The organism is Flavobacterium sp. GW821-FHT11G01 (assembly GCF_058808175.1).
In genome coordinates, this window is the sequence record NZ_JBXARK010000005.1 from 202,511 (window position 1) to 317,853 (window position 115,343).

The 115,343-nt window shown below is 32.3% G+C and carries 97 protein-coding genes and 1 tRNA gene (2 of these 98 running past the window's edge); 60 read left to right on the plus strand and 38 right to left on the minus strand.

The window, feature by feature from the left end:
• Both AC1RRN_RS11525 and AC1RRN_RS11530 read right to left on the minus strand, forming a co-directional pair.
• A protein-coding gene (locus AC1RRN_RS11525) for a carboxypeptidase-like regulatory domain-containing protein (RefSeq protein ID WP_492967441.1) crosses the window boundary here: on the minus strand, positions 1–725 show its beginning. Its footprint begins 1,963 nt before the window's first position; only the first 725 of its 2,688 coding nucleotides appear in the window; it begins with the start codon at positions 723–725; the stop codon falls past the left edge of the window.
• Positions 726–754: 29 nt separating this feature from the next.
• Positions 755–1,669, minus strand: a complete 915-nt coding sequence (locus AC1RRN_RS11530) for a GLPGLI family protein (protein WP_492967442.1) — start codon at positions 1,667–1,669, stop codon at positions 755–757.
• 211 nt (positions 1,670–1,880) lie between these two features.
• On the opposite strand from AC1RRN_RS11530, the gene AC1RRN_RS11535 reads away from it, so the two are divergent.
• From AC1RRN_RS11535 to AC1RRN_RS11550, 4 genes are all read left to right on the plus strand, one after another.
• Positions 1,881–2,696: a hypothetical protein gene (locus AC1RRN_RS11535; RefSeq protein ID WP_492967443.1), complete on the plus strand. Its 816-nt coding sequence runs from the start codon at positions 1,881–1,883 to the stop codon at positions 2,694–2,696.
• Positions 2,696–3,310 carry a deoxynucleoside kinase gene (locus tag AC1RRN_RS11540; RefSeq protein ID WP_026983862.1) on the plus strand — a complete coding sequence of 205 codons (615 nt, stop codon included), beginning with the start codon at positions 2,696–2,698 and terminating at the stop codon, positions 3,308–3,310. Before AC1RRN_RS11535 ends, AC1RRN_RS11540 begins: the two co-directional genes overlap by 1 nt.
• Positions 3,311–3,475: 165 nt before the next feature.
• Positions 3,476–3,772, plus strand: a complete 297-nt coding sequence (locus AC1RRN_RS11545) for a type II toxin-antitoxin system HigB family toxin (protein ID WP_492967444.1) — start codon at positions 3,476–3,478, stop codon at positions 3,770–3,772.
• Between the two features lie 3 nt (positions 3,773–3,775).
• Complete coding sequence (locus AC1RRN_RS11550) at positions 3,776–4,144, plus strand: helix-turn-helix domain-containing protein (RefSeq protein WP_492967445.1); 369 nt, start codon at positions 3,776–3,778, stop codon at positions 4,142–4,144.
• A 57-nt stretch (positions 4,145–4,201) separates the two neighbouring features.
• Here the strand turns inward: AC1RRN_RS11550 and AC1RRN_RS11555 are convergent, their stop codons facing one another.
• The 5 genes from AC1RRN_RS11555 to AC1RRN_RS11575 all read right to left on the minus strand — a co-directional run bounded on the left by AC1RRN_RS11555 (position 4,202) and on the right by AC1RRN_RS11575 (position 11,857).
• On the minus strand, positions 4,202–6,748 hold the full coding sequence (locus tag AC1RRN_RS11555; protein WP_492967446.1) for a sodium-translocating pyrophosphatase: 2,547 nt from the start codon (positions 6,746–6,748) through the stop codon (positions 4,202–4,204).
• 112 nt (positions 6,749–6,860) lie between these two features.
• Positions 6,861–7,391, minus strand: a complete 531-nt coding sequence (locus tag AC1RRN_RS11560) for an inorganic diphosphatase (RefSeq protein ID WP_065449271.1) — start codon at positions 7,389–7,391, stop codon at positions 6,861–6,863.
• A gap of 110 nt (positions 7,392–7,501) precedes the next feature.
• Complete coding sequence (locus tag AC1RRN_RS11565) at positions 7,502–8,101, minus strand: DNA-3-methyladenine glycosylase family protein (RefSeq protein WP_492967447.1); 600 nt, start codon at positions 8,099–8,101, stop codon at positions 7,502–7,504.
• A 209-nt stretch (positions 8,102–8,310) separates the two neighbouring features.
• A complete protein-coding gene (locus tag AC1RRN_RS11570) occupies positions 8,311–10,812 on the minus strand; it encodes a DUF5686 and carboxypeptidase-like regulatory domain-containing protein (RefSeq protein WP_492967553.1) in 2,502 nt (833 codons plus the stop codon).
• A gap of 67 nt (positions 10,813–10,879) precedes the next feature.
• A complete protein-coding gene (locus tag AC1RRN_RS11575) occupies positions 10,880–11,857 on the minus strand; it encodes a pyruvate dehydrogenase complex E1 component subunit beta (protein ID WP_492967448.1) in 978 nt (325 codons plus the stop codon).
• A gap of 492 nt (positions 11,858–12,349) precedes the next feature.
• Between AC1RRN_RS11575 and AC1RRN_RS11580 the strand changes: the two genes are divergently transcribed.
• From AC1RRN_RS11580 to AC1RRN_RS11595, 4 genes are all read left to right on the plus strand, one after another.
• Entirely contained in the window at positions 12,350–13,096 is a 747-nt protein-coding gene (locus AC1RRN_RS11580; protein WP_492967449.1) for an electron transfer flavoprotein subunit beta/FixA family protein, read from the plus strand.
• A 148-nt stretch (positions 13,097–13,244) separates the two neighbouring features.
• On the plus strand, positions 13,245–14,213 hold the full coding sequence (locus AC1RRN_RS11585; protein WP_492967450.1) for an electron transfer flavoprotein subunit alpha/FixB family protein: 969 nt from the start codon (positions 13,245–13,247) through the stop codon (positions 14,211–14,213).
• A 164-nt stretch (positions 14,214–14,377) separates the two neighbouring features.
• On the plus strand, positions 14,378–15,001 hold the full coding sequence (locus AC1RRN_RS11590) for a bifunctional nuclease family protein (protein WP_492967451.1): 624 nt from the start codon (positions 14,378–14,380) through the stop codon (positions 14,999–15,001).
• A gap of 125 nt (positions 15,002–15,126) precedes the next feature.
• Positions 15,127–15,978 (plus strand): thymidylate synthase, encoded by an 852-nt coding sequence (locus AC1RRN_RS11595; protein WP_492967452.1) that lies wholly within the window; start codon positions 15,127–15,129, stop codon positions 15,976–15,978.
• Between the two features lie 30 nt (positions 15,979–16,008).
• Here the strand turns inward: AC1RRN_RS11595 and AC1RRN_RS11600 are convergent, their stop codons facing one another.
• Entirely contained in the window at positions 16,009–16,305 is a 297-nt protein-coding gene (locus tag AC1RRN_RS11600) for an isoamylase early set domain-containing protein (RefSeq protein ID WP_056190188.1), read from the minus strand.
• 247 nt (positions 16,306–16,552) lie between these two features.
• On the opposite strand from AC1RRN_RS11600, the gene AC1RRN_RS11605 reads away from it, so the two are divergent.
• From AC1RRN_RS11605 to porT, 4 genes are all read left to right on the plus strand, one after another.
• A complete protein-coding gene (locus AC1RRN_RS11605) occupies positions 16,553–16,897 on the plus strand; it encodes a 2TM domain-containing protein (RefSeq protein WP_492967453.1) in 345 nt (114 codons plus the stop codon).
• 12 nt (positions 16,898–16,909) lie between these two features.
• Positions 16,910–17,392 carry a dihydrofolate reductase gene (locus AC1RRN_RS11610; protein ID WP_492967454.1) on the plus strand — a complete coding sequence of 161 codons (483 nt, stop codon included), beginning with the start codon at positions 16,910–16,912 and terminating at the stop codon, positions 17,390–17,392.
• 585 nt (positions 17,393–17,977) lie between these two features.
• Complete coding sequence (gene ubiE, locus AC1RRN_RS11615; RefSeq protein WP_192186157.1) at positions 17,978–18,709, plus strand: bifunctional demethylmenaquinone methyltransferase/2-methoxy-6-polyprenyl-1,4-benzoquinol methylase UbiE; 732 nt, start codon at positions 17,978–17,980, stop codon at positions 18,707–18,709.
• A gap of 1 nt (position 18,710) precedes the next feature.
• Complete coding sequence (gene porT, locus AC1RRN_RS11620; RefSeq protein WP_492967455.1) at positions 18,711–19,421, plus strand: type IX secretion/gliding motility protein PorT/SprT; 711 nt, start codon at positions 18,711–18,713, stop codon at positions 19,419–19,421.
• 9 nt (positions 19,422–19,430) lie between these two features.
• Here porT and AC1RRN_RS11625 read toward each other — a convergent pair whose 3' ends face one another.
• The gene (locus AC1RRN_RS11625) at positions 19,431–20,159 is read right to left on the minus strand and encodes a TrmH family RNA methyltransferase (RefSeq protein WP_492967456.1); all 729 of its coding nucleotides are present in this window, start codon (positions 20,157–20,159) and stop codon (positions 19,431–19,433) included.
• Positions 20,160–20,196: 37 nt separating this feature from the next.
• Here AC1RRN_RS11625 and tamL point away from each other — a divergent pair, with 37 nt between their 5' ends.
• The 3 genes from tamL (at position 20,197) to accD (ending at position 24,827) form a co-directional block, all read left to right on the plus strand.
• Positions 20,197–22,752, plus strand: coding sequence for a translocation and assembly module lipoprotein TamL (gene tamL, locus AC1RRN_RS11630; protein ID WP_492967457.1), 2,556 nt, complete (start codon positions 20,197–20,199; stop codon positions 22,750–22,752).
• A gap of 59 nt (positions 22,753–22,811) precedes the next feature.
• Complete coding sequence (gene fbaA, locus AC1RRN_RS11635) at positions 22,812–23,879, plus strand: class II fructose-bisphosphate aldolase (protein WP_492967458.1); 1,068 nt, start codon at positions 22,812–22,814, stop codon at positions 23,877–23,879.
• Positions 23,880–23,972: 93 nt separating this feature from the next.
• Positions 23,973–24,827, plus strand: coding sequence for an acetyl-CoA carboxylase, carboxyltransferase subunit beta (gene accD, locus AC1RRN_RS11640; RefSeq protein WP_026983883.1), 855 nt, complete (start codon positions 23,973–23,975; stop codon positions 24,825–24,827).
• 176 nt (positions 24,828–25,003) lie between these two features.
• On the opposite strand, the gene AC1RRN_RS11645 is transcribed toward accD, so the two are convergent.
• Both AC1RRN_RS11645 and AC1RRN_RS11650 read right to left on the minus strand, forming a co-directional pair.
• Positions 25,004–25,891: a cupin-like domain-containing protein gene (locus AC1RRN_RS11645; protein ID WP_492967459.1), complete on the minus strand. Its 888-nt coding sequence runs from the start codon at positions 25,889–25,891 to the stop codon at positions 25,004–25,006.
• Between the two features lie 94 nt (positions 25,892–25,985).
• Complete coding sequence (locus AC1RRN_RS11650; RefSeq protein ID WP_492967460.1) at positions 25,986–27,233, minus strand: ABC transporter permease; 1,248 nt, start codon at positions 27,231–27,233, stop codon at positions 25,986–25,988.
• Positions 27,234–27,398: 165 nt separating this feature from the next.
• On the opposite strand from AC1RRN_RS11650, the gene purH reads away from it, so the two are divergent.
• The 6 genes from purH to rodA all read left to right on the plus strand — a co-directional run bounded on the left by purH (position 27,399) and on the right by rodA (position 34,652).
• Complete coding sequence (gene purH, locus AC1RRN_RS11655; protein WP_492967461.1) at positions 27,399–28,925, plus strand: bifunctional phosphoribosylaminoimidazolecarboxamide formyltransferase/IMP cyclohydrolase; 1,527 nt, start codon at positions 27,399–27,401, stop codon at positions 28,923–28,925.
• Positions 28,926–28,980: 55 nt separating this feature from the next.
• Positions 28,981–30,009 (plus strand): rod shape-determining protein, encoded by a 1,029-nt coding sequence (locus AC1RRN_RS11660; RefSeq protein ID WP_026983887.1) that lies wholly within the window; start codon positions 28,981–28,983, stop codon positions 30,007–30,009.
• Positions 30,010–30,119: 110 nt separating this feature from the next.
• The gene (gene mreC, locus AC1RRN_RS11665; RefSeq protein WP_492967462.1) at positions 30,120–30,944 is read left to right on the plus strand and encodes a rod shape-determining protein MreC; all 825 of its coding nucleotides are present in this window, start codon (positions 30,120–30,122) and stop codon (positions 30,942–30,944) included.
• Positions 30,937–31,443 (plus strand): hypothetical protein, encoded by a 507-nt coding sequence (locus tag AC1RRN_RS11670; protein WP_026983889.1) that lies wholly within the window; start codon positions 30,937–30,939, stop codon positions 31,441–31,443. Before mreC ends, AC1RRN_RS11670 begins: the two co-directional genes overlap by 8 nt.
• Positions 31,440–33,401, plus strand: a complete 1,962-nt coding sequence (gene mrdA / locus AC1RRN_RS11675; RefSeq protein ID WP_492967463.1) for a penicillin-binding protein 2 — start codon at positions 31,440–31,442, stop codon at positions 33,399–33,401. The genes AC1RRN_RS11670 and mrdA overlap by 4 nt, the downstream gene beginning before the upstream one ends.
• Positions 33,402–33,416: 15 nt before the next feature.
• Entirely contained in the window at positions 33,417–34,652 is a 1,236-nt protein-coding gene (rodA, locus tag AC1RRN_RS11680; RefSeq protein WP_492967464.1) for a rod shape-determining protein RodA, read from the plus strand.
• A gap of 137 nt (positions 34,653–34,789) precedes the next feature.
• Here the strand turns inward: rodA and AC1RRN_RS11685 are convergent, their stop codons facing one another.
• The 6 genes from AC1RRN_RS11685 to xrtF form a co-directional block, all read right to left on the minus strand.
• On the minus strand, positions 34,790–35,473 hold the full coding sequence (locus AC1RRN_RS11685) for a DedA family protein (protein ID WP_492967465.1): 684 nt from the start codon (positions 35,471–35,473) through the stop codon (positions 34,790–34,792).
• 132 nt (positions 35,474–35,605) lie between these two features.
• Complete coding sequence (locus AC1RRN_RS11690) at positions 35,606–35,947, minus strand: heavy-metal-associated domain-containing protein (RefSeq protein ID WP_072970377.1); 342 nt, start codon at positions 35,945–35,947, stop codon at positions 35,606–35,608.
• A gap of 38 nt (positions 35,948–35,985) precedes the next feature.
• Entirely contained in the window at positions 35,986–37,992 is a 2,007-nt protein-coding gene (locus AC1RRN_RS11695) for a TonB-dependent receptor plug domain-containing protein (RefSeq protein WP_492967466.1), read from the minus strand.
• A gap of 114 nt (positions 37,993–38,106) precedes the next feature.
• Entirely contained in the window at positions 38,107–38,505 is a 399-nt protein-coding gene (locus AC1RRN_RS11700; protein ID WP_492967467.1) for an HYC_CC_PP family protein, read from the minus strand.
• A 45-nt stretch (positions 38,506–38,550) separates the two neighbouring features.
• Positions 38,551–38,997: an exosortase F system-associated membrane protein gene (locus AC1RRN_RS11705; protein WP_492967468.1), complete on the minus strand. Its 447-nt coding sequence runs from the start codon at positions 38,995–38,997 to the stop codon at positions 38,551–38,553.
• Entirely contained in the window at positions 38,987–39,523 is a 537-nt protein-coding gene (xrtF, locus tag AC1RRN_RS11710) for an exosortase family protein XrtF (protein WP_492967469.1), read from the minus strand. Before xrtF ends, AC1RRN_RS11705 begins: the two co-directional genes overlap by 11 nt.
• 71 nt (positions 39,524–39,594) lie before the next feature.
• Here xrtF and AC1RRN_RS11715 point away from each other — a divergent pair, with 71 nt between their 5' ends.
• The 14 genes from AC1RRN_RS11715 (at position 39,595) to rpe (ending at position 59,109) form a co-directional block, all read left to right on the plus strand.
• Positions 39,595–40,050, plus strand: coding sequence for a GAF domain-containing protein (locus AC1RRN_RS11715; protein ID WP_492967470.1), 456 nt, complete (start codon positions 39,595–39,597; stop codon positions 40,048–40,050).
• A gap of 38 nt (positions 40,051–40,088) precedes the next feature.
• Complete coding sequence (locus tag AC1RRN_RS11720) at positions 40,089–41,033, plus strand: TonB family protein (protein WP_492967471.1); 945 nt, start codon at positions 40,089–40,091, stop codon at positions 41,031–41,033.
• Between the two features lie 173 nt (positions 41,034–41,206).
• Entirely contained in the window at positions 41,207–41,473 is a 267-nt protein-coding gene (gene rpsO / locus AC1RRN_RS11725; protein ID WP_026983900.1) for a 30S ribosomal protein S15, read from the plus strand.
• Positions 41,474–41,634: 161 nt separating this feature from the next.
• Positions 41,635–43,770, plus strand: a complete 2,136-nt coding sequence (locus AC1RRN_RS11730) for a polyribonucleotide nucleotidyltransferase (protein WP_492967472.1) — start codon at positions 41,635–41,637, stop codon at positions 43,768–43,770.
• 178 nt (positions 43,771–43,948) lie between these two features.
• A complete protein-coding gene (locus AC1RRN_RS11735; protein ID WP_492967473.1) occupies positions 43,949–44,722 on the plus strand; it encodes a hypothetical protein in 774 nt (257 codons plus the stop codon).
• Between the two features lie 2 nt (positions 44,723–44,724).
• Complete coding sequence (locus tag AC1RRN_RS11740) at positions 44,725–47,502, plus strand: TonB-dependent receptor domain-containing protein (RefSeq protein ID WP_492967474.1); 2,778 nt, start codon at positions 44,725–44,727, stop codon at positions 47,500–47,502.
• A 12-nt stretch (positions 47,503–47,514) separates the two neighbouring features.
• The gene (locus AC1RRN_RS11745) at positions 47,515–48,741 is read left to right on the plus strand and encodes a DUF4249 domain-containing protein (RefSeq protein ID WP_492967475.1); all 1,227 of its coding nucleotides are present in this window, start codon (positions 47,515–47,517) and stop codon (positions 48,739–48,741) included.
• 20 nt (positions 48,742–48,761) lie between these two features.
• Positions 48,762–50,513: a hypothetical protein gene (locus tag AC1RRN_RS11750; protein ID WP_492967476.1), complete on the plus strand. Its 1,752-nt coding sequence runs from the start codon at positions 48,762–48,764 to the stop codon at positions 50,511–50,513.
• Positions 50,514–50,707: 194 nt separating this feature from the next.
• Entirely contained in the window at positions 50,708–51,424 is a 717-nt protein-coding gene (locus AC1RRN_RS11755; RefSeq protein WP_492967477.1) for a hypothetical protein, read from the plus strand.
• Positions 51,425–51,444: 20 nt separating this feature from the next.
• Complete coding sequence (locus AC1RRN_RS11760; protein WP_492967478.1) at positions 51,445–54,186, plus strand: TonB-dependent receptor; 2,742 nt, start codon at positions 51,445–51,447, stop codon at positions 54,184–54,186.
• Positions 54,187–54,190: 4 nt separating this feature from the next.
• Positions 54,191–55,390 (plus strand): DUF4249 domain-containing protein, encoded by a 1,200-nt coding sequence (locus AC1RRN_RS11765; protein WP_492967479.1) that lies wholly within the window; start codon positions 54,191–54,193, stop codon positions 55,388–55,390.
• Positions 55,378–57,111: a hypothetical protein gene (locus AC1RRN_RS11770; RefSeq protein WP_492967480.1), complete on the plus strand. Its 1,734-nt coding sequence runs from the start codon at positions 55,378–55,380 to the stop codon at positions 57,109–57,111. Before AC1RRN_RS11765 ends, AC1RRN_RS11770 begins: the two co-directional genes overlap by 13 nt.
• A 138-nt stretch (positions 57,112–57,249) precedes the next feature.
• The gene (locus AC1RRN_RS11775) at positions 57,250–58,113 is read left to right on the plus strand and encodes a sigma-70 family RNA polymerase sigma factor (RefSeq protein WP_007804760.1); all 864 of its coding nucleotides are present in this window, start codon (positions 57,250–57,252) and stop codon (positions 58,111–58,113) included.
• Positions 58,114–58,446: 333 nt separating this feature from the next.
• Entirely contained in the window at positions 58,447–59,109 is a 663-nt protein-coding gene (rpe, locus tag AC1RRN_RS11780; RefSeq protein WP_492967481.1) for a ribulose-phosphate 3-epimerase, read from the plus strand.
• On the opposite strand, the gene AC1RRN_RS11785 is transcribed toward rpe, so the two are convergent.
• The gene (locus AC1RRN_RS11785) at positions 59,086–59,874 is read right to left on the minus strand and encodes a DNA/RNA non-specific endonuclease (RefSeq protein WP_492967482.1); all 789 of its coding nucleotides are present in this window, start codon (positions 59,872–59,874) and stop codon (positions 59,086–59,088) included. The genes rpe and AC1RRN_RS11785 overlap by 24 nt on opposite strands.
• A gap of 93 nt (positions 59,875–59,967) precedes the next feature.
• Positions 59,968–62,151, minus strand: coding sequence for a carboxy terminal-processing peptidase (locus AC1RRN_RS11790; RefSeq protein WP_492967483.1), 2,184 nt, complete (start codon positions 62,149–62,151; stop codon positions 59,968–59,970).
• Between the two features lie 211 nt (positions 62,152–62,362).
• Between AC1RRN_RS11790 and surE the strand changes: the two genes are divergently transcribed.
• From surE to AC1RRN_RS11820, 6 genes are all read left to right on the plus strand, one after another.
• A complete protein-coding gene (gene surE, locus AC1RRN_RS11795) occupies positions 62,363–63,142 on the plus strand; it encodes a 5'/3'-nucleotidase SurE (protein ID WP_492967484.1) in 780 nt (259 codons plus the stop codon).
• Complete coding sequence (locus AC1RRN_RS11800) at positions 63,135–63,407, plus strand: hypothetical protein (protein WP_492967485.1); 273 nt, start codon at positions 63,135–63,137, stop codon at positions 63,405–63,407. Before surE ends, AC1RRN_RS11800 begins: the two co-directional genes overlap by 8 nt.
• A gap of 67 nt (positions 63,408–63,474) precedes the next feature.
• A complete protein-coding gene (gene lpxB / locus AC1RRN_RS11805) occupies positions 63,475–64,593 on the plus strand; it encodes a lipid-A-disaccharide synthase (protein WP_492967486.1) in 1,119 nt (372 codons plus the stop codon).
• A 13-nt stretch (positions 64,594–64,606) separates the two neighbouring features.
• A complete protein-coding gene (locus AC1RRN_RS11810; RefSeq protein WP_492967487.1) occupies positions 64,607–65,092 on the plus strand; it encodes a C40 family peptidase in 486 nt (161 codons plus the stop codon).
• A 54-nt stretch (positions 65,093–65,146) separates the two neighbouring features.
• Positions 65,147–65,602, plus strand: coding sequence for a hypothetical protein (locus tag AC1RRN_RS11815; RefSeq protein ID WP_492967488.1), 456 nt, complete (start codon positions 65,147–65,149; stop codon positions 65,600–65,602).
• Positions 65,592–67,184: a ComEC/Rec2 family competence protein gene (locus AC1RRN_RS11820; protein ID WP_492967489.1), complete on the plus strand. Its 1,593-nt coding sequence runs from the start codon at positions 65,592–65,594 to the stop codon at positions 67,182–67,184. The genes AC1RRN_RS11815 and AC1RRN_RS11820 overlap by 11 nt, the downstream gene beginning before the upstream one ends.
• 6 nt (positions 67,185–67,190) lie before the next feature.
• Here AC1RRN_RS11820 and AC1RRN_RS11825 read toward each other — a convergent pair whose 3' ends face one another.
• The 6 genes from AC1RRN_RS11825 to AC1RRN_RS11850 all read right to left on the minus strand — a co-directional run bounded on the left by AC1RRN_RS11825 (position 67,191) and on the right by AC1RRN_RS11850 (position 74,475).
• Positions 67,191–67,640, minus strand: a complete 450-nt coding sequence (locus AC1RRN_RS11825; protein WP_492967490.1) for a thioredoxin family protein — start codon at positions 67,638–67,640, stop codon at positions 67,191–67,193.
• Positions 67,641–67,906: 266 nt separating this feature from the next.
• Positions 67,907–68,359: a thioredoxin family protein gene (locus AC1RRN_RS11830; RefSeq protein ID WP_492967491.1), complete on the minus strand. Its 453-nt coding sequence runs from the start codon at positions 68,357–68,359 to the stop codon at positions 67,907–67,909.
• 222 nt (positions 68,360–68,581) lie between these two features.
• On the minus strand, positions 68,582–69,049 hold the full coding sequence (locus AC1RRN_RS11835; RefSeq protein WP_492967492.1) for a thioredoxin family protein: 468 nt from the start codon (positions 69,047–69,049) through the stop codon (positions 68,582–68,584).
• Between the two features lie 52 nt (positions 69,050–69,101).
• Complete coding sequence (locus tag AC1RRN_RS11840; protein WP_492967493.1) at positions 69,102–70,589, minus strand: peptide MFS transporter; 1,488 nt, start codon at positions 70,587–70,589, stop codon at positions 69,102–69,104.
• A 1-nt stretch (position 70,590) separates the two neighbouring features.
• On the minus strand, positions 70,591–72,267 hold the full coding sequence (locus AC1RRN_RS11845; RefSeq protein ID WP_492967494.1) for a peptide MFS transporter: 1,677 nt from the start codon (positions 72,265–72,267) through the stop codon (positions 70,591–70,593).
• A gap of 36 nt (positions 72,268–72,303) precedes the next feature.
• Positions 72,304–74,475, minus strand: a complete 2,172-nt coding sequence (locus AC1RRN_RS11850) for a S9 family peptidase (protein WP_492967495.1) — start codon at positions 74,473–74,475, stop codon at positions 72,304–72,306.
• Between the two features lie 181 nt (positions 74,476–74,656).
• Between AC1RRN_RS11850 and AC1RRN_RS11855 the strand changes: the two genes are divergently transcribed.
• Together AC1RRN_RS11855 and AC1RRN_RS11860 are read left to right on the plus strand one after the other, a co-directional pair.
• On the plus strand, positions 74,657–75,970 hold the full coding sequence (locus AC1RRN_RS11855) for a hydroxymethylglutaryl-CoA reductase, degradative (protein ID WP_492967496.1): 1,314 nt from the start codon (positions 74,657–74,659) through the stop codon (positions 75,968–75,970).
• A gap of 124 nt (positions 75,971–76,094) precedes the next feature.
• Entirely contained in the window at positions 76,095–77,015 is a 921-nt protein-coding gene (locus AC1RRN_RS11860) for a GYDIA family GHMP kinase (protein WP_492967497.1), read from the plus strand.
• 40 nt (positions 77,016–77,055) lie between these two features.
• Here AC1RRN_RS11860 and AC1RRN_RS11865 read toward each other — a convergent pair whose 3' ends face one another.
• The 7 genes from AC1RRN_RS11865 to AC1RRN_RS11895 form a co-directional block, all read right to left on the minus strand.
• Complete coding sequence (locus AC1RRN_RS11865; protein WP_492967498.1) at positions 77,056–77,403, minus strand: hypothetical protein; 348 nt, start codon at positions 77,401–77,403, stop codon at positions 77,056–77,058.
• A gap of 364 nt (positions 77,404–77,767) precedes the next feature.
• Positions 77,768–79,867, minus strand: a complete 2,100-nt coding sequence (locus AC1RRN_RS11870) for a peptidylprolyl isomerase (protein WP_492967499.1) — start codon at positions 79,865–79,867, stop codon at positions 77,768–77,770.
• Positions 79,868–79,975: 108 nt separating this feature from the next.
• Positions 79,976–81,235: a hemolysin family protein gene (locus tag AC1RRN_RS11875; protein WP_492967500.1), complete on the minus strand. Its 1,260-nt coding sequence runs from the start codon at positions 81,233–81,235 to the stop codon at positions 79,976–79,978.
• A gap of 2 nt (positions 81,236–81,237) precedes the next feature.
• Positions 81,238–81,432: a hypothetical protein gene (locus AC1RRN_RS11880; protein WP_492967501.1), complete on the minus strand. Its 195-nt coding sequence runs from the start codon at positions 81,430–81,432 to the stop codon at positions 81,238–81,240.
• Between the two features lie 7 nt (positions 81,433–81,439).
• Positions 81,440–81,991: an LPS export ABC transporter periplasmic protein LptC gene (gene lptC / locus AC1RRN_RS11885; RefSeq protein ID WP_492967502.1), complete on the minus strand. Its 552-nt coding sequence runs from the start codon at positions 81,989–81,991 to the stop codon at positions 81,440–81,442.
• A gap of 52 nt (positions 81,992–82,043) precedes the next feature.
• Entirely contained in the window at positions 82,044–83,273 is a 1,230-nt protein-coding gene (gene bamG / locus AC1RRN_RS11890; RefSeq protein ID WP_492967503.1) for a BamG family beta-barrel-assembly machinery protein, read from the minus strand.
• Positions 83,266–84,000, minus strand: coding sequence for a type III pantothenate kinase (locus tag AC1RRN_RS11895; RefSeq protein ID WP_492967504.1), 735 nt, complete (start codon positions 83,998–84,000; stop codon positions 83,266–83,268). Before AC1RRN_RS11895 ends, bamG begins: the two co-directional genes overlap by 8 nt.
• Positions 84,001–84,104: 104 nt before the next feature.
• Here AC1RRN_RS11895 and AC1RRN_RS11900 point away from each other — a divergent pair.
• From AC1RRN_RS11900 to AC1RRN_RS11910, 3 genes are all read left to right on the plus strand, one after another.
• Positions 84,105–84,177 (plus strand) — tRNA-Phe (locus AC1RRN_RS11900).
• Between the two features lie 431 nt (positions 84,178–84,608).
• Positions 84,609–86,105, plus strand: a complete 1,497-nt coding sequence (locus AC1RRN_RS11905; protein ID WP_492967505.1) for an MFS transporter — start codon at positions 84,609–84,611, stop codon at positions 86,103–86,105.
• A gap of 13 nt (positions 86,106–86,118) precedes the next feature.
• Entirely contained in the window at positions 86,119–86,343 is a 225-nt protein-coding gene (locus tag AC1RRN_RS11910) for a DUF6814 family protein (RefSeq protein WP_492967506.1), read from the plus strand.
• A 107-nt stretch (positions 86,344–86,450) separates the two neighbouring features.
• Here the strand turns inward: AC1RRN_RS11910 and AC1RRN_RS11915 are convergent, their stop codons facing one another.
• The 4 genes from AC1RRN_RS11915 to AC1RRN_RS11930 all read right to left on the minus strand — a co-directional run bounded on the left by AC1RRN_RS11915 (position 86,451) and on the right by AC1RRN_RS11930 (position 95,135).
• Positions 86,451–89,324, minus strand: a complete 2,874-nt coding sequence (locus tag AC1RRN_RS11915) for an alpha-amylase family glycosyl hydrolase (RefSeq protein ID WP_492967507.1) — start codon at positions 89,322–89,324, stop codon at positions 86,451–86,453.
• Between the two features lie 74 nt (positions 89,325–89,398).
• A complete protein-coding gene (locus tag AC1RRN_RS11920; protein WP_492967508.1) occupies positions 89,399–90,496 on the minus strand; it encodes a SusE domain-containing protein in 1,098 nt (365 codons plus the stop codon).
• Positions 90,497–90,516: 20 nt separating this feature from the next.
• Positions 90,517–92,124, minus strand: coding sequence for a RagB/SusD family nutrient uptake outer membrane protein (locus AC1RRN_RS11925; RefSeq protein WP_492967509.1), 1,608 nt, complete (start codon positions 92,122–92,124; stop codon positions 90,517–90,519).
• Positions 92,125–92,159: 35 nt separating this feature from the next.
• Positions 92,160–95,135: a SusC/RagA family TonB-linked outer membrane protein gene (locus AC1RRN_RS11930; RefSeq protein WP_492967510.1), complete on the minus strand. Its 2,976-nt coding sequence runs from the start codon at positions 95,133–95,135 to the stop codon at positions 92,160–92,162.
• Positions 95,136–95,370: 235 nt separating this feature from the next.
• Here AC1RRN_RS11930 and AC1RRN_RS11935 point away from each other — a divergent pair, with 235 nt between their 5' ends.
• From AC1RRN_RS11935 to AC1RRN_RS11990, 12 genes are all read left to right on the plus strand, one after another.
• The gene (locus AC1RRN_RS11935; RefSeq protein WP_492967511.1) at positions 95,371–96,402 is read left to right on the plus strand and encodes a LacI family DNA-binding transcriptional regulator; all 1,032 of its coding nucleotides are present in this window, start codon (positions 95,371–95,373) and stop codon (positions 96,400–96,402) included.
• Between the two features lie 179 nt (positions 96,403–96,581).
• Positions 96,582–97,937: an MFS transporter gene (locus AC1RRN_RS11940; RefSeq protein ID WP_492967512.1), complete on the plus strand. Its 1,356-nt coding sequence runs from the start codon at positions 96,582–96,584 to the stop codon at positions 97,935–97,937.
• Positions 97,938–97,952: 15 nt separating this feature from the next.
• The gene (gene pgmB / locus AC1RRN_RS11945; protein ID WP_492967554.1) at positions 97,953–98,606 is read left to right on the plus strand and encodes a beta-phosphoglucomutase; all 654 of its coding nucleotides are present in this window, start codon (positions 97,953–97,955) and stop codon (positions 98,604–98,606) included.
• 237 nt (positions 98,607–98,843) lie between these two features.
• Positions 98,844–101,147, plus strand: coding sequence for a glycoside hydrolase family 65 protein (locus tag AC1RRN_RS11950; protein ID WP_492967513.1), 2,304 nt, complete (start codon positions 98,844–98,846; stop codon positions 101,145–101,147).
• A 20-nt stretch (positions 101,148–101,167) separates the two neighbouring features.
• Positions 101,168–103,282: a glycoside hydrolase family 97 protein gene (locus AC1RRN_RS11955; protein ID WP_492967514.1), complete on the plus strand. Its 2,115-nt coding sequence runs from the start codon at positions 101,168–101,170 to the stop codon at positions 103,280–103,282.
• Positions 103,283–103,480: 198 nt separating this feature from the next.
• Complete coding sequence (locus AC1RRN_RS11960) at positions 103,481–105,340, plus strand: glycoside hydrolase family 13 protein (protein ID WP_492967515.1); 1,860 nt, start codon at positions 103,481–103,483, stop codon at positions 105,338–105,340.
• A 284-nt stretch (positions 105,341–105,624) separates the two neighbouring features.
• The gene (locus AC1RRN_RS11965; RefSeq protein WP_492967516.1) at positions 105,625–107,292 is read left to right on the plus strand and encodes an alpha-amylase family glycosyl hydrolase; all 1,668 of its coding nucleotides are present in this window, start codon (positions 105,625–105,627) and stop codon (positions 107,290–107,292) included.
• A gap of 167 nt (positions 107,293–107,459) precedes the next feature.
• Positions 107,460–108,143: a glycerophosphodiester phosphodiesterase gene (locus AC1RRN_RS11970; RefSeq protein WP_492967517.1), complete on the plus strand. Its 684-nt coding sequence runs from the start codon at positions 107,460–107,462 to the stop codon at positions 108,141–108,143.
• Between the two features lie 79 nt (positions 108,144–108,222).
• Positions 108,223–109,431, plus strand: coding sequence for a BaiN/RdsA family NAD(P)/FAD-dependent oxidoreductase (locus AC1RRN_RS11975; protein WP_492967518.1), 1,209 nt, complete (start codon positions 108,223–108,225; stop codon positions 109,429–109,431).
• A 4-nt stretch (positions 109,432–109,435) separates the two neighbouring features.
• A complete protein-coding gene (locus tag AC1RRN_RS11980; RefSeq protein WP_492967519.1) occupies positions 109,436–110,083 on the plus strand; it encodes an HAD family hydrolase in 648 nt (215 codons plus the stop codon).
• 157 nt (positions 110,084–110,240) lie between these two features.
• A complete protein-coding gene (locus tag AC1RRN_RS11985) occupies positions 110,241–110,975 on the plus strand; it encodes a BamP family beta-assembly machinery protein (RefSeq protein ID WP_492967520.1) in 735 nt (244 codons plus the stop codon).
• Positions 110,976–110,984: 9 nt separating this feature from the next.
• Positions 110,985–111,716, plus strand: a complete 732-nt coding sequence (locus AC1RRN_RS11990; RefSeq protein WP_492967521.1) for a BamP family beta-assembly machinery protein — start codon at positions 110,985–110,987, stop codon at positions 111,714–111,716.
• On the opposite strand, the gene AC1RRN_RS11995 is transcribed toward AC1RRN_RS11990, so the two are convergent.
• On the minus strand, positions 111,700–112,713 hold the full coding sequence (locus tag AC1RRN_RS11995; RefSeq protein ID WP_492967522.1) for a tetratricopeptide repeat protein: 1,014 nt from the start codon (positions 112,711–112,713) through the stop codon (positions 111,700–111,702). The genes AC1RRN_RS11990 and AC1RRN_RS11995 overlap by 17 nt on opposite strands.
• Before the next feature lie 38 nt (positions 112,714–112,751).
• Positions 112,752–113,228 carry a TspO/MBR family protein gene (locus AC1RRN_RS12000; RefSeq protein ID WP_492967523.1) on the minus strand — a complete coding sequence of 159 codons (477 nt, stop codon included), beginning with the start codon at positions 113,226–113,228 and terminating at the stop codon, positions 112,752–112,754.
• 165 nt (positions 113,229–113,393) lie between these two features.
• On the opposite strand from AC1RRN_RS12000, the gene AC1RRN_RS12005 reads away from it, so the two are divergent.
• On the plus strand, positions 113,394–114,476 hold the full coding sequence (locus AC1RRN_RS12005; RefSeq protein ID WP_492967524.1) for a diphosphomevalonate decarboxylase: 1,083 nt from the start codon (positions 113,394–113,396) through the stop codon (positions 114,474–114,476).
• Between the two features lie 48 nt (positions 114,477–114,524).
• Positions 114,525–115,343 carry the 5' portion of a mevalonate kinase family protein gene (locus AC1RRN_RS12010; RefSeq protein ID WP_492967525.1) on the plus strand. It continues 120 nt past the right edge of the window, so only the first 819 of its 939 coding nucleotides appear in the window; it begins with the start codon at positions 114,525–114,527; the stop codon falls past the right edge of the window.

Genomic DNA, 115,343 nt, shown 5'->3' on the forward strand with positions numbered 1-115,343 from the left:
ACGCCAATTCCGGCAGTTACATCACCAAACCAAAAGTTCTTTTTACCTTCTTTCAGTTTGATATTCATAGCGACATTATCCTGATCATTTTCTAAACCTTTTAATTGGCTTACTTCATTGTAATTTCTAAGAACCTGAATTTTATCAATCGCATCAGCAGGAATATTTTTAACGCCCAGTTTGGTATCTCCATCAAAAAAATCTTTTCCTTCCACCATTAATTTGCTGACTTTTTTTCCTTCAACTTCAATTTCTCCATCGGCATTTACCTCAACTCCGGGTAATTTTTTTAAAACATCCTCCAGTTTTTTTTCTGTTCCCGATTTAAAAGAATCTGCATTATAAACAATGGTATCTCCTTTTATAGAAACCGGCATTTCACGAACAATTTCAACACCTTCGAGTTCAATTCCGGTGTCGTCCATGACAATATTCTGAACTATATTTTCAGTATTAGTTGACACAGCCATTTCTTTCGATTTCATTCCGAGATAACTCACTTTTACCGTATACGAAGTATTTGGTTTTAAAGTCAATTGAAACTTTCCCTTATCGTTCGTAATTCCGTATGAATCCATAGCTTTTGTTCCGTTATTGACAGCCATAATATTGGCCATCTCCAACGGATTTTTTTGCTCGTCCTGAATAACACCATCAAAACGAACCGTTTGGGCAAAGGATATAGAGGTCATTAAAGAAATGACGAAGAAAAGTATATTTTTCATGAAAAGAAACTTAAGGTGATATAGTAAAACTATCGTCTGATCATTATTGGACCACCACCCGGCCCACCTTCGCGGCCACGGTTCATTTCTCTAAATTCTTCCATTTTTTTAATAACGGTTTCATCGTAATCTTTCTGAGAAATCACTTTACCTTTTGTAGGCGCTTTTATTTCGACTTTATCTTTTGCATTCAAAACAATTTTCGAACATAAAATGGTCGTTCTTCCATCATTTACTTCTAAAATTAAACCAGGCAAACCCCAATAATTTTCTGGTCCTTGATTGACCGGGATTTCCGGAGAATACCATGCCGTTATGACAATCTCTTTTGGCATTTCAAAATTGTCTGCAAAATTGGTTTTTGTTTCTCCTGAAGTTTTCTTTGCCTCATCTTTTTTATCTTCAGCTTTTTTATCGTCATTATTTTTAGGTCTGAAGTTTCTAAAGTCAGTTTTGCTGGCTTCTTTTACTGCTGTTGCTTTATAACAAGTATATCCTCCAATTTGTTTGGTTTCAGACTCAAGTTTCCAGTTTAATTTTGGAAGAGAATCTATAACCAGAAACTCTTTTCCCATAAATTCTTTATCAACTGTATACGATTTACTTTTTACATCTTTATAAAAAGTGCCGCCGCCACCCATAAAAGAGTTCATCATAATACGCATTCCTCCACCTTGTTGCCCAGGAGTTTCTAATTTTTCTTCTTCTTTGTAAATAGATGCCGATTTATCGAAATTCAAAATAAAGGTTTTCTCCAACATTTTTTTCATGCGCTCCTCCATGTTTTTTTGCATTTCAGGCGTGATATCTCTATTGGCACGCATTCCATCCATTTTAGGTGCTTGCGTTTTTGACTCATAAACAGCCATTCCCTGAAAATCTTTTTGTCCACGCATTTGAGTAAATACGAGTATTAAAGACATATATAAAAATATTTTTTTCATTGCATTTTCTTTTAAATTGAGTAAATCAATAGAACTTACTTTCAAATGTATTATTAATTTTAAAATACTAAAAATTAAATATATCAATACCAATAACATATCGACGAAATCGGCTGTTAATTAGATTGTTGCAATTCTGAAAAGTTTTAAAAACAAAATCACACTAAAACTGTAGTTTTTTGTAATTTGGCGTCTTTGAAACCTACTCATCATGAACAAAACAGTGCACAAAATCTTATTTTTACTTTTTATCGCCTGTTCATTCTCAGCTGTTCCCGCACAAAATAAAAAAATGAGTACAACTTTAATCTCTCAAATTAATACTGATATTGATGATTTTCTGGGATATGATTCTTTTGGATTTTCTTATCAGATAAAAAATAATGTCTTTAGAAAGATTAAAGGAAATGAGATTTTTGAGTATAAAAATGTTTCATTGGGAAATATTACCAAAGTTGACATTTTAAATCCGCTTAAAATAGTTTTGTTTTATGAAGATTTTAATACCGTTATTTTATTGGATAATCAATTAAACAAAATGACAGAAATTAATTTTTCTCAAAACAGCATTCCCATTGTTGTAACGGCAATTGGTATGTCAACCCAAAATCAATTATGGATTTACAATACCTTAAATCAACAAATTGGTCTTTTTGATTATTTAAAAAATGAATATAAAACGGTGTCTACGCCATTAACAGAAGCCATAAAATACTACCAGACTGACTTTAATACTTTTTATTGGATTGATAAAAAAAACAATTGGTTCTCTTGTGATATCTTTGGAAAAACTACTTCTTTAGGACAGGTACCTGATTTTGACAGAATCGAAATAATTGACTCAAATTCTTACATTTTCAGCAAAGCTAATTTGCTGTATTTTAAAGACAAAGCAAGCACAAGTTCAGATACCTATTCTGAAATTGAAGTTTTACAAAAAAGCTTTGATAAATTCTGTTACAAAGACCAAATTTTATCTATTTTTACAACTAAAGAAATCACCAATTATAAAATCGTAACACCGTAATGCACATAGCAATAGCAGGAAACATAGGCGCTGGAAAAACAACTTTGACTAAATTATTGGCCAAACATTTTAAATGGGAGCCCCATTATGAAGATGTTGTTGATAATCCTTATTTAGATGATTTTTACCACCAAATGGAACGTTGGTCATTTAATTTGCAGATTTACTTCTTAAACAGCAGATTTCGTCAGGTGCAACAAATTCGCGAAAGTGGAAAGAAAATCATTCAGGACAGAACGATTTATGAAGATGCTTATATTTTTGCTCCCAATTTATATTCAATGGGATTAATGACGAGTCGTGATTTCGAAAATTACACTTCATTATTTGAATTAATGGAATCACTAGTAAAAGCTCCCGATTTGTTGATTTACTTAAGAAGTTCTATCCCGAATTTAGTAGGTCAAATTCACAAACGCGGACGCGAATACGAAAACTCTATTTCTATTGATTATTTAAGCCGACTGAACGAAAGATATGAAGCCTGGGTTCAGACTTATACTAAAGGAAAACTTTTGATTATTGATGTTGACAATATAAACTTTGTTGATAATCCAGAAGATTTAGGAAATATTATTAACCGTATTGATGCTGAATTAAACGGTTTGTTTTAAAAACACTAATTTACACTAATAAAAAAATGCCTCTAAAATTTAGAGGCATTTTTTTTGTTTTAAAACCTTTGATGAAATTCATAAGCTGTAATAATTTTCTTATTTTTATAATCGTTTTTTAAATATTTCCCAAATTGGGAAAATATAATTATATTTGCATATGTTATGAGAATAATAGCCAAAAGAACATTACAAAATTTTTGGGAACGTTTTCCAAATTCAAAACAACAATTATTATCCTGGTATCAGGTTTTTGATAAAAATAATTTTGAAAACTCAAATGCTATTAAATCAATGTTTGGATCAGCTGATTTTATTGGCAATAATAAAGTGATCTTTAATATTTGTGGAAATCATTATCGCTTAATCGTTAAAATCAATTATAATACACAGATTATCTATGTTTTATTTGTTGGTACTCATAAAGAGTATGACAATTTAAAAGATATTAAAACATTGTAAAAAATGGAAATAAGACCAATTAAAACAGAAAACGATTATGATTTAGCCCTAGAAAGAGTAAACATTCTTTTTGATGCTAAACCTAATACAGAAGAGGCAGACGAATTAGATATTTTGGTAACACTTATAGAAAAATATGAAAGAATACACTATCCTATTCCAGAGCCAGATCCTATTGAAGCCATTAAATTTATGATGGAACAAAATGGACTTACTGACGCTGATTTAGGCGTTTTATTAAATAGCCGTTCAAGAGTATCTGAACTTTTTAAACGTAAAAGAGCTTTAACAATAAAGCAAATTAGAATTTTAAATGAAGAGCTTCACATCCCAGCATCAATTTTAATAAAAGAATATGCTCTAGATTTATAAACAAAAAATGCCTCTAAAATTTAGAGGCATTTTTTGTTTATAACTAACATGCAATTTTTATTTTACAGCTTCAATTTTTGCTTTTACTTCTTCTTCAGTACCTTCAAAAACTTCAGTTGTTGTTTTTCCATTTTCGGTTTTTGTTACTGTTCCAACTGTTACGCCATTTGTGGTAGACAAGTTAACCTCTACACGCTTTTTACTGTATTTAGAAGTATCAAAACAATCTGTTTTTTGATGCGTATATTTTCCGTTTGCATCATAATGAGCCAGACATTTTGCTGTTTCTTCAGCCGTACATCCTTTTTCTTTGCACATTTTAATACATTCTTCTTTCCTCATTCCTGACAAATCTCCACATTTAGAAACACTGCCTGCATGCATTTCCATTTTACAACAAGAACCTTTTTCAGCCATCCCAGAAGACGAGTGACCTTCTCCTAAAATTGGAGCAATCACTAATCCAATTAAACAAGTCAATTTAATTAAGATGTTCATTGATGGCCCAGAAGTATCTTTAAACGGATCTCCAACTGTATCTCCGGTTACGGCAGCTTTGTGCGCATCAGAACCTTTATAGGTCATTTCGCCATTGATCATAACTCCGGCTTCAAAAGATTTTTTAGCATTGTCCCAGGCACCTCCTGCATTATTTTGAAAAATGGCCCAAAGTACTCCAGAAACAGTAACTCCTGCCATATATCCTCCTAACATTTCAGCAATTAACTGATTATTATCTGCATAAACTAATTTCCCTAATAATACAATTGCAATCGGAAAACCAATGGTTAAAATTCCTGGCAACATCATTTCACGTAAAGCGGCCTTAGTCGAAATTTCAACACATTTTCCGTATTCAGGTTTTCCGGTTCCTTCCATAATTCCAGGGATTTCCTTAAACTGACGACGAACTTCATACACCATATCCATTGCTGCCTTTCCAACTGAATTCATAGCTAACGCTGAAAAAACTACCGGAATCATTCCACCAACAAACAGCATCGCTAAAACCGGTGCTTTAAAAATATTGATTCCGTCAATTCCTGTAAACGTTACATAAGCAGCGAACAAAGCCAATGACGTTAAAGCTGCAGATGCGATTGCAAAACCTTTTCCAGTCGCAGCGGTTGTATTTCCTACTGAATCTAAAATATCTGTTCTTGTACGTACTTCTTTTGGTAATTCACTCATTTCGGCAATTCCTCCGGCGTTATCTGAGATTGGTCCGAAAGCATCAATCGCTAACTGCATTGCCGTAGTAGCCATCATTGCTGAAGCCGCTAATGCAACTCCATAAAATCCTGCTAAAGCATAAGAAATCCAGATTGCTGCTGCGAATAATAAAACTGTTGGAAAAGTAGAAATCATTCCTGTTGCTAAACCAGCAATTACGTTTGTTCCTGCTCCTGTAGATGATTTTTGTACAATCGCCAAAACGGGTTTTGTTCCTAATCCTGTATAATATTCTGTTACAGATGAAATAGCTCCACCAACTACCAATCCAACTAAAGTGGCATAGAAAACACGCATTGATGAAATATCTTTAGAACCTTCTCCGAAGAAACTCATTTGCATTGTTTCCGGCAACATATGTTGTACTAAGAAGAAACATGCAATTGCAGTTAAAGCAATCGAAACCCAGTTTCCTATATTTAATGCTTTTTGTACTTGTGCTTCTTTGGCATTGTCATCAGAGATTTTTACCAACATAGTTCCGATAATCGAAAATAAAATTCCGAAACCCGCAATTGCCATTGGAAGCAAAATTGGACCAATTCCTCCAAAAGCGTCCTGAATAGAACCGCCCATATCTTTAATAACGTAATTTCCTAAAACCATAGCAGCCAAAACTGTCGCAACATAAGACCCAAATAAATCTGCTCCCATTCCTGCAACGTCTCCAACATTATCTCCAACGTTATCTGCAATTGTAGCAGGATTTCGCGGATCATCTTCTGGAATTCCAGCTTCTACTTTACCTACTAAATCGGCACCAACGTCGGCTGCTTTCGTGTAAATTCCACCTCCAACTCTGGCGAATAATGCTATCGATTCAGCACCAAGAGAAAATCCTGCTAAAGTCTCTAAAACTTTAGTCATATCTTCAGATGATGTCCAGATTCCGTTCATGAAAATTTGAAAGAAAACAATAAAAAAACCGGTTAATCCTAAAACGGCAAGACCTGCAACACCTAAACCCATTACGGTTCCGCCTCCAAAAGAAACTTTCAAGGCCTGCGGCAAACTTGTACGAGCCGCCTGCGTTGTTCTCACATTCGTTTTTGTTGCTATTTTCATTCCCATATTTCCAGCCAATGCTGAGAAAAAGGCACCAAAAATAAAAGCAACTACTATTAATATATGTGTGGTAGGAACGATAAAAGAAATTCCGGCTAAAACTAAACTGGCACCAATTACGAAAAAAGTCAATAATCGATATTCAGCTTTTAAAAATGCGAGGGCTCCTTCATAAATGTGATCTGAAATTTCTTTCATTTTCCCATCTCCCGCATCTTGTTTTAAAACCCAAGTCCTTTTTATTCCCATGAAAAGTAATCCTAAAATTGCCATAACAATTGGCAAGTAAATCATAAATGCATTCATAATATAGTAATGGTTTTGGTTAATAGTCAATAAACTAACTAAAACGAATTTAAACAAAAAAGCAATACTCCTAACGGAGTATTGCTTTTTTTATAATAGAATAGGGTAAAAATTATTTAATACTAAATAATCCCTCTGGTTTATTTTCGATATCGTCAAAACGCTTAGTACACTCAGCAATAATTGCAAATGCTTCGTTTACATCTCCCCAACCTTCTACATCTACCTGCTTGTTTTCAAGATCTTTATAAACCTGGAAGAAATGCTCAATTTCTTTCAATAAGTGTCCATTAATATCAGATAAATCATTTAATGAATTCCAGATTGGATCTGAAACTGGTACACAAATGATTTTTTCATCTGGTCCTTTATCATCAGCCATGTGGAAAACTCCAATTGGTTTTACTTCGATAACACATCCTGGAAAAGTAGGTTCATTTATCAAAACCAATACATCAAGAGGGTCACCGTCAAGAGCTAAAGTTTCTGGAATAAATCCGTAATCAGCCGGGTACATCATTGAAGAGAACAACATTCTGTCAAAACGCATTCTTTTGATTTCAAAATCGTACTCATATTTATTTCTGCTTCCTCTTGGTATTTCGATTAATACATCGAAAGTCGTTAGTTTGTCTGCGGTCATTTTCGTTTTTTATTATTTCTATAAATTCGATTGCAAAAGTAACTAAAGAATCCTTTTTCACAATAAAAAACTGCATTAATCTACACACTTTTCTGTTAAATAACAAACAGTTAATATGTAATTTTTCTATTTCGTTTGTTTAAATAATAATGCCACAATAAATAGGTCGCATAAGATCGATACGGACTCCATTGTTCAGCATGAATTTCCATTTCGTTTTTGTCGTGGATATCCAATAATTCTTTAATCGTATTGACCACTGCAATATCTCCCAATGGAATTAAATCTGGTTCCTGCAGACAGAACATTAAATAAATATCAATCGTCCAATTTCCAATTCCTTTTAATTTGATAAGTTCTTCCCGAACTTGTTTTGCCGATTTTGTGGCTAAACTTTCTATATCCAATTCTTTATTTAAAACGGCTTCTGATAGAATTTTGATGTATTTTGTTTTCTGTCGGCTTACACCTAACGCTCGAAATTCTTCATCTGGCAAAATCGACATAGTTTCAGGGTCACAAGTTGTATACGCCTTAATTTTTAGAAATGTGGCTTTCGCCGAATCAATAGAAACTTGTTGTTCAAGAATTAACAATACCAAAGTTTCAAAACCCTGAGGACGTTTTGGAATTGGCGGTAAACCGTATTTATTAATGATTTCCTGAAATATGGGATTTTTGGTTGATAGAAAATCGATTGCTTCTTGCATAACTTTGATTTAAAGTCTATTTCAAAATTAAATAAAAAAAGAATCTCGCAAAGGCGCAGAGACGCAAGTTTTAATTCCTGCAGATATAGCAGATGAATTAAAAACATTAAGAATATTAAATCTGTATAAAAAAATATTACTCCACAAAAAAAGTCGCAAAGAATTAAACCTTTGCGACTTTGTAACTTTGATGCTTTGCACCTTTATAATTAGAAATAGAATCCAAAAGACCCTTTTACTGCAAATTTATTAGCATCCGGAGCGTTTAAATAACTTCCTCTCCAGGAGAAATCGATTCTGAAAACTTTGAAGATATTTCCAATTCCGGCATTGTATTCCCAATATACATTTTCTGGTGCATTATACGGCTGATCAGAAGCGTTGATAGCTCTGTTTGCATCTGAAATTGTTCCGTAAACTCCTTTTACACCTACAAATTCTCTCCAGTTTAATTTTCTCATAAATGGAATTCTGGCAAATAACCTTCCTCCAAAATCATGATTCCATTGCAAAGTAGTATATTGATCTGTAATGAACTCATAGAAATTCAGGTTACTGAATGTATTTTCGATTGTAAAATAAGTCTGGTTACCCGGAATTACACTCATTAATCCTAAAGGAATCGTTCCAAAAGTTTTACCCGTTTCTAAAATAATATTTGATCTTCCTAGCGGACCAATAATAATAGGCTGCTTATAGTAAATCTGTATTTTTTCGTAAGCAAAGTCACTATTAAAAACACCTTTTAAACCATAACTGAAATTTACAAAGAAATGACTAAACGGGCTGTCAACAAGATCTCTCTCTACTCCAAAACCAATAGTTTTTCTGTTTGGCATAAACTCAAACTGAATATTAGCTTCAGATTGTGTTACGGCACTTGCAACAACACCCGCAGGATTTGAAGGATTTGGCAAAGTAGTATAATAATCCAGACTAAAAGTAGGCGAAGCTGATTCTAAAGTTCGATAAGAAAGTCCAGCCTGAACAACAAAATTCTTAATGGGTTCCATTTCAAATGAAATGTTACTCAAATTAATATTTGTTAATTTTCCGTTACTTCCTGTTGTAAATAACGCAGAAGAGGCAAAACTTCGTCCTAAAATATCGTTTGTTGTTGTTAAGCTCGCACCAATTTGCTCGATGTCTCGCCTATTTCCTCCGGAAATAATGAATCGTTTTTTCTTATCAAGCATCCATTTTCCTGAAACTCCATATTTGAATTTACTATCATCAAAACCATATGCTGTATAAGCTTGTATGCGCCATGGATCATTTGGTCCAAAATACGTTCTTCCTCCAACTCTAACTCTCAGACCTTCTACTTCATTGTATCCAAATGTGGAAAAGATAGGACCATAATCAAAGTTTTTAAACTCGACGTAACCACTTCCTAAAATAGAAACCAAACTGTAAAGTTGCTTGAATCTCTTGACTGTTTGTAGTGTATCCAACATTTTGTAGATACCCTGTTCGTCTTTATTTAGTTTCTCAAAACGGTTTTCATCCCAAAATTCATCTGGTCGATCGTAAACAGCATTGTCTATAAAGTTGACTTCTTCCTTATAAAACTTCTCGGGTTTCTGAATATTGAATTTATGATCTCTATATAATGTCGTTCGTTTTCCGTAAACACCTTTTGATTTTTCTTTTTTATTCAGAGCAAAATCAGACATCATATAATCACGTGTCAAAAGGAAAACAGAATCATTTTCTACATCAAATTCCTGTTCGATATAGATATCTTTTACCCAGTTAATATTGGCGCTTTTAGTAACACCCATATTAATTTTCTTGATCGCAAAAGTAGTATCGTTTACCCAAAAATCTCCTTTAAAGGTCAATTCGTTTTTACGTCTTGGATAAAAAACAATATTATAACACCATTTTTTATCAATATAAGCACTGTCTTTTAAAACATAATTATAAACGTCAATTCCTGTTTTTGAAAGTGGGCTTGTAAAACTTTTATCAAAAAATTTAAGATGATTATCGTAAATATTATAATCCGAATAAAGATCTTTTACAAAAGATAAAATCTGTTGATTTCCATTGAATCCAGAGGTTTTACTTCCTTTTATATTCTCTTTTACTTTTTTTAATTTATTATCTCCGTAAACATCATAAACTGATTCATTAATGAAAATTGGCAGATAAGTTTTTCCAGTAACATCAGAAGTATCTACATGATTAAACACAAATTCCATTCCTTTGAAGAGTTTATTCTTCATAAAAGCACTATCAATCGTGTTCATATCAAACTCGACTTTCTCGTACTTCTGCATTTCATATTGATTGAATTGGTACAAACCGTTTTTACGTTTTCTTTCCCAAATTTTTCTCAAAATATCTAATGCCGGATTATTCTTTTTAGATGTTTTTCCGGTAAAAATTACAACCTCATTTAATGCTTCGGCTTCACTTAAGACAATTTTAAAATTATAATTAACCGCTTTCTCCAAAGGAATTTCTTTATCTGAAAATCCTGCCGAAGTAACTAATAATGCCGTATAGGTTTTTGGTGATTCCAAATAAAAACGACCATCTTCATTAGAAACTATTCCGGTATTTGAACCTTTAAAAACAATATTTGCAAACGGAATAGGTTGATTCAGTTTATCCAAAACAATTCCGCTCACTTTAGTTTGTGCAGTAGCAATATTTGCAAGTGCAAATACAAAAAACAGGCTGAGTAAAATTATTTTCTTTATCATCTGGCAAAAAAAAACTTCATCAATTAATATGACTGATGAAGTTTTATAAGTATTGTTTATTTGATTATTTGTACATTACTTTCTTAACTGCTTTTACTACATCAGCTGCATTTGGCAACCAGTCTTTAAGTAAAACAGGAGAGTAAGGCGCAGGAGTATCTGCTGTTGTAATACGTTGAATTGGCGCATCAAGAAAATCGAAAGCCTGTTCCTGAACGATATAAGTAATTTCAGAAGAAATACTTGCAAACGGCCAAGCTTCTTCTAAAATAACTAAACGATTTGTCTTTTTCACTGATTTTAAGATCGCTTCATTATCCATTGGACGAACTGTTCTTAAATCGATAATTTCACATGAAATTCCTTCTTTAGCTAATTCATCAGCAGCAATAAAAGCTTCTTTGATGATTTTTCCGAAAGAAACGATTGTTACATCTATTCCTTCACGTTTAACATCTGCAACTCCTAACGGAATTGTGTATTCTCCATCTGGCACTTCACCTTTGTCACCATACATTTGCTCAGATTCCATAAAAATTACAGGATCATTATCGCGAATTGCAGATTTCAAAAGTCCTTTTGCGTCATATGGTGTAGAAGGAACTACAACTTTAAGACCAGGGGTATTAGCGAACCAGTTTTCTAAAGCTTGAGAGTGAGTAGCTCCTAATTGACCTGCAGAAGCAGTTGGTCCACGAAAAACGATAGGCACATTAAATTGTCCACCTGTCATTTGACGCATTTTAGCAGCATTATTTATAATTTGATCAATACCAACTAAACAGAAGTTGAAAGTCATATACTCTACGATAGGACGACAGCCGTTCATAGCTGATCCTACTGCAATTCCTGTAAAACCAAGTTCAGCAATTGGAGTATCGATTACTCTTTTTTCGCCAAACTCAGCAAGCATTCCTTTTGAAGCTTTGTATGCTCCGTTGTATTCTGCAACTTCTTCGCCCATTAAATATATGGATTCATCGTGACGCATTTCTTCGCTCATCGCTTCGCAAATGGCCTCTCTAAATTGTATTGTTCTCATATTTATATTGTATGTTGAATTTTCTGAAGAGCAAAAATAAATATTTTAAATAACTTAAAAGCATAAATTGGATTTAAAATCACACGAACTTCCCCCTCTTCTTTTGCTTTTAACTTTTATTTTTTTATTGTGATATTTACGAAATCGATATAATTGCGATTATTCCTCACTTAAAAACATTTTTCAGACAAACTCAACCTTATTTGTTTAATTCTGATTTGAGCAAATTCTATCTTCAAACGAAACAAATCAAAAATTAGTACAAATAGACGCTAAGTTTAACAGTTGTTTGATGAAGCAGCATTGCAAAATTCCTAAGAATCAGACTAAATGACTGAATTTTCAATTTCATATTCTAACAAAAGGACCTTCAAATTTCATAATCTTCGAAAACGTAATAGTTTTTAAAAAATATTATGCATGCATAGTATATTATTCCGATTTTAATTTCTAAATTTGTCAAAGCATATTATAAATATAAAATATATACTTATGAAAATATTAGTTTGCATCAGCCATGTGCCTGATACTACTTCAAAAATTAACTTCTCCAATGGTGATTCAGAATTCGATACCAACGGTGTACAATATGTAATTAATCCTAATGACGAGTTTGGTTTAACGCGTGCAATCTGGTTTCAGGAACAACAAGGAGCAACTGTAACTGTGGTTAATGTTGGAGGTCCGGATACTGAGCCAACTTTGCGTAAAGCATTGGCAATTGGAGCAAACGAAGCGATTCGTGTAAATGCTAACCCAACTGATGGTTTTTTTGTTGCAAAACAATTAGCTGAAGTAATAAAAAATGGAGGTTATGATCTTGTAATTGCCGGAAAAGAATCTTTAGACTATAACGGTGGAATGGTTCCTGGAATGATTGCAGGAATTTTAGGTTCTAACTTCTTAAACTCTTGTACAAGTGTAACTGTTGACGGAAACAATGTAAAAGCAGTTCGTGAAATTGATGGTGGAAAAGAAACTGTAAGTACTACTCTACCCTTAATTATTGGTGGACAAAAAGGTCTTGTTGAAGAAAAAGATTTGCGTATCCCGAACATGAGAGGAATTATGACAGCAAGAACAAAAGCTTTAACTATTCTTGAGCCAGTTGATGCTCCGGTAAACACAAAAGCTGTGAAATTTGAAAAACCAGCTCCTAAATCAGCAGTGAAGTTAATTTCTCCTGATAATTTAGATGAGTTAGTTAATTTATTACACAACGAGGCTAAGGTGATTTAAGATTGTAGAATTTAGATTTTAGATTGCTGACTGCAACACAAAATCTAAAAAACTCAACATTTGATTCACTTCAAAATCTAAAATCAATAATCATTTTGGATTTCAATTTTTAAAATCTGAAATCTAAAATCTAAAATCTAAAATTATTATGTCAATATTAATATATGCAGAATCTGCAGAAGGAAAATTTAAAAAAGTTGCTTTTGAATTAGCTTCTTACGCTAAAAAAGTAGCAGAATCATTAGGAACAACTGTAACCGCTTTGACTATAAACACAAGCGACGTAAGTGAGTTATCTAAATACGGAGTTGATAAAGTTCTAAAAGTAAACAACGATAAATTAGCAGGTTTTACAGCTAAGGCTTATGCCGATGTAATTAAACAAGCTGCTGAAAAAGAAGGAACAAAAGTAGTTTTACTTTCTTCTACAACAGATAGTATTTATCTTTCATCATTAGTTGCAGTTGCATTAAATGCAGGTTTTGCATCGAATGTTGTTGGATTACCAATTAGCACTTCTCCGTTTCAGGTAAAAAGAAATGCTTTCTCAAACAAAGCTTTCAATATTACTGAAATCAGTACAGATGTAAAAGTTCTTGGCTTGGCTAAAAACTCTTACGGAATTTTCGAAAGTGCAGGATCTGCAACTGAAGAAGACTTTAATCCATCGATTGGAGACAATGATTTTGGAGTAAAAGTAGAATCTGTAGAAAAAGTAACCGGGAAAGTTTCTATTGCTGATGCTGATATCGTAGTTTCTGGCGGACGTGGATTAAAAGGACCTGAAAATTGGGGATTAGTTGAAGATTTAGCAGCTGTATTAGGTGCTGCAACAGCATGTTCTAAACCAGTTTCTGATTTAGGATGGAGACCTCATAGCGAGCACGTTGGACAAACAGGAAAACCAGTAGCAACAAATTTATATATTGCAATCGGAATTTCCGGAGCGATTCAGCATATTGCCGGAATCAACTCTTCAAAAGTAAAAGTAGTAATCAACAGTGATCCTGAAGCGCCTTTCTTTAAAGTGGCTGATTATGGTATTGTTGGAGATGCATTTGAAATTGTACCTAAATTAACAGAGAAATTAAAAGCTTTTAAAGCACAACATTCTTAATTTAAAATTCTCTACAAAAATATAGCTGCCTAAAAACAAGATAATCGTATCTTTGTTTTAGGTAGCTTTTTTGTTCCATATTTTTTGATTAAAATTGCACCTTTATTTTTCAATCAAAAAAAGTATTAAAATGAGGCAGTAATTGCCCTTTTTTACCCATATATATGAGTCTAGTAAAATTGTCCATAAAAGGAATTTCATACAGTCAAACTCAAAATGGCGCTTATGCCTTAATTTTGAATGAAGTTGACGGTGAAAGAAAATTACCAATTGTTATTGGTGCTTTTGAAGCCCAATCGATTGCTATTGCCTTAGAAAAAGAAATAAAACCTCCTCGTCCATTAACACACGACCTATTCAAAAACTTTGCTGAAAGATTCGATATTGTTGTAAAACAAGTAATCATTCACAAATTAGTTGATGGTGTTTTCTATTCTAGTTTGATCTGCGAAAGAGATAAAATTGAGGAAATTATTGACGCCAGAACTTCTGACGCAATTGCTTTGGCATTACGATTTAATGCTCCGATTTTTACTTATAAAAACATTCTCGATAAAGCCGGAATTTATTTAAAATCGAATACTGCCGACACCGATCAGGGCTCTCAGGAAATTGATGATGTTCTTTCGAATCCGGAAACTTTTGGTCATGAAGAAGAAAGCAATCAGTCCGGAGATGTGTACGCAAAACATACTCTACAGGAGCTAAATGAACTTTTGGATCAGGCCGTTTCTCAGGAAGATTATGAAAAAGCAGCCAAAATTAGAGACGAAATCTCTAGAAGATAATTAAGGCTATAAGCCGTAAGCTTTAGGCTGTAAGCTTAAAGCGTAAAACACAAGAAAGCATTAAACTGCCAAAGCTTAAAGCCTAAAACTTAAAGCCTAAAGCAAAAAAAAAGCCTAAAGCAACAATGAAGCAATACTTAGATTTAGTAAAACATGTTTTAGAAACCGGTTGCCAAAAAGGAGACCGAACAGGAACAGGAACCAAAAGTGTTTTTGGTTACCAAATGCGTTTTGATTTAAGTGAAGGTTTCCCGATGGTTACTACCAAAAAACTACATTTAAAATCTATCATTTACGAATTGCTTTGGTTTTTAAAAGGCGATACCAATATTAAATATCTTCAGGAAAACGGAGTGAAAATTTGGGATGCGTGGGCAGATTCAAATGGTGATTTAGGTCCTGTTTATGGGCATCAATGGCGTAATTGGAACAGTGAAGAAATTGATCAGATTTCTGAGTTAATTATGGAGCTTAAAACAAACCCAAATAGCCGTAGAATGTTGGTTTCAGCATGGAATCCATCCGTTTTACCAAATACAAAAAAATCATTTGAAGAAAACGTAGCCAACAACAAGGCCGCTTTACCTCCTTGTCATGCCTTTTTTCAGTTTTATGTTTCGAGTCCCGATGTTGAAAAAGGTGAGACAAAAGGCAAACTTTCTTGTCAGCTATACCAACGAAGCGCTGATATATTCTTAGGAGTTCCTTTTAATATTGCTTCTTATGCATTGTTAACTATGATGATCGCTCAGGTTTGTGATTTAGACGCAGGCGAATTCATTCACACTTTTGGAGATGCACATATTTACAACAATCACATTGAACAACTGGAGCTGCAATTAAGCCGCGATCCTAAACCATTACCAAAAATGATTTTAAATCCTGAGATTAAAAATATTTTTGATTTTGATTATAACGACTTTACACTTTTAGATTATGAACCACACGCCGGTATAAAAGGAAGTGTTGCTGTATAAATAAAAAAATCCGCTTATAAGCGGATTTTTTTATACAACTAAAACACTATTTTCGCTTCCCGCAAAATCATTCCATTTATAAGAATCTGCTTCAGGATCATTTACATACAATCCGTCAATTACATATTTAAACTCATAAATAGCATCTTTTACTAAGTCGTAAGTCGCTTTAAAAGTTCCGTTCTTTAACTTGCTCAAAGTTCCTTCTTCCGGATTCCAATTGTTAAAATCTCCTACGACTGCAGCTGAGTTTGCATCTTTAGCCTCTACAGAAAATGTAACTTTACACACTGGCTTTGTTTTGATAAATTGCTTCTTTAAAGACATAACTGTTTAGTTTTTAGATTTATATACCTAAATTACAGAAATTCAACTGAACAGTCAATAGCCAGCTTGTCGATTTATGATAATAGCAAAAACAGCTTATTTTTTTCATCACATTAATAATTTAAAGCACATATAATTCTCTGTTTCTCATTTAGCATTCCCTTGAACACAAATATTCTACGATCAAAAACACCATGATTTCAAAATAAATTTTAACTTTATAACCTCATTATTCATTAATTGTCTTATGGAAAAAGAAGTGCACGAACAATACGAATATGCCAGAAGAAGACTTAGGCAAAAGAAAATCCTGTATTTTCACTTTGTACTTTTTCTTTTAGGGAGTTTATTTTTATTTATTGCAAACAGGTTTTTTGGTTTTGGCGCTAACACAGATCAAAACTGGTGTATTTGGGGCATTACAATATGGTTTTTCATCTTCATTTTACACTTTATCAAAGTCTATATTACGGATCGATTTATGAATAAGAAATGGGAAAGAGAACAAATTGACAGGCTTGTTGCTTTACAACAAAAAAGAATTAGTCAATTAGAGTCCAAAATAAATGATGATACTGATAATAAAATTTAGTTTTAGAATACCATGATTATAATGATAGCTGCAGTTGCCGAAAATAATGCTCTTGGGAAAAATAATGAATTAGTGTGGCATCTGCCAAATGATTTCAAAAGATTTAAATCGCTTACAACCAATCATCATATTATTATGGGAAGAAAGACTTTTGAAAGCTTCCCAAAACCATTACCAAACAGAGTTCATGTCGTAATAACACGCCAAAAAGATTACAATCCTGAAGGCTGTATTGTCGTAGATAATATAGAAAAAGCGATCGCTGTTTGCCCGGAAAATGAAGATTCTTACATCATTGGCGGAGGCGAAATTTACAATTTGGGAATGGAGCATGCTGATATATTAGAAATAACCAAAGTACATCATAGTTTTGATGCCGACGCATATTTCCCTGAAATAGATAAAACCGATTGGCAATTAGTTGAATCTGAAGAAAATTTTAAAGATGAAAAACATCTTTATGATTATACTTACGAAACTTACATTAGACGATAAATAAAAAAACATCCTCTTTTGAAGGATGTTTTTTAAAAACGATTGATTTTTGATCTGACTCTTTCAGGAAGTAGTTTTTGTAAAAATCACAAATGTTTAACCATTTGAATTAACTGAATAACATTTAAAATTATTTGAGAATAAATCTCAAAAAGAGCCTTTAATAACAAATACCACTAAGATATTAAAGGCAAGAAAATTAAAATTTCCAAAAACAAATTTAATCCTAAGAACGTATTTTGCACTTACAAAAAACAGTATTGTGGTTTAAAAACAACACTTTCAAAACTACTTACAAGAACAAACGAATTACCAGTGCAAAGAAAGTATTCATTCGATTTAAGTCATTGTATTCTATCAATCATTAAAATTTTCATCATTTTATCTTTAGCAAAAGTGGCCATAAATCAAGCATCTCACAATACCAACTTTTAGTGATTTTTTTAAAATACCTACTTTTGGTGAGAGTTAAAAACTACAATTCAATTGTTTTATAAAAAGCTTATTCTAAAACAATTGATTTACAAATTAAAAAACGCAATTACAGTTAACACAGTTTGTATTATATTTGCGTAAATAAAAAAAATGTCTGAAAAAATAACCCCATATAAAGACTCTTCTTTAGGTAAAAAAGAACAGGTTGCCCAAATGTTTGATAACATCTCTGGGAACTATGACAATTTGAATCGCGTAATTTCATTTGGAATTGATATTAAATGGCGAAAAAAAGTGTTAAAAATAGTATCTGATACTAATCCGAAAATTATTCTTGATATTGCAACAGGAACCGGCGATTTGGCTATTTTAATGGCTCAGACTAAGGCTGAAAAAATCATTGGATTGGATATTTCTGCAGGAATGCTTGAAGTTGGAAAAAAGAAAGTTGAAGATAAAAACCTTTCTAATATTATTGATTTAGTTTTAGGTGACTCAGAAAACATTCCATTTGAAGACAATTATTTCGACGCCATTACTGTTGGTTTTGGAGTTAGAAATTTTGAAAACTTAGAAAAAGGTTTTTCTGAGATTTTAAGAGTTCTAAAACCAGGTGGTGTATTTGTTATTTTAGAAACTTCAGTTCCGGATAAAACCCCATATAAACAAGGTTATAGATTTTACAGCAAAAATATACTTCCTATAATTGGAAAATTATTTTCAAAAGATAATTCGGCTTATGGCTATTTATCAGAATCTGCAGCTGTTTTTCCTTACGGAGAAGCTCTAAACAATATTTTGAGAAAAATTGGGTTTATAGATGTTGTGGCAATGCCTCAAACTTTTGGAGTTGCAACCATTTATTCTGCTTCTAAAAAATAGTATGAAAAAAACAGTAATCTTACTTTTATTAGTCTTATCGACAAAAGGATATTCGCAATTTGCTAAAAGTATGTTTAGCAAAGATCCTATAATCAATCTCGAAAACTGGCAAAAACAACGCCTGTATTTTGGTTATTACCTGGGTTTTAATAGTTTTGATTTTAAATTTGACTACAAAAATCCCGGTCCTGATATTCAGGTAAAAAAGACTACTGGTTTTAATGTTGGTGTTGTTGCCGATTTAAGATTACAGGAATATATTAATTTACGCTTTGAACCAGGTTTATACTATACAAAACGTGATTTATATTATCCAAATATGGATTTGGAAAAAGATTATTTAAGAGAAGTAAACAGTACGTACATTCATTTTCCGCTGTTATTAAAATTCTCTTCATTACGTACAGGAAATATTCGTCCGTATTTAGTTGGCGGAATGTCGACTACGCTAAACTTATCAAGCAATTCGAAATCACAAGATGATAATTTTGAAGGAAAATTCAGAGTTAAGCCCTGGACCGCCGCGTATGAACTAGGTTTTGGAATTGATATTTTCTCTGAATATTTCATTTTCTCACCTTCAATCAGAGGTATGTTTGGAATTACAGATGAATTAATTCGTGACAATCCTGCAAAAGGACCAAGTCCATGGACTGATAATATTGACTCAATGAAATCAAGAGCAATTTTAATAAATTTCACTTTTCATTAAAACAAATTCTTAACTATTTCGTTTAAACTCACTAAGAATAATTGCTGTTGCAGTAGCTACATTTAAACTTTCCGTTTTTTGTAGTTCTCCAAATCTTGGAATTGAGATTCGACTGGTTACGATTTTTTCAATTTCTGCTGAAATACCATTGGCTTCATTACCCATAATAATGATTCCTTCTTTAGGCAGATTTGACTGATAAATATTATCCCCGTCCATAAAAGTTCCAAAAACCGGTAATTTTGTTTGTGTGATAAACGTTTTTAAATCAAGATAATTAACATTTACTCTGGCAATAGACCCCATGGTAGCTTGCACTACTTTTGGATTATAAATATCTACTGTTTCTTTAGAGCAAATAATTTGTTTGATACCAAACCAATCGCAAAGACGTAAAATTGTCCCTAAATTTCCGGGATCTCTAATATCGTCTAATGCAATGATTAATCCAGAATCGATTATTTTATTTTCGGCAGGGATTTTGAATACAGCCAAACAAGAATTTGGAGTTGCCAAAGCACTTATTTTTTTAAGTTCCTGCTCATTAATGAGAGTGCGCTTTGAAGACTGAACAGTCTCAAAATCATTTAAAGTCGTGTATAAATGCTCTAATTCAAAATTGGATTGCAACAATTCCTGAATTACTTTTACTCCTTCGGCGAAAAATAATTGATTGGCTAAACGTTGCTTTTTTTGATGTAAACCTGTTATAAGTTTTATTTGGTTTTTACTAACCATAAAATAATGTACTTTTGAATTAAATATTTAAGAACACTTGAAAAATAATTCCACAAAAATAATAGCATTTATTCTAATAGCAATATTTATTTGCGCTTGTGATGCTGTAAAAAGAGTTCCTGATGGAAAAAAACTTCTTGTAAAAAATAATATTCTTGTTAATGGCAAGAATACCAATGATGAAACTGCATCAAATCAGATGTATCAAAAACCAAATGGTACTTTATTAGGCTATAAATTGCGTTTAAATTTGTACAATTTAGCCAATTTAAATCCAGATTCTACTTATCAGGCAAAATTTAAAAATCATCCGGGTCTATACGAACGTCAGGCAAAATTATTATCCGCAAAACAAGTTGATCGACTTGGACAATCATTTTTATACAAAGGGTTGCATGAATTCTTAAAAAATACAGGTGAACCACCCGTTATCATTGACACTACAAAAACAAAAAAATCTTTATTACGTTTAAAATTCTATTACTTTAATAATGGTTATTTTAATGTAAAAACAGATTATACAATTGATAGTATTGCCCCAAAAAAAGCAAGAATAAATTACAATATTCTTACTGGACCAGGTTATACTTTAGACTCTATAAGAACAAATATTTTAACTCCGGCATTAGATTCTTTATATAAAACAAATCCGGAACCTTCTGTTTTAAAATCCGGAAAGCAATATAAAACTTCAGATTTTGAAGAAGAAAAAAACCGAATAACCACTTATTTTAGAAATCACGGTGCTTATTTTTTCCAGCCAACTTATGTTACTTTTGATATAGATACAATTGGCAAAAAAAACAAAGCAGACATTAATTTAAAAATTGGCAATAATAATATTCAGGAAAGAGATTCAAGCAGAACTGAGCCCTTTAAATTGTACAAAATAAGTGATGTAAATATTTACACCGATTATTCTGCAGCAAATGCAAAAAACAAAGTAACCGACAGTACCACTTACAAAAACTTTAATTTGTACAGTTACAAAAAGTTAAAATACAAGCCACGCGCCATTACTGATGCCATCTTTATTAATAAAGGGAGTACTTATTCTGACACAAGAACAACTCTTTCATCACGTTATTTAAATAACCTTAAGATTTTCAATTATCCTTCGATACAATATGAAGTCGATAAACGAGATTCTACTGCACAATCATTAATAGCAAATGTTTATCTAACACCGAGAAAAAAATATAGTTTTGGAGCCACGCTGGACTTAACACATTCTAATATCCAGGATTTTGGAATTGGAGCCAGTGTTTCAGAAACGATTCGAAATGTTTTTAATCGAGCTGAAACACTAGAAATTTCGGCACGTGTAAATGTCGGATCATCGAAAGATATGGCCAATCCGAATAACAATTTCTTTAATGTTTCGGAATATGGAATTGATACAAAACTTAATTTTCCAAGAATCTTAATGCCTTTTGGAACAGAGAAAATTATTCCAAAAAGAATGATTCCATCGACCAATATTGCTGCCGGTTTCTCAAAACAACGAAATATCGGTTTAGATAAAGAAAATTTTACCGGTGGATTATCATATAATTGGTCTCCAAAACGTTTGAATACTGCTAAGTTAGAAGTACTTAACGCACAATTTGTTCGAAATTTAAATCCTAATAATTATTTTAATGTTTATACTTCTTCATATGATGAATTAAATGGCATTGGTAGAGATTATAACACTGATCCACTAAATGTTGATGAAAATGGAAATTTAATTATTTCATCAGGGACGACAGCTTTTACTAACGACGTTTTAACAGGACAAACAGCATTAACTCCGGCAGATCAACAATATAAAGATGTCGAAAGTATAGAAGAACGAAGAGTTCGTCTGACTGAAAACGACTTTATATTAGCCTCAAGCTATACGTTTACTAAAACAACAAAAAAAGATCTTGCTGACAATACTTTCTATCAGTTTAAAGCTAAAATTGAATCGGCTGGTACATTATTATCTGCTATTTCTAATTTGGCCAGTCTTCCTAAAAATGTAAATGGTAACTACGAAATATTCAATTTAGAATATTCAGAATATCTTAAAACAGAGTTTGATTACATTAAACACTGGGATTTTGGAAAAGAGAAAGTTTTAGCAGTACGAAGTTTTTTCGGAATCGCAATTCCTTTTGGCAATTCAAATTATATTCCATTTTCACGAAGTTATTATTCTGGAGGTTCAAATGATAATCGTGCGTGGCAGCCTTACTCATTAGGTCCGGGAAGCACAGATGCCTTAGACGACTTTAATGAGGCAAATATGAAAATTGCATTAAGTGCCGAATTACGATTTAAGGTTTTTGGAGATGTGAAAGGAGCTGTCTTTGCAGACGCCGGAAATATCTGGAATGTGCTCGATAATGTCACCGATGATAAGGCAACATTTAACAACGTAAACGATTTAGCTGAAATTGCTTTGGGTACTGGATTCGGATTACGATACGATTTAAGCTTTTTTGTTGTTCGATTAGATTTAGGCTTCAAGACCTATAATCCGGCGCATGAGAAGGGAGACCGCTGGTTCAAAGAGTACAATTTTGGGCACTCGGTTTTAAATTTTGGAATAAATTATCCTTTCTAATGCTAATTAATTCTTATTTTTGCAACCTAAAAACCTAAAAACAACTAAAAAAAATTACAATGGCACACAATATTAAACCAGGAGTAGCTACAGGAGATCAGGTACAAGAGATTTTTAATTATGCAAAAGAAAAAGGATTTGCCCTTCCAGCAGTAAATGTTACAGGGTCAAGCACAATTAATGGAGTTCTTGAAACTGCAGCGAAACTTAATGCGCCAGTTATCATTCAATTTTCAAACGGAGGAGCACAATTTAACGCAGGAAAAGGATTGTCTAACGCAGGTGAAAAATCAGCAATTGCTGGTGGAATCGCAGGAGCAAAACATATTCACACTTTGGCAGAAGCTTACGGAGCAACTGTAATCTTACACACTGACCACTGTGCAAAAAAATTATTACCTTGGATTGATGGTTTGTTAGATGCATCTGAAAAACACTTTGCTGAAACAGGAAAACCATTATTCAGTTCACATATGATCGATTTGTCTGAGGAGCCAATCGAAGAAAATATTGAGATCTGTAAAGAGTACTTGGCAAGAATGAGTAAAATGGGTATGACATTAGAAATCGAGCTAGGTATTACAGGTGGTGAAGAAGATGGTGTTGACAACTCTGATGTTGACAGTTCAAAATTATACACACAACCAGAAGAAGTAGCTTACGCTTACGAAGAATTATCTAAAATAAGCCCTAAATTTACAATTGCAGCTGCTTTTGGTAACGTTCACGGTGTTTACAAACCAGGGAACGTAAAATTAACTCCAAAAATCTTAAAAAATTCTCAGGATTTCGTTCAAAACAAATTCAACACTGGACATAATCCAGTAGATTTCGTTTTCCACGGAGGTTCAGGTTCTACACTTGAAGAAATTAGAGAAGGAATTAGCTACGGAGTTATCAAAATGAACATTGATACAGATTTACAATTTGCATATACAGAAGGAATTCGTGATTATATGGTTAAAAATATTGACTATTTAAAATCTCAAATCGGTAACCCGGAAGGTGCTGATGTTCCTAACAAAAAATATTATGACCCAAGAAGATGGGTACGTGAAAGCGAAGTGACATTCAACGCAAGACTTGAGCAAGCTTTTGCTGATTTAAATAATGTAAATACTCTATAAAGTATTCAGTGTTCAGTTTTTAGTGTTCAGTTTTACTCAACGCTAAAAACTGAACACTAAAAATTGATTACTGAACACTGAACACTAGAACAAATGGCTTGGTTTAAAAGACAGGAAAAAGGGATTACGACCGCTACAGAAGATAAAATGGACGTTCCGAAAGGATTGTGGTACAAATCTCCTACTGGAAAAATTATTGATGCTGACGAATTAGCCAGAAACTTATTTGTTAGCCCGGAAGATGATTTTCACGTTAGAATTGGAAGCGCAACCTATTTTGAAATTTTATTCGACAACAACGAATTTGTTGAGTTAGATAAAAACATGACATCAAAAGATCCTTTGCATTTTGTGGATACAAAAAAATATGCTGAGAGATTGAAAGATGTAATGGAAAAAACTCATCTTAAAGACGCTGTACGTACGGGAGTTGGAAAATCTAAAGGAAGAGAACTTGTAATTTGCTGTATGGATTTTGCCTTTATTGGTGGATCTATGGGAGCTGTTGTAGGTGAAAAAATTGCGAGAGGTATTGATCACGCGATCAAAAACAAATTACCTTTTGTAATGATTTCAAAATCTGGTGGAGCTCGTATGATGGAAGCGGCTTATTCTTTAATGCAATTAGCAAAAACTTCTGTAAAACTAGCTCAATTAGCTGAAGCCAAATTACCTTACATTTCACTTTGTACAGATCCAACAACAGGAGGAACAACTGCATCTTACGCAATGTTAGGAGATATCAACATCTCTGAGCCTGGTGCTTTGATTGGTTTTGCTGGTCCGCGTGTTGTTCGTGATACTACAGGAAAAGATTTACCAGAAGGTTTTCAAACTGCTGAGTTCTTATTAGAGCACGGTTTCCTAGACTTTATTACGCCTAGAAAAGAATTAAAAGATAAGATTAACTTATATATTGATTTGATTCAAAATAATACTATTAGATAGTTTTTAAACTTTTAAAACATAAAATCCCATTCGCTTTGGCTGATGGGATTTTTTTTATTAAATCTCATATATTTCGCTACTACGTAACTTTTGAACACCGTTTCATTTTCCCAACGGAATAAATTCCGTTGCTACCAATGTCTCGTTCCTACGGAACTTTTTTGACTTATTTTAAATTACCCTGCTTTTTTCAAATCCTTTTTCAATTCTTTATCAGCGATTTTAAAAGCTAGTTTCTCACGCCATATTGCATAACGCTCTCTAAAAACTATTTTTATAGCGCTATCAACTGCCCCATGCATAAATAAACTCCAAACGCTTTCCATTTTTCGGGTTATTGATTGATCCCAGGCGCGAAGACTCAAGGAAAAAGAACCATCTATATAACGCATCCAATGCCACATTCCAGTTGGCATGAATAAAGTGTCACCATGTTCCAGAAAAACTTCATAACCTTCGACACCTTTTAGTGCAGGAAATTTTTCAAAATCAGGATTGGCAACATCATAATCTTCTAAGGCATAAGTTGTATTTGGAACACAATAAAGTCTTTTCTTCCATTTATAATCAAACAATATAATATGTTTTCTTCCTCCAAAATGAGTATGAAAAAGATGTGGTAAATCAATGTCATAATGCAAAAAAGTAAATGCACTTGAACCTCCAAAAAACATAGCAGGCATACTTTCTATAAAACCTCCCATTAATTCCTTAGGAACTTTTACGTCATCCACCAATTCGGGTCTGTGTTTGAAAAGATTGAAGAAAAAAATACGCAATTGTGTTGGCTCTCTTTTTATTAAATCAAGATACTCGCCAAATTTCATAGTAGCGATAGAAGCATTGATTATTTTAGTAGGATCTGCTTTAGAATTGTCAACTAGCTTTACCTCTATATCTCCTGCAATTTGTTTAAAATAATCCGTTGTCCATTTTTCTCTTGCAGGCCAATCTTTTGTTAATCCTTTTATAATTAAAGGTTTCTTTTTATCTAAATAGTTCTTTTTGAAATCTTCTCTAGAAATAGACTCAACAGTATCAACAGGTTTTAAGTTAAAGCTCATTTATTTATTGATTTAAATCGCTACCTACCAAGTAAGTATCTAATTATCTATTCCTTTAAAAAAATCACAACTAATAACACAAAAAGAAAACATACTACATCCCTGTTCGAATCGCCTCTACCGGATCCAAATTGGCTGCAGAAATTGCCGGAAGAATTCCGGATATTAATCCTATAATAGCTGCTAACGTAGTTCCTAAGATTATATTTCCAAAACTTAAAACAAATTCGAAATCAAGCACTTTTGTTAAAATCAATGCAATTCCCCAAACCATAATAAGTCCAATTATTCCTCCGATAACAGAAAGAATTATTGCTTCAAACAAAAATTGAAATAATATAAAACGATTTTTAGCTCCGAGTGATTTTTGGATTCCAATTAAATTCGTTCGTTCTTTTACTGAAACGAACATAATATTAGCAATTCCGAAACCTCCTACTAAAAGAGAAAATCCGCTTATAATCCATCCCACAACATTCATCTGACCTAAAATTCCGTCTATAAAATCTGTAAATCCTGAAAGTACATTAACAAAGAAATTATCGATTTCACCCGCTTTCATTCCGCGAATAGCTCTTAATTTCTGTGCTACTTCAGCTTTATAAGCATCCATATCAATTCCTTTTACAGGCTTTAAAACAATTACAGGTGTCATAGCATCACTATCACCATACATTCTTCGTAAAAAATTAGCCGGAAAATAAACTGATGTATCATTACTATCTCCAAAAAAACCAGCACCCTGTTTTGTCATAACGCCAATAACAGTAAAACGTTGTCCATACAAACGAATACTTTTTCCGATTGGATCATCAGATCCAAAAAGTCCATTTGCAATTTCATATCCTAAAACTATTACTGGTGATCCGGAATTAGATTCAGATTCGGTATAAAATCTTCCCTTATCAAAAGTTAATCCATCAATATCAACCATTTCATAAGAAGAAGGAACCATATTTACATCGGCAACAGTTTTTGAATCATATTTTAAACTTTCTCTATTTACAAAGAGCTGATAACCTACCTGATCTGTATTATTAAGAGAGTTTTTTAAAGCGATATATTCATCATATTTAACATTTGGAAATTGTTCTCTTTTCCATTGTGGAATTTCAGAAGGTCCAAAGCAAAATTTCATTAAATAAATTGTATTTTTATCTAAGCTGCTTAAGTCTTTCGAAATTTTACGATCAAGAGAATCAACAGCAGCCAAAACAGCAATAATCGAAAAAATACCAATTGTAACTCCTAACAACGACAATAATGTACGCAATTTGTTATTTCGCAAAGCATTTATGGCAAAGCTCAGACTTTCCTTTAATAATCTTAAATAAAGTAGCATATTTTCGTATTTTTCAATAAAGTAAAATTCAATAAATTAAAATCAAAAACCTAATAAAAGTTAACTTACTCATCAGTAGTTTTTTTTAAGATAATGTTACATTAATTTTCTTTAAAATAATATTTAAAAAAACTACTTTTGCAGTCTGAAAATCATAACTACACAATGAGCACAACTAAAACAATACAATCAGCATTAATATCTGTTTTTTCGAAAGATGGACTAGAGCCAATCGTTAGAAAATTACATGAACAAAATGTAACACTTTATTCAACTGGAGGAACAGAAGATTTCATAAAAAATCTTGGAATTCCTGTAGTTCCTGTAGAAGATATAACTTCATTTCCTGAAATTCTTGGAGGAAGAGTAAAAACCTTACATCCGAAAATTTTTGGTGGAATTTTAAATCGTCAGGATAATGAAAGCGATGTTCAGCAAATGAAAGAATTTGATATTCCGCAGATTGATTTAGTCATTGTTGATTTATATCCTTTTGAAAAAACAGTTGCTTCTGGTGCAAGTGAACAAGATATTATTGAAAAAATTGATATTGGTGGAATTTCATTGATTCGTGCCGGTGCAAAAAACTTCAAAGACACCGTAATTGTAGCTTCAGTAAATGAATACAGCTTGCTTTTAGATTTAATTACAGAGCAAAATGGCGCAACAACATTAGAAAACAGAAGGTTACTTGCTACAAAAGCATTCCACGTTTCTTCTCACTATGATGGTGCTATCTTCAATTATTTCAACACAGATGAAACCATTTATAAAGAAAGCATTGCAGATGGACAAGTATTAAGATATGGCGAAAACCCACACCAAAAAGGATTTTTCTTTGGAGATTTTGATGCAATGTTCAAAAAAGTTCACGGAAAAGAATTATCTTACAACAACTTATTAGATGTTGATGCTGCGGTAAATTTAATTAACGAATTTAAAACTGACGGACCAACATTTGCTATTTTAAAACACAATAACGCGTGCGGTTTAGCTTCAAGAAAAACAATTAGCGAAGCTTATTTAGCAGCTTTGGCTTGTGATCCTACTTCTGCTTTTGGTGGAGTTTTGATTGCAAATACTAAAATAGACTTAGCTACAGCACAAGAAATCAACAAATTATTCTGTGAAGTTGTAATTGCGCCAAGTTATGATGATGATGCAATTGCTGTTTTGCAAGAAAAGAAAAATAGAATTATATTAGTTCAGAATGAAGTTGAATTGCCTTCAAGACAAGTAAGAACATGTCTTAATGGTTTGTTAATTCAGGATAGAAATAATATTACAGATACTAAAGAGCATTTAAAAACCGTTACCATTACAGAGCCAACTGTACAAGAGATAGAAGATTTAATTTTTGCTTCTAAAATTTGTAAAAACACAAAATCAAATACAATCGTATTTGCTAAAAACGGAACTTTAATTTCATCAGGAACTGGTCAGACATCAAGAGTTGATGCTTTGATGCAGGCAGTTGATAAAGCAAAAGCTTTCGGATTTGATTTAACAGGAGCTTCAATGGCAAGTGATGCATTTTTTCCTTTTCCGGATTGTGTAGAACTAGCTAAAAAAGCAGGAATTACAGCTGTAATTCAACCAGGAGGATCGATAAAAGATGAATTAAGCATCAATTATTGCAATGAAAATAATCTTGCAATGGTATTTACAGGAACACGTCATTTTAAACATTAATTTGTTTAACTTTGTTCGATAATTATTTATAACATTTTAAACCCCTAAAAAACTTATGGGATTTTTTGATTTCATGACCGAGGATATTGCGATAGACCTTGGTACCGCAAACACTTTAATCATTCATAATGATAAAGTTGTTATTGATAGTCCGTCAATCGTTGCACGTGACAGAATATCAGGCAAAATCATTGCCGTTGGTAAAGAAGCCAACATGATGCAAGGTAAAACGCATGAAAACATCAAGACCATAAGGCCTTTGAAGGATGGTGTAATTGCCGATTTTGATGCTTCAGAAAAAATGATCAATATGTTCATTAAGAGTATTCCAGCATTGAAAAAAAGAATGTTTACTCCAGCTTTGCGTATGGTAGTATGTATTCCTTCTGGAATTACTGAGGTTGAGATGAGAGCTGTAAAAGAGTCTTGTGAAAGAGTAAACGGGAAAGAAGTTTATTTAATTCATGAGCCAATGGCAGCAGCAATTGGTATTGGTATCGATATCATGCAACCAAAAGGAAATATGATTGTTGATATTGGAGGTGGTACAACTGAAATTGCTGTAATTGCATTAGGCGGAATTGTATGTGATAAATCTGTAAAAATTGCAGGTGACGTTTTCACAAATGATATCGTTTATTATATGCGTACACAACACAACCTTTTTGTTGGAGAAAGTACTGCTGAAAAAATTAAAATTCAAATTGGAGCTGCTATCGAAGATTTAGATGGTCCTCCTGAAGATATGTCAGTTCAGGGTAGAGATTTACTTACTGGTAAACCAAAGCAAGTAGATGTATCATATCGCGAAATTGCAAAAGCATTAGACAAATCAATTCAGCGTATAGAAGATGCTGTAATGGAGACTTTATCGCAAACCCCTCCTGAATTAGCTGCCGATATCTACAATACAGGTATTTACTTAGCTGGTGGTGGATCTATGTTGAGAGGTCTTGACAAACGTATTTCATTAAAAACAGACTTACCTGTTTACATTGCCGAGGATCCTTTAAGAGCAGTTGTTCGCGGAACCGGAATGGCATTGAAAAACATTGCAAAATTTAAAAGCATCTTAATTAAATAAGATTCAAATAATAACCAATAATTTTTTTATTAGAGTCAAATAATCAAATTTGACTCTAATAAATTTGGAAACCAAAAAGCATATCCTGAAACAAAATAACCAAACAAGAAATGCAGCAAATTTTTAATTTTATTATAAGAAACAGTAATCGATTGCTGTTTTTGCTGCTTTTAGGTATTTCGTTGGCTCTCTCAATTCAATCGCATTCCTATCATAGAAGCAAAGTAATCAGCTCAGCTAATTTTTTAAGCGGAGGTGTTTATGAAAAAATCAATCATGTTAATGAATATTTGAATTTAAGAACTGAAAACGACGAACTTGTACTTGAAAACGCAAGATTAAAAAGTCTATTGTTCAATAAAGAGGACACTACAAAATTACCAATGCCAGACAGCATAAAAGGAGTAAAACCTGCTGACATTATTGTTTCAAAAGTAATTCACAACTCTTATAACAGACATGAAAACTATATTACATTAAATTCCGGAGCAAATGACGGAATTAAATCAGATATGGGAGTAATCAATAGTTTGGGAATTATTGGAGTTGTAGACAATACATCACCAAGATATTCAACAGTGGTTAGTATTTTGAATATGAAATCGCAAATCAATGCGAAAATCAAAAAATCAAATCACTTTGGTTCATTAACCTGGGATGGAAAAAGCACTGGATTTGTTCAATTAGAAGATGTTCCGAGGCTGGCTTCGATCAAAAAAGGAGATACTATTGTAACCGGAGGCCAATCTGTTATTTTTCCTGAAGGTATCAATATTGGAACCGTTGATAAAATATACATCAAAAACAAAACAAGTTACTACGTTATAAACGTTAAGCTATTTAACGACATGACAAACCTTGGACATGTTTACATCATTAAGAGTAAAGACAGAGACGAACTTATTAATTTAGAAAAAAAGGAAAAAGATGAATAGCGCATTGTTAGTCAATATTTTTCGATTTATTATGTTACTGGCAATTCAGATTGTTATTTTTAATAATATGAATTTTTTAGGATATATAAGTCCTTTTCCGTACATTCTATACATTATACTTTATCCTGTAAATAGTAACAGGTCAGGCTTAATAATTTCAAGTTTTTTACTTGGTCTTACAATGGATATGTTTTGTAATTCGGGGGGAATTCATGCAACTGCATGTGTTATTTTAGCATATTACAGACCTTATATTTTTAAATTTTCATTTGGACTAAGTTACGAATATCAAACGATAAAACTAAATGAGTCTTTAACACCTGAACGTTTTTCGTTTATTCTAGTCTCTGTTTTATTGCATCACATTATATTATTTACTCTCGAAGCTTTTCAGTTTAAATTTATTTGGGATATTTTACTCCGAACTCTGTTTAGCACCATATTTACAATAATTATTTCAATCATAATCATATATCTTATTAAGCCCAATAAACGATGAGAAAAGTTTTGCTGCCCTCTTTAATTATTATCGCAGCATCTTTGCTGGTGATCAGGGTATTTTATTTGCAAATTATTGATGATTCATTTAAATTAAAATCAGAAAATAACGCAATAAAAAAACAGTATGACTATCCTGAAAGAGGTTATATTTATGACAGAAATGGCAAATTATTAGTTGCTAATCAGGCTTCTTATGATATTATGGTTATTCCACGCGACATTAAAGAAGATCTTAATGTTGATGAATTTTGTACCTTATTAAATATCACAAAAGAAGATTACGAAAAAAGAATTGCCAAAGCAAGAGTATATAGCCCTAGATTACCTTCTGTCTTTTTATCGCAATTAAACAAAAGTGAATTTGCTGCTTTTCAGGAGAAAATCAGAAAGTTCGAAGGATTTTATTTCCAGAAAAGATCCCTTCGTGATTATGAAGTCGATTATGGAGCTAACATTTTCGGATTCATTACTCAGGTAAACGAAAGATTGATTGCCAAAAACCCTTATTATAATAGCGGGGATTTAATTGGAAAACAAGGTGTTGAAGAAAGTTATGAAGAAATTTTACGCGGAATAAAAGGTGTAAAATACATTCAGAAAGATAAATACAACAGAGAAATTGGTTCTTATAAAGAAGGAAAATACGATACCATTGCAGTTGCTGGAGAAGACATTAATTTAACTATTGATGCTGAACTTCAAAAGTATGGCGAAGAATTAATGATTAATAAAAGAGGTGGAATAGTTGCCATTGAGCCTAAAAGCGGTGAAATCTTAGCATTGGTTACAGCTCCATCTTATGATCCGGGAATTTTGGTTGGAAGACAAAGATCTAAAAACTACACACTTTTGTATCACGATTCGATTGCAAAACCTCTATACGACAGAGGGCTTTTAGCAGAATATCCTCCGGGATCACCTTTTAAAATCTTAACAGGATTGGTTGCGCTTCAGGAAGGCGTTATTGATGAGCACACCACTTTTATGTGTCACCACGGTTTTAGTTACGGAAGAGGGCGTTTTATGAAATGTCACGGTTTTGGACCACACCAATTAAATAATGGGATTTATAATTCTTGTAACACCTATTTTGCTCAGTCTTACATGTTAACTATTAACAAATATAACAATCCGGCAAAAGCAGTAGATGTTTGGAGCGATCACGTAAAGAGTTTTGGTTTAGGTCAATTTATGGGATATGATTTACCAACCGGTAAAAAAGGAAACATTCCAACTTCTAAAACGTATAAAAAAATATATCCGAATGGAGGATGGAGAAGCACAACAATTGTATCGAATGCTATTGGTCAGGGAGAGGTTTTAATGACGCCTATTCAGCTTGCCAATATGATGGCGACAGTTGCCAATCAAGGTTATTATTACACGCCTCATATCATTAAAAAAATTGAAGGCAAAAAGATCGATGCCAAATTTACTACCAAACACGAAACTACTATTGACAAAAAGTATTTTCCACCGGTTATAGCAGGTTTATTTGATGTATATAATAAAGGAACAGCTTATGCTCTTAAAGTAGAAGGAATTGATATTTGTGGAAAAACTGGTACCGCTGAGAACTTCGCAAAAATTGATGGCGTAAGAACAAAATTAAAAGACCACTCTATTTTTGTGGCTTTTGCTCCAAAAGATAATCCAAAAATTGCTATTGCCATTATGATTGAAAATGGAGGTTTTGGTGCAACTGTTGCTGGTCCGATTGCCAGTTTAATGATTGAAAAATATCTTAGGAAGAAGATCACCAGAACTGATTTAGAAACAAGAGTTTTAAACAAAAGTTTAGCTGTTGAATATGCAAAATTAGGAGGAATGAATGAAGCGAGCGCTATTGAATCAACGCCAAAAGACTCCGTTTTAAAAGCTAAAATTATCGCTCCAAAAGCAGTAAATCCAAAGAGCGAAATTAAAAAAACAACCGTAGACACTACAGAAAACTAACAAAGATTATTTCAAATGAAAAATCAAAGTGTAAAAAATAACATTGACTGGATAAGTGTTTTTATCTATACTGCGTTAGTAACATTAGGGTGGCTGAATATTTATTCTTCATCATTGCTGTCGACAGAAGGAACTTATCAAAAACAACTAATTTTTATTGGTTGTACTATACCTTTAATATTTGTTGTCCTTTTTGTTGATGGAAAGTTTTACGAAAAATACGCTAGTATTATTTTTGGAGTTTCGTTATTATCATTAGCGGGATTATTTGTTTTTGGAAAAACTATAGCCGGCCAAAGATGCTGGTACGCTATAGGAAGCTTTACATTACAACCTTCAGAGTTTGCAAAAGCTGCAACTTCATTGGCATTAGCCAAATATTTAAGTGACACTCAAATAAATCTAAAAGACGTAAACAGGCAAATTCAGGCTTTAGCAATTGTTTTTTTACCTGTATTGTTAATTTTACCTCAACCCGATCCGGGAAGTGCCCTTATCTATAGTATTTTTATTATTGTATTATATAGAGAAGGTTTGCCATCATGGTATGTCTGGACAGGTTTTATCACCATTTTATTATTTGTCCTGACACTTGTATTAGAGCCTTATGTAGTTATACTAATCGCTTTAGGTGTATTAATGATTATTCATTTTAAAGGAAGAGTCGTAGACAGAAATATAATTTTAAGCGGTATATTACTAGTTGGTATTTCAGCTTTTGTTCTATCTGTAGATTATGTTTTTGATAACGTTTTTAAACAACACCATAGAGACCGTTTTAATATTTTATTAGGTAAAACAGTCGATATGAAAGGTATCGGATACAACACCAATCAGTCAGAAATTGCAATTGGGTCAGGAGGCTGGCTTGGCAAAGGTTTTCTGGAAGGAACTCAAACTAAAGGCGGATTTGTACCTGAACAACATACGGATTACATTTTTACAACAGTTGGTGAAGAATGGGGATTTGTTGGTTCACTTGTAGTGATTGCACTTTTCGTTGGTCTGTTTTTACGTGTAATTTATTTGGCCGAAAGACAGAAAACAAAATTCAGCAGAGTTTATGGTTATTGTGTTGCAGCTATTTTATTCACACACTTTTTTGTAAACATTGCAATGGTTATCGGAATTTTTCCAACAATTGGAGTACCACTACCCTTCTTTTCTTATGGAGGTTCCGGACTCTGGGGATTCACTATATTACTGTTTATCTTCTTAAAAATGGATGCCAACAAAGTAAATGAATGGTAGTTCTCAATAATTCAATATTTAAAATCCAATAAAATGAATTTAGAATACTTTTGAATTATTACCACTACAAAAGAACTTCGGTTCTCTATAGACATAAAAAAAGGCCGAAGTTTAAAACTTCGGCCTTTTTTTATTTATTATATTTTTTCACTTGTTGTTCTCTTTTTAATAAGCTTTAAGAAAACCGGGAATGTCGATAATATTATGATTCCAATTACTATGACTTCAATATGTTCTTTTAAATCGATGCCATGTTCAAGGAAAACCCCGTATAAATAATGTCCTGAAAAGATCAATACAAAAGACCATAAAAATGAACTTAATATATTATAGAACATAAATTTCTTTTTATCCATTGAAACTATTCCTGCAATAATTGGCGCGAAAGTTCTAAAAATTGGAAGAAAACGAGCGTAGATAATTGCCTTTCCTCCGTACTTTTCAAAAAAGTCTTTTGATTGCAATAAATACTTTTTCTTGAACCAAAAAGTATCTTCTTTTTTAAACAGATAATAACCACTCTTAGCACCAAACCAATATCCGGTCATGTTTCCAAAAACACCCATTATTCCAACTAAAGTTGAAAGTAAAAAAACATTGATAAAATCACTTGGAATATAAACAACATTTTGAATTAAATCGCGGCTATAAATCCCTGATAAAAAAAGCAAACTGTCTCCGGGAAGAAAAAAACCTGCGAAAAGTCCTGTTTCAGCAAAAACGATAAACAGCACTATGTATAAACCAATTTGAAAACCTCCGATACTTAAAGTTATATAAAATTCAGGGTTGACTAATTGAGTCCAATCAAAATTATTCATAAAATGAGTTTGGTTACATTTATAAGTTTGTGAAAGTAAGAATAATTTAGTTTAACCACAATAAATTACGGCATTTTAAAGATAAATTAACGATAAGGAAAGCCAAGCATTGGCTTGGCTTTCTAAAAAATATTAATCCCTTTCGTACTTACAACATGTGTGCAAATTATCATAATCTGTCTGAGTTGCTTTTACTTCTTTCGTATCGTGACCTACTTTAGCAATTGCTTTATTTAAATCCTCCGGCGAACTCTTTTCTTCATTCAAAATAACCGTCAATTGATGCGAACTAATATCCCAACTGGCAGTTTTTACGCCCGGAACACTAAAAGCCGCTTTTTCGATACGCTTTTTACATTGCTCGCAGTTACCATTAACTTCAGTAGTATATTTTAAATTCTTGTTCTTTTTAGTTTGAGCCTGAGCTGAAAATCCTAAAAAAGTAATCATTGCAATTAAAATTAAATTCTTCATTGTGTTAATTATTTAGTGTTATAATTGATATTGTATTTTTATTTTATTTTAAAACGTAATCCTGCATAATACATTTGTCCAAAAATTGGAGCGTAAGCTACTGAAGCATCAAAGTTTGGTCCAAATGGATCTTCTGCACCTAAAATTGCTTTTTCCTGTTTATAATTTCCAATATTTTCTCCACCAATGTAAACTTCAAAAACTGGCGAAAAAACTCTTGTAATCTGAATATTCATAACCGCGTACGAAGGCGAAAATTCAGGAAATTGATCTTCAACAGGATTCGATGCAGTATAAGGCAATTGTTGTTCTCCTGACCAATTAAAAGTATAATCGAACTTCCATTGTTTAGTATCATTCACTGGAGTTTCATATTCTAAATTTCCTAAAAAACGATGTTTGGCCTGCAACGGGCGCTGAAAAGTTCCTCTTAAATAATCTGTTTGGATATCATAATACTTGTAAGCCGTTCTCAAATTCAGATTGTGAATTAACTCATAATTAAACTCCAATTGAAAACTATTCGCAAATGAACTTCCTTTTAAATTATAAAACAAAACATCTTGTGGACTTTGCATCAAATCGACAACAGCCTGATTTTGAAAATTGGTTCTGTAAAAATCAAAACCAGCTTCGGCATTTTTATTGAAAAGCTTAAATTTCTGTGAAAAGCTTACTCCATAATTCCATGCGATTTCAGGATTCAAACCATAAATTTTTCCACTATTATCTAATATTGAAAACGTTCTGGAACTTGCAAATAATTGTTGATTCTCGGCAAAAATGTTAGCCGAACGCTTTCCTCTTCCGGCAGAAAAACGAATTACACCATTTTCCCAGGGATTATATCTCATGTGCAAACGAGGCGTTACAAAAAAACCTAATCGGTTATGATTGTCCACTCTTCCACCTAATATCAAACTGAAATTATCGGTATTATCATAAGTGTATTCAAAGAATGCTCCAACTGAATTATCAATTCGGCTGTAATCTGTTACGTTCACTAATTCCTGATATTGATCATAGGTAAAATTTAAACCTGTTGTAAATTTATGCTTCGTATTATTTATAATCGAGTTAAAAATTAAATTCGAATAAAAACTATTCTGCTTAATATCATACAGATTCAAACCAAAATAAGAATTTTGATTATGACTGTTAAAAGCGTTTTGAAAACCAATACTCTGATAAGGCATATCTTTAAAAACATAACCAATTTTAGTCGACACATCAAAACGTTCGGTATTGATTTCTGAACCCCAATGATTAGTTGTTCCACGATCTCTGTCTTTATCAAAATCAACTTCGCCGATTTGTTTTTTATCATTCATATATCTGAAATTAATAAAACTCACTAAACCACTTTCGGGATTATAGTATTGATATCGGTTTAAAACATTGATTTGTTTTCCTAACGGATTATCCAGAAATCCATCATTATTCATATCGTTTTTGGCAACGCGGGTGTTTCCGTGAACGAACAAGCTTGTAGCCCATTTATCAGATATTTTTTTGTTGAAATGTGTATTCAGTTCAAAACGAGCATCTGTAGATCCGTAAGCATTTAGGAAAAACGGAATATCACTAAGAGGCTTTAAAAGTTCGGTATTTATTTGCCCCGAAATACTTTCATAACCATTAATAACACTTCCAGCTCCTTTTGTAATCTGAACACTTTCAATCCAGGTTCCGGGTGTAAAAGATAAACCATAAGCCTGAGAAGCTCCACGAACTGATGGAATATTTTCTTCCGTAATCATTAAATACGGACTTGTTAGACCTAACATTTTTATTTGTTTTGTTCCTGTCAAAGCATCAGAAAAATTAACATCAATGGATGGATTTGTCTCGAAACTTTCGGCCAGGTTACAACAAGCGGCTTTTAGTAACTCTTTACTTGTAATTACGGTTGTATTGGAAGTAAGGGTATAAGATTTTTTTATTCCTTTTTGCTTTTTAGTCACTTTTACTTCCTGTAAATCTTCTTGTGAAAAAACAGATACTGAAAGCAAAATCAGACCAAACAGCATGATATTTTTTTGCATAAAAAAATGATTTTAATATTAATTAGAAAACTGTTTTCAAGGTTTATCTTCAAATGGAAAAACTAAAAACAGGGCACTTCAAGCCACAAAAAGACTTGATTCTAAATATTAAAATCAGGAGTAAAAAATATACTGGCTATATAATTTGAATAAAGGGGGCGCATTCGCATCAGCATAATACGAAATGATTTGATTGCTTTTAAAATTCGGAACAGATAAAAAAGCAATTGGCTGGTATTCCTGAATTAGTGCTGGAAAAGCAATTTGAAAAAAGAATATCTTAAAAGTAGCATTATCCGATTTCTTTTCGATGTGTACTACTTTATCTTTACAACAAGATGATTTTTTTTCAGTCGATCCGCAACAACTTTTTTCAGGTGCAGCTGCAGCCGAAGTATTTAAGGAAACAGAAGCAATTTCTCCTCCACAATAATGCACATCAAAAGCAAACCCAATGTTGGAAACCAACAATAGAAACGCTAAAAATAATCCTGTGCACTTTTTTAAATTCATACTGCAAAACTATTTAAAAAACCGCAGAAAAGATTTAATGAAATGTTATTTTTTAGAATTTAGTTGCTGATAATAAAATGCCGGAATGAAGAGCAACACAAATATGGGTTGAATAATAAAGCGGCGAACATAAAAAAGCAACCAGTTTCCGTCAGGGAAATAATTAAGAATCACAAAAAATAATACCAAAAGTATCACTAAAAAAAACACATAAAGAAAAATGCTAAATTTTAAAATTTCTTTGCCCTGAAACAGTGTATGAATAAGTATTACCGACAAAATAGTGTTTAAAAAATATCTAAGCAGAAGTCCATAAAAAAGTTTGAAAATATCAACTTGGGGAAATGCCAAACTTTTGAAATCCGACTGGAAATAATCTAGAAATGGATCATAAAATAATTGATTCTCAAAGGTTCTAATCAATCCAAAACACATCACAATGAATATAGTGATTAGAATTTTAATCTTATGTTTTGCTATTTTACTTAGCATATTTTGAAAATTTATTAATCCAAAATACCCATAAGATAAAAACCAATCCATAAATAATTAAGGGAAATAAAACTCCATGTAAAACATGTTCATTTTCTGGAAAATGAAATAATAAAACAGTCAAAATTGCAATCCGAATTACATTTAAAATGTAAATCAAAACACTTCCTGTCAATATAAACAATAAAGTCGTTTTAAATTTTCCGGAAAAAGCAATTATAAAAGATACAAACAAAATAATGACACTTATTGCATTGCAACCTTCTATAATTCTAATCGTATAATTTTTATTAAACCAAACTTCAAAATAAGGATTCAATACACTTTTCTTAATAACGACATCACAATTAAATAGCTGCATTATTTGCTCTACATTATGACTCACAATAGTAGTTATTCCGTCGACAGCATTGACAGCAAAACTGTTCAAATAAAGCTTATAAAGCAAAGTCAGCACAATATAAGCTGAAAAAAAAGTGCCTATAAAAATCAGAAAAGGTTTAAATTGTACTAAATATTTTTTCAAGAGAATTTTTTTTCAAATTTATGTATTTTTTGAGATTAGCTTTAAATACTTTTGTATAAAATTTTTATATCATGACATTTCAAGAATTACAACCAAAAATAAGCGCTATAGTTGCTGATAACAATATAGTTAGAGACGAAAAATTATTGGCAATTTGTCAATTATTGAACGAAAATGTAGAATACTACAACTGGGTTGGCTTTTATTTTGCCAATCATGAAAATAAAACCTTACATCTTGGTCCTTATGTAGGTGCTGAAACAGATCATACCGTAATTCCTTTTGGAAAAGGTATTTGTGGACAAGTTGCAGAAAGTAACGCCAATTTTGTTGTTCCAGACGTTGCTGCTCAGGACAATTATATTGCTTGTAGCTTTACTGTAAAATCAGAAATTGTGGTTCCGTTATTTGTTGATGGAGTAAACATTGGCCAGATTGATATTGATAGTCATGTTATTGATCCGTTTACTGAAGCTGACGAAAGATTTTTGGAGTTTGTAAATCAGGAAGTTGCCAAACTTTTTTAAGAATCAAATATTCATTATTTATTTCATTAAATCATTTTATGAAAAAATACTATTTCACTATCTTATTACTTTTAATTCCAATTTTATTTTTCGCTCAAAACGCAATGGATAAAACTATTTACTATGATTCTATTTGGAAAGAAACTTCAAAAAGTAATTATAAGTTTTACAGAATAGTTAAGGATTATTACAAACAAAAAGATTCTTATAAAATTTTTGACTATTATAAATCTGGTGTTCTACAAATGGAAGGAACATCCAAAACAAATGACGGAAATAGCAAAGAAGGTGAATATATTTACTATTATGAAAATGGAAATAAAAAAACGGTCGAAAATTATTTTAAATCGAGACTAGAAGGAAAGTCTTTTGAATGGTATGAAAACGGAAACCCTAAATTAGAAGGCAAATATGTACAATCAGAAAAAACATTTAATTCTGATTTTATTATGTACCAATATTGGAATTCTAAAAATGAACATCTGGTAATTGATGGCAACGGAAATTTTGAAGAAAATGAGGGCAATAGAATTATAAAGGGAAAAGTAAAAAACGGCTTTAAAGATGGTGTGTGGACAGGAATCGACAACAAAACAAAATATCAATATACAGATCTTTATAAAAAGGGAGATTTTATTTCTGGTAAAAGCAAAGATTCATTAGGAGTTGAACATGAATATAATGTTTTAGAATTGCGCGCAATGCCCAAAAAAGGAATAGAGGACTTTTATAATTACGTTGGTAAAAATTTCACAAAAACCAGAGAAGCCATTCAAAATGGAATAGTGGGAAAAATATTTGTAACCTTTGTCATTGATAAGGATGGTAAAATTGTTGAACCAAAAGTAATAAAATCTTTAGGTTATGGCCTTGACGAAGAAGCGGTAAGAGTTATTACAGGTTATGAAAATTGGATTCCGGGCCAACAAAGAGGCGTTAACGTTCGCGTACTCTACTCCATCCCTATAACAGTTAAATTATAAATTTGAATTTTACTGTATTTAAAAACAGTCGAAAAAAGAAGAATCGCAGTTTTGAGGTCTTTTTTTCAGATTCTTTTATTTTTGTTTGATTCTTTTGTTTTTTTAAACTAATTTTGCACCCGTCTTACAAAAGTTGTAAAGACATACATAAAAATCATTAAAATAATATTGGAATGTATTTAACTAAGGAAAAGAAAGAAGAGATTTTCGCTCAACACGGTGCTGCAACAAACACTGGAAGCGCAGAAGGTCAGATTGCATTGTTCACTTACAGAATTTCACACTTAACTGAGCACTTGAAAAAAAATCGTCACGATTACAACACTGAGCGTTCACTTGTACTACTAGTAGGTAAAAGAAGAGCTTTGTTGGATTACTTGAAAAAGAAAGAGATCAACAGATATCGTGAGATTATCAAAGTATTGAATATCAGAAAATAATCAATATAGAAAAGAGGTGCGAGAGTGCCTCTTTTTGTTTTTACATTACAAGCATTTTAAGAAAAAAAGTTTGGTTTTTCATTGGGTTTTAGAAACAACAACTACACACACAACAACTACAACACAACTAAAACCCATTGTATAACCAATAAGGAAAAATTATGATTCCACAATTATTTGTAGAAAAAATCGATTTAGGTGATGGCAGAAGCATCACAATCGAGACAGGACGTTTAGCCAAACAAGCTGATGGTTCTGTAGTAGTAAGAATGGGCGATACCATGATACTTGCAACAGCAGTTTCAGCTCGCACATCAAACCCAGCCGTTGACTTTTTACCATTAACGGTAGATTACCGCGAAAAATTCGCAGCAGCAGGTCGTTTCCCTGGAGGTTTCTTTAAAAGAGAAGCTCGTCCTAGTGATAGCGAAGTATTAACAATGAGATTAGTTGACCGTGTTTTACGTCCGCTTTTCCCAGACGATTACCATGCTGAAACTCAAGTTATGATTCAATTAATGTCTCATGACGAAGAAGTTATGCCAGACGCTTTAGCTGGTTTAGCTGCATCTGCAGCATTAGCAGTTTCAGATATCCCTTTTTATAACTTAATTTCAGAAGTTCGTGTTGCACGTATCGACGGAAAATTTGTTATCAACCCAAGCCGAGTAGACTTAGAAAAATCTGATATCGATATGATGATTGGTGCTTCTATGGATTCTGTTGCAATGGTTGAAGGAGAGATGAAAGAAATTTCAGAAGCCGAAATGGTTGAAGCAATTAAATTTGCTCACGAAGCAATTAAAGTTCAAATTCAGGCGCAATTGCGTTTACAAGCTGCTTTTGGTAAAAAAGAAATTCGTACTTACGAAGGTGAGAAAGAAAACGAAGAAATCTATAAAAAAGTAAAAGCTGCTGCATACGATAAAATTTATGCTATTGCAAAAGTTGGATCGGCTAAACATGAAAGAAGTGCTGCATTTGCCGAAGTAAAAGAAGAAGTTAAAGCTTTATTTACTGAAGAAGAATTAGCTGCTGATGGAGATTTAGTTTCTAAATATTTCTACAAAACAAACAAAGAAGCTGTTCGTAATGTAGTATTAGAATTAGGCGTTCGTTTAGACGGTAGAAAAACTACAGATATCAGACCAATCTGGTGTGAAACTGATTATTTACCAAGAGTTCACGGTTCATCTTTATTTACTCGTGGAGAAACTCAAGCTTTGGCAACAGTAACTTTAGGAACTTCAAGAGAAGCGAATCAAATTGATTCTCCATCTGAACAAGGTGAAGAGAAATTCTACTTACACTATAACTTCCCTCCTTTCTCAACTGGTGAAGCAAAACCTCTAAGAGGAACTTCAAGAAGAGAAGTTGGTCACGGTAACTTAGCTCAAAGAGCATTAAAAAATATGATTCCTGCTGATTGTCCTTACACAATTCGTATTGTTTCTGAAGTTTTAGAATCTAATGGTTCTTCTTCTATGGCAACAGTTTGTGCTGGAACAATGGCTTTGATGGATGCTGGAGTTCAAATGGTAAAACCAGTTTCTGGAATTGCTATGGGATTGATTACTGACGGTGAGAAATTTGCTGTATTGTCTGATATTTTAGGTGATGAGGATCACTTAGGAGATATGGACTTTAAAGTAACCGGAACTGCTGACGGTATTACAGCTTGTCAAATGGACATTAAAATTGATGGTTTACGTTATGACATCATGGAGCAAGCTTTAGGGCAAGCACGTGAAGGACGTTTACACATTTTAGGAAAATTAACTGAGACAATTGCTGCACCAAGAGCTGATGTAAAAGCGCATGCACCAAAAATCATTACCAGAACTATTCCTGGAAACTTTATTGGAGCATTAATTGGACCTGGTGGAAAAGTAATTCAGGAATTGCAAAAAGCTACAGGAACAACTATTGTTATCAACGAAGTTGATGAGCAAGGTGTTATCGAAATCTTAGGTACAGATCCTGCTGGAATTGAAGCAGTATTGGCTAAAATTAAGTCAATCACTTTTAAACCACAAATGGGAGAAGCTTACGAAGTTAAAGTAATTAAAATGTTAGATTTTGGAGCTGTAGTAGAATATACTGCTGCACCAGGAAATGAAGTTTTATTACACGTTTCTGAATTAGCTTGGGAACGCACTGAAAACGTTACTGATGTTGTAAACATGGGTGATGTATTTGAAGTGAAATACTTAGGTGTTGATCCTAAAACTAAAAAAGAAAAAGTGTCAAGAAAAGCACTTTTACAAAGACCTCCACGTGAGGAGAAAAAAGAGTAATCAGATCTTAGTTTACTAAAGGTTTATTCATAGAAAACCCCAATTCATTTATTTGATTGGGGTTTTTCGTTTTAAACATAGATATTATATTACAATTTAACACTTAAAGAAGAAATTTGTAACATTTTTTTGATACTTTTGAAATTACCAAAACAAATCATCAAAATCATACAATCCTTTGAAAAATCATCAAAAAAGATCAATTTTCCTCATTTTATTTGGATTATTCTTAAATATTTACACTACACACAGTCAGACAAATAACGATAACACTTCTTTCAATAATTGGTTTGATAATACAATTGGCAAAGAAAATCTAGCAATATATAATGGTTCTCGCCATGTAAATTACTACAGAACGCTGGATAATAGCCACAGTTATTATGTTTCTGGAAAATTTACCACTGGTTCTCTTAAATATGAAGATCAGGATTATTATAATGTCGAACTTAAATACGACGTGAATAATGATGTTTTGGTTTGTAAACCAATTGGTGAATATGATTATATGGGAATAAATGTCATTAAAGAAAAAACGGCCCGTTTTACTATTTACGACAAACAATTTGTTAATATAAATTACAACAACCTTTCGTGTCCTTCCTATATGACGGGTTATTATCAGGAAATTATCTTTTCCAAAAACAACATCCTTTACATTAAACATCATAAAAGCAGGACAAAAGTAATTGACACCAAAACTATTTCTGATGGCGTTAACCAAAATAGTACTGATGAGTTTAAAGAGAAAAACGAATTTATTCTAAAATACAAAGACGTCTATTATAGAATAAGTTCAAAAAGTGATGTAATCAAAATTTTTCCCGAGTTTAAAAGCAAAATAAAAAACTATTACAGCAAGAATGATCGATTAGAGGAATCAGATAATAAAGTTTTTATTGAAAATTTAATAAAAGAAATAAACACTATTTCCAATAATGTATCCAATTAAAAATGAGAAAAATTATACTAGCCCTATTTTTATTAGCTTTTCATGCATTATCTTTTAGTCAGGAAAAAACAAAAAAAATATCCATTGAATTTAATAATACCGATTTAAAATCCGCTTTAGAGGAGATTGAAAAAACGACCGATTATAAATTTTACTTTGATCAGAATTGGTTAAAAAATGAAACAATTATCATCAATAAAAAATACGACGACGCCTCTATTGAAGATATATTAACCAGTCTTTTTGAAAAAACCAATCTAAATTATTTTATATCTGATAAAGAAATAATCCTGACAAAAAACAGTATTATTTACGATCTATTACCAGATGATTATTTTGAGCCTTCAAAATCGGTTCCGGCTACCAAAACTGAAGTTATAGCTTTGGCTAAACCTGTCTTTCAGCAACAATATGATACATTAAAATACAATAAGATTAATTCAGGAATCACCTATATTGGTAAGGAAAAAAAAGGTGGAGAATCAAAATTCTATACCCTTTCAGGATTTATAAAAAATAAAAAAACAGGAAAAACAGTTTCCAATGTAAGTATTAAAGTACGTGGTCAGAACATAAGTACAGTTACTGATAATGATGGACATTATACGATTGAAGTACCATTTGGACTTAATTACCTTGAAGTTGAATCAATCAATCATAAAAAAGATGTAGAGACCTTAATGGTTTATGATAATGGCAAATTAGACCTTGATCTTTATGAAAACATAAACGAATTAGACGAGGTTATTATCAAAAAGAATGCAGACAAAAATGTAAAAAATGTTATTGCCGGGGTTTCCAGCATTGATGTTGAAGGAATAAAAAATATTCCGCTTGTTCTGGGTGAAAGAGATATTTTTAGAGTTGCCACAACCTTACCGGGAATTAAAACTACTGGTGAAGGATCAGCAGGATTTAATGTCAGAGGAGGAAAAGACGATCAAAATTTAATTCTTTTAGACAATGCTGTTTTATACAATACGTCTCACTTTTTAGGCTTTTTCTCTGCTGTAAATCCTTATACCACCAGCAAAGTAGATATATATAAAGGTAGTATTCCTGCGAGATTTGGAGGAAGATTGTCTTCTGTTTTTGATATTGCTTCTAAAAATGGTAATCCTGAAAAATTTTCAGGCGAAGGCGGTATCGGATCTGTAACAAGCAATCTTTCTATAGGAACACCGATTGTTAAAAACAAATCAAGTTTATTGGTTGGTGTAAGAACTACTTATTCTGAGTGGATTCTGAAGAGTCTTGATGATGAAAACTTAAAAAATAGCCAGGCAGCCTTTTTTGATGGAATTATAAAATACAACCACAAAATAAACACCAATAACAATATTGAATCGACACTATATTATAGTAAAGACCGTTTTAGCATTTCTTCAGATTCAGTCTATAAATATAGTAACGCATTGGTTTCTTTAAAATGGAATCATGCCTTTAGCAGTAAAAGCAAAGCCGACTTGATATTTACCAATAGTAATTATAAATTTAATATTGACTATAACAACGGAACTCCAAATTCTTTTGATTATGGATACAAATTAAATGAAACCCAATTTATAGCAAATGCTAATTATACGCTAAACAGCAAACATAGTTTCAATTATGGTATTTCGAGTAAACTTTACAATGTCGATCCGGGTTATCTACATCCAAAAGATCCTAAATCAACTATAATTCCGACAAACATAGAAGACGAAAAAGCATTGGAATCGGCCCTTTATTTTTCAGACAACTATACGCTTAGTGAAAAAATCTTAATTAGTTTGGGATTGCGTTATTCTTCCTATTCTGCATTAGGTGAATCAACGCAAAGAATCTACGAAGAAAATGCTCCGGTCAACGATAATACCGTTATTGGAACACAACATTATAAAAAAAATGAAGTCATTAAAACGTATGGCGGTTTCGAACCAAGAATAGCAGCACGCTACTTGTTTACTGATGATTTCTCTGTAAAGGCAAGTTATGATAAAACCTATCAATACATTCATTTACTAACAAATAATACTACGCAATCACCAACAGATTCGTGGAAATTATCTGATTTAAATATTGCTCCGCAAGAAGCACAGCAATATTCTTTGGGATTTTATAAAAATCTTGACAATGATAATGTAGAATTAAGTTTAGAAGGCTATTATAAAAAATCTAATAATTTGTTGGACTATAAAGTCGGATCTGAATTGTTGTTGAATGAAAATACTGAAACTCAGCTTTTACAAGGTGAAGGAAAAGCATACGGAATTGAATTATTACTAAAAAAGAATGCCGGAAAACTTAATGGCTGGTTAGGCTATACTTACGCACGAACTTTTATTAGAGTAAACACCGAATTTATTGATGAGAAAGTTAACAACGGACATTATTTTCCAACAAACTTTGACAAACCGCACGAAGTAAGTGCTGTATTAAATTATAAATTCACTAAGAGATATAGTTTATCTGGTAATTTCATATACCAATCAGGAAGACCAATTACCTATCCTATTGGAAGTTATGTTTATAATGGCATGGAATATACACTATATAGTGATCGAAACAAATTTAGAATTCCTGATTATTATCGACTAGATCTTGGTTTTAATATTGAAGGCAATCATAAAATAAAAAAATTATCACATAGTTTTTGGAATATCTCTGTCTATAATGTCTTAGGAAGAAACAATCCTTACTCGATCTTTTTTATTACAACAGATGGTCAGATAAAAGCGTATAAAACGTCTATATTTTCTGTGCCGATTCCGACCATAACGTATAATGTCAAATTTTAATCATCAAAATAAATGGAATTTATAATCAGACCTCTCAGACTTTTATATAAAACATTTGTTTTAATACTTTTTTGTCTTTTTATGGGCAGTTGTACCGAGCAATATGTTTTTCAGACCAATTCTACATTTGAAAGCATACTTGTTGTTCAGGCCAATATTACAAACGAATTAAAAAAGCAGGAAGTAAAAATTACGAGATCCTATCGTCTAGAAGAAGATGGCCCTGCTTTTGAAAAAGGCGCCATGGTCTATGTAACCGACAGCGATAAAAACACATTTGAGTTCGAACTTGAAGATTTTTCAGGACTTTATGTTTCAAAAGATCCTTTTCAGGCAGTTCCGGGAAAATCGTATCGTTTAAATATTATAACTAAAGATGGAAAATCGTATTCCTCTGCAGCACAAACTTTAACTGCAGTTAGCGAAGTTCAGGTTGAACCTAAAGTAGAAACGATAGACGGTATTAAAGGAGTTCAAATACAAGTAAGCAGTTATGATCCTAATGGAAAATCGAGATTTTACAGATATGAATATGAAGAAACATATAAAGTGATTTCTCCCTCATGGACTCCTGATAAACTTAAAGTAGATCCTGATAGTCCAAACCCAGAGCAGCCTAATTATCTGATTATTCCCAGAGAAGGCGAAACGCGAGTATGTTATACAACAAAAAAATCGGATGATTTAATTTTACTGAGCACAGTGGGCTCAAGTGAAGATCGTATCAATTTGCCTATCCGTTTCATAGATATGAAAAGTCCTATTCTAAATGAACGTTACAGTATTATAGTCCGTCAATATATCCAAAATTCAGAATCTTATACTTATTACAATACATTAAAAAGCCTTTCTACGTCTTCAAGTCTTTTTTCACAAGTTCAGCCTGGTTTCAATTATGGTAATTTAAAATCAGATGACAATCCTGATGAGAAAGTAATTGGTTATTTTGAAGTATCATCAATATCATCAAAAAGAATCTTTTTTAATTTTAGAGATCTTTTTGTTGACGATCCATATCCTCCTTTTTATAGTGACTGTGCACCGCAAATATTAGCTAATTGTTGGACTATGAAAGGTTGTGCTGGCTTCACAATACTTGCATTAGTTAAATCACCTGTAGCAGAGTCAGTATATTTAGGAGAGCAAGGCAACATGAAGGAAATTATATTTGTTCCTGCCCCTTGTGGAGACTGTACCAGAATTTCATCTAACATTAAACCTTTATTTTGGATAGATTAAAAAAAATAATAAGTATCGTGATGTTAATAGCAATTCAGACTGCTATTGCACAGAATAGTTCATTAAACAAAAGTGAAACTATAAGTAAAGCGACGAGTGAGAATATATTTGTTCATTTAAACACCACGACTTTAGTTGTTGGAGAAACATTACATGTCAAATTTTATTGTTTAAATCCATCGAACAACAACTTTAGCAATATTAGTAAAATTGCTCATGTTGAGCTTGTTAATAAGGAAAACCAGATTGTTTTAATAAACAAAATTTATCTTGACAGTGCTACCGGACATGGTGATTTTTTTATACCAACAACATTTAGCACCGGAAATTATAAACTAATTGCATACACAACCTGGATGTTAAACAAAAAAGATTCAAAAATTTCCGAGACAGATCTTTTTATCATAAATCCTTATTCAACAAGCAAAAACAGTAATTCTGGAAAATATTCTAACACTCAGGAAAAAGAGACAAAAATTCCAGAAGCTAAAATAAGTGTTGAAAATCAACCAAAAGATGAATCTTTTACTCTGGAATTAGATAAAAAAACAGCAACAAAAAGAGAACAAATTTCACTTAAAATAAAATCATCAAATTCTATTATTAATAAGGGAAGGTTTTCGCTTTCGGTAAAAAAAATCGATAATTTGCCTGTCATAAAACCAATGAATTCTTATGAATTTGTGAAATCAAATTCTAATAATTTATTAGCCAATACTATAAATGACAGTATCTTGTTTTTACCAGAATTTAGAGGAGAAATAATATCCGGCAGCATTATAAATACGAAAGACCCGAAACAAATCGCCGGCAAAGACATTTCCTTATCAATACCAGGAACAGATTTTGCATTTAAAATAGTAAAAACAGATCAATATGGTAAATTCAACTTTATTTTAGATAAAAACCCAAATTATTCTAATGCTATTTTCCAGGTAGTTGAATCTGATAAAAATGATTATAAAATTGAAATTGATAAAGATAAAGGGTACAATTTTTCAGAATTAAAATTTACAAATGAGCTACATCTTTCTTCTGATTATAAAAAAAGCATAGAAGAAAGATCCATAGCAAATCAAATAGAAAACGCATATTATTCCACGAAAAAAGATAGTATAGAAGTTAATGCGAAAACTAATCCTTTTTATCATCCATTAGAAAAAGAATATGTCCTTGAAGATTACACAAAATTTCCAAGTTTAAAAGAAACAATTATTGAGGTGATAAAAGAAGTATATTATCGGGAAGAAAATAATAATTTCACGCTAAATGTGAGAGATATAAATTATGATTTGAAATATTTTTCAGAACCTGCATTAGTATTAGTGGATGGATTATTAATTCAAAACACCAACGAATTAATTGATTATAAAACCGATAATATATACAAAATCAGCGTTGTTCCCGGGATCTATCTTTATGGACCAAAAGCGTTTAATGGTATCATTAGCTTTACTACAAAAAACAATGATTATATAAGCAAAGAAAAGGGAAGCTACATTTTGAAGTCTGAAATTCAAAGACCTCAAAACAAAACTATATATTTCAAACAAGACTATGCAGACAGAGCTAAATATAACAGACTTCCTGATTATAGATATCAATTACTTTGGGAACCAGAATTAACATTGGATAAAACTGAAAATTTAATTTCTTTTTTTACTTCTGATGTACCGGGAGTCTATGAAATAAATCTGGAAGGATTTACAGAAAAAGGGGTTCCTGTTTCTTTAAAAGAAACGATGGAAGTAAAAAATATAAGCGCTAATTAAAAATAAAAGATTTAGTTGAAAATCATATAATTGATAAAATATTCGTAAAAATGCTAATTCAGTTATTTGAATTTGGGTTTTTAGTTAATTAAAACAATTAATTTATCATATTTTAACAATTACTATCAAAATCTATAACATTTTTTTAATACTTTTGAAATCAACCAAAACAAAACACTAAAACTGCCAATCCATTGAAAAATCATCAACAAAAAACTATTTTCCTTGTTTTATTTGGATTATTCTTAAATATTTACTCCACCCAAAGTCAAACAAATGACGATATTACAGTCTATAATTGGTTCGATAAAAATTTAGGTTTAGAATCTTTGGATTTCAAAAATGGATTAGCACATCTAAACTTTGACAAGACTGCTCCAAATCAACATCGCTATTTAACTGATGAATTCAAGAAAGGAAGCATTAATTACAATGAGCAATTGTATTTTGATTTATTTCTTAAATATGACATTTATAATGACGAATTGGTTTTAAGACCTTATGATGAGTCTAACACAACTAAAATCAATCTTATTAAAGATAAAATAAAGTCTTTTACTATTGGCAATGAGAAATTTACCAACCTTAAAGAATTAAACCCAACAATCTTTAAAGGCGGATATTATGAAGAAATATTAATTAAAAATAATATTACGCTTTATATCAAATATTACAAAGAAAAAAAGAAAAGCACCAAGGATGAAATTAATTTAATCGATTATGTACCAAAATACGAGTTTATCTTATTTAAAGAAAACAAGTATAATTTGATAACTGAAAAAAAAGAAATCGTAACACTGTTTCCTGACAGTAAAAGAAAAATAAATGATTTCTATCTTATGAATAGAGACTTAAGAAAAGAGAATCCTTCTCTATTCATGAAAAATATTATCAAATACATTAATAATTAAAATTTTCAGAAATCATCCAAATGAGAATATTTACGATCCTTCTATTATTTTTCGGTTTTAATCAATTAATGTATTCACAAGTTCAAAAAAATACAGTTAGCATTAATTATAGCAATATCACCAGAATGGATGCTTTAAAAAAAATTGAAGCCTCCACCAATTACAAAATTTATTTCCAGGATGACTGGTTCGATCCTACTGTTTTAATTTCAGGAGACTATTCTAATAAAACTATTGAAGAATTATTATCAAAAGTTTTAGAAGATACAGATCTTAATTTTTTTATTGACAGAAATAGAATTATCTTAACAAAAAACAGTATCGTTTACAGCAAATTACCCACTAACGGCACTAAAGATTCTAATGCACCCATCTTTTTCCAACAATATGATTCTGTCAAAAAAAACAAATCAGAAGGAACAACTTCTATTGCGTTAATTGGTAAAGAAACATTAGATTCAGATGTTGAACTTTATACACTTTCGGGTCACATTACTGATTTAAAAGATGGTAAACCTCTGGCGGATATAACGGTAAAAGCAAAAAATACACCGATATCGACTATTACGAATGCTGAAGGATTTTACAGTTTAAAACTTCCTACCGGACTGAGTACAATAGAAATTGAATCCATATTTCATAATAGTACTTCCCGAAAAATCATGATTTATAGTAACGGTACTTTAGACTTTTCGATTATCGAAAAAATAAATCAATTAGATGAAGTAGTCGTAAAAGGAAAAGACAACCAAAACATTAGAACTGCGATTACCGGCGTTACTACAATCGAAGCCGAAGGAATTAAAAATATTCCTTTAGTACTTGGAGAGCGAGATATTTTTAAGGTTGCCTTAACTATTCCCGGCATAAAAACTGCTGGTGAAGGTTCTTCAGGATTTAATGTCAGAGGAGGAAAAGAAGATCAAAACCTGATATTATTAGACAACGCAACTATCTACAATCCAACACATCTTTTTGGGTTTTTCTCATCTGTTAATCCATATACAATAAACAAAGTTGATATTTATAAAGGCGGAATACCTCCAGAATTTGGAGGGAGATTATCATCTGTTTTTGATATCGTTTCTAAAAATGGAAGTACAGAAAAAATCTCTGGAGAAGGCGGAATTGGGCCAGTAACAAGTAATCTTACGGTTTCAATTCCTGTCGTAAAAGATAAAGCCAGTTTATTGGTTGGCGGAAGAGCAACCTATTCTGATTGGATTTTAAAGCAATTGGATGATGAAACCCTAAAAAACAGTCATGCCTCTTTTTACGACTTATTTGCAAAATACAATCACAAAATAAACAAAAACAATTCAGTAGAAGCAACTGGATATTACAGTAAAGACGCTTACAGCATAACTCCTGATTCTATCTATAAATACAGCAACAGTCTTGTTTCTTTAAAATGGAAACATGCTTTTAATGAAAAAAACAGCAGTGAACTAAACTTTACAAATAGTGGCTATAATTTCAGTATCAATTATGAATCTACTAATCCGGAATCCTTTATTTTCAAATATAAAATAAATGAAACTCAGGCAAATTTAAAATTCAATAGTGAATTAGGTGATAATCACAAATTCACTTATGGGGTAACTAGTAAATTATACAAAGTTAATCCGGGAGAATTAAGTCCAAATGGGGCATCTTCTATTGTAACACCGACAAAAGTAGACGATGAAAAAGGATTAGAATCGGCTGTTTATTTCTCTGATAAATTTCAAATTACCGAAAAATTATTATTGGATATTGGAGCCCGATATTCGCTTTATGCCGCCTTAGGACCATCCACACAAAAAATTTACGAAGAAGGTGTGCCAATGACGCCTTCAACCGTAACAGAGGAAAAAACATACACCAACAATCAAGTAATTAACACTTCTGGCGGATTTGAGCCAAGAATAGGTTTGCGTTATATATTTGATGAAAGCTTATTTGTAAAAGCAGGTTTCGATAAAAATTACCAATACATTCACTTACTAACAAACAATACCACTCAATCTCCAACTGATACCTGGAAATTATCTGATTTGAATGTCAAACCAGAAACTGGACTGCAATATTCTTTAGGTGTCTTTAAAAAACTAGAATATAACGATCTTGAGCTAAGCTTAGAAGGATATTACAAAACGTCTAAAAATATTTTAGATTATAAAGTAGGTGCCAATATTCTTTTAAACCAGGATTTAGAAACCGAGTTATTGCAAGGAGAAGGAAAAGCCTATGGTGTTGAATTTTTATTAAAAAAACCTAACGGAAGACTTAATGGATGGATTGGATATACTTATTCAAGAGCATTTATAAAATTAGACAGTCAGTTTAATGATGAAAAAGTAAATAACGGTGAGTATTTTCCAACCAATTTTGACAAACCACATGACTTTAGCATTGTTATGAATTATAAATTCACACATCGCTATAGTTTTTCTTCTAATTTTGTATATCAAACCGGAAGGCCAGTTACCTACCCAATTGGTAAATATTATTATCAAGGTGCTGAATACACGATATATAGCGATAGAAATAAATATAGAATACCTGATTATTACAGACTTGACATAGGACTTAACATTGAAGGAAATCATAAAATAAAAAAATTAGCGCATAGTTTCTGGAATATTTCGATCTACAATGTATTAGGAAGAAATAATCCATATTCCATCTTTTTTGTAACAAAGGAAGGACAGATAAAAGCCTATCAGACCTCGATTTTTGCTGTTCCGATACCAACTATTACTTATAATTTTAAATTTTAAAGTCATGAAAGTCTTATTCAGATTTCTCACAATATTAATACTCTCAACAACCGTTGGGTGTACGACTCCATACGACTATCAAACTAACGGATTCGATGATGTTATTACAATTGAAGCTACTATAACGGATCAATTTAAAACTCAGGAAATAAAACTTACAAGAACTTACAAACTTGAAGAAAAAGTACCTACGTTCGAAACGAAAGCTATTGTTTTTGTAACTGACGATAAAGGGAATAAATATGATTTTAAAGAGAATGCAGCATCTTATACTTCAGTAAATCAGTTTCAGGCAAGCCCGGACAGGACTTATACTTTACATATTCGTACTCAAGATGGAAGATCGTATGTTTCGAATTCAGAAAAATTACCACAGCAAACCCAAATCGAAAGTGTAAATGCTGCGGCGATTACAAAAGAAGGCGTTCTTGGAGTAGAAATTACAGTAAATAGTAATGACCCAACTAATTCATCAAAATATTACAGATATGAATATGAAGAAACTTCTCAAATAATTGCACCAAAATGGTATAGGGAAGTATTAGTTGAAAATAATGGAAGAGTTAGTTTACAACCAAGAACAACTGAAGCCAGAATTTGCTATACAACAGAAAAATCAAATACTTTACTATTAACAAGTACAAGCCATTTATCAGAAGATAGAGTAAGTAATTTTCCTGTTAGATTCATTCCCAGTACAGATAATTTTATAAGAAACAGATATAGTATTTTAGTAAAGCAATACGTTCAAAGTCTGGCTGCTCATACTTTTTCTGAAACATTAAAAGAGATATCAAATAATGGAAGTATCTTATCTCAAACACAACCGGGATTCTTTTACGGAAATATTAAATCTGTAGATAATCCTTCAGAAAAAGTAATAGGCTATTTTGATGTGTCTTCTTATTCTGAAAAAAGAATATTTTTCAATTATACAGATTTTTTTACTACAATAAAACCACCATATCCATATGATTGTCCTAGCGAAATCCCGGAATTAGATCTTGGACAATATTTTTTCAATTATTGTTTTTCTACAAATCCCAATGCGGGCTGTCAGGGAAATTTAATAGTAGAATATATCAAAACAAAAATTAAAGTCTTTTTTCCAAATGACGGTACACTTTATTTATTGTACCCAATAGAATGCGGAGATTGTACGTCATTTTCATCAAATATAAAACCATCATTTTGGATAGATTAAAATATATATTAGCCATAGCTTTAATAGTAAGTTTTCAGCAAATTTCTTTTGCTCAGAAAAACAACACTATTAATGAACTGAGTCTGATCGACAAAAAGTTAAATGAGTCAATTTATGTTAGCACAAACGGCAATTCGTTCCTAACCGGAGAAACTTTACTCTATAAATTTTTCTGTGTAAATAGTACAACAAATATTCCATCAAAATATAGTAAAGTAGCTTATTTAAAGTTAATAGACAGTAATAAAAAAACCATCTTTATTCACAAACTTTTCCTTGAGAATGGTATTGGAAATGGAGACTTTTTTATTCCAACTACTTTAGAAACCGGAAGCTATAAAATAATTGGTTATACCAATTGGATGTTAAACAAAAATTCATCCGTATATTTTAACCAAGATATTTTTATAATAAATCCATATAAAGAAAAATCAAAAAATGTTATATCTGATAAAGTTCTTAAATCAGAAGTAATATCGAATGAAAATATTTCTTTTGATCTGAAAAGCAAAACATATAAAAACAGAGATAGAATAGAATTTAAAATCAATACAACTTCTGATGAATTTGCTAAAGGAAATTATATGCTATCTGTTAGGAAAACTGATGGCTTATTATCCCAAAACAAAATAAATTTTAAAGAATTACAAGCGAAAAGCCAAAATGAAAATTCTAATACGGAAATAAATAATACTAATGTTTCGCTTCCTGAATTACGTGGAGAAATCATAAGTGGAAAATTATCGTCTAACACGGCGGAAATTAAAAATAAGAAAGTAGCACTTTCTATTGTAGGCAAAAACAATGATTTGAAATTAACCAAGACAGATGATCAGGGTAAATTTCAATTTAATTTGGAAAAACCCAATCCAAATGCAAATATTATTATTCAGGTTATTGAGGATAACAAGGAAGATTATACGGTTACAATGGAACAACCTAAAGACATAGATATTTCAAATTTAACATTTCCTGTTTTTGAATTTAATTCAGATTTTATAAACAACGTAACAGAGAGATTGGTTTCGACTCAAATTGAAAATGCCTATTATACCAAAAAGAAAGATAGTACTATAGTTCCAAACGATAGTATTGCATTTTTTGGTCCTTTATCGAAAGAATTTAAACTTGATGCGTTTACAAGATTTCCAACAATGGCAGAAACGATTACAGAAGTTGTAGCTGGTGTTTACTTCAAAAAGAACAACAACGATTATTCTATACACGTTTATGATTATGACCCAAATTATGAATCGACAATTCCAGCTCTAATAATAGTTGACGGTTTAATTATTCAAAATGTAAATGAATTATTCACTTATAATCCTAAAAACATTTATAAAGTTAATGTCGTAAAAGGACTTTATTATTATGGTTCAAAATCATTCAACGGAATTGTGGCTTTCACAACCAAAAATGGAGATTATGATACCAATCTTAAAGGCAATTTTATAATTAGACCAGAACTTTTAAGACCCCAATATAAAAAAGACTATTTTCAACCAGATTATACAAGTAATAAAAGCACAAGAATTCCAGATTACAGACATCAACTATTATGGATGCCAAAAGTTGATTTGAATGGTTCAAATTCAAACGTTTCTTTTTATGCGTCAGATGTATCTGGAAAATACGAAATAATTTTAGAAGGATTTTCTTCTAATGGAAAACCTGTTTTTATAAAAGAAAACATTGAAATTCAGGATTCAATCTCAAATTAAAGTCTTAATAATTAAAATAAAAAATCCGATTCAGAATGTTGAATCGGATTTTTTATTATTTTTTTTAATTAATTGTAACTTTTTTGAAACTTCTTACGTATAACCATTTGTACACTTTAAAAATAAGGAGACAATACAATGAGACAACTTAAAATCACCAAGCAGGTAACCAATCGTGAAACTGCATCGTTAGATAAATATCTACAAGAAATCGGAAAAGTTGACCTAATTACCGCTGATGAAGAGGTAGAATTAGCACAAAGAATAAAGGCTGGTGATCAAAGAGCTTTAGAAAAACTTACAAAAGCCAACCTACGTTTCGTAGTATCGGTAGCAAAACAATATCAAAATCAAGGATTAACGCTTCCTGATTTAATTAACGAAGGAAACTTAGGTTTAATTAAAGCGGCTCAACGTTTTGATGAAACTCGTGGTTTCAAATTTATCTCTTACGCAGTTTGGTGGATTCGTCAATCGATCCTTCAGGCTTTGGCAGAACAATCACGTATCGTTCGTTTACCATTAAACAAAATTGGTTCTATCAATAAAATCAACAAAATGTACGCATTATTAGAGCAATCTAACGAGCGCCCGCCTTCTGCTGAAGAAATTGCAAAAGAACTTGACATGACTGTAAATGACGTAAAAGAGTCTATGAAAAACTCTGGTCGTCACTTATCAATGGATGCTCCTCTTGTTGAAGGAGAAGATTCTAACCTTTATGACGTATTACGTTCTGGAGAATCTCCAAACCCGGACAGAGAGTTAATTCACGAATCATTACGTACTGAAATCGAACGTTCATTAGAAACATTAACTCCTAGAGAAGCTGATGTTGTTCGTTTGTATTTTGGTCTTGGCGATCAACACCCAATGACTTTAGAAGAAATTGGAGAAACTTTCGACTTAACTCGTGAGCGTGTACGTCAGATTAAAGAAAAAGCAATCCGTAGATTAAAACATACTTCAAGAAGTAAAATTCTTAAAACTTATTTGGGATAAAACCCCACAAAATCCAATATTAAAAATTCCAAATCCCAATAATTTTATTGGAATTTGGAATTTATTGCGAAACTGCCTATATTGGACCGCAAAGCAAACAACAGTTTGATTGACTGTTCGTTTTTTGATTGATGATTGAAACTCCGGCTGATTACCGGAGTTTTTTATTGGCTCTAACTGAAATTTTAACCACAGAGCTCGCAAAGATTCTTTTATTTTTAGATTTTGTAAAAAACACAAAGTCCACAAAGCTTTATAAACTCTGTGTAATCTTTGTGAACTCTGTGGTTAAAAAAAAATTATCTTTGTAAAAAAACAACATACAACTACACAATGAAGAATACACTTATCGCTCCTTCTGTTCTAGCAGCCGATTTTGCCAATTTACAACGTGATATCGAAATGGTCAATAACAGTGAGGCTGATTGGTTTCATATTGATATTATGGACGGCGTTTTTGTTCCGAATATTTCTTTTGGAATGCCAGTTTTGGAAGCGATTTCAAGACATGCTAAAAAAACAATCGACGTACATTTAATGATTGTGGATCCTGATCGCTACATTAAAACTTTTGCAGATTTAGGCGCAAATATCCTAACTGTACATTATGAGGCTTGCACACACTTACACAGAACCTTACAAGCTATTAAAGCCGAAGGAATGAAAGCAGGAGTTGCAATCAATCCTCATACTAATATTGACTTATTAGAAGATGTAATCAATGATCTTGACTTAGTACTTATTATGAGTGTGAATCCTGGTTTTGGAGGACAATCATTCATTGAAAATACTTATACTAAAGTAGAGAAGCTTAAAGCTTTAATTACACGCAAAAATGCTTCTACAATTATCGAAATTGATGGCGGTGTAACCAGCAAAAATGCAAAACAATTAGTAGAAGCCGGAGCCGATGTTTTAGTTGCGGGAAGCTTTGTTTTTAAAGCAGAAAACCCTACTCAGACTATAGCTGAATTAAAAGCTCTGACCACTTTTTAAATTTTTTAAATTCGGAAAAAAATCAATTCCAGTCATTTTTTCTAAAGTTTCAATTGGAACTACAAACTCATAAAGTGACTTATCGCTATCTTCATTCGGAACCAAAAAAGCAATTGCTTTATGTTCTTTTCCTGATTTAGCCAAAATTATTTTATAAAAATACTTAGGGACAGCTACTTTTTCTGTCCCTATTTTTTTGTCTGAATCTTTCAGAATTCCTCCTGTTACGACATAAATGTCATTATACTTTTCAGCCCAATAACGTGTTTTCTGCTCCAATCTATTCCAGATTCCGCTATTAAAATCATGTTTTTGAGGAGAGATATTTGAGGTATAAAAAGTATCCGTATAAGCACTTTGATCAAACTCCATATCGCCAGCCGGACAAAGATGGCCTTTATCATAACCTGATTTTTTATAGTTTCTCCAATCAGCAGAACCTGTAGATACTTTTGGATCTTCAATAAAATAAGGTCTTTTAAAATCATTATTTCTAAGATATTCTTTCTTTAGTTCATAAGCAACCCATTCGGCCTGTTCGAATTTTTCATTATATGAAAGTGTATAATATTTGTGTTTTACAATTTGTTTGGTTGTTGAAGTTGGCAAATAAGCAAAAGTATAAATCGAATCTGTACGACTCTGAGTGGATACAAAATTAGATTCGGTCTCTTTCAAATCATTTTTTACACTACTTTCTACAATCTCTTTTTTACAGGAAATCGACATTAAAACTATCAAACTTAACAAAATATAATTTCTCATTTACAGGATATCTTTATTCATTAAACTTACAAAAAAACGCTCCAAAAAAATAAAATTTTCTGGAGCGTTTAATAACAAATATCTTTTCTAAAATTAAGATTTTACCAATTTATCTTTTTTCATTTTAGGAGTAACAGTATTTTTTACATAACTCTTACTTTGTAAATCATCTAAAACATTTAATGCTTCTTCTACATAAACGTCTTTAGCTAATGCCTGATGCCAAGCTTCTCTTTTTTCTTTTAAAGTAGCATCGCTATTCATTTCAAGTTCTTCATAAGGCAAAGATTTAAAAACCAAATTGTTTTTGTAATCTGCAATAGGTTTGTATTTTTTACCTTCATTTTCAACTTGTTCCTGAGTTGCTTTAAAGCTATTGATATTTAAACTATAAGTGTTTTCTTTGTTTTTAACATCGATCCACTTCGCATTATCTTCAATTAATTTAAACTGAGCATTTCCAGCAATTCTATTTTTACTATTTAAAATTGCCTGATTAAATTTCTCATTTGAAGTCCAGGTATTATAATCCGCTGGATCAATTTTATCCCATGGCATTGCGTTGTCAATATCACGTTCACCCATTTTTAAATAAGCATAACGATCCGGCATAACCACATCACTATGAACACCTTCTAACTGAGTTGAACCACCATTGATTCTGTAGAACTTTTGTCCTGTAATTTTCAAGGCTCCTAAATCTCCATAATTTGCATTACGAACAAATTGGTTTAAGTCTAAAACGTTTTGCACTGTCCCTTTTCCGTAAGTTTGTTTACTTCCAATAATTACTCCACGTTTGTAATCCTGAATTGCAGCTGCCAAAATTTCTGAAGCCGAAGCAGAGAAACTATTCACCATAATTACTAATGGCCCGTCCCACTCGATTTTTTTATCTTTATCGTATAGAACTTCTTTCTTTTTACCTGCAGATTTTACCTGAACGATTGGTCCTTCTTCAATAAATAAACCAGCAATATCAACTACTGTAGATAAAGATCCACCACCATCATCACGAACATCAAGTACAATTCCGTTGATATCTTCTTTTTTCAATCTTTCTACTTCAAGCGCAATATCTTTTCCGGCATCACGACCATCTTTATTTTCAAAATCAATATAGAATTTAGGTAGATAAATTACACCGTATTTCAATCCGTTTCTTTCTACAATACTTGATTTAGCGTATGTTTCTTCAATTTCAACAACATCTCTGATAATCGAAATCACTTTGATACTTCCGTCAACTTTTTTAACTGTAAGTTTTACTTCGGTTCCTTTGTGCCCTTTAATTTTTTTCACAACATCATCCAAACGCATACCTACAACATCTACAGGTTCTTCGTTTCCTTGTGCTACTTTCAAAATTAAATCTCCAGCCTCAAGTTGTTTTCCTTTCCACGCAGGTCCGCCAGAAATTAATTCATCAATTTGAGTAAAGTCATTTTTCTTAGTTAATCTTGCTCCAATACCCTCTAATTTTCCACTGATATTTACATCAAAACGATCTTTTTCTTCTGGTGCAAAATAGCTTGTATGAGGATCAAAACGTGTCATAATTGAGTTTACATACACAGAAAACCAATCTTCTTTGTTCAAATCTTTAATTAAACTGAAATTATCATCTAACGATTTTAAAGAACTCTCACGAGTTTCTTTTTCTAAAGTTTCTAAAGATTTTGCTTTGTAAGCAGGATCTGTTTTCTTTTTATCTTCCTCTAATTTTTGTTTGGTAACAAGAGATGAAAGTGTCGATAATTTAATTTGTTTTCTCCATCTTTCATTAATTTCCGTTGCATTTTTAGCATAAGGAAGATGCTCATAATCCGCATTAAAAGTTTCGTCAACGTTGTAATTGAAAGGTTGTGCCAAAATCGTTTTGTAACGTTTTTTGCTCTCTTCCATTCTCTTCATCAATCTAGTATAAGTCAAATTGAAAAAGGTCAGATCTTTATTCAAAAACTGATCATCTAATTGCAACTCATATTGTTTAAATTCATCAATATCAGACTGCAAAAAGAACCTTTTTGAAGGATCTAAAGCATCAATGTAGTCTTTAAAAATTCCTTTAGAGAACTCATCATTTATTTCAGCCGGACTATAATGTCCTTTTTCAATAACAAATGCAAGTAATTCTAAAAGTGTTTTATCTCTATTTGGGTCCGGATCTTCTGACTTATCTGCATTAATTTTAAAAGCAAACAAGGTTAATGACAAGCATAATACGGCTATAAGTATTTTATAATTTCTTTTCATAAATTTAATAATAGCATTCATCAATTTTTTAATCTAAGTTACGGTAAAAACTATGCCAAGACAGCCAAGTTCACTATAATTTTTTGTTAAAGATATAAAAATGTTTGATGCACGAAAACGTTCTTTAATTTAGTTGACAATTTTTATTTATTTGTTAGTATTCTACCAAAATCTGTTACTACATTTGCTTTAACAAGCTTTAATTTTGACAAATCGAAAATAAAATCTCAGCATGAAAAATGAAAAACCTTTAATATTAGTTACTAATGATGACGGAATTTTAGCACCCGGAATCAGAGCTTTGATTAGTGTCATGGAAACTATTGGTGAGGTAATCGTAGTTGCGCCTGACAAACCTCAAAGTGCAATGGGGCATGCTATAACCATCAATAATACTTTATTTTTGGATAAAATTTCAAAAGAAAATGATAGCGTTACTGAATACAGCTGTTCCGGAACTCCCGTTGATTGTGTAAAACTGGCAGTAAATGAAATCCTGCACAGAAAACCTGATTTGTGTGTATCAGGAATTAATCATGGTTCAAATTCTTCTATAAATGTAATTTATTCGGGAACGATGAGTGCCGCAGTTGAAGCCGGAATTGAAGGCATTCAGGCTATTGGTTTTTCTTTACTAGATTTTGACTGGAATGCCGATTTTGAACCCATTAAATCATTTGTCAAAAAAATTGCACTTGAAACTCTTGCCAATAAACTACCTGCCGGAGTAGTTTTAAATGTTAATTTTCCGAAATTAAAAGAAAAAGAAATTAAAGGAATAAAAATTTGTCGTCAGGCAAAAGCTTATTATGCCCAAAAATTTGACAAGCGCCAAACTCCTTACGGAAAGGATTATTACTGGCTTACCGGAAAATTTACAAACGAGGATAAAGGCGAAGACACTGATGAATGGGCCCTGGAAAATGGTTACATCTCAGTCGTTCCTGTACAATTTGATTTAACAGCACATCATACTATGCAACAACTTAATACCTGGAAATTAAATGAATAAAAAAGACATTCTTGTTGGTTTTATTATCGGAATTTTTACTGCGCTTCTGGGTAGTTATTTGTTTATCACATTTTTTACGACTTTTGATCTTTCATCAGGAATTCAAACCATTAAACATTATGGCTATTTAGGAAAGATAATTACTCTGGGTACTCTTTTAGATCTTGCTGTATTTTTAATTCTATTAAAAAGAGATAAAGAATTGATGGCTCGCGGAGTAGTTTTGGCCGTGATTGTTTTGGCAATTTCCACTTTGTTTATTTAAATCTTATCTTTGTATTGCAAAAATAATTTCTGTCTTTAAAACAGAAACTACTGTCAAAAAAATTCATATGAAATATTACATCATAGCTGGTGAAGCTTCTGGAGATTTACATGGTTCTAATTTAATGAAAGCATTATATGTGGAAGATCCTGAAGCCGACATTAGATTTTGGGGAGGTGATTTAATGCAAAAAGCCGGAGGAACTTTAGTAAAACACTATCGTGAACTGGCATTTATGGGTTTTGTTGAAGTTATTTTTAATCTAAAAACCATTTTAAGCAATATTACTTTTTGCAAAAAAGACATTTTAGAATTCAAACCTGACGTTATCATTTTTATTGATTATCCTGGTTTTAATATGCGCATTGCAAAGTGGGCTAAAGAACTGGACTACAAAACACATTACTATATTTCACCGCAAATCTGGGCCTGGAAAGAAAACAGAATCAAAGCCATCAAACAGGATGTTGATAAGATGTTTGTGATTTTACCTTTCGAAAAAAGCTTTTACGAAGATAAACATCATTTTCCGGTAGATTTTGTTGGTCATCCTTTAATTGATGCAATCCAGAATCAGCCTGCTTTTGATGAGACCGTTTTTAGAACCGAAAATCAATTAGGCGAAAAACCAATTATTGCCGTTTTACCGGGAAGTCGTAAACAAGAAATTACAAAAATGCTAAGCGTAATGCTAAGTGTTGTTGATGATTTTCAGGATTATGAATTTGTAATTGCAGGCGCTCCAAGTCAGGAATATGATTTCTATCAGCAATTTATCAGTAATAAAAACATCAAATTTGTTTCGAATAAAACATACGATTTACTGCGCTCTTCGACAGCTGCGTTAGTAACATCCGGAACAGCAACCCTGGAAACTGCTCTTTTTAAAGTTCCAGAAGTAGTTTGTTATAAAGGAAGTTCTATTTCGTATCAAATCGCAAAACGAATTATTACGTTAAAATATATTTCTCTTGTGAATTTAATTATGGATCAGGAAGTTGTAACTGAATTAATTCAGGCTGACTGCAATACCAAACGTATTAAAGAAGAACTTCAAAAATTGCTTGAACCTGATTATCGCGAAAAACTGCTTAAAAATTATGATATTTTAGAACAGAAATTAGGCGGTGTTGGTGCCAGTAAAAAAACTGCAAAACTAATTGTGGCTGATTTAAAACAGCATTAAAAAACTTATTGTTTTGAAAAAAATATTAATTTTTCTTTTCCTGTCTATCATTTTTACTTCTTGTAAATCAACATCTACTGCGGTAAACAGTAAAGACAGTAAACGCGAAAACAAACATATAGTCAATCATTTAGTTGAAAATGCAACTGATAATATAGGCGTGAAATACAAAGCCGGTGGAACAACAAAAACCGGCTTTGATTGTTCGGGATTAGTGTTTACTACCTTCGAATCTGAAAATATAAAACTGCCAAGAAGCTCTTTCGAGCAATCTAAAATTGGAAAAATAATCAATATTGATGATGCCCAAAAAGGCGATTTAATTTTCTTCAAAACCAATAAAAGCAAACAAATTAATCATGTTGGTTTAATTACGGAAGTCAAATCTGATGAGATAAAATTTGTGCATTCCTCCACTTCAAAAGGAGTTATAATTTCTTCTACAAAAGAAGCTTATTACAAGAATTCTTTTGCTCAAATTAATAGAATTATCGAATAAATATTTTATCAATATTTAATCTTTTTCTTACAAATTTTTAATACTTTTAATTTTATGAAAGTATTAGATTTCCCCCTGACTAAAATTACAATTTGTTTTCTCTTCGGCATTATAGTTTCTTATCTCTGGAAACCGACAATTATGATTGCTTTGCCACTGCTTTTTGTTGGCATAATCTTCTTTCCAATTTTATATCATTTATCCAAAAAGAATAAAAACTCAAATATACTTTTCGGCATAAACTCCTATTATATTTCATTTTGCATAGGCTTCATCGCTCTAATAATAAACACCGATTCATTTCAGGTATTAAATTACATTCATTTTGAAAAAGCTTTTGAAAAACCTCAAACTATCAACCTTACTCTACGTGAAAAACTCAAAAGCAATGATTATAATGATCGTTATATTGCTATTGTAAATCGCATTGACGGTAAAATTTATTCCGGCCGAATTATCGTCAACATATCAAAAGACAACATTAAAAATTCTTTAGTTATTGGAAAATAGTATCAATACTAAAACCGTTCTTCAACCTATTACTTCACCGAAAAATCCAAATCAATTTGATTATGCCCAATATCTTGTCAATAAACAAATATATGGGCAAGTTTATGTGTCAAAAGCAGAAATTATCGTCAGTAAGAAAGTCAAAAAAGACATCTGGTTCTATGCTTCGCGTTTAAATACAAGAATTGTTCACAATCTTGAAAAGGCTAAATTTAATAAGCAAGAAATGAATGTTGCGCTTGCACTAATCCTTGGCCAGCAACAAGAAATCTCTTCAGATATTATTCAGGATTATCAATACTCTGGAGCAACTCATGTTTTGTCTGTTTCAGGATTACATGTTGGGTTTATAATGTTATTTATATTATTTATTCTAAAACCAATTCCAAACACTCAAAAAGGTTCTTTTATAAAGTTAGTTGCCATTATAATTTCATTAACTCTTTTTGCAATTATTTCAGGACTCTCACCACCCGTTTTACGATCAGTAGTAATGTTTTCATTTCTTGCAATTGGAAATCATTTGCATAGAAATAGCAATACGTATCATACTTTATTAGTTTCAATTTTCCTGATATTACTTTTCGAACCATACTTCTTGTTTGACGTCGGATTTCAACTCAGTTATATTGCACTATTTTCTATTCTTTGGCTACAGCCACTTTTAAAAAACATCTGCAATCCTAATAATAAAATACTCCATTATATGTGGGAAGCTCTGACCGTTTCCTTTGCAGCCCAAATAGGTACTTTTCCTCTTTGTCTGTATTATTTTCATCAATTTCCAGGACTTTTCTTTGTGACCAATATTCTTATTCTTCCCGTTTTATCCTTTATAATGATAGCAGGGATTATTGTTATGCTTCTGTCTGTATTTACAAATTGTCCCTTATTGTTAATTCAAATTTTTGAAAAAAGTATTTACATTTTAAATCTGATAATTCATTACGTTGCGTCTTTTGAATCATTTGTAATTAAAAATATTAGTTTTAATTTCTATCATCTGATTACTTTTTATTTGTTTTTAATTGCAAGCATCATTTGGTTTAAAAAACCTAATTACAATAAATTTATAGTTCTTCTTGGAACAATAATCCTGATTCAGATTTCATTTATCCAAACCAAAAAAGAAATCGAAAGCAAGCAGGAACTAATTGTTTATAACGCAAAGAAAAAAACAATAATTACTAAAAGAATCGGCAAAAGCGTCGCACTTTTTACTAATAATCTTCTTTCAGGAAAAGAATTAAAAAATAGCGTTTTAGAAGCTTATCTCGTTGCCAATTTTGGAGTTTTGAAATCCGTAAATAAAATTAAAAACGTCCTGTTTTTTAATGGTAAAAAAATATTGCTGATAGATAGTTCCGGTATTTATAAAAAAAGACTTAAACCAGACATTCTTTTATTGACAGCATCTCCAAAAATAAATTTAGATCGTATTTTGGAAGATCTACATCCAAAAATAGTTATAGCGGACGGTTCCAATTCGTATTCATTTCAGAAGTACTGGAAAGCATCTTGTCGTAAAAAAAGAATCCCTTTTCACTCTACAAGTGAAAAGGGATTCTACAAATTGAATTGAAAAATATTATTCCGGATTCAAAATAAGATTAGATTGTTTTAGCCACGGAATTGCCCCTCCTGGTCTATATGGAAGCTTACCCAATAAATTGAAAGTAGTTTTCTCTTTTCTAACAGATCCTATAGTAAAACATACCTCAGGTAATTCATCTACACCAAATGCACTTTTTAATTTAGTATTTTGTTCTCTTTCCGCATCTGAAATCTTAGGATCTGACAAGTCAAGCTTTACTAAAATAACATTCTCTCGCGACCAAACTGCAAAATCTGGAGTATTAAATATTTCAGTTTGAATTTTTTGTGGTGCACCATCAATCGTAAAATATATCAGGAGCGGTTTTTTTTGTTCCATACCTGCAGCAACAGCCTCCGTCATAGTTGTTTTCCAAACTAAACTTTGTGCATGTGTAAGAAATGTACCTAAAAAAAACAAGAGGGTTAGTAATTTTCTGATCATAATAATTTGGGTTTTAAGTAGGTTAATGCGACTAAATTAATATAATATCTCTACCAAACAAGCGTTATTTAGACAAAAAAGTTAAGAAAAATACAAAAAAACAGAATTTATTAATAAAAGATTAAAATTTTAAGGAAATGAAAAAAAATCATGTAATAAATTACAAAACTCTTTGCAACAATTACAATCTGTTTTAAAAAAAATCCCCTTTACTGTTACATAAAGGGGATCTAAAAATTAAATTGAGCAACTTAATTTAAAACATATTATTCACTTGGATGCAATAAAGCATTTGATTCTGCTATCCATGCTTTTGCTCCACCAGGCTTATAGGCAATTTTTCCTAAAGCACTAAAAGTAGTTTTGTTTTTACGTATGGATGCCAGTGCAAAACATACTTCAGGTAATTCTTCAACACCAAAAGCATTTTTAAGTTTTAGATTTTGCTCTTTATCACCGTCAGATGCAGATGAATCAGACAAATCAAGTTTTACTAAGATGACATTGTCTCGCGACCAAACCGCAAAGTCTGGCGTTTTAAATATTTCATTCTGAAGATTTTCTGATACACCTGAGGCAGTGAATAAAATTAACATTGGTTTTCTTTGTTCATTACTAATAGCAATTGCATCAGTCATATTAGTTCTCCAAACTAAATTCTGAGCATGCGTAAAAAATGAACCTAAAAAAAATAGTAGGATAAGTAATTTTTTGGCCATATAATTTTGGTTTTGGTTAGATTAGTGAAACGAAATTAACATATTATTTTAATTTTCCAATTTTAATTAATACAAAAAATACATTATATGTTTTTTTAATTACAATAAAATAACAAATTAACAATTGACCATAAAATTAAAGACACCTTTTCCTACTAAACAAAAAAAATCCTTATACAAAGTATAAGGATTTAGAGTATTTTAAAAATTAGTTTTATCTAATTACGATTTTTTTGGATTCACAATTCCGTTAGCAACTGCCAACCATGCACTAGGCCCTCCTGCAACATATCCTGTTTGGCCAAGACCTTTAAAATTTACTTTTCCATCTATTGCCTCTGCACTAGTAAAATAAATAGTTGGGAATCCCTGAATTCCAAAAGCTTGTTGTAATTCACTATTCTGATTTTTGATTTCAGGAGTCTGAGCCGTTCTTCTTGGATAATCCAATTCAACTAAAACTACATTTTCAGCTGCCCACTTTGTAAATTCAGGCGTTTTTAAAACTTCATTTTGTAAACGAATACACCATCCACACCAATCACTTCCGGTAAAAAACATCAACATTGGCTTATGTACTTTATTACTTTCTGTAATTGCCTCTCTCACATCAGTGTACCATTTCAACTCTTGCGATTGCATTGCAAATACGCCAGTTAAAAAAAAGGTAATCAAAAATATTTTTTTCATGCTGCTTTAATTTTTTACAAATTTAAACAAAATATACATTGCTAAATGTCGTCTATTTTACTTCTTGCATTAATTTTTTAATTAATGGTGTTGTTATAATCAAAACGACACCCGCAATAAGCGAATAAAGTGCTAATTGATAATATCCATCTGTATAAGCAATAAGTTTAGACATTAAAGTCGCTCCTGTATTTGCATTTGACATTTCAGAACCAAGTTTCCCTGCCGCTAATTGCCCGAAAGCACTAGAAAGAAACCATAATCCCATCATCATTCCAAACAAACGTTTAGGCGACAACTTAGTAATTACTGACATTCCAATTGGCCCAATACATAACTCTCCAAGCGTATAAATTAAATAACCCAAAGCAAAAACATTTAAAGAACTCAATCCTTCTGGATTAATAAAAAATCTGGCACTGTAAAAAATAAAGAAACCTGCTGCCAATAATATAAATGAAAGACCAAATTTAATTACCGTATTTGGTTCAATTTTTCTCTTATAAAGAAAGATCCACAAAATACCAACTAGAGGGCTAAAAATAATAACATACAATGAATTAATACTATTATTAACCACGTTTGGATCTATATTAAAAAACAACAATTTATTTGATAAATTATCTTTCGCAAATAATGACAAAGATCCTCCAGATTGCTCAGAAATAGCCATAAACATAAAATATCCGAAGATAAAAATGAATGCTGCCAGTAATTTATATTGCTGTTTTCTATCTTTAATTCGTATTAATTCGAACAAAAAATAACCAATTGCAATTACACCAATCGTATACATGAAATAATCTGTATAATCAGAATTAATCACCATGATGTATATAAACGGAATTACAATTATGGATCCCAGATAAACTGCAATCTCGTTCATTCTTCTTTTTTTAGGAGTTTGTCCTTCTAATGGAGAATTTCCAATTGGAGCCAAGTGTTTTTTGGTTAAAAGAAATGTCACCACTCCAATAATCATAACAACGGCTGAAGAAAGGAAACATAAACTCCAGGAATAATTTTTTCCTAAATAAATAGGAATTGCTCCTCCAAGCATTCCACCAATATTAATTCCGGCATAAAAAAGTCCGTAACCAGCATCTCTGCGTCCGTCACTTTCATGGTATAATTCACCTACCATTGAAGAAACGTTTGGCTTAAAAAAACCAGTTCCAATAATAGATAAAGTTATTCCATAATAAAAGAAATCATGAGGAGAAGCAGCAATAAGCAAATTCCCCAAAATCATAATGATACCTCCAAAAAGAAGTGATTTTTTAAAACCTAAAACTTTATCTGCGAAGATCCCTCCAATAAAAGTAAAAGCATACACAAAAGCCTGAATAGCTCCGTATTGAAGATTCGCCTTTCCTTCAAGTAAACCTAATTGGTCTACCATGAAAAAAGCTAAAACACCTCTCATTCCGTAGAAACAAAAACGTTCCCACATTTCAACTAAAAACAAGTACCACAACTGTTTTGGGTACTTGCCTTTAAAATTTTGTATTTGTTCTAGAGTAATTGTATTGCTTTCCATATTATCTAACACCGTGCATCATTTTTTTCAAGAACGGAGTCAAAGCAAATAATATAATTGCAGCGATACCTGTAAGAACCACAAATACCATAAAAAACTCGTATAAATTATGAATTTCGAATCCGGCAAAAAAGTGATTATGTGCACTAATTTGGTGTTGATCCAATAAAGCTAATTGCTCAGGAGTTGGTGTAATTTTATTATCTAAAACTGCTTGAAGATCAATCCCTAATTCTTTTGCTTTTGCAAATTTATCTCCAGTTGCCGGCAAGATAGAACCTAAAGTTCCACCCAAAGCATAACCTGAAGCATTTGACAAAAAGAATACTCCATAAAGTAATGAAGCGAAACGTTTTGGAGATAATTTACCTACCAATGATAAACCAATTGGAGATAAACACAACTCAGCACATGTATTTAAGAAATATAATAAGATAAGCCATTTTACCAATAACAATCCAGAAGTTCCAATATATGAAACCTGAGTTGCTATCATAAAGAAACTAATCGAAATTATTACTAAACCCGCAGCCAATTTTACCGGAGAAATAGGCTCTCTGTCTTTTGCTCTAAGAGTATCCCACAAAATACTAAATGGTACTGCCATAATTACAACAAATAGTCCATTAAAAATCTGAACCATTGATGGCGGCATTAAAAACCCAAAGAAGTTTCTGTCTGTCTGGTTATCTGCAATAAAAGTTAACGAAGAACCTGCTTGCTCAAAAGCTGCCCAAAAGAAAATAATAAAAAATGAAACTATATAAATTACAATAATTCTGTCTCTTTCAATTTTCGTCAATGAGGTGTCCGAAATAATTAATCCAGCCAATGATAATCCACTAGAATAAATCAAAGTATAAATCAGATTCTGACCTACAATATAATGAAAAAAGAATCCTAATGCGACAAATGCAAGTCCTGCAATTGCTAAAGATTTATTAGAAAAATTAGCTTTTTGTGCTTCTCCTTCTTCAAAGTCAGAAGCCTCATTTTTAGAAGGCAAACCTCCTAATGGTCTTCCTTCCGGAGAAACGACATATTTGTTTTTCAAGAAATAGAAAAGAATTGTTCCTAAAAGCATTGCTACAGAAGCAGCCATGAATCCCCATCTAAAAGCATGAATATCTCTAATTCCTCCAGCATCTTTAACATCTCCCAACAAAGGGCAAATCGACTGACCTAAAAAAGCACCGATATTGATTCCCATATAGAAAATAGTAAAAGCACTATCTAATTTTGTTTTCTCTTGTTTAGGATATAAACTTCCAACCATACTCGAAATGTTTGGTTTAAAGAATCCGTTACCAAATACGATAACTCCTAATGCAGAATACATTATGATTTTAGCTAAAGGCAAATTATTCTCAAAAATACTTCCACTGGTGAACAACAACATTTGTCCTGTTGCCATCAATAATCCACCCAATAAAATACAATTTCTGTTTCCTAAAAAACGGTCTGCAACAAAACCACCTAACATTGGTGTTAAATAGCAAAGTCCAAGGAAACCACCATAAATTAATGAAGCTTCTTCTTCCTTCATTAATAATGAGTTCACAAGAAATAAAGTCAATAAAGCTCGCATTCCATAAAAATTGAATCTCTCCCACATCTCCGTTCCAAACAATACCCAAAGTCCTTTTGGATGCGCAGTTTTTACTTGAGTTTCTCCCATATTATTCATTATTTATTTAAGGTTAAAAGATTTAGATTATAAATTTTCTTTGATAAAGTTAGTCATTTTATTATAAAGCTGAATTCTGGTTTTCCCTCCAAAAATACCATGGTTTTTATCTGGATATATCTGAGAATCAAACTGTTTATTTGCCTGAATTAACGCTTCCATCATTTGCATTGAATTTTGCACATGAACGTTATCATCACCTGATCCGTGGATCAATAAAAATTTACCTTTTAATTTATCAACGTGATTTATTGGAGAATTCTGATCGTATCCGCTAGCATTTTCCTGCGGAGTCTGCATGTATCTTTCTGTATAAACACTGTCATAAAAGCGCCAGTTTGTTACCGGAGCTACAGCGATTGCCATTTTGAAAACATCATTTCCCTGAAAAATACAATTTGAAGCCATAAATCCACCATAACTCCATCCGAAGATTCCAATTCTGGCAGCATCAACATACGGATAAGCTCCAATTACTTTTGCCGCATCAATCTGATCTTCCACTTCATATTTACCTAACTCTTTTTGAGTTACTTTTTTGAAATCAGCACCTTTAAAGCCAGTTCCTCTTCCATCTACACAAGCAACAATATAACCTTGTTGAGTAAGCGATAAAAACCAATAATCATCTGAATTATTCCAATCGTTGTTTACTTGTTGAGATCCAGGACCAGAATATTGGTACATGAAAACAGGATATTTTTTAGAAGGATCAAAATCTTTTGGTTTTAAAATCCATGCATTTAGTTCGTTTCCTTTAGCTGTTTTTAAAACAAAGAATTCTTTTGCAGGAAGGTTATACGCTTTTAATTTATCAGCAAGAGCCTGATTGTTTTCGATAACCTGAATTTCTTTTCCAGATTTTGCTTCGTTTAAAGTATAAGTTGTAGGCTGTAAATTACTTGAGAAAGTAGTAATAAAATATTGGAAATTAGGACTAAAAGTCGCTGCACTTGTTCCTGTTTTTACAGACAAACGCGTTTTGTTTTTTCCGTCTAAACCAATTCTGTAGATATCTCTGTTGATAGAACCATTTTCTGTAGATTGATAGAAAATAGTTTTTGTTTTTTCGTCGAAACCGTAGTACGAAACAACTTCCCAATTTCCTTTTGTAACCTGATTTTTAAGCTTTCCAGTTTTATCGTATACATAAATATGATTAAAGCCGTCTTTTTCACTTGTCCAGATAAAGCTATTATCTTTTAAAAATGTCAAATTATCTGTAACATCTACGTAAGCTTTGTCTTTTTCATTTAAAACTACTTTTGCCGCAGCCGTTGTTCCGTCTACAAATAATAAATCAAGATTATCTTGGTGACGATTTAAAACCTGAGCTGATAATACATTATTATCATTTGTCCATTGTAATCTTGCAATGTAAAAATCATTATAATTTCCTAAATCAACTTTTTTAGTTGCATTTGCAGCTGCATCATATATATGTAATGAAACTACTGAATTTTTTTCTCCTGCTTTTGGATATTTAAATGTTTCAATAGTTGGATATAAGTCTTTATGAAACATTGACATCGAAAATTCCGGAACGGCACTTTCGTCAAAACGAATATAAGCTAGTTTTTTACTGTCTTTGCTCCAGTCAAAAGCTCTCACAAAAGCAAATTCTTCTTCATAAACCCAATCCGTAATACCATTAATCACAGCATTTTTCTTTCCATCTGTAGTAATTGCAGTCGATTTTTTAGAAGCTACATCATATACATAAAGATTATTTTCTTTAGCATAAGCAATTTTAGTTCCATCAGGTGAGAAAGTTGGTTCCTGAACCTGAAAATCAAAAAGTTTGGTTAATGATTTTGAAGTAATATCGTATAAATAATAATCTGCAGTAAAAGAGTGACGGAAGATTTTATTTGTATTACAAGCAATTAAAATCTTTTTTTCTGAAGCATCAAAAGTATAACTATCAATCCCGTTTGAAAGTTCTTTATGATTTTTTGTATCAATTAGATTAGACACTTTTTTTAGCGTTGCAAAATCATATAAGTCAATTTGCATGCTTCTGCTGGCCTGATCAACATTTAAAACGGTGTATTGATCTGTATTTTTTAGTGATTGAAGTTCATCCATTCCTTTCGCCCGGAATGTTCCTCCATAAATGTTTTCGACAGTAATTTTTTGTTGTCCAAATACAGTAGCGACTAAAAATAAAAGCACTACCGTTATTTTACTTGTATTCATTAGAATTATTTTAAATATAAAAAGAGCCCAATTTTAGTAAAAAAAATAAACATAATACACATTTTAAGTGTTAAATGTTAAAAAAAATAACGATTGCGTACTTCTCAAACTTTAAATAGATTGCAAACAAAACTCTTAAATTGGTATCTTTGTCGCTACATTATTATTTAAAATACTGAAAATGAACAATGCTGTTGCTGGATTCTCTAAATTATCCAAAAAAGAAAAAATAAACTGGATTGCCAATGAATATTTTTCTACTCCAAATGAGGCACTTAATATCATAAGAAATTACTGGAATTCAGATGAGAAGCTTCAACAATTGCATGATGAATTCATCGAAAATACAATCACAAATTTTTATATTCCACTTGGTGTTGCTCCTAATTTTTTAATTAATGGGAAATACAAAACAATTCCAATGGCAATTGAAGAAAGTTCAGTTGTTGCCGCAGCTTCAAAATCAGCCAAATATTGGGCAACTCGTGGTGGATTTAAAGCGACGGTTATTAATACCGAAAAAATTGGTCAGGTTCATTTTACATTTAATGGAGAAGCAGAAAAACTACAATCTTTCTTTGATCAAATAAAACCTAAATTCTTTTCTGACACCCAAAGCATAACTAAAAATATGCAACAACGTGGCGGCGGAATTTTAGATATCAAACTTAAAGACAAAAGAAGTTTATTAGAAAATTACTTTCAGCTTCATGCTACTTTCGAAACAAAAGACAGCATGGGAGCTAATTTTATTAATTCCTGTTTAGAGCAATTTGCTACAACATTAAAAAATGAATTTCAGGATTCTGATCTTTTTTCAGAAAACGAAACGATCAAAGTAATTATGAGCATTTTATCTAATTATGTTCCGAATTGCATTGTTAGAGCGGAAGTTTCATGCCCAATTGAAGATTTGACGGAGAAGCATATTACTAATCCGCAGGATTTCGCAGAACGATTTGTTCAGGCTGTTCAAATTGCCGAAGTAGAACCTTTTAGAGCCGTGACACATAATAAAGGTATTATGAACGGAGTCGATGCTGTAATTTTAGCTACCGGAAACGATTTTAGAGCAGTTGAAGCCGGAGTTCACGCTTACGCTTCCCGAAATGGTCAATATTCGAGTTTATCACATGCTAAAATTGAAAACGGAATATTTACTTTTTGGTTAGAAATTCCACTTGCTTTAGGAACTGTTGGCGGACTTACTTCTTTACATCCTCTGGTAAAACTATGTCTTGAAATGCTTGAAAAACCATCAGCACAAGAATTAATGGAAATCGTTGCTGTTGCAGGCCTGGCACAAAACTTTGCCGCTTTACGTTCTTTAACGACAACCGGAATTCAGGAAGGACATATGAAAATGCACTTAAACAATATTATTAATCAATTTGAAGCCAACGAAGAAGAACGCCATTTAATTAAATCCCATTTTAAGAAAAATGCAGTTTCTCACAGCACTGTAGTTGAATTTATAGAGAATTTACGAAAATAAACAAATAAAAAATTCCAAATATTATAGTTTTCAAAAATAACCAAATTCCAAAAATAATTGGATTTTGGATTTTCAAAATATTAGGGTTAATTATAAATATAATACATCGGGCTAAAAACATAGAATGAAAGAGACCTTTTACAGTAACGGAAAACTTTTAATAACAGGAGAATATCTAGTTTTAGATGGCGCAAAAGCTTTTGCATTACCTACAAAATTTGGACAGGATTTAGTTGTTGAAAATGGTTCTAACAAAGAAATACAATGGGAAAGTTATAATTTTGATAGCAATCTTTGGTTTAAAGACGTTATTTCATTTTCTGAAATCATAAACAATGTTGATACTAAAATCGAAACTGTAAAAACAACTTTAATTAACATCTTGCATGAAGCTTATCTTTTAAATTCTGATTTTATCACTAATTCTGAAGGATATAAAATAAGTACACACCTTACATTTCCAAAAAATTGGGGATTAGGAACTTCCTCTACTTTATTAAATAACGTGGCACAATGGACTAAAATTGATGCTTTTACATTGCTTAAAAATAGTTTTGGAGGGAGTGGTTATGATATTGCCTGCGCGCAAAACAACACTCCCATTATCTATCGATTAGAGCAAAATTTACCGATCGTAGAAAAGGTAAAATTTAATCCCGATTTCACTAAAAACATATTTTTTGTTTACCTAAATAAAAAACAAAGTAGTAAAATTGCGATCAATGCGTATTATAACAACAAAAATGAAAATTTAGCTAAAAACATTGTTGACAATAATAAAATTACCAAAGCAATTCTGGAAGCAAAAACACTTAATGAATTTGCACATTTTGTAGAAAAACACGAAATTCATTTGAGTAATATTCTGGAATTAGAAACCATTAAAGAAATTGCGTTCCCGAATTTTAATGGAGTCATAAAAAGTCTTGGTGCCTGGGGTGGCGATTTTGTTATGGTAATTTCAAAAGAAAATCCAAAGGAATATTTCACTAACAAAGGATATGAAACAATCCTTACTTACGATGAAATGATTTTACAAGAATAAAACAAATGATGAAATATTCTAAAAACAAAAAAGTGAATTATTAATTCACTTTTTTGTTTTTTATATGTTTTGTCTCCAAACGACGAACCTTTTCATTTTCCTGCTCATTAGATTCTATAAGCGTATTATGTAAACGTTCTGCCATTTTTTCAATACTGCTATTGATAGAATCATACACTAACTCCATTCTGCGATGTTTTTCTTCCTTTACAGCTTTCAAAACATCTTCGACAAATACTTTATCGTATTTTTCAGCAACAGAATCACGAGTATTGGTCAACCTTATAACATAATCGTTACTCAAAATTGTAACCTTAAAGTGCTGTTCTTCATTACTAAGGTAATATTTTCCTCCCAATTCATCTACATTGATGTCGGTGCTGCTCACTTTCAAAAGTTCTGTTATAATTCCAAAAATATGGTTTTCAATTTTGGAATATACCCTGGGTTTTCTTTTAAAAAATTTAAATATGGAAAACATTAAACGCTTGATTATTAAGGTATTTTTTTATCATTTTTTCGCAATTTTTATTTAACAATCATTATATCAAATCTACTTTCCTAAAACAAAAATTCGAGCAAATTAACTGTATAATTTTGAATATCACAAATTTTTTAAATTATATTTCGATTATTCCTATATAACTAAAGAAAAACATGTAGATATTTATTACAAAAAGCCATTAAAATGAAAAACCCGAAACATTTAAAATGTTTCGGGTTTTTTTCTATTTTAGATTAAGTACTAAAAATTAGTAATTAAATTGCAGTCTGTTATCTTCAATTTTAGCATTGTTTTTCAACGCTGGTAAAATTCTGTTTGTATCAGATGCGCTTTGAGCTTTCACTTTAGCAACATATTCTGCGTGGTTAGCAATTGCCGGAGCTTTTACAGTACTAATGTTTTTTACAACATATACACCTGTATTTCCTTCAATTGGAGCAGAAATTTTGTTTGCTGTTAAAGCAAATGCATTTCCAACAACTTTTGGCTCTTGTCCAACTCCACCAGGTAAAACAGGATTATCCATAGTAACGTTAGCAGCTTGTTGAACAGCTACACCAGCACTTTTAGCAATAGCTTCAAGGCTTGAACCTGTCATTTTAGCTTTTAACATTTCAGCTTTTTTCTTGTTTTTCAAGATTGGCTCAACATAAGGTCTAGCCATAGTAACAGATACTAAACCTGATTTGTTTTCGCTTTTGTATTGAGCAATTACATGACCAATATTAGCTAATTCAAAACGTTTTACATCTCCAATGCTCGTTTCTTTGTCAAATGCCCATCTTACAATGTTACGTTGATTTCCTAATGGACCAAACGCTTCATCCATAGCTTTTGCCGTTACCGGAGCAGCCACTTTCAAACCTAATTCTTTTGCTGTAGCAGCAAAATCTTTATCAGCAGCATCCATTTCGAATTTAGTTGCCAATGTAAATACTTTATCAGAAGTAGCTTCAGAAGGCTCAATTTTTTGAGCAATTGTTGCTAAACGAATTCCGTCTTGTTTATCTGTAATTTTGATAACGTGGAAACCAAAAGGAGTTTCTACTAAACCAACTTTTCCAATACCGTTATTGAATACAAAATCATTGAAAGGTTTTACCATTTGGTTTGGACCAAAATAACCTAAATCACCACCTTGTTGCGCAGATGAATCATCAGAACTTGTAAAAGCCAACATCATGAAACTATCAGGATTAGCCTGAACCTGAGCTAAAATTTCTTCAGCTTTAGCTTTAGCTTCTTCTTTAGTTCTTTTTTCTTTTTGGTTTGGAGTTTGAGATCCTTCGTAACCAATTAAGATATGACTTGCTTTTGCATTAACACCAGCTTTAAATCCTAAAGATTTAGAAATAGCATAGTATCTTCCAAAAACATATGGCCCATAAATTGCTCCAGCAGGTAAGCTAAATAACTTATCCGCATCAACTGCAGGCAAACTATTTTTAGGCACGTATGTAGAATCATAAGGAACATCAGAATTTGCGTTCACAAATTCAGCAACATTTGTAGCATTTTTGAAACCAGCTAAAGTATCATTTTTACCAGTTTTTGCGTTATATACTACACTTCCGTTTAATAATCCTGTGATTTTAGCTTTGATTTCAGCTTCGTCTTCTTTTGAAGCTTTATCTTCTACTAAAACATATTGAATTTCACGAGTTTCATCCGCTTTGAATTTCTTCTCGTTTTTCTTCATATAAGCTACAATCTCATCATCAGAAATCTTTACATCACTATCTTTAATAGAAGAATACAATGCACCAGCATAAGCAAAGTTTACTTTGTTAGCTTCCATTTCGTATTTCAACTTTCCTTCACTAGCAGTTGTGTAAAGTCCAGATTTAATTAACGTATTGTAGATTTGAAATTTTGCATTCAATTCAGCATCTTTTTCTTTTGCAGAAATGTATTGTGCTGCTTCAGGATTTGTTTTGAAATATTCTTTGAATTTCACAACATCAAACATACCTGCTGCATTTAGGAACATTGGATTTTTTCCAATATTTGGATCTGCTTTCAAAACTTCAATTAAGTGTTTTTCTCCAACTCTCAATCCTAATTTATCAAACTGAGTTGATAATAATGCGATTGAAACTTCTTGATCCCAAACTCTGTTTGCAGCTTCAGTGGAAGTAATCCCTTGCCCACTTTTTTCAACATTACTAACTTTAACTCTAAAGTCTTCAAATGAAATATCTTTTCCATCGATGCTTCCCACATCTTTTGAACTTTGACCAAATGTCCCTCTAGTGAATAGATCTTGTATTATAAATGCAAATAATGCAAGTGCAATAACTCCTATCAATAAAGCGGAACGCTGTCTAATTTTTGCTAAAACTGCCATTTTTATTATCGTTAATTTTATATTCAGTTTGCGAAAATACAATTATCTAGTTAATAACAATACAACTAGCAATTTATTTTGCACAATTTTTTTAATTAATAAAAGAAATCACTCTTTTATAGTCATTTTTACTAATTCAATTTTCTTATTTGTAGCTTCTTCTATCACAAAATGATAGTGATCTATTACAATTTCTTCGCCTTTTTGAGGAATTTCCTTCGTAAAATTCACAATAAACCCTCCCAGAGTACCGTATGAGTCTTCTTCAGGAATCATTAATTTATAAGTTTCATTTAAATATTCCACGTCTAATCTTGTAGAAAACAAATACTTACTATCACCCAATTCCTGCTCGATTAATTCTTCATCTAAATCATGCTCATCTTCAATTTCTCCAAACAGCTCTTCCACAATATCTTCAATTGTAATAATTCCGGAAGTACCTCCGTATTCATCTAAAACAACAGCGACATTTTTTCTCTTTTTAATTAAAAGATTTAAAGCGTCTTTTATCAAAATAGTTTCAGGAACAAATTCCACAGTCATTAAAACTGATTTAATTGTTTTTGGCTTTTTAAATAAATCGAATGAATGCACATAACCTACTATATCATCGAGTGAATTTTGACTTACTACAATTTTAGAATAACCAGTCTCAATAAAAAGCTCTTTCAAATCTGTTATACTGTCAAATAAATCTATATCGACAATTTCGGTACGTGGTGTCATAATATCACGCGCTTTTACACCTGAAAATTCTAATGCGTTTTGAAAAATCTGAATTTCAGAATCTACTTCTTCATCATCTTCAACAGAATTCATTTGCTCTGTAATATAATTGCCAAGTTCAACTTTACTAAAATACAGTTGTACCTGATCTCCTTCTGTTTTGAAAAATTTTCTCAAAACAAAATCTGAAATCCAGATAAAAAAAGTCGAGATATAATAAAATAACCTGTAAAATAAATAAGCGGGAACAGCCAAAATCTTAATTAATGAATTGGCATAAATTTGAAAGAAAACTTTCGGGAGAAATTCAGCCGTAATTAAAACGATAAAAGTTGAAATTACAGTCTGAACCAGTAAACTTGTGATATCTGAAAAATGATATCCTAGTTTGGTGATACATCTTAAAACTAAATCACCCATAAAAAACCCATAAATAACCAAGGCAATATTATTGCCAATTAGCATCGCTGCAATAAATTTCGAAGGATTCTCTGTAAGTTTGGTTAAAATTTGGGAGGCAAAATTATCTTGTTTTTTTTCGATTCCAAGATAAATTTTGTTCGAGGAAATAAAAGCTATTTCCATTCCTGAAAAAAAGGCTGATAGTATTAAACAAAGTATTATAATACTAATTTCCATTTTTACTGTTTTTTATTACGATCATCAAATTTCTTGACAAATTTTCTTCTGAAGAAAAACATAAAAACTGCCATTCCGGCAATTATAAAGCTCAAAGCGTAATTTTCATTACCTTCATTTAACTTTATAACTCCATCGTAAATAAAGTAAATTGCAAATGCAATGTAAACGTATTGTGTATATTTTAAGTAACCCATAATTATCCTATTCGTTGGCTTCTAATTCGCCTGTTATTCGTTGTGAATTTATCACTTTAAAATCTTTACTAAAATCAATTCCCTGTCCGTTAGAAACTCCTTTAGCATCGGTAAGTTTAAACTTTCTTTCAGTATAAAACCATTCGTTTTTCTGATCAAAATACAATTGTTCCGTTTCCAGCATCTGCCCTGTTTCTGAAGTAATTTTTACTTTACCCTGCAAATCTATAATTCCGGTTTGCTTATATGAAACCGCATAATTTGCTTTTATAAAAGTACGCTTTTGTTTTTTATCATACAGTGTAACATCAATTCCTTTTGGGAACTCAGTAAACGGAAATTCAAGATTAGAATAATCCAGCATTTTTCTACTTTTCAGCACTCCTGTAATGCGTCCTGAATCAGTGTATTTTATATTAACCGTATCAGCATCACTTCCCGGAACGAATTCTGAAAAGTTAATTTTTTGAACTTCCTTAAAATTACTTTCGCATCCAAAAAACAGTGTCACAGCAAGAACTGTGACAACGTTTATAATATATTTTTTTGGTAAATTCATTTGCCAAATGTAGTAAATTGTAATGAGCTTAAAAAAACATATAAGCTGATGCTTAATTGAATTTACTTTTCACGAACCATCTGTCGTTAAAAGAGAAGCTTAAACTAAAATTGAAGTAATTTTCCTGAATTAAACCAGCGGCCGTAGTTCCTCTTTTACCAAATTCAAGACCTAAATTCACATTTGAAAAAGATCCTGTAATAGGAAATCCAGCTCCTAAAGTCATTCCAACATCATTAATTGACTGGTTATTAATTACTAAACCAATTTTCTCATATTTTAAACCTGCTCTATAAGTGATTCTGCTGAAATAATTTGAAAACGAAGTATAATTTGGAATATAATATCCTCCAACTGCATATTTCGAATATTTCTCGTAACGTACATCATCACTAGAATTATAATAGTTTGCATAGCGTCCGTCACCCTGAAAAGCTAAAGTAGTACCAACTAACCATTTTCTTGCCTCTCCTACACCAAGACCAATTGTTAATTTGTTAGGCAATTTTAAATTAGTTTCTGTTGATGGATATTCATAAGGATCCGGATCTCCTGAAACCGAAATAATTCGTGCATTATCTGATTTTAAAGTACTAGCAAAAGTGTAACTTAAACTAGTAAATAAAGTAGTTTTTTTATAAATTTTTCTTTGATACATAGTACCAATATTAAAATTCACACCAGATAACTCAGATTGATTTGTTTCGCGGGTTACACTTGCAACATCTGTAATACCTTCGATACTTGTTGTTGTAATTTGTCCAAAATTATATTGTGCATCAGCTCCAATATTCCAATTTGGTAAAATTTTATATCCTAAACCAAAGAACACTTTATTAACACCACCTTTTCCTTCGAATTGGCTGTTTGTTGCACCTGACACATCAGAATTATTATTTATAATTTTATACCCTACAGAAGATAAAGGCACTAAACCAAAAGCAGCTCCAAATTTACCCATCGGAATTCCTAATGCTAAATAATCAAAAGTAGATCTTTGTGCTTTCGCAGATTCATTTGTATTTTTTAATGTAGACGTTCCAAAAGTCCCTCCAACTGTAAATGTGGTTTGTCTTAAACTCGCATAACTTGAAGGATTATCAATATTCAAGTGAATACTATCCTGCTCTACTGATACCCCGCCCATGGATCTATTTTCAAGAGTACCTTTGAATCTTGCATCACCAATTCCGTAAAAAGAATAAGGAGAAGCTGTACCTTGCTGAGCAAATGAAACGAACGAGATAAGTAAACAAGCACTTATTATAATTTTTTTAATCATTGTCGATTTTATATTGAAATGTTTGGTTCAAACTTTCGAGAAGGAAATTTGAATTGGCAAATATGGTATTTTTTAATCGTTTAGCCAAAAATTCTGCATCGCCACCCGTTAAAATTATTATAAAATTTGAAAAGTTCTCGCGATATTCATCGATAAAACCATCAATCTCATAGACGAACCCATTCACAACACCAGAATGAATCGCTTCTTTAGTAGAGTTTCCTATATATGATTCAGGACTCTCAAAAGCTAATAAAGGCAGCTTTGCCGTGAAATTATGAAGCGCTTCATAACGCAATCGTAAGCCTGGTGAAATCGCTCCACCAAGATAATTATCATTTTCGTCGATAAAATCGTAGGTTATGCAAGTTCCGGCATCAATCACTAATCTGTTTTGTTTTGGGAATTGCAGAGTCGCTCCGGCAGCCAAAACCATTCTATCAATTCCTAAAGTTTTTGGTGTCTCATATTTATTTACAAAAGGAAAAATATCTTCTTGTGTTAAAAAGTGAATTTTTAACTGGCTTTCAAATATCAAAAAAGATTGCTTTTCGACATTTCCAACTGAAGCAACGACCAGATCAGAACAATTTTGAAATTTTTTTAAAATTTTTTTAATTTTTTTTTCGAGTTCATTTTTCTCAAAAATAAAATTCTCAAGAGCAGTACTCCCCTCAAAGACAGCCGCTTTAATTCGAGTGTTTCCGACATCAACCGTTAAAACCATGTTTGTTTTTTTAGCAATGCGAAGATACGAATTGATTTTTTTAAAAAAATGTTTTGGATAAACGAAAAATGATTCTATCTTTGCACCCGCAATGAGCACAACACGGTACCTTAGCTCAGATGGTAGAGCAATGGACTGAAAATCCATGTGTCCCTGGTTCGATCCCTGGAGGTACCACGTTTAAAACCCGAATAGAAATATTCGGGTTTTTTGTTTTTTAATACTTTGAGGAAATTTAAATTCCAAAATTTAAGTTCAAAGGTTTACGAAAGTTCGCAAGACCTGATTTTTCATTTATAGTTCACAATTTCAACCGTGGGACTAGATTATAGAAATATTGTTTTTCAACTGTCAAAACAACATGCTATTTCTATTTACATTTTTTATCTGTGGCTATTTCTTTTGAACTTTGCGTAAATCTCTGCGCTTTTTACGGTTTAAAATCTTCTCTTTTTAATTACTTTGAAACTTAAATACTACTAAAAAGTGTAAAGTAAACAATTAAATAGTTTTTGTTAAAAAAATATCAACTAAATAAAAAAATATCTTATATATTCGTAAAAAGATACATTACTATTTTATTTGTTATTAAAAACATAAATCATTCTATGAGTAAAACTTCTACTAAAGGCATTTGGAAAGTTATTTCGGCCTCTTCAATGGGAACAATGATTGAATGGTATGATTTCTATATTTTTGGAAGTTTAGCAGTTGTTATTTCAACCAAATTTTTTCCAAGTGATAACCCAACAGCTGCGTTTTTATCAACATTAGCGACTTTTGCTGCCGGATTTGTTGTTCGCCCTTTTGGTGCTTTGTTTTTTGGAAGACTTGGTGATATTATTGGTCGTAAATATACTTTTATGGCTACCTTATTATTAATGGGCGGTTCTACCTTTTTAATAGGATGTATTCCGAGTTATGAAACAATCGGATTTTTAGCTCCTTTATTAGTTCTAATTTTACGTTTACTGCAAGGACTCGCTCTTGGTGGGGAATATGGCGGTGCGGCAACTTATGTTGCAGAACACTCTCCAGTTGGACAAAAAGGATATTGGACTTCCTGGATTCAAACCACAGCTACTGTTGGATTATTCATTTCATTAATGGTAATACTCGCAACTAAAAATATTCTTTCAGCAGAAGACTTTGACACTTGGGGATGGCGTGTTCCGTTTTGGGTTTCTATCGTAATGGTTGGAGTTTCTTATTTGATTCGAAAAAATATGGATGAATCTCCTGTATTTGCAAAAGCCAAAAAAGAAGGAACAACAAGCACAAATCCACTTAAAGAAAGCTTTGGAAATCGATATAATCTAAAATTTGTTTTACTGGCTCTTTTTGGTGCCACAATGGGACAAGGCGTTGTTTGGTATACAGGACAATTTTATGCCATGAGTTTCATGAAAACAGTGATGAATGTAGATTCATCGCAAGTTGATGGATTGCTCGGAATTGCACTTTTAATAGGAACTCCATTTTTTATTGTTTTTGGATGGCTGAGCGACAAAGTAGGCAGAAAATACATTATGATGTTAGGGATGTTGCTTGCGATTTTATCTTATCGTTCTATTTACAAAGAAATGTACAACACCACCAATGTAAGTTACAAAACAGAAATAGTTGATAAAACAACGAAAAATATAGAAATAACGAAAAATAATGATACTGTAACTACTATTTCCAAAACCTATACAGACGGAACATCGTATATGGAAAAGAAAACAGATTTTGCCAATAAAAAAGCATCTCAAAGTAGTATTTCGATCAAAATAAATTCTGAAGATGAGTGGATGTTAGTTTTTTGGGTTTTTATTCAAGTGTTGTTTGTGACTATGGTTTACGGACCAATTGCCGCATTTTTAGTAGAAATGTTTCCAACAAAAATCAGATACACTTCGATGTCGTTGCCGTATCATGTTGGAAATGGAATTTTTGGAGGTTTGCTTCCTGCGATTTCAACTTACTTTGTAACACATGCTAAAGCTAATGGAAAAGCCGACTTTTATCTTGATGGACTCTGGTACCCAATCATTATTGCATCAGTCTGTTTTGTAATTGGAATGATTTATATTGATAATAAAAACAAAACGAATCACCTTTAAAACCTACATAAATATGAATACAGTTAAAAAGATTTTAGGTGTTTTATGGATTATTCTTTCCATTGCCGCAGCTTATTTTTGTGTCTTTGAATTTGGGTTACCCAAATTTCTATCAGATCAACAGGATGATTTAGTCTTTGGGATTATTATCTTGTTTATTCTTACCCCATTAATCGTTTTAGGCTTGGGAACTTTTGGTTATTTTTCTATGATTGGCGAATACGATCAGAAAAAATAACCAAATCAACTTAAAATTGAAAGGGCTGTCAAAAAAAATTGACAGCCCTTTCGCATTACTAAACTAACCAAACATTCATCATTAAAAATAATGACTGTACTTTTATTTTATTTTTTAATAAATTTCATAACCTGAACTTTATTATTTTCATCAATTGCTTTCACAACATATAATCCTGTTTTTAATTCGCTTACGCCAAATTGAAAATCTGCATTTCCATTTGGAGTAAAACTTTTTACCAATTGACCGGACATTGCATAAATCTGAACTTTAGTCGTTGCAATATTTATGGTAAAATAATGCAATACCGGATTTGGATATAAATTAACCGTATTCTCTTTTTCGAATTCTGAAATAGCCAAATTCGCTGTTTTGTTTCCGTAAACTTTGTATTCACCCGGCCCTAAATTGATTGCAGCATTGACGTCAGTAACATTTATAGGAGTATTATCCATTAAATTATACCAGGTGCCAGTGTATTGAAAACCTGTAGCGACATTTTGTGCAGTAACATCAAAATTGGCTAAAATCAACACATCTTTTAATTGTGTTATTGCTAAATTTGGATTTGTGATTTTAATATTTACCGTTAGCGTGTTTGTATTAGCCATTGTAGACGTTCCAAGAAATACTGGCTCGGTTACTTTAAGGTTAATCATTTTGGCCCAATCGTAATAAATTTTATTTCGATTTGTATCTCCTAACCAATTTTCTGCCCATTGCGGCTGCGGTTTTGTATCTAATTTACAATCACCTGAAAGAGTTGCCGAAGCATCATTTACACTTCCATCCCTACAAGTAAAAATAGAATCATCCCAACCTAATTCGCCAAAATGCCAGATCATTTTTGGTCCTGGAATCAACAATGAAACTGCTCCAATTGCTGACATTCTAGACAATCCGGTATTCAATGTTTTTACATTGTAAGTTCCTGCTGAATTCCCATATTGTACGTTTTTATACATCAAACGTTCTTCATCATGACTTTCAGCATACCCCATTAAACGGTTTGATGTAAAACCACGGCTGGAACTCATCATTCTCGAAATATTATTGTCTGTCGAATATCCCATTGACAATTGATTGTACTGATCCGTCATTTTTCCCCACATCATCACTCCTTTGCTTGGCGTTTCAGTTATTCTGTAGTTTGCCCATTCCTGCTCTTCAGTATCAGATCCTAAATGTTCGAAAATAGTATAATGCGTTGGGTCAAGGCTCCATGAATAATCGGCGTATTTCTTTAAAACAGCAACTCTGTCGGGGCGATAACCGTTTGTACAAGATTCATCTGCGGCAGTACATTCTTGTGTAAATCCTTTAGTTAAATCCCAACGGAAACCATCAATTTTATATTCTTCAATCCATTGTTTGATCACACGATCTACATAATATTGTGTTTTTACCGATTGATGATTAAAATCTTCACCCACACTATAACTGTGTTTGGCAACGGTATTAAAATAAGGGTTTTCTGTTGTTGGTGATCCAAAACCATCTCCATCAGGATCATTCATCCACATTCTTACCATGGGATTTCTTCCGAAAGCGTGATTTAAAGCCACGTCAAGAATAACTGCAATTCCGTTTTGGTGACATAAATCGATAAGCTCTTTCAATTTATCCGAAGTACCATAAAATTTATCCAAAGCCATATGATATGAAGTATTATAACCCCAACTTTCATTGCCTTCAAATTCCATTACAGGCATTAATTCAATAGCATTTATCTTAAGTGTTTTAAAATAATCTATTTTATTAATAAGGCTCTGATAATTTCTGCTTGCATCAAAATCACGGACCAAAACTTCATAAACAACCAATTTATCTTTTTCAGGTTTACTAAAATTAGTTACTTGCCAATTGTATGGAGTTTGTCCAGTTTTAAGCACAGTAACTTCAAAATTCTGTCCTGCCGGATACGCTGGCATATTTGGATAAGAGGTGGCAGGAATCGAAGAATCATCATAAGGAGATAAAACCAAAGTCGAATAAGGATCGGCTGTTTTTACCAATGAAGGAGAATTTGCCAATGGAGTTGCATCAACAACCCAATACTGATAAGTATTATTTACTCCTGAAACTAATCCTGTTAATTCTAGCCAGAACTTATCAGAAGCAGGATCTTTTTTCATAGCATATGCCGTTGTAGGTTGCCAGTTATTAAAACTTCCGGCAACGTAAACAAAATCTTTTAAAGGTGCATCTAAAACTAAAGTTGCCTTTGTTGCATCTGCAGTATTATAATTGATTCCGTCAACTAAACCTGAAGGCATAGTTTCAGAAACCGTATTTGGATTTACAATTACTGAAAACTTTTTAATTATCGTTGTCGCTCCCTGTACCACACTCAATTCATAACTTTGATTGGCTATTATATTGGTATGATTAAATGAATAAGACGATGTACTTGTATTTGAATTGATTGTCGTTCCGTTTGCTTTTAATGTATAACTCGCGGCTCCGTTTGTATTTGTAGCTGCAATATTAAAATTAGAACCAGAAGCTATAATTGTAGTACTATTTTCAGCCGGAGAAGTTAGTGTAGCCTGAAAAGAGCCAACTTCGACTAAAATATCTTGTGATTGTTTTGTTCCGGACCCATCCTTTGCTTTAACCAAAAAACCTATTTTTCCAATTCCGTTTCTATTAAAATAAACTGATGGAGTAAATGTTTTAGTATAAGTATCCGTTCCTGCGTTATAAGTAAATTTACTAGCTTCATTTGATGCTGTCCAGGATCCGTTTGATGGTGAATCTAATTCATTTTTGTCACTTACATCAAAAGACCATGACCAAAAGTATATTGCATTTCCTGTTACTGCCCAGGCACTCTCATTAATTGTCTTTCCATCAATTGTAATAGAAATAGGAGTTGTTTCGTCAAAAGTGGGCGGATTTATAGAATAGGTTACTTCTGCTTTCTGGGCAAAAAAAGCCACAGACCACAAAAGCGCGATTAATAGTAAAGTTTTTTTCATAAAGTGGTTGATTAGTTAGTTGGAGTAAAAAAGGGCTACCTTATAGATAGCCCTTTTAAATATTTCAAAAAATATTACTCTTGATTTGGAATCATTAAATAGCTTCCATCTAAATCATTGAAATAAATAAGATATTTAGATTTCGCTACTGGTATGTTATCTCCAGTTCCGCCTCCTGAGAAGGCAGTATTACCACCCCATGAAACATCCCAACTATCATTTGCTCTAAATTTAAGTCCACCATCCTTCAAAGCTGTTTTACCAAGACTCCAAATGTGTCCGTTGAAAGTAGATTTCACCATTGGCGTTGAAGAATCCCAGCCACCAGGTGTACTGTCTCCAATAATACCTACTGTTGTATATAATTTTGCAGCAGAAGCATCATACGGAGTAAGTTTATAAGTTAATTTTTCAACATCCATAATGAAAGTGTAATAACCATCAGCCGTGATTTCAAAACTAGCAGGATCCGGAGCTGCCTCTGTTCCTCTATACACTAAACTTCCTCCTGAACCTCCATACATTGGAGCCCAGTTACCTAAATTAGTAATAGTTTTGAAATAACCTTTTTTAAAGAATCCTGTAAATTTATATTCATTTGAATTTTTTGGATTTCTGAATAATATTTGGTTTCCTTTATTGTTATCCCATCCTGAAACTGTAGCGTCTCCAACTAAATACCATTCCTTAAAGTTGTAATCAACTCTACCTGTATAAGGAGTTACGCTGATTGTAATTAGCTTTGTACCTAACTGAGGAATAGCTCCCGCAACACTTGAAGTAATTTTTACATCAAACTGAGAAACAACTTCGGTTTGTGCACCAAGATCAATTGCCGCCTGATTTAAATCTTTAGCAAGCACTGAAGCTTCAGTTATACTCGTTGTCGTTGCAAGAGTTTTGGCAGCTTTAAAATCACCCCCTTTTTTATCAATTAACAAAGTATATTTTACTACTACAGCTGTTGAGTATGTTGCAGCTGACCAAGTAAATTTTGCAGCTACTTCTGATGGCTTGTTAGCATCCAAAACAAATTTGGCTCCTGTTGCCGGTGCAGTAATTTCTGGTACCGAAACAGCTGAAATTATTGGTCTGTCATCTACAGCATCAGCATTACACGACACCGCCAATACACCAATAAATGCGATTAAAATTTTATATATATTTTTCATTTTACTGTTTTATAAAGGTGTTAGTATCCTGGATTTTGCTTCAAAGTTGGATTTGCCTGAATAATTCTAGACGGAATAGGCATTAAATCTCTGTAAGATTCTGTTGAAGTACCATTCATAGTACCACCTTTCCATTGCCAGATTTTAGATCCACCTGTGAATTTTCCAAAACGAATTAAATCAGTTCTTCTGTGGCATTCCCAGAACAATTCTCTTCCTCTTTCATTTAAGATAAAATCAAGAGTTAAATCTGCAGTACTAATTTGTGTAGCATTTGCTCTCGTTCTGATTTTATTAATGTAACCTACAGCTGTAGTAATATTTCCAGAAGAAGCACCTCTCACAGTTGCTTCAGCATACATTAAGTAAACATCAGATAATCTGAACATCGGAAAATCAGTATCTGGCATATCTGTTCTTTGTGCCGCAGAACCATCAGCCTTTTTGTTGATATACTTTGTAACGGCATATCCATCTGTAAAAGTTCCAATATTGTTAATATCTAAAGACTGGCCATCTGTATGGAATGTTCCTCTTTTGTCTCCAGTGGCAGTTGCATCAGGGAAAAGAGCAACAAACTCTTTACGAGTTCTTGTTCCAAACCATCCACCATCCATACCTCTTGAAGAAGCATCGATACTTCCTCCAATAGAAGCATGTATAATAAAACTCATTCCTCCACCAATTGCTCTGATAGCATTTCCATCACCAATAATTGGAAAAATAAACTCAGATTGAGCGCCATTTGTATTATTATCTGCAGAAAATAAATAACGGTAAGGAACATTTGCGAATGTGTATCCTGAACTTGTAATAATGTCGTTGCACAATACAGCCGCATCGTTATTTCTATCAGTACCTGTATAAACTTTAGAATTTAAATACATCTGAGCTAATAAAAATTTAGCAGCAGTTTTATCGATTCTTCCGTACTCATTTGTTTTTGGAGCAGCAAGGCTACCATCTAAATCTTTCAATTCAGCTTCAAGAAAAGCAAAAACTTCTGCTCTTGTTTTTTGTTCAGGATAAAAGAAACCAACAGGATCTTTTTCAGTAGTAATTGGCACATTTCCGAACAAATCCATTAAGTTATAATAAGAAAATGCTCTTAAGAAACGAGCTTCAGCTCTAAAAGTTGCAATTTCAGCTTTAAGATTAGCATCAACACCTCTTTCACTCAATTTCTCATCTGTTGTTTGTCTTAAAAATTCATTAGCAACACTAATTTCATAGAATGCTCTTGAAAATGTTCCTGCTAAGAATTCGTTAGCAGGTGACCACGTTTGAGTATTAATTGTTGGTAAAGTACCATCAGCCCAAGCAATAACCGCCTCATCTGTTGGAAGTTCCTGTGTTACGAAAAGTAATCTTAAGTAACTACTGAAATCTCCACCAATTCCTGCGATATCCGGTGATGAATCACCGTCATTTCCTCCTACATATAATCCAGCATATAATTTTGCAAGGACCTCTTTATATGATGTAGGATCTTTAAAAAATGATTCAGATAGAAACTCATCATCATCGCCCGGCGTTACGTTTAAATCGTCCGTACACGAAGTAAGCGTCATACTTATTCCTAAAATGAATAGGAAGAAATAAGATATATATTTAAATGATATTTTCATTTTATTTGTTTTTAAAATTTGTTTTCAATATTCTACTAGAAATTTGCATTTACTCCAAACAAGAAAGTTCTGGCTCTTGGGTAAACATTATTATCAATTCCGTTGAATTTCTCTGGATCTAAACCGTCATATTTCGTAAGAACAAAAACATTTTGAACTCCTGCAGTAAATCTTAAAGAAGCTGCTTTTAGTAATGTCTTATCAAAAGTATATCCAAGAGTTACATTGTCAAGTTTGATAAAAGAAGCATCTTTAATAAAATAGTTAGACAAATAACGTGATGTACCATTATCTTCAAAAGTGAAACCAGTATTAAGATAATCTGAACTTACGTTAGATAAATCCGTTTGTCTTCTTAAACCAGCATCTGAGTAACCTAAATTAGAACTTACGTTATCAAAAATATAATTCCCCAAACTAGCTCTCCAGTTCATTGTAAAATCAAACTTTTTGTAGTTTAAAGTAGAGAACAAACCGAACGTATAATCTGGTGTTGGTTTGTGAAATCTGTAACGATCTGCATCGTCTAATTTTCCATCACCATTTCTGTCTACATACGCACCAGCAATTGGTTTTTTATTAGCATCATATAATTGCTCGTATACTAAGAATGAGTTAGGTGCATAACCTACTGAGTTAACCTGAATTTTATTTCCAGCACCTCCTGCAATATTATCTCCTGAAAGGTAACCTTGGAAACCAGGAACAGTAATTCCTAAATCAGTAATTTTTTGATCAATGTAAGTTGTATTAAAAGCAACATTCCATGTTAAATTATCATTTTTAACGATATCGGACTGAATATTAAATTCAATACCTTTCGTTCTTACACTTCCAATGTTATAAGTACCTTGGTTTCTGATATTTGCTCCATCAGGAACCACAACATCAGCTAATAAATCACTTGATTTTTTATCAAAGTAGTTCACTGTACCAGTGATTCTGTCATTAAGGAAACCAAAATCAATACCAACGTTAGTTTCAGCTAATTCTTCCCATTTAATATTTTCGTTATAACCTTCAGGTCTTGCAGTAGAATATACTTTTCCACCAAAAATATACTGTGTATTAATTGTTCCTAAAGTAACACGTCTTAAATAATCGTATTGCGCAGGAATATCTTGTTGTCCTGTTGTACCATATCCAAATCTTAATTTTAAGCTTGATAAAGTTTCGTTATCTTTTAAGAAAGACTCTTCTGCAACGTTCCATGCTAAAGCAACTCCGGCAAAATTACCCCATCTGTTTTCTTCAGAAAAACGTGAAGTTCCGTCTCTTCTATAGTTTAAAGTTACTAAATATCTGCTATCATATCCTAAATTCAAACGTCCAAAGTAAGATTGTAAGTTGATGTCCGGATCAGTAATAACATCTTCATTAGGATTTGGTTGTCTTGTTTCTCCAGATTGATATTTCTCTTTTTGAAACAATTGGTAGTTATAACCTGCTGTCGCGTCAATTTTAAATTTACCTAAGTCTTTTGTATAGTTGAAATAAGTATTTAAGTTTTTGTTTTGCAACATATCAGTATAACTTGAATAGTTACCAACATTAGTCCAATTCCCTGAACTAAATGGATTTGGCTGATAACCTAAAGCACTTTGAGTACTAACTTCAGTATAACCACTACTATCAAATCTGTCAATACCAGCTTCAGCAACGATTCTTAAATCTTCAAAGAAATGGAATTTATAATCCAATCTAACATTCCCCCATTTTCTGGTTGAAGTTGCTCTTCTTTCATCCTGATTTAATCTTGCAACAGGGTTTCTTGCTGGCAATAATGGTAAATTTCCATTACTTTCTAACCATTCAAAATATCCTCCGTAACGAGAACCTGCACTGTAAACAGACTGCGTAGGATCAAAACCTATAGCGCTTCCAATTACTGCAGCTTCATCCTGAAATTGATTTTTTCCAAAAGATAAGTTTCCACTAATATCAATTTTCAAATGATTATCAAACAAAACCGGATTTAACGATAACGATGTCGTAGTTCTTTCAAAAGAAGTGTTTCTTAAGATTCCAGGATTATCAACGTTTCCAACAGATAAACGTACAGGCAATTTATCAAATAAAGCACCACTAACAGATATATTATTGTTGGTTGTTAATGCAGTATGGAAAATTTCATCCTGCCAGTTTGTATTTGCAGTACCCATTAAACCTTGTTGAGTTGCTGAACCTTTTGTTTTTACTAATTCACGAAATTGATCAGCACTTAATACATCAACCTGATTTGCTACTGTGTTAATACCAACCTGAGAACTAAAGTTAACTTTTACACCACCTTTTGTTCCTTTTTTAGTTGTAATAACAATAACTCCATTTGCTGCTCTAGATCCGTAGATTGCTGCTGCTGCTGCATCTTTAAGAACTGTAAACGACTCAATATCATTAGGATCAATAGTCGATAAGATACTTGTTGCTCCACTTGGAACAGCATTACTTAAAGGCAATCCGTCTAAAACGATTAATGGTTCATTAGAAGCAGTTAATGAAGATCCTCCACGAATTCTAATATCCGCTTTTGCTCCTGGTGCTCCGCCTCCTGTAACGTTAACACCTGCAATACGGCCACTAATTAAACTTTCTGGAGTAACATTAATACCTTTATTAAATTCTTTTGCAGAGATTTGTGACACAGAACCTGTTGCATCTTTTTTCTTAACAGTACCGTAACCTACCTGTACCACAACTTCCTTAAGTTGATTCGTATCTTCTTCTAAAGAAACGTTTAAAGTTTTTTGCCCATTGAAATCAAGGGTTTGCGTTTTGTATCCAATAAAAGAAACAACAATTTTGTTTCCGCTTTTAACATTTGATAGTTGGTAATTACCATCAAATCCTGTTGATGCACCGCTTGGAGCACCTTGTACATTTACATTTACTCCCGGTATTGGCTGACCTGTTGCTTTATCGACAACAGTCCCGCTTAATGTGTTTTGAGCTAACACAGAAAACGGCAACAATAGGAATAAAAATAACAACTTTTTGTAAATTGTTTTCATACTTTTTGTTTAAATTAGTTTGAGTTTGTGATTGTTAGTTAAGTTTTTAATTTTACTTCGAATTTCAAAATTAGGAATATTTTAACACGCTCAACAAGAGGCCATTTTAATTGGTTTACGAAAACGTGGTAGTGTTGAAAACTTTCTATTTTTTGTAATCTTTTAAGTCAAAAAATGCTAAATCAGAAAATAAAAGATACCTTTATTATTAATTAGATTTTTTTCAATAATACATATGAAACGCAAAATCACCTTAAAACAGATTGCAAAGGAACTGGACGTATCTATTTCAACTGTCTCAAAATCACTTAGAAACAGCTTAGAAATAGGGGAAGAAACGCGCTTAAAAGTCCAGGCTTTTGCAAAGTTTTACAACTATAAACCCAACAATATTGCCCTTAGTTTAAAAAATCGAAAAACCAAAAGTATTGGTATTATCATTCCGGAAATTGTACATTATTTTTTCTCGACTGTAATCAACGGAATTGAACAGGTTGCTAACGAAAATGGCTACAGTGTTGTGATATGTTTATCTGATGATTCTTTTGATAAAGAAGTCCTGAATATGGAGATGTTAGCTAATGGAAGCATTGATGGTTTTATCATGTCCCTCTCCAAAGAAACCCAGTATAAGGGCGACTTTCACCACATTACCGAGGTTATAAATCAGGGAATGCCGGTTGTAATGTTCGACCGTGTAACCAACGATATTTTATGCGACAAAGTTATTATTGATGATAAAGCTGCTGCTTATGAAGCGGTTCAGAGTTTAATTGATAATGGAAGAAAAAAGATCGCTTTAGTGACTACTGTCGATTATGTAAGTGTTGGAAAACTAAGAACAGATGGTTACGAAAAAGCACTTCTGGACAATGGATTACCTTTCAACGAAGATTTAATAATCAAAATTGAAGATGTAGACACCTGTGAAATCACAATTAGCCAACTTTTACACGATAGGGCTTTTGATGCTGTTTTTGCTGTAAATGAACTTTTTGCCGTAACAATTATCAAAACGGCAAACAAAATGGGACTTAAAGTTCCCGAAGATTTGGCCGTAATCGCTTTTACTGACGGAATTATTTCAAAATACTCAACGCCAAGCATTACAACTGTAAGTCAAAGTGGTGAAAAAATGGGAAATAAAGCCGCTAAAATGTTAATTGAAAGGCTTGAAGCCGAACATGACGACGATGATGAAGAAAACGAAAATTATACTACTGAAGTCATAGAAACACATTTAATAAAAAGAGAATCTACTGACTAAAATTCTTAAAATCAACACATTCTAAAGCCATAAAAAATATTTATGGCTTTTTTGTTAGTATATATCTAAAATTAATTTATACTTTTACGGCCGTCAAAGCTTTTACTTTTACTTCGAAAAAAACAGTAAGTTTTGATAAGCAAAGCGCTTATCGTCTAATTAATTTTTTAATTACGATAATGGAAAAGCGTAAATTAAGTTTCTGGGAAATTTGGAACATGAGTTTCGGTTTCTTAGGAATACAAATGGGGTTTGCACTTCAGAATGCAAATGCCAGCAGAATTCTTCAAATTTTTGGTGCCGACGTACATGAACTATCATGGTTTTGGATTATTGCTCCTCTTATGGGATTAATAGTGCAACCCGTTATTGGTCATTACAGTGATAAAACCTGGGGACGTTTCGGAAGACGAAAGCCCTTTTTTCTTGTAGGTGCTATTTTAGCTTCGGTTGGATTAATTTTAATGCCTCAGGCTAATATTTTCATTTCTGTATTGCCAGCTTTATGGGTTGGAGCCGGAATGTTAATGATTATGGATGCCTCTTTCAACATTGCGATGGAGCCATTTAGAGCTTTAGTTGGTGATAATTTAAGAACCGATCAGCGTACCGCAGGATTCAGTATTCAAACTTCATTAATTGGTTTTGGAGCTGTTATTGGTTCGGCTTTGCCTTATGTTTTAACAAAATGGTTTCACATTTCAAACAATGCCATTCCCGGAAGTATCCCTTTAAATCTGAAATTATCATTTATCCTTGGTGCTGCTGTTTTAATTGGTTCAATTCTGGTGACGCTTTTTACAACAAAAGAATATACTCCTGAAGAATTAGCCAATTTTGAAGATCCACAAAGTGAAGTTGATGTTCCTTCTGAAGAAAAATCAAAACTAACAGATATTTTTTCTGATTTTGCAAAAATGCCAACCACTATGCGTCAGCTAAGCTGGGTGCAGTTTTTCTCCTGGTTTGGATTATTCGGAATGTGGGTTTTTACAACTCCGGCAATTGCACATCACATTTACGGATTACCATTAAACGACACTTCAAGTCAACAGTATCAGGATGCTGGAGATTGGGTTGGAATTTTATTTGGGGTTTACAATTTAGTTTCTGCTATTATCGCATTGTTTTTCTTACCGTTTATCGCTAAAAAAATCGGTCGTAAATCTACTCATGCGCTATCTCTTATCATTGGAGGAATCGGATTAATTTCCATTTATTTTATGCCGAATGAAGACTGGGTTGTTCTTCCAATGATTTTAATTGGAGTTGCCTGGGCAAGTATTTTGGCTATGCCGTACGCTATTCTTGCAGGATCAATTGCTCCTAAAAAAATGGGAGTTTACATGGGTATTTTCAACTTCTTCGTCGTTATTCCACAAATTGTAAACGCACTAATCGGAGGTCCAATTGTAAAATATCTTTACAATGGCGATGCAATCTATGCCTTAATAACAAGCGGGGTAAGTTTTTTAATTGCTGCTCTTTTAGTCTACAAAGTAAAAGATGTAGACGACACTATTCAAAAATCATAAATAAGAATTCCCCTTATAATGAAAAAAGCATTCATATTCGATCTTGACGGCGTGATCGTTGATACCGCCAAATACCATTTTTTAGCCTGGCAAAAAATTGCTCAGTCTTTAAACATAAATTTTACGCATGAAGACAACGAACTGCTTAAAGGCGTGAGCCGTGTACGTTCGTTAGATATTATACTTGGATTAGGAAATGTTCAGGCTTCTCAGGAAGACAAAGACAAATGGCTGATTCAAAAAAATGAAGATTACTTATCTTATTTAGTTGACATGGACGAAAGCGAGATTCTTCCTGGAGTTTTTAAAATTCTGCAACTATTAAAAGATAAAAACCAGGGAATTGCGTTGGGTTCTGCGAGTAAAAATGCCCGACCAATTCTTGAAAAAACAGGAATCCTTTCGTATTTCGATGTTATTGTTGACGGAAACGACGTTACCAATGCCAAACCAGATCCGGAGGTTTTCTTAAAAGCGGCTCAATTATTAAATATTGATCCAAAAAATGCAATTGTATTTGAAGATTCTGTTGCCGGAATTCAGGCAGCAAACATAGGAGAAATGGTAAGTGTTGGAATTGGTGAGGAAACAATTTTACATGAAGCTGATTATATTTTTAAAGATTTTACCCAAATCAAAACAAGCTTTATTGAGAAACTAATTAATTAGAAAATGTGCCAATTAGATAATTGGATAATTCTCCAAACTTGAATTTTCTGATTATCTAATTGACTGATTATCTAATTAGCTTGAAAAATAAATCAACTAAATAAAAAAGTAAAATAGTACAAACGAGCAATTAAAAGATAAAATCAAATTAGAATAGCCAAAGCAGTAATTATTAAAAATTATCAAATCGGCACATTATCTAATTATCTAATTGCCCAATTATCTAATTAAAAAAAAATGAATCAAGATTATATAAAACCAGACAATTGGTCCATCATAGAAGAAGGATTTGATGTAGAAAGAGTAAAATCGTCTGAGAGTCTTTTTAGTATCGGAAACGGTGCTATGGGACAACGTGCCAATTTTGAGGAAACATACTCTGGCGAAACTTTTCAGGGAAGCTACATCGCCGGAATTTATTATCCGGACAAAACTAAAGTAGGCTGGTGGAAAAACGGCTATCCAAAATATTTTGCAAAAGTATTAAACGCACCAAACTGGATTGGAATTGACGTTAAAATCAACGAAGAAAACTTAGATTTAAATACTTGTTCTGAGGTTAAAAACTTCCGTAGAGAATTGAATATGAAAGAAGGATGGTACAACCGTTCTTTTGAAGCGACATTAAAAAACGGAACTGAAATCGCCGTAAACATTCGCCGTTTTCTTTCTTTGGATCTGGATGAAGCCGGAATTATCAAATACGAAATCACGCCTTTAAACAAAGATGCTAAAATTGTTTACAAACCTTATATTGATGCAGGAGTTACCAATGAAGATGCCAACTGGGAAGAAAAATTCTGGGAACCTCTTGAAGTAAAAAAAGGTGCAAACGAGGCTTTTGTAACGGCGCAGACTTTTAAAACGCATTTTAAAGTTACGACTTTCATGCACAATACGATTTTTGCCAACGGAGAAAACGTAAACATTTCACCTTCAACAATCGACTCAACTACTGATAAAGTTCAGTTTACTTACGGAACAATTATCGCTAAAGGGCAAACCTCAGCCATTCAAAAAGTTGGTGGATATACGGTTTCTTTAAACCACGAAAACACTTTGGCTGCAGCCGAAAAAACAATTAAAGCTGCGGTTAATTTAGGATATGATGCATTACTTCAAAATCAAATTGAAGCTTGGGCAAAAATCTGGGAAATGTCAGATATTACAATTGATGGCGATGTAAAAGCACAACAGGGAATTCGTTTCAATATCTTCCAATTAAATCAAACGTATTTAGGAAAAGATTCTCGTTTGAATATTGGACCAAAAGGCTTTACAGGAGAAAAATACGGCGGATCTACTTATTGGGACACTGAAGCGTATTGTATTCCGTTTTACATGGCGACAAAAGATCAGCAAGTTGCGAGAAATTTATTGACTTACCGTTTCAATCAATTAGATAAAGCGATTGAAAATGCTAAAGACAATTTAGGTTTCAAAAATGGTGCAGCATTGTACCCAATGGTTACCATGAACGGTGAAGAATGTCACAACGAATGGGAAATCACGCACGAAGAAATCCACAGAAATGGTGCGATTGCTTTTGCGATTTACAACTATTACCGTTACACTGGCGATTACTCTTATATTCCTGAAAAAGGTCTTGAAGTTTTAATCGGAATTGCGCGTTTCTGGCACCAAAGAGCTTCTTTCTCAAAAGAGAAAAATCAATATGTGATTCTTGGAGTTACTGGTCCAAACGAATATGAGAATAACATCAACAATAATTTCTACACCAATTATATTGCAAAATGGTGTATCGATTATGCATCGGAACAAATCAATAAAGTTGCGCTGGAATATCCTGCTGATCACAAACGTGTTCTTGAAAAAGTGAAATTATCTGCTAATGAAATCCAGGAATGGAAAAAAGTAGCCGATGATATGTACTTCCCTATTTCAAAGGAATTGGGTATTTATTTGCAGCAAGATGGTTTCTTAGACAAAGATTTAGTTCCCGTAAAAGATTTAGATCGTTCTCAAAGACCAATTAACCAAAAATGGTCTTGGGATCGCGTTTTACGTTCTCCTTATATTAAACAAGCCGATGTTTTACAATGTTTTTATTTCTTCGAAGATCATTTTTCAAGAGAAAAATTAGAAAGAAACTTTGATTTTTATGAGTCTTTTACAGTTCATGAAAGTTCACTTTCGCCTTGCGTACACTCGATTCAGGCTGCTGTTTTAGATAAAATGGACATGGCATACACTTTCTATTTAAGAACTTCTCGTCTGGATTTGGACGATTATAATAAAGAAGTAGAAGAAGGTTGTCATATTACTTCAATGGCCGGAACATGGATGAGTATTGTAGAAGGTTTTGGAGGAATGCGTGTTAAAAATGACCAGCTTCATTTTTCTCCGAAAATTCCAAAAGAGTGGAAAGGGTATTCTTTTAAAATTAATTTCAGAAATCAAATTTTGAAAGTAGCTGTAAATCATAACGAAACAACTTTTACCGTAGACGGCGATCAAGATTTAACTATTATAGTTAACGGAAAACCTGAAATTGCAGGTAAATTTGTACAAATAAATTAAATACTCTTAAAATTAAAAACATGAAAAACTTATTTTTCGCAAGTTTAATCTTGTTTGCTTTTTGCAACATTGCAGGAGCGCAACAATTAAAATCACCCGAAGGAAAGTTCGTAATGGAATTTTCGCTTCAAAACGACGGAACGCCAACTTACAGCTTAAAATACAAAAACAAAGAAGTAGTAAAAACGAGTAAATTAGGTCTTGAACTTAAAGATGACAAAAAATCTTTATTGAATGATTTTACAGTTGTGGATACAAAAACGTCCACTTTTGATGAAACCTGGAAACCGGTTTGGGGAGAAGTAGACAATATCAGAAATCATTATAATGAATTGGCTGTTACTTTAAATCAAAAAGGAACGGACAGACAAATCGTAATTCGTTTTCGTTTGTTTGAAGACGGACTTGGATTTAGATATGAATTTCCAACTCAAAAGAATCTTACTTACTTCGTAATCAAAGAAGAAAGAACACAATTTGCTATGGCGGGCGACCACACGGCATTTTGGATTCCGGGAGATTATGATACACAGGAATACGATTATACAAAATCAAAATTATCAGAAATTAGAGGTTTATCTCAAAAAGCCTATACGGCAAACGTTTCTCAAAAATCTTTTTCACCAACTGGAGTTCAGACTTCTTTGATGTTAAAAACCGCTGATGGAATCTACATCAACTTGCACGAAGCGGCTTTGATCAATTATTCTTGTATGCATTTGAATTTAGATGATAAAAATATGATTTTCGAATCTTGGTTAACACCAGATGCAAAAGGAGATAAAGGTTATATTCAGGCACCAAGTCATTCGCCATGGAGAACAGTTATGGTTAGTGATGACGCTAGAGAAATCTTAGCTTCAAAAATGACTTTAAACTTAAATGATCCATCAAAAATTGACGATACTTCCTGGATTAAACCCGTAAAATATGTTGGTGTTTGGTGGGAAATGATTACAGGAAAAAGCTCTTGGTCATATACAAATGATTTTCCAACGGTTCAATTGGGAGTTTCTGATTTCTCAAAAGCAAAACCAAGCGGAACGCACGGTGCAAACAATGCCAATGTAAAAAAATACATTGATTTTGCTGCTGCAAATGGTTTCGACGCTGTTTTAGTGGAAGGATGGAACGAAGGATGGGAAGACTGGTTTGGACATTCAAAAGATTATGTTTTTGATTTCCTAACGCCTTACCCTGATTTTGATGTAAAAGGTTTGCACGAATACGCAAAATCTAAAGGAATCAAAATTATCATGCACCACGAAACTTCAGGTTCTGTTCGTAACTACGAGCGTCACATGGACAAAGCATACCAATTCATGAAAGACAACGGATACGATGCTGTAAAAAGCGGTTACGTTGGAGATATTTTACCTCGCGGTGAAAATCATTACGATCAATGGATTGTAAACCATTATCAATATGCTATTGAAAAAGCAGCTGATTATAAAATTATGGTGAATGCTCACGAAGCAGTTCGTCCAACAGGAATTTGCAGAACATATCCGAACTTAATTGGAAACGAAGCAGCAAGAGGAACAGAATACCAGGCTTTTGGAGGTTCTAAACCAAATCACGTTACTGTTTTACCATTTACACGTTTAATTGGAGGGCCAATGGATTATACTCCTGGAATCTTCGAAATGGACATCAGCAAAATGAATCCGGACAACAAATCGCATGTAAACAGTACAATTTGTAATCAATTGGCTTTATACGTTACGATGTATAGTCCTTTGCAAATGGCGGCAGATACTCCAGAAAACTACAACCGTTTTCCAGATGCTTTCCAATTCATTAAAGATGTGGCTGTAGATTGGTCAGAAAGCAAATATATTGAGGCTGAACCAGGCGATTTTATCACAGTTGCTCGTAAAGCAAAAGGAACAAACAACTGGTTCGTTGGAAACGTAAATGGAGAAACTCCTCGTACATCAAACATCGATTTTAGTTTCCTTGAAAAAGGCAAAAAATACACAGCAACCATTTATGCTGATGCAAAAGAGGCGCATTACAAAACAAATCCGCAAGCTTATACGATCAAGAAAATTGCTGTAACAAATAAATCAAAATTATCTCAGTTATCTGCTGCGGGGGGAGGTTATGCAATCAGCATAATTGAAACGAAATAATTTTAATTAACCATATAAGAAATGTAAGTCCATTTAAATAGAAATCTCCCCAGCTTTTATCTTAAATGTTCTTACATTTTCTTTTATAGTTTAAATTCTAGCTTCCTGCAAGGTTTTCAAAACCTTGTAGGTTTAAAATTTTCTCAAACATACCTACAAGGTTTTGAAAACCTTGCAGGAAAACTAAAACTTTAAATTATGAGAATTCAAGCCAACCACACATTCTACAAAATATTCCTTTTCATTCTGATATTTTCTGCTTCCGCGAAAGCGCAAATTCAGAAAGTTGAACCACCATTTTGGTACGCAGGAATGAAAAATCCGGAGCTGCAGATTATGTTCTACGGAAAAAATATTGCACAGTATGAAGCTTCGGTTTCTAATAATGTTGCGATTAAAAATGTCGAAAAAACAGAAAACCCAAACTATCTTTTCGTAACTATTGACACGCAAAACATCAAAGCTTCTGAATTGGTTTTCTCTTTTAAAACCAATAACAAAGTCGCTTTTACTCAAAAATATTCTCTTAAGGAAAGAAGAGCCAATTCGGCTGACCGAAAAAGTTACGATTCTTCAGACCTAATTTACCTAATAATGCCGGATCGTTTTGCTAACGGAAATCCGAAAAACGACAGCAATGCTTCTTTAACTGAACAAGGAAATCGTGCAGAACCGGCCGGGCGTCACGGCGGAGATATTGAAGGAATTATTAAAAACTTAGATTATATTTCATCTTTAGGTGCAACTACAATCTGGAACACGCCTTTATGCGAAGACAACGACAAACAGCATTCGTATCATGGCTATGCGCAGTCAGACGTTTACAAAATAGATCCGCGTTACGGAACGAACGAAGATTATGTTCGTTTATCATCAGAAATGCATAAAAAAAACATGAAACTGGTTATGGACTATGTTACGAATCACTGGGGAATTACCCACTGGATGATGAAAGACATGCCAACTAAAACCTGGTTCAATCAATTTGAAAACTTCACGCAAACACACCACAGACGTGAGGTAATTACAGATATTCATGCTTCAAAAATAGATCAGGAAGTTTGTGTTGACGGATGGTTTGTACCTTCTATGCCCGACTTGAATTTGAGAAATCCTTTAGTGGCTAAATACTTAACTCAAAATGCCATCTGGTGGATCGAATTTGCTAATCTTGACGGATTCAGAGTGGATACTTATAATTATTCGGATAAAACAGCAATGGCCAATTGGGCAAAATCAATTACGAATGAATATCCGAATTTTAATATTGTTGGAGAAATATGGATGCACAATCAGGCTAATTTAGCTTTTTGGCAAAAGGACAGTAAAATTGGTGCTATTGAAAACTATAATTCGAATTTGCCAAGTGTAATGGATTTTACACTTCAAAGCCAGGTTACTTCTGCTTTCAACGAAGACGAACAAAGCTGGGACAACGGGTTGATTAAATTCTATAACAATTTTGCAATGGATTATTTATATCCAAATACGAACAACATTTTGGTTTTTGCCGAAAATCATGACACTGATCGTATGAATGATAAGTTTAAATACGATTTTCCAAAATACAAACTTGCGATGACTTTAATAGCAACCATTCGTGGAATTCCACAAGTTTATTACGGTTCAGAAATTGGAATGGGCGGAGATAAAGGCAAAGGAGACGCCGATATTCGTCAGGATTTTCCTAGCGGATGGGCTGGCGATAAAAACAATGCATTAACCGCAGCAGGAAGAACAGCTCAACAAAAGCAATATTTTGATTTTACTTCAAAATTATTCAATTGGAGAAAATCAAATGAAGCCATTCATACTGGAAAAATGACACATTATATTCCGGAAAATAACACTTATGTGTATTTCAGATATAATGATGCGAAAACGGTCATGGTTGTTTTCAATAATAATGCAAAACCGCAAACTATCAAAACAAATCGTTTTAAAGAAAACATCAAAAACTTTAAATCAGGTAAAGATGTTTTGACAGGAAAAATATTTGATTTAACTACTGAGATTACTTTAGAACCAAAATCAGCTTTGGTTTTAGAATTGGAATAAATATTTTATTTAAACACATAGAGACATAGATTTTTCAGGTCGATAAAAGGCATTTCACTTGTTTAAACAAACATAGCATTGCTAATACCCAAAGCTATGTGTAAATGACTAGTCATTTATTTAAATCTTTTTTAGACAAAGAAATGCTATGATTCTATGTGTTTAAAAATTAATACAAAGTTTTTCCGCCACGAATTCACGAATTATTTAACAATCTATGAGAATAAAAATTCGTGAATTCGTGGCGGAACTTTTATTATAAATCTTCGTTAAATTTGAAATAAATGAAAAAATACACTTTCCTTTTTTTACCTTTAGTATTCTTAATCACGAGTTGTTCTGGCTCAAAATCAGTTTCAATGAATAATGAAAATACTCCGAAAACACCTTTCGTCTGGGAAGGAGCAAATGTTTACTTTTTACTTACCGATCGTTTTTATAATGGAAATACAGCTAACGATATAAACTTTAACCGAACCAAAACTCCGGGAAAATTACGCGGTTTTGAAGGCGGTGACATCATCGGAATTACAAAAAAAATCGAATCAGGATATTTTGAAAAATTAGGAATAAATGCCATTTGGCTTACGCCGATTGTTGAACAGATTCACGATGGCGTTGACGAAGGAACTGGTTTGAGTTATGGCTTTCATGGTTATTGGGCAAGAGATTGGACCGCTTTGGATCCGAATTTCGGAACTAAGGAAGACTTAGCAAAATTGGTTCAAAAAGCACACGAAAAAGGCATTAGAATAATTCTGGACGGTGTTATCAATCATACCGGACCAGTAACGCCAGAAGATCCTGTTTGGCCTTCGGATTGGGTTAGAACTGGAGTAGTTTGTGATTACAAATCGTTCGAAAATACTACAATGTGTACTTTGGTTGACAACCTTCCAGACGTTAGAACAGAAAGCGTTCAGGAAGTTGAATTACCTTCTTTTTTAATCGAAAAATGGAAAAAAGAAGGCCGTTATGAAAAAGAAATCGCTTCTTTGGATCAATTTTTCAAAAGAACAAATTATCCAAGAACACCAAAATATTATATCATAAAATGGCTGACAGATTATATCCTAGAATTTGGAGTTGACGGTTACCGAGCCGACACTGTAAAACATACTGACGAAGACGTTTGGGCCGATTTTAAAAAAGAATGTGAATATGCTTTTGAAACCTGGAAGAAACATCATCCATTACAGGTTTTAGATCAAAATCCGTTTTATACGATTGCCGAAGTTTACGGTTACGGAATCAGCGGTGGACAGGATTATGATTTTGGAGACCGAAAAGTAAATTATTTTCAGAATGGTTTTAATAGTATGATCAATTTTGAATTTAAATGGAACGCAGCTCAAAACAATTATGAAGGTTTGTTTTCTAAATATTCGAATGCTTTGAACAATGATTTAAAAGGATATTCTGTCCTTAATTATATGTCGTCACACGATGACGGTCAACCTTTCGATGCTAATCGGGTAAAAGGTATTGAAGCCGGAACCAAATTATTACTTTCTCCGGGAATGTCGCAAGTGTATTACGGTGATGAATCTGGAAGATCTTTAGTTGTAGAAGGCACTCAAGGCGATGCAACTTTACGTTCGAACATGAATTGGGATGATATTCTGAACAATCAGGAAACCAAAAAAATACTTTTGCATTGGCAAAAATTAGGGCAATTCAGAAAAAATCATCCTGCAATAGGCGCTGGAATTCATCAACAAATTAGTTCTGAATTTTATGTTTTCTCCAGAACTTTCTCAAAAGGAACTTTCGAAGATAAAGTTGTTATCGGTTTAGATTTACCAAAAGGCAGAAAAGAACTTCCTGTCGGCGATATCTTCCAAAACGGGATTAAATTAAAAGACTCCTACTCCAATCAAAATACAGAAGTTATTGATGGAAAAGTAATTATAGAAAGTGATTTTGATATTGTTTTACTGGAAAAAGAATAGCCATTTTACCACAGAGAAACACGAAGAATTACACAAAGATTCACAAAGTTTTTAGCCACATATTAAAGGTTTAAAATGATTTTTAAAAAATCTGTGTAAATCCTTTAATCTGTGGCTATTATTTTTCCTCTGCACCTTTGTACCTTTGCACCTCTGAACCTTAAAAAATGAATATTCTAAAAATAGCTCACAGAGGTGCAAAAGCATATGAACCTGAGAATACTTTGCAAGCTTTCCAGAAAGCATTAGAATTAAATTCAGACGGAATTGAACTCGATGTTCATTTGAGCGCTGACGGGCATATTATCGTAATTCACGACGAAACCATCGACAAAATGACAAACGGAAAAGGTTTTGTAAATACCTTATCTTTGCCCGAGTTAAAATCGTTTTTGGTTGCTGATCAATACGAAATTCCAACTTTAAAAGAAGTTTTTGACCTTGTAAACAAAAAATGTTTCATCAATATAGAACTAAAGAATGCCGATACTTTAACAAAAGTTGTTTCTTTAATTGATGATTATGTTTCAGAAAAAAACTGGAGTTATGATCATTTTATTGTTTCAAGTTTTGACTGGATTGCTTTACAGGAAGTTCACAATTTAGATTCTAAAATTCCGATTGGTGTTTTAACTGAAACAGATCTTAACTTGGCTGTGGCTTTCGCCGAAACCATAAAAGCAAAAGCGATTCATCCTTATTATCATTTATTAACTGAAGAAAACACTAGGGAAATGCAACAAAAAGAATTTCTCGTTTTACCATGGACAGTTAATATTGAAGAAGACATTCAAAAAATAAAAAGTTATAAAGTAAACGGAATCATAACTGATTTTCCAGACAAAATATAAGATAGCCACGAATTCACGAATTATTTTTTGATAATCTTTGAGAATAAAAATTCGTGAATTCGTGGCTAAAAACAAAAATATGATCAAAAATTTCGACATCATCATCGTGGGCGGAGGCGCTGCAGGTTTTTTCACTGCAATTAATATTGCAGAGAAAAATCCGAAATTAAAAATTGCCATTTTAGAAAGAGGAAAAGAAGTGCTTTCTAAAGTCCGCGTTTCCGGAGGCGGACGATGCAACGTTACGCACGCTTGTTTTGAACCAAACGAATTGGTTAAATTTTATCCTCGCGGCGAAAAAGAACTTCGTGGACCTTTTCATCAATTTTGTTCGGGCGATACCATAGAATGGTTCGAAAAACATGGCGTAGAATTAAAAATAGAAGACGATGGGCGAATGTTTCCTGTTTCGAATTCTTCTCAAACTATCATCGATTGTTTCTTAGAGGAAACAGGAAAATTAGGTGTAAAAATATTGACCGGACAAAGCGTACAATCGATTTTTAAAGCCGAAAATCATTGGAAAATTGATACGCAAGACGAAAATTACGCCACAGAAAAATTAGTTCTGGCAACAGGAAGCAACCCTAAAATCTGGGAAATGTTACAGGAAAAAGGTCACGCCATTGTCAGTCCCGTCCCTTCCTTATTTACTTTCAATATCAAAGATCCACGGATAAAAGAATTGCCCGGTGTTGCTGCTCAAGTAACAGTTAACGTAAAAGATACCAAACTAGAATCAACCGGACCTTTATTAATCACACATTGGGGAATGAGTGGACCTGCAATCCTGAAACTTTCGGCTTGGGGCGCACGCATTTTACACGATAAAAATTATCAATTTACCATTTTTGTCAATTGGTTAAATGATGTAGATACAGAAGATGCAGAAAAAATCCTAAAAGACTTAAAACAAGAACACGCTAAAAAAGCCGTTTCAAAAAAATCTCCTTTCGACTTTCCGAATCGTTTATGGGAAAGTTTGGTTTTAGCTTCTGAAATTGAAGCCGAAACAAAATGGGCTGATTTGTCTAAAATACAATTGCAGAATTTAGCTTCTCAGCTTACAAAAGGAAAATTTCAAGTAAATGGAAAAAGTACTTTTAAAGAAGAATTTGTTACAGCTGGTGGTATCGATTTAAAAGAAATCAACTTTAAAACTATGGAAAGTAAATTGCATCAAAACCTTTATTTTGCTGGAGAAATTGTAAATATCGACGCCATAACCGGAGGTTTTAACTTCCAAAATGCCTGGACAAGCGGGTTTATTTTAGCAAATAATATTTAACAGAATGAAATATAAAGGAATTATTTTTGATTTAGACGGAACACTAGTCAACTCATTAGAAGACATTTCAGATGCAATGAATGCCGTGCTAACGGATCTAAATTATCCAACACATACTTACGATACTTATCAATATTTTATTGGAAGTGGATTGCGAAATCTAGTAAGCAAAGCATTGCCTGCATCAAACAATTCTGAGAATGAAATCGAAATCTGTTTCGAAAATATGATTGCAGCTTATCGCGAAATTTGCACGCTGAAAACAAAACCTTACGCAGGTATTGTTGAATTGCTGGATCATTTGGTTTCAAGAGATATCAAATTGGCAGTTTTCTCAAACAAAGCAGATGAGCTTACCAAAAAAATAGCATCAGAAATATTCCCGGATTATTTTAACACTGCCGTTGGTTTAAGCAGTGAAGCACTTAAAAAACCAAATCCGTTTGAAGCGATAGAAATAAGCAAAAACTGGAATTTAAACACCGAAGAAATCATTTTTATAGGTGATTCTGATATTGATATGTTGACAGCGAATAATGCCAATATGTTTCCTCTTGGTGTTTCATGGGGTTATCGAACAGAAGACGAACTGATGGCCAGCGGTGCTAAATTGGTAATAAATACGCCATCAGATTTAATTGAAATATTGTAAAAAGTTTTCAGTCGCAGTTTTCAGTCTAAGACAATACAGCTGAAGACTGAGACTGCGACTGAAAACTCAAAAAATCCGAATTAACAAGAATTTACAGATTCTGTAAGTTTTCATTAAGACAATTCTAATAATTTTACTATCAACTAAATACCATTAGATGAAAGTAAAATTACTTACCACAATTTCTTTTTTCACTTACCAGCTTTCCATTTCTCAAACGGAAAAATTACTTCACGGAAAAGTCACTTCCAATAGTACTCCTCTTAATAAAGTTGAAGTCATAAATAAAACAGCTAAAACGAGCACCAGAACAAATGAATTAGGAGAATTTTCAATTTTAGCTAAAGAGCAGGACAGTTTATTGTTTTTTTCAAAGGATTACTTATTTACAAAATTAAAGCTAACTGTGAAAGATTTAGAAAAAAGCTATTTCATTGTTGAAATGATTCCAAAAGCCGAAGAACTGGAGAATGTTGTAGTTTCTAGATCTGTTTTTACTAAAACTGACCTTAAAAAAATCGCAAATAATAGAGAAGAAATAAATAAAATCAAAATTCGCAAGCAATTTGATGATGTAACAACGAGGGTTAATGTGTATGACGGAAAAATTAAAAATGCAATAAATTACAGTCATGCTATTTTTGATAGACCTAAGAAAAAAATTGAGGAGGAGGATCAATTTAAAAAACTTGTGATTGCTTCTTGCCCATCCGATTTTTTCATTAAAAATTTAAAATTAAAACCAGAAGAAAAAGAACTTTTCCTAAATTTTTGTGATGTTGATCCAAAATCTAAAATCCTTTTAGAACATCCGAATGTTTTGGTCTTAATGGACTTTTTATATGTTAAAAGTGAAGAATTTAAGAAGTTAAAAACAGAAATTAAAAACTAAAACTATTAGATGCAAATAAAATTACTTACAACAATTTCATTTCTAACGTATCAATTAGGTATTTCACAAACAGAAAAAATGCTTCATGGAAGAGTTGTTTCCCAAAGTATTGTCCTAAAAGGTGTCGAAGTAATTAATAAAACAGCCAAAACAAGCACAACTACAAATGCTTTGGGAGAATTTTCTATTTTGGTAAATGTCAAAGACAGTTTGATTTTCTTTTCTAAAGATTATTATTTCTCAAGATTAAAAATAACATCTCAAAACATTGAAGTTAATAATGTGGTCGTGAATATGATTCTAAAACCAGAAGAGTTAGAAGAAGTGAAAATAACCAGAATAAAATTTCAACCTGTAGCTACTTCTCAACAAAACATTGATGAAATAAAATTTGCGAAAGAAGCAGGATCTTTGGAAAAATACACCGGAGTATATAACGGGACAATTCCAAATGGAATAGATTTTGTCAGAATGGGAACTGGTCTTTTAAATTTATTTAAAAAAGAAAAAGAAGAACCCAAAAAGAAAATTGAAGAAATTGACTTTAAAACACTTGTCACGACATCACTTCCTGATACTTTTTTTACTAAAGATTTAAAATTAAATTCCGAAGAAAAAGAACTATTTTTTCAATTTTGTGATGCCGATCCAAAATCTAAAACACTCTTAGAACATCCGAATATCTTGGCAACAATGGATTTTTTAACTGCTAAAAATAATGAGTTTAAGAAGTTGAAATAGACTTTTTTAATTTCTTCCATTTTAAGAAAAAAACAATTGAAAAAACCAATAAAACAAAAGAGATGATTGAAACGGTAATTAATGCCGGTCTTAAATTGTCTTGTTTTTTAAGTAATTCTAAATTTAATTTGTCGCTTCTTTTTTCCTCTCTCAAAACAATCTTATCCAAGTCTTCGATTGTTTCTAATTTGGACATATTTATTTTTTTATAGCATAAAATTAATCTTTCGTTGAGTAAATTACTTTGAAATCCGTACTTTTTTGAGAGTTCATACACTTCAACTGAACTTTGAGGATCAAACCCCTCTATTGTTGCTATATTTCCTAATTCAAAAAGCAAAACTGAAATAATTTTATCTTCGGGTTTTATAAATGTAATTCTTTCGTTTAACTGAAAGTATAAAGCATCTTTTAATTTAAACAATTCTTCATCTCCCAAATTCGTTTTTGGACTAATTTCTGATCCAAAATTAGTGTTGATAAAAAATGCTCCTGATGGATTTTGCAATTTCTGAATTTTCGCTTCTAAAATTTTAAGATGAAGCCATTCAGATCCTTCATGAGATTCGGGATTAATTTTGATTGATTTCTTTATCCATTCATATGCTTTTTCATTTTCTCCCATTAATTCATAAAGCGTTCCAAGATTTGATGCTGTTGAATATCTATTGGGTTTAATCTTTTCAATCTCCAGATATAATTTTAATGCTTCATCATACTTTCGCTGAATAATTAAAACATATCCTTTATCAGATAAATAATCAATATTATTGGTTTTATTATATCCTTTTTCAAGGTCTAAAATTAGACTTGAAAAATCTTTAATTTTAAATTGATGTCCTTTTGGGACAAAATATTCTTTATGATCGCGATATATTTCAACCTTGTTTTTTAAAGTTTTTATTTCCCAATTCAAACAAGCAAAAGTTTTAAATGAAACCAAAACTAAAACAACTAAAAAAGCCCTGAATTTATTCATAAAGTAAAATGTATTCATTAAACCTGACACTTGAAACTAAAAAACCTGAAACAAAATTATCTATTCAACCACCAAATACTCGCATTCAAAATCGCTGCAAAAGCAACCCAAGCCAAATACGGAATCAATAAATAACCCGCAGTTTTATTGATTTTGATGAATTTTAAATAGGTTTCATAGATTATTAACCATAAAAGTACAATTTCAATCAAAGCTAACATCGGGTTTTTTAATCCGAAGAAAATATACGACCACACTGCATTCAGAATCAATTGGCCCAAAAAGAAACCCAACGCTTTTTTTACTTCTTCGTTTTGCTCTTTTATTTTGTCCCAAACTAAACCGGCTGCAACTCCCATTAAAATAAAAAGCAAAGTCCAAACAGGCATAAAAACCCAATTTGGCGGATTAAAACCTGGCTTTAAAATCGTTGGATACCAAGTTTCTACGCCTTCTTTAGTAAAAGTTGACGATGAATATCCAACTGCTAAACAAACGATTACAGCTATTGCGATTCGTGTTATTTTATTCATTTTATTTCTTTTTTTTATTCAAAAATAGTTAAAAGAAATTTGGAAACCATATAAGTGTTATAAGTTCATTTTAGTAAAAAACGGTTATAATATCTTCAATAACTTATATGGTGAAAAAAATATCTTTTATGGTGAAAAAACTATCTTTGCCAAAATTTATATTTCATGTTTACAACAGCTGATTTTATTCCTAAAAAATATACTTCTACAATCGAAAATGGAAATTTTGAGTGGAGCGCTCCCAGCAATATTGCATTAGTAAAATATTGGGGGAAAAAAGACAATCAAATTCCGGCAAATCCTTCAGTAAGTTTTACATTGAATAATTGTAAAACAATTACCAAATTAGGTTTTGAAAAAAGAGAAAACCAAAATTCTTTCTCTTTTGATTTATTATTTGAAGGAAAACCAAAAGAAGATTTCAAACCGAAAATTCAGAAGTTTTTAGAGCGAATTGAAGTTTATTTGCCATTTTTGAAGGATTATCATTTTACGATTGATACTCAAAATACTTTTCCTCATAGTTCAGGAATTGCTTCTTCAGCATCTGGAATGGCGGCTCTGGCGATGAATTTTATTAGTTTAGAAAAAGAACTAAATCCTGAAATGACAGACGATTATTTTTATCAAAAAGCTTCATTTTTAGCGCGTTTAGGTTCAGGAAGTGCCTGCCGAAGTGTAAAAGGAAATGTTGTAGTTTGGGGAAATCAAGCCAATATTGAAGGAAGTTCAGATTTGTTTGGAGTGGAATTTCCGTACACAATTCATGAGAATTTCAAGAATTATCAGGATACTATTTTATTAGTTGATAAAGGCGAAAAACAGGTTTCAAGCACCGTTGGACATGATTTAATGCATAACCATCCTTATGCAGAAAGACGTTTTGCTCAGGCACATGAAAATCTGGACAAATTAATTGCCATTTTTGAAAGTGGAAATTTAGAGGATTTCATTAAAGTTGTTGAAAGCGAAGCTTTGACTCTACACGCGATGATGATGACTTCGATGCCGTATTTTATTTTGATGAAACCAAACACTTTGCAAATCATTAATGCAATTTGGAAATTCAGAAATGAAACACAGATTCCGGTTTGTTTTACGCTTGATGCCGGAGCAAATGTGCATGCCCTTTATCCCGAAAACGTTAGCGAAAAAGTATTACAATTTATTCAGGACGAATTAGTTGTATTTTGTCAGAATGGTCAGTACATTTGCGACAAAATTGGAGATGGTGCAATAAAGAGATAATTTTCGTATCTTTAATTAAAATTTTGATTTTTAGACTTTAAATACATTATGAAAGGACCATTATTTTACTCAAAAATATTACTCTTTGGAGAATACGGAATCATTCGTGACTCTAAAGGACTTTCTATTCCTTATAATTTTTACAACGGTGCTTTGAAAAAATCCGAAGAACTTTCGGCAGAGGCATTGGCGTCAAACGCAAGTTTAAAACGTTTTGCAACTTACCTTGAAACTTTACAAACAGAACAACCTGAATTGGTTGCTTTTGATTTGGCAGCTTTAAAAAATGATGTAGAAACCGGAATGTACTTCGATTCTAGTATCCCGCAAGGATATGGAGTTGGAAGCAGTGGTGCATTGGTTGCTGCGATTTACGATAAATATGCTACTCATAAAATAACAGTTTTAGAGAATTTAACTCGTGAGAAACTGTTACAACTAAAAAATATATTTTCTCAAATGGAGAGCTTTTTTCACGGAAAAAGTTCTGGTTTAGATCCTTTAAACAGTTATTTAAGCATTCCGATTTTAATCAATTCTAAAGATAATATTGAAGCAACGGGAATTCCGACTCAGAGTTTTGACGGAAAAGGTGCTGTATTTTTATTAGATTCAGGAATTGTTGGAGAAACGGCTCCAATGGTAAACATTTTCATGGAAAACCTAAAAGACAAAGGTTTCCGTGCGATGCTTAAAAACCAATTTGTAAAATATACAGACGCTTGTGTAGAAAACTTTTTACATGGCGATATGAAATCTTTGTTTACCAATACTAAGAAACTTTCAAAAGTTGTTTTAAACAACTTTAAACCAATGATTCCGGAGCAATTTCACGGAATCTGGCAGCACGGAATTGACACAAACGAT

What these genes read in the sequence shown, in the direction of transcription:
- AC1RRN_RS11530 (WP_492967442.1), bottom strand. Translation starts at nt 1,669, where the DNA reads ATGAAAAAAATATTTTTATATATGTCTTTAATACTCGTATTTACTCAA.
- AC1RRN_RS11535 (WP_492967443.1), top strand. Translation starts at nt 1,881, where the DNA reads ATGAACAAAACAGTGCACAAAATCTTATTTTTACTTTTTATCGCCTGT.
- AC1RRN_RS11540 (WP_026983862.1), top strand. Translation starts at nt 2,696, where the DNA reads ATGCACATAGCAATAGCAGGAAACATAGGCGCTGGAAAAACAACTTTG.
- AC1RRN_RS11545 (WP_492967444.1), top strand. Translation starts at nt 3,476, where the DNA reads ATGAGAATAATAGCCAAAAGAACATTACAAAATTTTTGGGAACGTTTT.
- AC1RRN_RS11550 (WP_492967445.1), top strand. Translation starts at nt 3,776, where the DNA reads ATGGAAATAAGACCAATTAAAACAGAAAACGATTATGATTTAGCCCTA.
- AC1RRN_RS11555 (WP_492967446.1), bottom strand. Translation starts at nt 6,748, where the DNA reads ATGAATGCATTTATGATTTACTTGCCAATTGTTATGGCAATTTTAGGA.
- AC1RRN_RS11560 (WP_065449271.1), bottom strand. Translation starts at nt 7,391, where the DNA reads ATGACCGCAGACAAACTAACGACTTTCGATGTATTAATCGAAATACCA.
- AC1RRN_RS11565 (WP_492967447.1), bottom strand. Translation starts at nt 8,101, where the DNA reads ATGCAAGAAGCAATCGATTTTCTATCAACCAAAAATCCCATATTTCAG.
- AC1RRN_RS11575 (WP_492967448.1), bottom strand. Translation starts at nt 11,857, where the DNA reads ATGAGAACAATACAATTTAGAGAGGCCATTTGCGAAGCGATGAGCGAA.
- AC1RRN_RS11580 (WP_492967449.1), top strand. Translation starts at nt 12,350, where the DNA reads ATGAAAATATTAGTTTGCATCAGCCATGTGCCTGATACTACTTCAAAA.
- AC1RRN_RS11585 (WP_492967450.1), top strand. Translation starts at nt 13,245, where the DNA reads ATGTCAATATTAATATATGCAGAATCTGCAGAAGGAAAATTTAAAAAA.
- AC1RRN_RS11590 (WP_492967451.1), top strand. Translation starts at nt 14,378, where the DNA reads ATGAGTCTAGTAAAATTGTCCATAAAAGGAATTTCATACAGTCAAACT.
- AC1RRN_RS11595 (WP_492967452.1), top strand. Translation starts at nt 15,127, where the DNA reads ATGAAGCAATACTTAGATTTAGTAAAACATGTTTTAGAAACCGGTTGC.
- AC1RRN_RS11600 (WP_056190188.1), bottom strand. Translation starts at nt 16,305, where the DNA reads ATGTCTTTAAAGAAGCAATTTATCAAAACAAAGCCAGTGTGTAAAGTT.
- AC1RRN_RS11605 (WP_492967453.1), top strand. Translation starts at nt 16,553, where the DNA reads ATGGAAAAAGAAGTGCACGAACAATACGAATATGCCAGAAGAAGACTT.
- AC1RRN_RS11610 (WP_492967454.1), top strand. Translation starts at nt 16,910, where the DNA reads ATGATTATAATGATAGCTGCAGTTGCCGAAAATAATGCTCTTGGGAAA.
- ubiE (WP_192186157.1), top strand. Translation starts at nt 17,978, where the DNA reads ATGTCTGAAAAAATAACCCCATATAAAGACTCTTCTTTAGGTAAAAAA.
- porT (WP_492967455.1), top strand. Translation starts at nt 18,711, where the DNA reads ATGAAAAAAACAGTAATCTTACTTTTATTAGTCTTATCGACAAAAGGA.
- AC1RRN_RS11625 (WP_492967456.1), bottom strand. Translation starts at nt 20,159, where the DNA reads ATGGTTAGTAAAAACCAAATAAAACTTATAACAGGTTTACATCAAAAA.
- fbaA (WP_492967458.1), top strand. Translation starts at nt 22,812, where the DNA reads ATGGCACACAATATTAAACCAGGAGTAGCTACAGGAGATCAGGTACAA.
- accD (WP_026983883.1), top strand. Translation starts at nt 23,973, where the DNA reads ATGGCTTGGTTTAAAAGACAGGAAAAAGGGATTACGACCGCTACAGAA.
- AC1RRN_RS11645 (WP_492967459.1), bottom strand. Translation starts at nt 25,891, where the DNA reads ATGAGCTTTAACTTAAAACCTGTTGATACTGTTGAGTCTATTTCTAGA.
- AC1RRN_RS11650 (WP_492967460.1), bottom strand. Translation starts at nt 27,233, where the DNA reads ATGCTACTTTATTTAAGATTATTAAAGGAAAGTCTGAGCTTTGCCATA.
- purH (WP_492967461.1), top strand. Translation starts at nt 27,399, where the DNA reads ATGAGCACAACTAAAACAATACAATCAGCATTAATATCTGTTTTTTCG.
- AC1RRN_RS11660 (WP_026983887.1), top strand. Translation starts at nt 28,981, where the DNA reads ATGGGATTTTTTGATTTCATGACCGAGGATATTGCGATAGACCTTGGT.
- mreC (WP_492967462.1), top strand. Translation starts at nt 30,120, where the DNA reads ATGCAGCAAATTTTTAATTTTATTATAAGAAACAGTAATCGATTGCTG.
- AC1RRN_RS11670 (WP_026983889.1), top strand. Translation starts at nt 30,937, where the DNA reads ATGAATAGCGCATTGTTAGTCAATATTTTTCGATTTATTATGTTACTG.
- mrdA (WP_492967463.1), top strand. Translation starts at nt 31,440, where the DNA reads ATGAGAAAAGTTTTGCTGCCCTCTTTAATTATTATCGCAGCATCTTTG.
- rodA (WP_492967464.1), top strand. Translation starts at nt 33,417, where the DNA reads ATGAAAAATCAAAGTGTAAAAAATAACATTGACTGGATAAGTGTTTTT.
- AC1RRN_RS11685 (WP_492967465.1), bottom strand. Translation starts at nt 35,473, where the DNA reads ATGAATAATTTTGATTGGACTCAATTAGTCAACCCTGAATTTTATATA.
- AC1RRN_RS11690 (WP_072970377.1), bottom strand. Translation starts at nt 35,947, where the DNA reads ATGAAGAATTTAATTTTAATTGCAATGATTACTTTTTTAGGATTTTCA.
- AC1RRN_RS11695 (WP_492967466.1), bottom strand. Translation starts at nt 37,992, where the DNA reads ATGCAAAAAAATATCATGCTGTTTGGTCTGATTTTGCTTTCAGTATCT.
- AC1RRN_RS11700 (WP_492967467.1), bottom strand. Translation starts at nt 38,505, where the DNA reads ATGAATTTAAAAAAGTGCACAGGATTATTTTTAGCGTTTCTATTGTTG.
- AC1RRN_RS11705 (WP_492967468.1), bottom strand. Translation starts at nt 38,997, where the DNA reads ATGCTAAGTAAAATAGCAAAACATAAGATTAAAATTCTAATCACTATA.
- AC1RRN_RS11715 (WP_492967470.1), top strand. Translation starts at nt 39,595, where the DNA reads ATGACATTTCAAGAATTACAACCAAAAATAAGCGCTATAGTTGCTGAT.
- AC1RRN_RS11720 (WP_492967471.1), top strand. Translation starts at nt 40,089, where the DNA reads ATGAAAAAATACTATTTCACTATCTTATTACTTTTAATTCCAATTTTA.
- rpsO (WP_026983900.1), top strand. Translation starts at nt 41,207, where the DNA reads ATGTATTTAACTAAGGAAAAGAAAGAAGAGATTTTCGCTCAACACGGT.
- AC1RRN_RS11730 (WP_492967472.1), top strand. Translation starts at nt 41,635, where the DNA reads ATGATTCCACAATTATTTGTAGAAAAAATCGATTTAGGTGATGGCAGA.
- AC1RRN_RS11740 (WP_492967474.1), top strand. Translation starts at nt 44,725, where the DNA reads ATGAGAAAAATTATACTAGCCCTATTTTTATTAGCTTTTCATGCATTA.
- AC1RRN_RS11745 (WP_492967475.1), top strand. Translation starts at nt 47,515, where the DNA reads ATGGAATTTATAATCAGACCTCTCAGACTTTTATATAAAACATTTGTT.
- AC1RRN_RS11750 (WP_492967476.1), top strand. Translation starts at nt 48,762, where the DNA reads ATGTTAATAGCAATTCAGACTGCTATTGCACAGAATAGTTCATTAAAC.
- AC1RRN_RS11760 (WP_492967478.1), top strand. Translation starts at nt 51,445, where the DNA reads ATGAGAATATTTACGATCCTTCTATTATTTTTCGGTTTTAATCAATTA.
- AC1RRN_RS11765 (WP_492967479.1), top strand. Translation starts at nt 54,191, where the DNA reads ATGAAAGTCTTATTCAGATTTCTCACAATATTAATACTCTCAACAACC.
- AC1RRN_RS11775 (WP_007804760.1), top strand. Translation starts at nt 57,250, where the DNA reads ATGAGACAACTTAAAATCACCAAGCAGGTAACCAATCGTGAAACTGCA.
- rpe (WP_492967481.1), top strand. Translation starts at nt 58,447, where the DNA reads ATGAAGAATACACTTATCGCTCCTTCTGTTCTAGCAGCCGATTTTGCC.
- AC1RRN_RS11785 (WP_492967482.1), bottom strand. Translation starts at nt 59,874, where the DNA reads ATGAGAAATTATATTTTGTTAAGTTTGATAGTTTTAATGTCGATTTCC.
- AC1RRN_RS11790 (WP_492967483.1), bottom strand. Translation starts at nt 62,151, where the DNA reads ATGAATGCTATTATTAAATTTATGAAAAGAAATTATAAAATACTTATA.
- surE (WP_492967484.1), top strand. Translation starts at nt 62,363, where the DNA reads ATGAAAAATGAAAAACCTTTAATATTAGTTACTAATGATGACGGAATT.
- AC1RRN_RS11800 (WP_492967485.1), top strand. Translation starts at nt 63,135, where the DNA reads ATGAATAAAAAAGACATTCTTGTTGGTTTTATTATCGGAATTTTTACT.
- lpxB (WP_492967486.1), top strand. Translation starts at nt 63,475, where the DNA reads ATGAAATATTACATCATAGCTGGTGAAGCTTCTGGAGATTTACATGGT.
- AC1RRN_RS11815 (WP_492967488.1), top strand. Translation starts at nt 65,147, where the DNA reads ATGAAAGTATTAGATTTCCCCCTGACTAAAATTACAATTTGTTTTCTC.
- AC1RRN_RS11825 (WP_492967490.1), bottom strand. Translation starts at nt 67,640, where the DNA reads ATGATCAGAAAATTACTAACCCTCTTGTTTTTTTTAGGTACATTTCTT.
- AC1RRN_RS11830 (WP_492967491.1), bottom strand. Translation starts at nt 68,359, where the DNA reads ATGGCCAAAAAATTACTTATCCTACTATTTTTTTTAGGTTCATTTTTT.
- AC1RRN_RS11835 (WP_492967492.1), bottom strand. Translation starts at nt 69,049, where the DNA reads ATGAAAAAAATATTTTTGATTACCTTTTTTTTAACTGGCGTATTTGCA.
- AC1RRN_RS11840 (WP_492967493.1), bottom strand. Translation starts at nt 70,589, where the DNA reads ATGGAAAGCAATACAATTACTCTAGAACAAATACAAAATTTTAAAGGC.
- AC1RRN_RS11845 (WP_492967494.1), bottom strand. Translation starts at nt 72,267, where the DNA reads ATGGGAGAAACTCAAGTAAAAACTGCGCATCCAAAAGGACTTTGGGTA.
- AC1RRN_RS11850 (WP_492967495.1), bottom strand. Translation starts at nt 74,475, where the DNA reads ATGAATACAAGTAAAATAACGGTAGTGCTTTTATTTTTAGTCGCTACT.
- AC1RRN_RS11855 (WP_492967496.1), top strand. Translation starts at nt 74,657, where the DNA reads ATGAACAATGCTGTTGCTGGATTCTCTAAATTATCCAAAAAAGAAAAA.
- AC1RRN_RS11860 (WP_492967497.1), top strand. Translation starts at nt 76,095, where the DNA reads ATGAAAGAGACCTTTTACAGTAACGGAAAACTTTTAATAACAGGAGAA.
- AC1RRN_RS11870 (WP_492967499.1), bottom strand. Translation starts at nt 79,867, where the DNA reads ATGGCAGTTTTAGCAAAAATTAGACAGCGTTCCGCTTTATTGATAGGA.
- AC1RRN_RS11875 (WP_492967500.1), bottom strand. Translation starts at nt 81,235, where the DNA reads ATGGAAATTAGTATTATAATACTTTGTTTAATACTATCAGCCTTTTTT.
- AC1RRN_RS11880 (WP_492967501.1), bottom strand. Translation starts at nt 81,432, where the DNA reads ATGGGTTACTTAAAATATACACAATACGTTTACATTGCATTTGCAATT.
- lptC (WP_492967502.1), bottom strand. Translation starts at nt 81,991, where the DNA reads ATGAATTTACCAAAAAAATATATTATAAACGTTGTCACAGTTCTTGCT.
- bamG (WP_492967503.1), bottom strand. Translation starts at nt 83,273, where the DNA reads ATGATTAAAAAAATTATAATAAGTGCTTGTTTACTTATCTCGTTCGTT.
- AC1RRN_RS11895 (WP_492967504.1), bottom strand. Translation starts at nt 84,000, where the DNA reads ATGGTTTTAACGGTTGATGTCGGAAACACTCGAATTAAAGCGGCTGTC.
- AC1RRN_RS11905 (WP_492967505.1), top strand. Translation starts at nt 84,609, where the DNA reads ATGAGTAAAACTTCTACTAAAGGCATTTGGAAAGTTATTTCGGCCTCT.
- AC1RRN_RS11910 (WP_492967506.1), top strand. Translation starts at nt 86,119, where the DNA reads ATGAATACAGTTAAAAAGATTTTAGGTGTTTTATGGATTATTCTTTCC.
- AC1RRN_RS11915 (WP_492967507.1), bottom strand. Translation starts at nt 89,324, where the DNA reads ATGAAAAAAACTTTACTATTAATCGCGCTTTTGTGGTCTGTGGCTTTT.
- AC1RRN_RS11920 (WP_492967508.1), bottom strand. Translation starts at nt 90,496, where the DNA reads ATGAAAAATATATATAAAATTTTAATCGCATTTATTGGTGTATTGGCG.
- AC1RRN_RS11925 (WP_492967509.1), bottom strand. Translation starts at nt 92,124, where the DNA reads ATGAAAATATCATTTAAATATATATCTTATTTCTTCCTATTCATTTTA.
- AC1RRN_RS11930 (WP_492967510.1), bottom strand. Translation starts at nt 95,135, where the DNA reads ATGAAAACAATTTACAAAAAGTTGTTATTTTTATTCCTATTGTTGCCG.
- AC1RRN_RS11935 (WP_492967511.1), top strand. Translation starts at nt 95,371, where the DNA reads ATGAAACGCAAAATCACCTTAAAACAGATTGCAAAGGAACTGGACGTA.
- AC1RRN_RS11940 (WP_492967512.1), top strand. Translation starts at nt 96,582, where the DNA reads ATGGAAAAGCGTAAATTAAGTTTCTGGGAAATTTGGAACATGAGTTTC.
- AC1RRN_RS11950 (WP_492967513.1), top strand. Translation starts at nt 98,844, where the DNA reads ATGAATCAAGATTATATAAAACCAGACAATTGGTCCATCATAGAAGAA.
- AC1RRN_RS11955 (WP_492967514.1), top strand. Translation starts at nt 101,168, where the DNA reads ATGAAAAACTTATTTTTCGCAAGTTTAATCTTGTTTGCTTTTTGCAAC.
- AC1RRN_RS11960 (WP_492967515.1), top strand. Translation starts at nt 103,481, where the DNA reads ATGAGAATTCAAGCCAACCACACATTCTACAAAATATTCCTTTTCATT.
- AC1RRN_RS11965 (WP_492967516.1), top strand. Translation starts at nt 105,625, where the DNA reads ATGAAAAAATACACTTTCCTTTTTTTACCTTTAGTATTCTTAATCACG.
- AC1RRN_RS11970 (WP_492967517.1), top strand. Translation starts at nt 107,460, where the DNA reads ATGAATATTCTAAAAATAGCTCACAGAGGTGCAAAAGCATATGAACCT.
- AC1RRN_RS11975 (WP_492967518.1), top strand. Translation starts at nt 108,223, where the DNA reads ATGATCAAAAATTTCGACATCATCATCGTGGGCGGAGGCGCTGCAGGT.
- AC1RRN_RS11980 (WP_492967519.1), top strand. Translation starts at nt 109,436, where the DNA reads ATGAAATATAAAGGAATTATTTTTGATTTAGACGGAACACTAGTCAAC.
- AC1RRN_RS11985 (WP_492967520.1), top strand. Translation starts at nt 110,241, where the DNA reads ATGAAAGTAAAATTACTTACCACAATTTCTTTTTTCACTTACCAGCTT.
- AC1RRN_RS11990 (WP_492967521.1), top strand. Translation starts at nt 110,985, where the DNA reads ATGCAAATAAAATTACTTACAACAATTTCATTTCTAACGTATCAATTA.
- AC1RRN_RS11995 (WP_492967522.1), bottom strand. Translation starts at nt 112,713, where the DNA reads ATGAATACATTTTACTTTATGAATAAATTCAGGGCTTTTTTAGTTGTT.
- AC1RRN_RS12000 (WP_492967523.1), bottom strand. Translation starts at nt 113,228, where the DNA reads ATGAATAAAATAACACGAATCGCAATAGCTGTAATCGTTTGTTTAGCA.
- AC1RRN_RS12005 (WP_492967524.1), top strand. Translation starts at nt 113,394, where the DNA reads ATGTTTACAACAGCTGATTTTATTCCTAAAAAATATACTTCTACAATC.